94 protein-coding genes and 2 riboswitches (2 of these 96 only partly in view) are annotated in these 115343 nt (G+C 70.6%); of the genes, 35 read left to right on the top strand and 59 right to left on the bottom strand.

Annotation, left to right across the window (positions count from 1 at the left end; all coding sequences use genetic code 11):
- From sdhA to ACI2LP_RS19420, 3 genes are all read left to right on the top strand, one after another.
- Positions 1 to 1120: the 3' portion of a succinate dehydrogenase flavoprotein subunit gene (gene sdhA / locus ACI2LP_RS19430; RefSeq protein ID WP_404725710.1), read on the top strand. The gene continues 635 nt to the left of window position 1, outside the view; 1120 of the gene's 1755 nt are visible here — the last part of the coding sequence; its start codon lies beyond the left edge, outside the window; it ends in the stop codon at positions 1118 to 1120.
- Positions 1120 to 1878 (top strand): succinate dehydrogenase iron-sulfur subunit, encoded by a 759-nt coding sequence (locus ACI2LP_RS19425; RefSeq protein ID WP_404725709.1) that lies wholly within the window; start codon positions 1120 to 1122, stop codon positions 1876 to 1878. The genes sdhA and ACI2LP_RS19425 overlap by 1 nt, the downstream gene beginning before the upstream one ends.
- 85 nt (positions 1879 to 1963) lie before the next feature.
- Positions 1964 to 2512 carry a hypothetical protein gene (locus tag ACI2LP_RS19420; RefSeq protein WP_404725708.1) on the top strand — a complete coding sequence of 183 codons (549 nt, stop codon included), beginning with the start codon at positions 1964 to 1966 and terminating at the stop codon, positions 2510 to 2512.
- Positions 2513 to 2525: 13 nt separating this feature from the next.
- Here ACI2LP_RS19420 and ACI2LP_RS19415 read toward each other — a convergent pair whose 3' ends face one another.
- On the bottom strand, positions 2526 to 4343 hold the full coding sequence (locus ACI2LP_RS19415; protein WP_404725707.1) for a DUF4132 domain-containing protein: 1818 nt from the start codon (positions 4341 to 4343) through the stop codon (positions 2526 to 2528).
- A 133-nt stretch (positions 4344 to 4476) separates the two neighbouring features.
- Between ACI2LP_RS19415 and ACI2LP_RS19410 the strand changes: the two genes are divergently transcribed.
- Positions 4477 to 5298, top strand: coding sequence for an SMP-30/gluconolactonase/LRE family protein (locus ACI2LP_RS19410; RefSeq protein WP_404725706.1), 822 nt, complete (start codon positions 4477 to 4479; stop codon positions 5296 to 5298).
- Here ACI2LP_RS19410 and ACI2LP_RS19405 read toward each other — a convergent pair.
- Positions 5213 to 6148, bottom strand: coding sequence for a hypothetical protein (locus ACI2LP_RS19405; protein WP_404725705.1), 936 nt, complete (start codon positions 6146 to 6148; stop codon positions 5213 to 5215). The two genes, ACI2LP_RS19410 and ACI2LP_RS19405, sit on opposite strands and share 86 nt — an antisense overlap.
- A gap of 351 nt (positions 6149 to 6499) precedes the next feature.
- Here ACI2LP_RS19405 and ACI2LP_RS19400 point away from each other — a divergent pair, with 351 nt between their 5' ends.
- The 4 genes from ACI2LP_RS19400 to ACI2LP_RS19385 all read left to right on the top strand — a co-directional run bounded on the left by ACI2LP_RS19400 (position 6500) and on the right by ACI2LP_RS19385 (position 9951).
- The gene (locus tag ACI2LP_RS19400; protein ID WP_404725704.1) at positions 6500 to 8179 is read left to right on the top strand and encodes a trypsin-like serine peptidase; all 1680 of its coding nucleotides are present in this window, start codon (positions 6500 to 6502) and stop codon (positions 8177 to 8179) included.
- Between the two features lie 161 nt (positions 8180 to 8340).
- On the top strand, positions 8341 to 8775 hold the full coding sequence (locus ACI2LP_RS19395) for a hypothetical protein (protein ID WP_404725703.1): 435 nt from the start codon (positions 8341 to 8343) through the stop codon (positions 8773 to 8775).
- A gap of 7 nt (positions 8776 to 8782) precedes the next feature.
- The gene (locus ACI2LP_RS19390) at positions 8783 to 9187 is read left to right on the top strand and encodes a thiol-disulfide oxidoreductase DCC family protein (RefSeq protein WP_404725702.1); all 405 of its coding nucleotides are present in this window, start codon (positions 8783 to 8785) and stop codon (positions 9185 to 9187) included.
- 11 nt (positions 9188 to 9198) lie between these two features.
- Positions 9199 to 9951 carry a TetR family transcriptional regulator gene (locus tag ACI2LP_RS19385; RefSeq protein WP_404725701.1) on the top strand — a complete coding sequence of 251 codons (753 nt, stop codon included), beginning with the start codon at positions 9199 to 9201 and terminating at the stop codon, positions 9949 to 9951.
- Between the two features lie 68 nt (positions 9952 to 10019).
- Here ACI2LP_RS19385 and ACI2LP_RS19380 read toward each other — a convergent pair whose 3' ends face one another.
- Complete coding sequence (locus ACI2LP_RS19380; RefSeq protein WP_404725813.1) at positions 10020 to 12257, bottom strand: MMPL family transporter; 2238 nt, start codon at positions 12255 to 12257, stop codon at positions 10020 to 10022.
- A gap of 159 nt (positions 12258 to 12416) precedes the next feature.
- On the opposite strand from ACI2LP_RS19380, the gene ACI2LP_RS19375 reads away from it, so the two are divergent.
- Positions 12417 to 13103, top strand: coding sequence for a response regulator transcription factor (locus tag ACI2LP_RS19375; RefSeq protein ID WP_404725700.1), 687 nt, complete (start codon positions 12417 to 12419; stop codon positions 13101 to 13103).
- Complete coding sequence (locus ACI2LP_RS19370) at positions 13100 to 14620, top strand: ATP-binding protein (protein WP_404725699.1); 1521 nt, start codon at positions 13100 to 13102, stop codon at positions 14618 to 14620. Before ACI2LP_RS19375 ends, ACI2LP_RS19370 begins: the two co-directional genes overlap by 4 nt.
- Before the next feature lie 54 nt (positions 14621 to 14674).
- Here ACI2LP_RS19370 and ACI2LP_RS19365 read toward each other — a convergent pair whose 3' ends face one another.
- From ACI2LP_RS19365 to ACI2LP_RS19355, 3 genes are all read right to left on the bottom strand, one after another.
- Positions 14675 to 16228 (bottom strand): ABC transporter substrate-binding protein, encoded by a 1554-nt coding sequence (locus ACI2LP_RS19365; RefSeq protein WP_404725698.1) that lies wholly within the window; start codon positions 16226 to 16228, stop codon positions 14675 to 14677.
- A 131-nt stretch (positions 16229 to 16359) separates the two neighbouring features.
- A complete protein-coding gene (locus ACI2LP_RS19360) occupies positions 16360 to 17778 on the bottom strand; it encodes a metallophosphoesterase (protein ID WP_404725697.1) in 1419 nt (472 codons plus the stop codon).
- Positions 17779 to 17789: 11 nt separating this feature from the next.
- Complete coding sequence (locus ACI2LP_RS19355) at positions 17790 to 18041, bottom strand: SCO4848 family membrane protein (RefSeq protein ID WP_404725696.1); 252 nt, start codon at positions 18039 to 18041, stop codon at positions 17790 to 17792.
- Positions 18042 to 18162: 121 nt separating this feature from the next.
- Between ACI2LP_RS19355 and ACI2LP_RS19350 the strand changes: the two genes are divergently transcribed.
- Entirely contained in the window at positions 18163 to 19374 is a 1212-nt protein-coding gene (locus ACI2LP_RS19350) for a D-alanyl-D-alanine carboxypeptidase family protein (protein WP_404725695.1), read from the top strand.
- Here ACI2LP_RS19350 and ACI2LP_RS19345 read toward each other — a convergent pair.
- From ACI2LP_RS19345 to ACI2LP_RS19330, 4 genes are read right to left on the bottom strand one after another with little or no spacing between them, the layout of a single operon-like run.
- Positions 19343 to 20275, bottom strand: coding sequence for a YihY/virulence factor BrkB family protein (locus tag ACI2LP_RS19345; RefSeq protein WP_404725694.1), 933 nt, complete (start codon positions 20273 to 20275; stop codon positions 19343 to 19345). The genes ACI2LP_RS19350 and ACI2LP_RS19345 overlap by 32 nt on opposite strands.
- Complete coding sequence (locus ACI2LP_RS19340) at positions 20263 to 20688, bottom strand: GtrA family protein (RefSeq protein ID WP_404725693.1); 426 nt, start codon at positions 20686 to 20688, stop codon at positions 20263 to 20265. Before ACI2LP_RS19340 ends, ACI2LP_RS19345 begins: the two co-directional genes overlap by 13 nt.
- Positions 20685 to 21644 (bottom strand): decaprenyl-phosphate phosphoribosyltransferase, encoded by a 960-nt coding sequence (locus ACI2LP_RS19335; protein ID WP_404725692.1) that lies wholly within the window; start codon positions 21642 to 21644, stop codon positions 20685 to 20687. The genes ACI2LP_RS19340 and ACI2LP_RS19335 overlap by 4 nt, the downstream gene beginning before the upstream one ends.
- Positions 21637 to 22227, bottom strand: coding sequence for a phosphatase PAP2 family protein (locus ACI2LP_RS19330; protein ID WP_404725691.1), 591 nt, complete (start codon positions 22225 to 22227; stop codon positions 21637 to 21639). Before ACI2LP_RS19330 ends, ACI2LP_RS19335 begins: the two co-directional genes overlap by 8 nt.
- A gap of 162 nt (positions 22228 to 22389) precedes the next feature.
- Between ACI2LP_RS19330 and ACI2LP_RS19325 the strand changes: the two genes are divergently transcribed.
- Both ACI2LP_RS19325 and ACI2LP_RS19320 read left to right on the top strand, forming a co-directional pair.
- Positions 22390 to 23802 (top strand): FAD-binding protein, encoded by a 1413-nt coding sequence (locus tag ACI2LP_RS19325; protein ID WP_404725690.1) that lies wholly within the window; start codon positions 22390 to 22392, stop codon positions 23800 to 23802.
- A gap of 12 nt (positions 23803 to 23814) precedes the next feature.
- The gene (locus ACI2LP_RS19320; RefSeq protein WP_404725689.1) at positions 23815 to 24570 is read left to right on the top strand and encodes a decaprenylphospho-beta-D-erythro-pentofuranosid-2-ulose 2-reductase; all 756 of its coding nucleotides are present in this window, start codon (positions 23815 to 23817) and stop codon (positions 24568 to 24570) included.
- A 45-nt stretch (positions 24571 to 24615) separates the two neighbouring features.
- On the opposite strand, the gene ACI2LP_RS19315 is transcribed toward ACI2LP_RS19320, so the two are convergent.
- The 3 genes from ACI2LP_RS19315 to glyA form a co-directional block, all read right to left on the bottom strand.
- Positions 24616 to 25197 carry a 2'-5' RNA ligase family protein gene (locus tag ACI2LP_RS19315; protein ID WP_404725688.1) on the bottom strand — a complete coding sequence of 194 codons (582 nt, stop codon included), beginning with the start codon at positions 25195 to 25197 and terminating at the stop codon, positions 24616 to 24618.
- Positions 25198 to 25324: 127 nt separating this feature from the next.
- Positions 25325 to 26338, bottom strand: a complete 1014-nt coding sequence (gene trpS / locus ACI2LP_RS19310; RefSeq protein ID WP_404725687.1) for a tryptophan--tRNA ligase — start codon at positions 26336 to 26338, stop codon at positions 25325 to 25327.
- 387 nt (positions 26339 to 26725) lie between these two features.
- A complete protein-coding gene (gene glyA, locus ACI2LP_RS19305) occupies positions 26726 to 27994 on the bottom strand; it encodes a serine hydroxymethyltransferase (protein ID WP_404725686.1) in 1269 nt (422 codons plus the stop codon).
- A gap of 106 nt (positions 27995 to 28100) precedes the next feature.
- Positions 28101 to 28191, bottom strand: a riboswitch (ZMP/ZTP riboswitch).
- 122 nt (positions 28192 to 28313) lie between these two features.
- Between glyA and rocD the strand changes: the two genes are divergently transcribed.
- Positions 28314 to 29519, top strand: a complete 1206-nt coding sequence (gene rocD, locus ACI2LP_RS19300) for an ornithine--oxo-acid transaminase (protein WP_404725685.1) — start codon at positions 28314 to 28316, stop codon at positions 29517 to 29519.
- A gap of 39 nt (positions 29520 to 29558) precedes the next feature.
- On the opposite strand, the gene ACI2LP_RS19295 is transcribed toward rocD, so the two are convergent.
- Both ACI2LP_RS19295 and ACI2LP_RS19290 read right to left on the bottom strand, forming a co-directional pair.
- The gene (locus tag ACI2LP_RS19295; RefSeq protein ID WP_404725684.1) at positions 29559 to 30740 is read right to left on the bottom strand and encodes a glutathionylspermidine synthase family protein; all 1182 of its coding nucleotides are present in this window, start codon (positions 30738 to 30740) and stop codon (positions 29559 to 29561) included.
- An 18-nt stretch (positions 30741 to 30758) separates the two neighbouring features.
- Positions 30759 to 31058: a hypothetical protein gene (locus ACI2LP_RS19290; protein WP_360871742.1), complete on the bottom strand. Its 300-nt coding sequence runs from the start codon at positions 31056 to 31058 to the stop codon at positions 30759 to 30761.
- Between the two features lie 123 nt (positions 31059 to 31181).
- Here ACI2LP_RS19290 and ACI2LP_RS19285 point away from each other — a divergent pair, with 123 nt between their 5' ends.
- On the top strand, positions 31182 to 32036 hold the full coding sequence (locus ACI2LP_RS19285; RefSeq protein WP_404725812.1) for a hypothetical protein: 855 nt from the start codon (positions 31182 to 31184) through the stop codon (positions 32034 to 32036).
- A gap of 51 nt (positions 32037 to 32087) precedes the next feature.
- On the opposite strand, the gene ACI2LP_RS19280 is transcribed toward ACI2LP_RS19285, so the two are convergent.
- The gene (locus tag ACI2LP_RS19280) at positions 32088 to 33488 is read right to left on the bottom strand and encodes a PLP-dependent aminotransferase family protein (RefSeq protein WP_404725683.1); all 1401 of its coding nucleotides are present in this window, start codon (positions 33486 to 33488) and stop codon (positions 32088 to 32090) included.
- A gap of 47 nt (positions 33489 to 33535) precedes the next feature.
- On the opposite strand from ACI2LP_RS19280, the gene ACI2LP_RS19275 reads away from it, so the two are divergent.
- From ACI2LP_RS19275 to ACI2LP_RS19265, 3 genes are all read left to right on the top strand, one after another.
- Positions 33536 to 34060: a carboxymuconolactone decarboxylase family protein gene (locus ACI2LP_RS19275; protein ID WP_404725682.1), complete on the top strand. Its 525-nt coding sequence runs from the start codon at positions 33536 to 33538 to the stop codon at positions 34058 to 34060.
- Positions 34061 to 34078: 18 nt separating this feature from the next.
- Complete coding sequence (locus ACI2LP_RS19270) at positions 34079 to 34801, top strand: isocitrate lyase/phosphoenolpyruvate mutase family protein (protein WP_404725681.1); 723 nt, start codon at positions 34079 to 34081, stop codon at positions 34799 to 34801.
- A 138-nt stretch (positions 34802 to 34939) separates the two neighbouring features.
- Complete coding sequence (locus ACI2LP_RS19265) at positions 34940 to 36532, top strand: protein kinase (protein WP_404725680.1); 1593 nt, start codon at positions 34940 to 34942, stop codon at positions 36530 to 36532.
- 168 nt (positions 36533 to 36700) lie between these two features.
- On the opposite strand, the gene ACI2LP_RS19260 is transcribed toward ACI2LP_RS19265, so the two are convergent.
- The 12 genes from ACI2LP_RS19260 to ACI2LP_RS19205 form a co-directional block, all read right to left on the bottom strand.
- On the bottom strand, positions 36701 to 37654 hold the full coding sequence (locus ACI2LP_RS19260; protein ID WP_404725679.1) for a glycine betaine ABC transporter substrate-binding protein: 954 nt from the start codon (positions 37652 to 37654) through the stop codon (positions 36701 to 36703).
- A 30-nt stretch (positions 37655 to 37684) separates the two neighbouring features.
- On the bottom strand, positions 37685 to 39658 hold the full coding sequence (locus tag ACI2LP_RS19255; RefSeq protein WP_404725678.1) for an ABC transporter permease subunit: 1974 nt from the start codon (positions 39656 to 39658) through the stop codon (positions 37685 to 37687).
- Entirely contained in the window at positions 39655 to 40767 is a 1113-nt protein-coding gene (locus ACI2LP_RS19250; protein WP_404725677.1) for a glycine betaine/L-proline ABC transporter ATP-binding protein, read from the bottom strand. The genes ACI2LP_RS19255 and ACI2LP_RS19250 overlap by 4 nt, the downstream gene beginning before the upstream one ends.
- Positions 40764 to 42299 carry a GMC family oxidoreductase gene (locus ACI2LP_RS19245; protein ID WP_404725676.1) on the bottom strand — a complete coding sequence of 512 codons (1536 nt, stop codon included), beginning with the start codon at positions 42297 to 42299 and terminating at the stop codon, positions 40764 to 40766. The genes ACI2LP_RS19250 and ACI2LP_RS19245 overlap by 4 nt, the downstream gene beginning before the upstream one ends.
- Positions 42300 to 42315: 16 nt before the next feature.
- A complete protein-coding gene (locus ACI2LP_RS19240; protein WP_404725675.1) occupies positions 42316 to 43800 on the bottom strand; it encodes an aldehyde dehydrogenase family protein in 1485 nt (494 codons plus the stop codon).
- Between the two features lie 439 nt (positions 43801 to 44239).
- Positions 44240 to 45229 (bottom strand): malate dehydrogenase, encoded by a 990-nt coding sequence (locus ACI2LP_RS19235; RefSeq protein WP_404725674.1) that lies wholly within the window; start codon positions 45227 to 45229, stop codon positions 44240 to 44242.
- A gap of 176 nt (positions 45230 to 45405) precedes the next feature.
- On the bottom strand, positions 45406 to 46476 hold the full coding sequence (locus tag ACI2LP_RS19230) for an XRE family transcriptional regulator (RefSeq protein ID WP_404725673.1): 1071 nt from the start codon (positions 46474 to 46476) through the stop codon (positions 45406 to 45408).
- Positions 46477 to 46912: 436 nt separating this feature from the next.
- Positions 46913 to 47584 (bottom strand): response regulator, encoded by a 672-nt coding sequence (locus tag ACI2LP_RS19225; RefSeq protein ID WP_404725672.1) that lies wholly within the window; start codon positions 47582 to 47584, stop codon positions 46913 to 46915.
- 9 nt (positions 47585 to 47593) lie between these two features.
- Positions 47594 to 48748, bottom strand: coding sequence for a sensor histidine kinase (locus ACI2LP_RS19220; protein WP_404725671.1), 1155 nt, complete (start codon positions 48746 to 48748; stop codon positions 47594 to 47596).
- A 310-nt stretch (positions 48749 to 49058) separates the two neighbouring features.
- Positions 49059 to 50279: an NADP-dependent isocitrate dehydrogenase gene (locus tag ACI2LP_RS19215; RefSeq protein WP_404725670.1), complete on the bottom strand. Its 1221-nt coding sequence runs from the start codon at positions 50277 to 50279 to the stop codon at positions 49059 to 49061.
- Positions 50280 to 50412: 133 nt separating this feature from the next.
- Positions 50413 to 51252 (bottom strand): DUF3017 domain-containing protein, encoded by an 840-nt coding sequence (locus ACI2LP_RS19210; protein ID WP_404725669.1) that lies wholly within the window; start codon positions 51250 to 51252, stop codon positions 50413 to 50415.
- 18 nt (positions 51253 to 51270) lie between these two features.
- Positions 51271 to 52134, bottom strand: coding sequence for a bifunctional methylenetetrahydrofolate dehydrogenase/methenyltetrahydrofolate cyclohydrolase (locus ACI2LP_RS19205; protein ID WP_404725668.1), 864 nt, complete (start codon positions 52132 to 52134; stop codon positions 51271 to 51273).
- Positions 52135 to 52434: 300 nt separating this feature from the next.
- On the opposite strand from ACI2LP_RS19205, the gene ACI2LP_RS19200 reads away from it, so the two are divergent.
- Entirely contained in the window at positions 52435 to 53016 is a 582-nt protein-coding gene (locus ACI2LP_RS19200) for a hypothetical protein (RefSeq protein ID WP_404725667.1), read from the top strand.
- A gap of 85 nt (positions 53017 to 53101) precedes the next feature.
- On the opposite strand, the gene purH is transcribed toward ACI2LP_RS19200, so the two are convergent.
- Together purH and purN are read right to left on the bottom strand one after the other, a co-directional pair.
- Positions 53102 to 54664, bottom strand: a complete 1563-nt coding sequence (gene purH / locus ACI2LP_RS19195) for a bifunctional phosphoribosylaminoimidazolecarboxamide formyltransferase/IMP cyclohydrolase (RefSeq protein ID WP_404725666.1) — start codon at positions 54662 to 54664, stop codon at positions 53102 to 53104.
- The gene (purN, locus tag ACI2LP_RS19190; protein WP_404725665.1) at positions 54661 to 55296 is read right to left on the bottom strand and encodes a phosphoribosylglycinamide formyltransferase; all 636 of its coding nucleotides are present in this window, start codon (positions 55294 to 55296) and stop codon (positions 54661 to 54663) included. Before purN ends, purH begins: the two co-directional genes overlap by 4 nt.
- A 254-nt stretch (positions 55297 to 55550) precedes the next feature.
- On the opposite strand from purN, the gene ACI2LP_RS19185 reads away from it, so the two are divergent.
- Complete coding sequence (locus ACI2LP_RS19185; protein WP_404725664.1) at positions 55551 to 56321, top strand: hypothetical protein; 771 nt, start codon at positions 55551 to 55553, stop codon at positions 56319 to 56321.
- Positions 56322 to 56762: 441 nt separating this feature from the next.
- Here the strand turns inward: ACI2LP_RS19185 and ACI2LP_RS19180 are convergent, their stop codons facing one another.
- Complete coding sequence (locus ACI2LP_RS19180) at positions 56763 to 58307, bottom strand: DUF6350 family protein (protein ID WP_404725663.1); 1545 nt, start codon at positions 58305 to 58307, stop codon at positions 56763 to 56765.
- Positions 58308 to 58423: 116 nt separating this feature from the next.
- On the opposite strand from ACI2LP_RS19180, the gene ACI2LP_RS19175 reads away from it, so the two are divergent.
- Positions 58424 to 59665, top strand: coding sequence for a sigma factor-like helix-turn-helix DNA-binding protein (locus tag ACI2LP_RS19175; RefSeq protein ID WP_404725662.1), 1242 nt, complete (start codon positions 58424 to 58426; stop codon positions 59663 to 59665).
- Positions 59666 to 59795: 130 nt separating this feature from the next.
- Here ACI2LP_RS19175 and sucD read toward each other — a convergent pair whose 3' ends face one another.
- From sucD to ACI2LP_RS19140, 7 genes are all read right to left on the bottom strand, one after another.
- The gene (sucD, locus tag ACI2LP_RS19170) at positions 59796 to 60680 is read right to left on the bottom strand and encodes a succinate--CoA ligase subunit alpha (RefSeq protein WP_404725661.1); all 885 of its coding nucleotides are present in this window, start codon (positions 60678 to 60680) and stop codon (positions 59796 to 59798) included.
- Between the two features lie 21 nt (positions 60681 to 60701).
- Positions 60702 to 61880, bottom strand: a complete 1179-nt coding sequence (gene sucC, locus ACI2LP_RS19165) for an ADP-forming succinate--CoA ligase subunit beta (protein ID WP_404725660.1) — start codon at positions 61878 to 61880, stop codon at positions 60702 to 60704.
- Between the two features lie 311 nt (positions 61881 to 62191).
- Positions 62192 to 63235 (bottom strand): hypothetical protein, encoded by a 1044-nt coding sequence (locus tag ACI2LP_RS19160; protein WP_404725659.1) that lies wholly within the window; start codon positions 63233 to 63235, stop codon positions 62192 to 62194.
- 107 nt (positions 63236 to 63342) lie between these two features.
- Positions 63343 to 64134 carry a hypothetical protein gene (locus tag ACI2LP_RS19155; protein ID WP_404725658.1) on the bottom strand — a complete coding sequence of 264 codons (792 nt, stop codon included), beginning with the start codon at positions 64132 to 64134 and terminating at the stop codon, positions 63343 to 63345.
- 173 nt (positions 64135 to 64307) lie between these two features.
- Positions 64308 to 65498, bottom strand: coding sequence for a VWA domain-containing protein (locus tag ACI2LP_RS19150; RefSeq protein ID WP_404725657.1), 1191 nt, complete (start codon positions 65496 to 65498; stop codon positions 64308 to 64310).
- Positions 65495 to 67855, bottom strand: coding sequence for a DUF5682 family protein (locus ACI2LP_RS19145; protein ID WP_404725656.1), 2361 nt, complete (start codon positions 67853 to 67855; stop codon positions 65495 to 65497). The genes ACI2LP_RS19150 and ACI2LP_RS19145 overlap by 4 nt, the downstream gene beginning before the upstream one ends.
- A complete protein-coding gene (locus tag ACI2LP_RS19140) occupies positions 67852 to 68964 on the bottom strand; it encodes an AAA family ATPase (RefSeq protein WP_404725655.1) in 1113 nt (370 codons plus the stop codon). The genes ACI2LP_RS19145 and ACI2LP_RS19140 overlap by 4 nt, the downstream gene beginning before the upstream one ends.
- A 130-nt stretch (positions 68965 to 69094) precedes the next feature.
- Here ACI2LP_RS19140 and ACI2LP_RS19135 point away from each other — a divergent pair, with 130 nt between their 5' ends.
- Positions 69095 to 70444, top strand: coding sequence for an SWIM zinc finger family protein (locus tag ACI2LP_RS19135; RefSeq protein ID WP_404725654.1), 1350 nt, complete (start codon positions 69095 to 69097; stop codon positions 70442 to 70444).
- A 16-nt stretch (positions 70445 to 70460) separates the two neighbouring features.
- A complete protein-coding gene (locus ACI2LP_RS19130) occupies positions 70461 to 72116 on the top strand; it encodes a DUF5691 domain-containing protein (protein WP_404725653.1) in 1656 nt (551 codons plus the stop codon).
- A gap of 277 nt (positions 72117 to 72393) precedes the next feature.
- Here ACI2LP_RS19130 and ACI2LP_RS19125 read toward each other — a convergent pair whose 3' ends face one another.
- Complete coding sequence (locus ACI2LP_RS19125) at positions 72394 to 72807, bottom strand: cobalamin B12-binding domain-containing protein (protein WP_360871825.1); 414 nt, start codon at positions 72805 to 72807, stop codon at positions 72394 to 72396.
- Between the two features lie 408 nt (positions 72808 to 73215).
- Here ACI2LP_RS19125 and ACI2LP_RS19120 point away from each other — a divergent pair, with 408 nt between their 5' ends.
- Together ACI2LP_RS19120 and ACI2LP_RS19115 are read left to right on the top strand one after the other, a co-directional pair.
- A complete protein-coding gene (locus ACI2LP_RS19120) occupies positions 73216 to 74088 on the top strand; it encodes an esterase/lipase family protein (protein ID WP_404725652.1) in 873 nt (290 codons plus the stop codon).
- 260 nt (positions 74089 to 74348) lie between these two features.
- Entirely contained in the window at positions 74349 to 75974 is a 1626-nt protein-coding gene (locus ACI2LP_RS19115; RefSeq protein ID WP_404725651.1) for a M23 family metallopeptidase, read from the top strand.
- 98 nt (positions 75975 to 76072) lie between these two features.
- On the opposite strand, the gene pcrA is transcribed toward ACI2LP_RS19115, so the two are convergent.
- Positions 76073 to 78541 (bottom strand): DNA helicase PcrA, encoded by a 2469-nt coding sequence (gene pcrA / locus ACI2LP_RS19110; RefSeq protein WP_404725650.1) that lies wholly within the window; start codon positions 78539 to 78541, stop codon positions 76073 to 76075.
- 263 nt (positions 78542 to 78804) lie between these two features.
- Positions 78805 to 78966: riboswitch (cyclic di-AMP (ydaO/yuaA leader) on the top strand.
- A gap of 2 nt (positions 78967 to 78968) precedes the next feature.
- On the opposite strand from pcrA, the gene ACI2LP_RS19105 reads away from it, so the two are divergent.
- Positions 78969 to 80132 carry an NlpC/P60 family protein gene (locus tag ACI2LP_RS19105; RefSeq protein ID WP_404725649.1) on the top strand — a complete coding sequence of 388 codons (1164 nt, stop codon included), beginning with the start codon at positions 78969 to 78971 and terminating at the stop codon, positions 80130 to 80132.
- Between the two features lie 102 nt (positions 80133 to 80234).
- On the opposite strand, the gene ACI2LP_RS19100 is transcribed toward ACI2LP_RS19105, so the two are convergent.
- The gene (locus ACI2LP_RS19100) at positions 80235 to 80588 is read right to left on the bottom strand and encodes a hypothetical protein (protein ID WP_404725648.1); all 354 of its coding nucleotides are present in this window, start codon (positions 80586 to 80588) and stop codon (positions 80235 to 80237) included.
- 375 nt (positions 80589 to 80963) lie between these two features.
- Here ACI2LP_RS19100 and ACI2LP_RS19095 point away from each other — a divergent pair, with 375 nt between their 5' ends.
- Positions 80964 to 82007: an NlpC/P60 family protein gene (locus ACI2LP_RS19095; RefSeq protein WP_404725811.1), complete on the top strand. Its 1044-nt coding sequence runs from the start codon at positions 80964 to 80966 to the stop codon at positions 82005 to 82007.
- 10 nt (positions 82008 to 82017) lie between these two features.
- A complete protein-coding gene (locus tag ACI2LP_RS19090) occupies positions 82018 to 82785 on the top strand; it encodes a GNAT family N-acetyltransferase (protein ID WP_404725647.1) in 768 nt (255 codons plus the stop codon).
- Here the strand turns inward: ACI2LP_RS19090 and ACI2LP_RS19085 are convergent.
- The 3 genes from ACI2LP_RS19085 to ACI2LP_RS19075 form a co-directional block, all read right to left on the bottom strand.
- Positions 82774 to 83967, bottom strand: coding sequence for an alpha/beta hydrolase (locus tag ACI2LP_RS19085; RefSeq protein WP_404725646.1), 1194 nt, complete (start codon positions 83965 to 83967; stop codon positions 82774 to 82776). The genes ACI2LP_RS19090 and ACI2LP_RS19085 overlap by 12 nt on opposite strands.
- Before the next feature lie 70 nt (positions 83968 to 84037).
- Positions 84038 to 84736: a LuxR C-terminal-related transcriptional regulator gene (locus tag ACI2LP_RS19080; RefSeq protein WP_404725645.1), complete on the bottom strand. Its 699-nt coding sequence runs from the start codon at positions 84734 to 84736 to the stop codon at positions 84038 to 84040.
- Complete coding sequence (locus tag ACI2LP_RS19075) at positions 84733 to 86025, bottom strand: PspC domain-containing protein (protein WP_404725644.1); 1293 nt, start codon at positions 86023 to 86025, stop codon at positions 84733 to 84735. The genes ACI2LP_RS19080 and ACI2LP_RS19075 overlap by 4 nt, the downstream gene beginning before the upstream one ends.
- A 140-nt stretch (positions 86026 to 86165) precedes the next feature.
- Between ACI2LP_RS19075 and ACI2LP_RS19070 the strand changes: the two genes are divergently transcribed.
- Both ACI2LP_RS19070 and ACI2LP_RS19065 read left to right on the top strand, forming a co-directional pair.
- Positions 86166 to 87458: a PspC domain-containing protein gene (locus ACI2LP_RS19070; RefSeq protein WP_404725643.1), complete on the top strand. Its 1293-nt coding sequence runs from the start codon at positions 86166 to 86168 to the stop codon at positions 87456 to 87458.
- Entirely contained in the window at positions 87445 to 87720 is a 276-nt protein-coding gene (locus ACI2LP_RS19065) for a hypothetical protein (protein ID WP_404725642.1), read from the top strand. The genes ACI2LP_RS19070 and ACI2LP_RS19065 overlap by 14 nt, the downstream gene beginning before the upstream one ends.
- On the opposite strand, the gene ACI2LP_RS19060 is transcribed toward ACI2LP_RS19065, so the two are convergent.
- From ACI2LP_RS19060 to ACI2LP_RS19050, 3 genes are all read right to left on the bottom strand, one after another.
- Positions 87627 to 88148, bottom strand: a complete 522-nt coding sequence (locus ACI2LP_RS19060) for a DoxX family protein (RefSeq protein ID WP_404725641.1) — start codon at positions 88146 to 88148, stop codon at positions 87627 to 87629. The genes ACI2LP_RS19065 and ACI2LP_RS19060 overlap by 94 nt on opposite strands.
- Positions 88149 to 88254: 106 nt before the next feature.
- Positions 88255 to 89496, bottom strand: coding sequence for a hypothetical protein (locus tag ACI2LP_RS19055; RefSeq protein ID WP_404725640.1), 1242 nt, complete (start codon positions 89494 to 89496; stop codon positions 88255 to 88257).
- Between the two features lie 138 nt (positions 89497 to 89634).
- Positions 89635 to 90438 carry a class II aldolase/adducin family protein gene (locus tag ACI2LP_RS19050; RefSeq protein WP_404725639.1) on the bottom strand — a complete coding sequence of 268 codons (804 nt, stop codon included), beginning with the start codon at positions 90436 to 90438 and terminating at the stop codon, positions 89635 to 89637.
- A gap of 69 nt (positions 90439 to 90507) precedes the next feature.
- Here ACI2LP_RS19050 and ACI2LP_RS19045 point away from each other — a divergent pair, with 69 nt between their 5' ends.
- The gene (locus ACI2LP_RS19045; RefSeq protein WP_404725638.1) at positions 90508 to 90957 is read left to right on the top strand and encodes a cupin domain-containing protein; all 450 of its coding nucleotides are present in this window, start codon (positions 90508 to 90510) and stop codon (positions 90955 to 90957) included.
- Positions 90958 to 90962: 5 nt separating this feature from the next.
- On the opposite strand, the gene ACI2LP_RS19040 is transcribed toward ACI2LP_RS19045, so the two are convergent.
- Positions 90963 to 91544 carry a Uma2 family endonuclease gene (locus tag ACI2LP_RS19040; protein ID WP_404725637.1) on the bottom strand — a complete coding sequence of 194 codons (582 nt, stop codon included), beginning with the start codon at positions 91542 to 91544 and terminating at the stop codon, positions 90963 to 90965.
- Between the two features lie 112 nt (positions 91545 to 91656).
- On the bottom strand, positions 91657 to 93255 hold the full coding sequence (guaA, locus tag ACI2LP_RS19035) for a glutamine-hydrolyzing GMP synthase (protein ID WP_404725636.1): 1599 nt from the start codon (positions 93253 to 93255) through the stop codon (positions 91657 to 91659).
- A 310-nt stretch (positions 93256 to 93565) separates the two neighbouring features.
- Between guaA and ACI2LP_RS19030 the strand changes: the two genes are divergently transcribed.
- Together ACI2LP_RS19030 and ACI2LP_RS19025 are read left to right on the top strand one after the other, a co-directional pair.
- Entirely contained in the window at positions 93566 to 93862 is a 297-nt protein-coding gene (locus ACI2LP_RS19030; protein WP_404725635.1) for a chorismate mutase, read from the top strand.
- A 779-nt stretch (positions 93863 to 94641) separates the two neighbouring features.
- Entirely contained in the window at positions 94642 to 95628 is a 987-nt protein-coding gene (locus ACI2LP_RS19025; protein ID WP_404725634.1) for a hypothetical protein, read from the top strand.
- Positions 95629 to 95716: 88 nt separating this feature from the next.
- Here the strand turns inward: ACI2LP_RS19025 and ACI2LP_RS19020 are convergent, their stop codons facing one another.
- The 7 genes from ACI2LP_RS19020 to ACI2LP_RS18990 all read right to left on the bottom strand — a co-directional run bounded on the left by ACI2LP_RS19020 (position 95717) and on the right by ACI2LP_RS18990 (position 109755).
- Positions 95717 to 97525 carry a GMC oxidoreductase gene (locus tag ACI2LP_RS19020; RefSeq protein ID WP_404725633.1) on the bottom strand — a complete coding sequence of 603 codons (1809 nt, stop codon included), beginning with the start codon at positions 97523 to 97525 and terminating at the stop codon, positions 95717 to 95719.
- 28 nt (positions 97526 to 97553) lie between these two features.
- A complete protein-coding gene (locus ACI2LP_RS19015; RefSeq protein ID WP_404725632.1) occupies positions 97554 to 99170 on the bottom strand; it encodes a succinic semialdehyde dehydrogenase in 1617 nt (538 codons plus the stop codon).
- 194 nt (positions 99171 to 99364) lie between these two features.
- Positions 99365 to 100942 carry a serine/threonine-protein kinase gene (locus ACI2LP_RS19010; protein ID WP_404725631.1) on the bottom strand — a complete coding sequence of 526 codons (1578 nt, stop codon included), beginning with the start codon at positions 100940 to 100942 and terminating at the stop codon, positions 99365 to 99367.
- A gap of 29 nt (positions 100943 to 100971) precedes the next feature.
- On the bottom strand, positions 100972 to 102576 hold the full coding sequence (locus tag ACI2LP_RS19005; protein WP_404725630.1) for a serine/threonine-protein kinase: 1605 nt from the start codon (positions 102574 to 102576) through the stop codon (positions 100972 to 100974).
- A 112-nt stretch (positions 102577 to 102688) separates the two neighbouring features.
- The gene (locus ACI2LP_RS19000) at positions 102689 to 105352 is read right to left on the bottom strand and encodes a protein kinase (protein WP_404725629.1); all 2664 of its coding nucleotides are present in this window, start codon (positions 105350 to 105352) and stop codon (positions 102689 to 102691) included.
- A 138-nt stretch (positions 105353 to 105490) separates the two neighbouring features.
- Positions 105491 to 107821: a serine/threonine-protein kinase gene (locus ACI2LP_RS18995; protein ID WP_404725628.1), complete on the bottom strand. Its 2331-nt coding sequence runs from the start codon at positions 107819 to 107821 to the stop codon at positions 105491 to 105493.
- Between the two features lie 227 nt (positions 107822 to 108048).
- On the bottom strand, positions 108049 to 109755 hold the full coding sequence (locus ACI2LP_RS18990) for a glycerol-3-phosphate dehydrogenase/oxidase (protein ID WP_404725627.1): 1707 nt from the start codon (positions 109753 to 109755) through the stop codon (positions 108049 to 108051).
- 230 nt (positions 109756 to 109985) lie between these two features.
- On the opposite strand from ACI2LP_RS18990, the gene ACI2LP_RS18985 reads away from it, so the two are divergent.
- Positions 109986 to 111326: a nucleotide sugar dehydrogenase gene (locus tag ACI2LP_RS18985; protein ID WP_404725626.1), complete on the top strand. Its 1341-nt coding sequence runs from the start codon at positions 109986 to 109988 to the stop codon at positions 111324 to 111326.
- A gap of 113 nt (positions 111327 to 111439) precedes the next feature.
- On the top strand, positions 111440 to 111937 hold the full coding sequence (locus tag ACI2LP_RS18980) for a hypothetical protein (RefSeq protein WP_404725625.1): 498 nt from the start codon (positions 111440 to 111442) through the stop codon (positions 111935 to 111937).
- A 100-nt stretch (positions 111938 to 112037) separates the two neighbouring features.
- On the opposite strand, the gene ACI2LP_RS18975 is transcribed toward ACI2LP_RS18980, so the two are convergent.
- The 3 genes from ACI2LP_RS18975 to ACI2LP_RS18965 form a co-directional block, all read right to left on the bottom strand.
- Positions 112038 to 113165, bottom strand: a complete 1128-nt coding sequence (locus tag ACI2LP_RS18975) for a GuaB3 family IMP dehydrogenase-related protein (protein ID WP_404725624.1) — start codon at positions 113163 to 113165, stop codon at positions 112038 to 112040.
- 102 nt (positions 113166 to 113267) lie between these two features.
- Positions 113268 to 114770, bottom strand: coding sequence for an IMP dehydrogenase (gene guaB, locus ACI2LP_RS18970; protein WP_404725623.1), 1503 nt, complete (start codon positions 114768 to 114770; stop codon positions 113268 to 113270).
- A gap of 224 nt (positions 114771 to 114994) precedes the next feature.
- On the bottom strand, positions 114995 to 115343 hold the 3' portion of the coding sequence (locus ACI2LP_RS18965; protein WP_360884119.1) for a sigma-70 family RNA polymerase sigma factor. Its footprint extends 227 nt past the window's final position; the window shows 349 of its 576 coding nt (coding positions 228-576); its start codon lies off the right edge, out of view; the stop codon is at positions 114995 to 114997.

Here is a 115343-nt window from a genome sequence, read left to right as displayed (position 1 = left end):
CTCCAACGCGCACACGCTCACCGGTGACGGCCAGGCGGCCTGCTACCGGCGCGGTCTGCCGCTGGAGGACATGGAGTTCTTCCAGTTCCACCCGACGGGCATCTGGCGCATGGGCATCCTCCTCACCGAGGGCGCCCGCGGCGAGGGCGGCATCCTTCGCAACAAGGACGGCGAGCGCTTCATGGAGAAGTACGCGCCCGTCATGAAGGACCTCGCCTCGCGTGACGTCGTCTCGCGCTCCATCTACACGGAGATCCGCGAGGGCCGCGGCTGCGGCCCCGAGGGCGACCACGTCTACCTGGACCTGACCCACCTGCCGCCGGAGCAGCTGGACGCCAAGCTCCCGGACATCACCGAGTTCGCGCGTACGTACCTCGGCATCGAGCCCTACACGGACCCGATCCCGATCCAGCCGACCGCGCACTACGCCATGGGCGGCATCCCCACGAACGTCGAGGGTGAGGTCCTCAGCGACAACACCACCGTCGTCCCGGGCCTGTACGCCGCCGGTGAGGTCGCCTGCGTCTCGGTGCACGGCGCCAACCGCCTGGGCACCAACTCGCTGCTGGACATCAATGTCTTCGGCAAGCGGGCGGGTATCGCCGCCGCCGAGTACTCCGCGAAGCACGACTACGTGGAGCTTCCCGAGAACCCGGCCTCGCTGGTCGAGGCGCAGGTCGAGCGACTGCGCAGCTCCACGGGCAAGGAGCGGGTGGCGGACATCCGCCGCGAGCTGCAGGAGACCATGGACGCGAACGTCATGGTGTTCCGCACCGAGCAGACGATCAAGACCGCGGTCGAGAAGATCGGCGAGCTGCGCGACCGCTACAAGCACGTGTCCATCCAGGACAAGGGCAAGCGTTTCAACACGGACCTGCTCGAAGCCATCGAGCTGGGCAACCTGCTCGACCTGGCCGAGGTCATGGCCGTCTCGGCGCTGGCCCGCAAGGAGTCCCGCGGCGGTCACTACCGCGAGGACTTCCCGAACCGCGACGACGTCAACTTCATGCGCCACACCATGGCGTACCGCGAGGTGGGCGACGACGGCATCGAGTCCATTCGTCTCGATTACAAGCCGGTCGTCCAGACCCGCTACCAGCCGATGGAGCGTAAGTACTGATGGCTACCCCGACCCTGGACAAGGTGGAGGCGGAAGCCGCCGCCTCGCCGTACATCACGGTCACCTTCCGGATCCGCCGCTTCAACCCCGAGGTCTCCGACGAGGCCCAGTGGCAGGACTTCCAGATCGAGATCGACCCGAAGGAGCGTGTGCTCGACGGTCTCCACAAGATCAAGTGGGACGTCGACGGCTCGCTCACCTTCCGGCGCTCCTGCGCGCACGGCATCTGCGGCTCCGACGCGATGCGGATCAACGGCAAGAACAGGCTCGCCTGCAAGACGCTGATCAAGGACATCAACCCGGAGAAGCCGATCACGGTCGAGGCCATCAAGGGCCTGACGGTCCTCAAGGACCTGGTCGTGGACATGGAGCCGTTCTTCCAGGCGTACCGGGACGTGATGCCCTTCCTGGTCACGTCCGGCAACGAGCCGACGCGTGAGCGGCTGCAGTCCGCCGAGGACCGCGAGCGCTTCGACGACACCACCAAGTGCATCCTGTGCGCCGCGTGCACGTCCTCGTGCCCGGTGTTCTGGAACGACGGCCAGTACTTCGGCCCGGCGGCGATCGTCAACGCGCACCGGTTCATCTTCGACTCGCGTGACGAGGCCGGGGAGCAGCGCCTGGAGATCCTCAACGACAAGGACGGTGTGTGGCGTTGCCGCACCACGTTCAACTGCACGGACGCCTGCCCGCGTGGCATCGAGGTCACCAAGGCGATCCAGGAAGTGAAGCGCGCGCTGATCACGCGTCGCTTCTGAGGAACCTCCCGGATCCGCGAAAGCCCGCTTCGGTACGCTGACCCGTACCGAAGCGGGCTTTCAACTTGATGGGGGACAGGGACACATGACCGAGCCGAATCCGTACGCGGCGGACGGAGAGCCCGAGTACAAGTGGGGGCCGACGCAGCCTCCCGGTACACCGGCCTACGGATACCCAGGCCCCACCACCCCGGGGTACGGCTATCCCAACCAGCCCCCGTCGTACGCCCAGACGCAGCCCGCGGGTGTGCCCGTCCCCCTGGACGGCGCGCCGGCTCCGATGGGCGGCCAGCCGCTGGTCTCGATCGGTGACATCACGGTCATGGGCGACTCGATCGTGACGCCCGCGGGGACGCTGCCGCTGCGGGGCTCGGTGTGGAACGCCACCGACATGTCGCGCACCGAGGAGAAGATCCCGGTGGTGGCCGTCGTGCTCGCGATCATCTTCTTCTTCGCCTGTCTGCTGGGTCTGCTCTTCCTGCTGATGAAGGAGAAGACGACGACGGGCTTCATCCAGGTCACGGTGACGAGCGGCGGGAAGCACCACTCGACGATGATCCCGGCCCAGCGTCCGGAGACGTTCCAGATGGTGATGGGTCAGATCAACTACGCCCGCTCGCTGAGCAGCATGTAGTCACCGGGGTCGATCAGCTAGTTCCGTTGCCGACGGAGGCCACGCCCACGAACAGGTCGACGTCGCGCAGGACTTCGGTGAGCACCAGCTCGGGTATCCCGGAAAGCGGCAGTGGGGCGACGCGCGTCCCGCGCCGCCATCGGGTGCCCTGGCGGTACGCGCCGCCGCTCGCGTGGGCCAGGTTGCCAGGGGCGTCGATCGGATAAAAGCGCACCTGGCCGGTCGAAATCCGGGTGTACGCACCGGCGTCGGTGAGGTCGCCGTCCTCCCTGCCGCCGACGCCCTCGATCCAGAACTCCGCGCGCAGTCCCCACTGCGGCAGCTCCCGCACGGCGGGCGGGTAGGAGGCGTCGACGCTGAGCCGCAGCCGGGCGGTCCAGCCGCGTATCGCCGCAAGGGAGTTGAACTGGTGCTGGCGCAGGACGTGCCCGGCGAAACGATTGGAGTAGGTACGCGTGCGCCGCTCGGCGTCGGTGAGCGGATAGACCTCGCGGTGGGCCTGCTTGAACGGCTGGGTGATCTGCCTGGTCTCCAACCACTGCTGCCAGGCGGCGACTTCACCGGCGGGCCGCAGGACGGGATGCCAGAGCTCGACCACAGCGGTGGGCATGGGGTTCACCGGGTCGCCGTCGCGTGTGCGCAGCTCGGCGCCGTCGAAGGCGACCGATGTGCCGGCGACCGTCCAGATCAGCCGACGGGCGAGGGTGCCGACCAGCGGATGGTCGAGGAAGCGCCTGCGCCAGTCCTGGTACGCCCAGCTGCGGCGGCCCAGGAACTGCCGGTCCAGCCGCTCGGACTGGGCGGTGAGCATCTTGTCGATGTCCTTGGCGGCGGCCTTGATTTCCTTCAGCTCGTCGGGGAAGTCGCGATTCACCGCCGCGGGTACCGTCTTGACCGTCTTGCCCGCAGCATTGCGCCAGGACAGCACGGCCTTGCTGCCCCGCACCTCCAACAGGGCGGTGACGTCGCCCAGTCGGTACTCGCCGTGCCCGACGCCGGTCAGCCCGTACGCCGGGATGCCGAGCTCCTCGACCTCCTCGCGGCTCAGCCCTCGCGCCTGCGCACGGGCGTCGAGTGCCGCGGCCACCTGTTTGAGGGTGCCCTTGTAGGTGACGCGGGTGGACAGCCGCGCCAACTCGGCGAGGGCCGCGTCACCTTCCGTGCGGGCGAGCCCGGTCACGCCCGCGTTGGCGACCTTCGGATTGCGCGGGCCGCTGCCGGGGACCTTGCGCAGTGAGCTCTCGACCAGCGCCCCGAGGGCGCGGGCGGTGTCCTGCCCTGCCGGGAGCAGGGCCGTCAGCCAGGCGACTCCACGCAGGGCGTCGGCGTTGAACGGGTCGTCCATGCTGTTGTAGTCGACCCAGCCCGGATTGATGTGCAGCTGTATCGTCCGTGCCTGCCCGACGAGTTGGAGCCAGTCCAGCACCGCGTCCCGTACGGCCGATGTCCCGATCTCGTCGACCAGGGCGCGGGCGGTCTTCTCCCAGGTGGCGCTCGGCTTGGCGGAGTTGGCTTTCCGCAGATGCTTCAGCAGCCGCCGCCCGGCGTCCCCGAACCGGTCGGCATCCGCGAGGGCCCGGTCCGCCCACGCCTCCCCGGGGTTGAGGACGGGTTCCTCGACCCGGTCCAGTACGAGGGAGAGCTCGGGCTCGGCCTCGTAATTGTTCAGCCTGGAACGGCGCAGCACGGCGACAAAGGCCCCGGGCAGACTGCGCCCGGCGTCCAGCTCGCCCTCGGCCAGGGTGATCAGCTCGTGGTGGGCGTGGAAGGAGTACGCCGTGGCGAGCTCCTCGATGCGCTCCAGGCGCGCCTGCTCCGTGCGACGTCCCATGCCGAGAACAGTAGGACCCGCCACTGACAATCAGTCGTGCCGGGGAAGTTGACCGGGGGGATGGCGGGGTGACACCGGTCGCTCGAAGAAGGTCTCCAGTGAGACGGTGGCCTGGGTGCCGCTGACGCCCTCGATGGCGTACAACCGGCGCAGTACATCCTGTAGTTGTTCCGTGGTGGCGGTGCGCACCTCGCTGCGCTGGCACGAGACGACGGGCACGGTCTGTGTCTTCCGCTCCCCCGCCGGACACAGCAACGGCAACACACTCGACCGCGAAGGCCGGTTGATCTCCTGCGAGCAGGGCGGCCGGCGGGTCACCCGTACCGAACACGACGGCTCGATCACCGTCATCGCCGACCGCTTCGAGGGCAAGCGGCTGAACAGCCCGAACGACTCGGTCGTGAAGTCCGACGGCTCGATCTGGTTCTCGGACCCGGACTTCGGGATCACGAGCGACTACGAGGGCCACCGCGCACAGAGCGAGATCGGCGCGTGCAGTGTCTACCGCGTCGACCCGGCCACGGCCGAGGTCCGCCTCGTCGCCGACTGCTTCGCCACCCCGAACGGCCTCGTGTTCTCCCTCGACGAACGGCAGTTGTACGTCTCGGACACCCGTGGCGGCTGCATACGCGTCTTCGACGTACGCGAGGACGGCACGCTCTCGGACGGCAAGGTCTTCGCCGAGGCCACGGACGGTGTCAGCCGTTTCGACAATCTCCGCTTCGACGACGAAGGGCGCCTGTGGGCGGCGGCCATCGAGGGCGGCGTCCACTGCTACGACCCGGACGGGACCCTGCTCGGCCGTCTCCTGATCCCCGAGCCGGTCTCCAACATCGCCTTCGGCGGCCCCAAGAACAACCGCGCGTTCATCACGGCGTCGACGTCGCTGTACTCCCTGGTGATGTCGGTGACGGGGGCTCCCCGGATCCGCCGCGGGACCTGGCCCGCCGGGTGAGGAACAACGCGCCCGCAACGCCGACAAGGGCCGCGCCGCCGACGGCCCACGCCACGGCAGGCGTTCGGGAGTCGTCGGCGGCGAGCGCATGCTTTTCGGTCCGGCACGCCCGGCCGGTCACCTCGTCCGCAGGGACGACCCGATAGCGGGCCCAGACTTCCGGCCGGGCCTTCGAGGAGGCGTTCTTGTCGTACTGATAGACGGGATAGAGGCCGGGCTCGGCGTCGCACCTGATGGTCGCGGTCGCGCTCTGCTCGGCCTTCCCGCCGCTCAGGACGGGCTTGTCGGCGAAGGCCGGGGAGACAAGGCTGACGGATCCGTCGAAGTCATGGCCGATGTTGGTGGCCACGACCCGGCTGCCGGCCGGGAAGGACCGTACGTCCCAGTCGGTCTGAGGCCACGTGGTGCCCTTGGGCCACTGCTCTTCCTTCGAGTCGGGCGCAAGGTTCTTGAGCTTCGTACGGCACTCCCGCACGGCGGCGTCGTCGGCCTTCTCCACGCGCACCGTCGTGAAGGGGGTGCCGTGTTCGCTCGTCCGCACCCAGGCCGGGGGCTGGATCTCCACCGGGTGGATGCCGGGCGTCGCATCGCACTTGATGGCGACGGTCGCCGTCAGGCGCGGGGCGTGCATCCGCAGGACGCCCTCGGCGAGGAATGCCTTCGAGGTCAGCACATCACCGTTTTCCAGCTTTCCCTCGCCCACTGTCACGGCGAGAACGTCGCCGGGGCGCACCAGGCGGACCTTCCCCGGGGCGTAGGGCAGAGGCTCGTCTGCGGCCGCCGGTGGGGCCGCGGCCACCGCACACCCCAGTAAGAGCGCTGCGGCGAGTGCTGCGCGGGAGCAGTTCATGGCGGGGGCTCGTGTTCCTTCCGGTGCGCACAAATGCAGGCTTGTGCGTTGCATTGCACCCTTCGGGGCGAACTGGCGTGCGAATATTTGGTTGTTGGGGACACACAGTCCCTCTCCCAGAGAGAGAGTGCATTGCGTTCACGTTGGTTGCCTGCCCTCGCGTTCATCTTGTGCGCGGGCGCATTCGGCACCGGTCCTGCCGCCGCAGCGACCGGTGTGCCCTCGCCACTCCCTTCGACAAGCGCGGCCACTCCCCCGGCCTTAGCCACACCGTCTCCTTCTCTCCCCGAGCCCACGCCGGCACCCACGGCATCCCTGAGCGAGGAGGAGAAGTACTGGACGGCCCAGCGCATGGCCGACGCCGTGCCGGTCGATGCCGAACGGGGTGACGCAGCCCCGGGGCCCGCCGCCCGGTCCGGACTGCGGGCCGCACCTGCCGACATCAAGCAGGGTGAGTACTTCGGCGGACTGCCGATGGTGGGCACCTTCTTCTTCGACGGCAAGGAACTGGGCGGTACGAAGACGTACTGCACGGGCAGCGTCGTCCACAGCAGCACCCGTGACCTGGTGCTGACCGCCGGACACTGCGCGATGGGCCTGAACGGAGCCACGCACCGGATCTTCGTACCGCAGTACCGTCACGGCACCTCCGCCGCCAATCAGCCGCACGGCGTCTTTCCGGTCAACGCCGTCTTCATGGATCCGCGGTACAAGAAGGCGGAGGAGGAAAGTCCGAAGGGAGACACCAAGCTCCCCGTCTCCGACCTCGACCTGGCGTTCACGCGGGTCGGCCCCAACAGCAAGGGCAAGGCCGAGGATGTCACCGGGGCGCTGACCTTCACCCCCACCACCACGTACGCGCACAACGTCACCGTCATCGGCTACCCGTCCAGCGAGGCCAACAACAAGGAGCACAAGGCGCTCCGTTGCGAGGTCCCGACCAAGCAGCTGCCCGGCTTCCGGCAGATGCGGATGACCTGCGGCGGCTTCCACGGCGGGGTGTCCGGCGGTCCCTGGATCACGGACTACAACGCGAGCACCCGTACCGGGAAGGTCATCGGAAACACGGGCGGCTACAACGGCGGCGGCAACGACCAGAACGTCGACTGGATCACCTACGCGCCGATCTACGGCAAGGATGCCCAGGACCTCTACAACGACGCCGTCGCCGGCCGGCAGCCGGGCGCCCGCCCGCCGTACCAGCCCGCAACGGGTGATCCCTACCTGCCGGGCGGCGGCGACCTCTGGAAGCACGCCAGGCTCCTGGCCTCGGGCGACTTCTCGAACACCGGCCACAGCGATCTGATCGTGGTGTGGACGGACGGCGAGACCACCCTCTACCCCGGCGACGGCAAGGGCGGCTTCCAGCCCGAGCGGCAGCTGCTGCCGAAGAACGACCTCTGGAAGAAAGCCGGGTCCATCACCGGCGGCGACTTCACCGGCTCCAACCAGTTCGACCTGCTGGTGCGCTGGAACGACGGAGAAGTCACCCTCTACCCGGACGTGAGCTCCAACGGTCTGAACGTGGCCGGGACCCAGATGGCCAAGAAGGACTCCGTCTGGAAATTCGCCACCCAGATATCGGCGGGCCGCTTCAACGCCGCCACGTACGTCACGGATCTGGTGGTGCGCTGGAAGGACGGTGAGCTCAGCCTCTACACCAATGTGAGCTCCGGGACCTTCGGGCAGGAGCACAAGCTGCGGGCGGCCGACCCGCTCTGGGAGCACGCCACGCTGCTCACCAGCGGGCAGTTCTCCGGGAACCACACATGGGACCTCATGATCCGCTGGTCCGACGGTGAGGTCGACAACTACGTCGGCACCACGACCACCGCCCTGGGCAGCGAGAAGCGCGTTCTGAACAAGAACGACCTCTGGGGGGATCACGCCGACGTCATGTCGGCCGGCAACTACAGCCCCAACGGCCTGGCGGACGACCTCCTCATACGGTGGTCGGACGGCGAGACCACGATGTACGTGGACTCACGCGCCGACCGGGTAGGGACCGAGCAGACACTCGTCTCTCCGTGAACCGACGGCGGTAGCCGTTCTCCTGCGCGCGCCGGAGAACTGCTGCCGCCGTCTCTCGTCCGGCCCGCTCACCCCCGATTCCCCGCTCGCTTGAACATGTTCAAAAGTAGGTCTACAGTCCATGACAACAGCTTTTGAACACGTTCAAGGGAGGGTGGGGCATGGACCTCACTGTTGTCGCCTACGTCGTCTACCTGCTGATCAGCGTGGCGCTCACCGTCTGGGTGGCCCGTACACTCAGCCGCAACGGCCGGATCTTCCTCGCCGACGTCCTGCAGGGGAACGAGAAGCTCGCCGACGCCGTGAACCACCTTCTGGTGGTCGGCTTCTACCTGGTGAACCTGGGCTTCGTCGCCCTCTACCTGAAGTCGGCCGACGCCGTCGCCGACGCCCGCGGGCTCCTTGAGGCGCTCTCGGTGAAGGTCGGCGTCGTACTGCTCGTACTCGGCGTGATGCACCTCGCCAATGTGTACGTCCTCAACAAGATCCGCCGTCGTGGAGTGATGGAGCGCGAGCAGGTGCCGCCCGTGCCGCCGCAGGGCTGGACGGGCCAGGCAGGTCAGGGCCCGTGGGCGGCGCCCGCAACCGGAGTCTGACCCGGCCATGGGCATCACGACCATGCGCACCCCGGTGAAACGGCTGACCGTGCTGTACGACGCGCAGTGCCCGCTCTGTGTCCATCTGCGGCACTGGCTGCTGCGGCAGCGCCAACTCGTGCTGCTCGACCTGCTCCCGGCGGCGTCGGACGAGGCCCGGCGCCGCTTCCCCGGCCTCGACCACGCGGGGACGCTCACCGAGATCACGGTGATCGGCGATGCGGGCCAGATCTACCGCGGAACCTCCGCCTGGATCGTCTGCCTGTGGGCGCTGGCCGAACACCGGCCGAAGGCCCACTGGCTGGCCACCCCGGCCGGCGAGCCCTTCGCCCGGGTCACGGTGCTGGCCGCGGCCAAGTACCGGGAGGTCACCGCGCCTCCCTGCGACGACCGGTGCTCCCTTCCCGGTTAGGCTCGGACACCGTGACAGACGCGAAGGCCCCGACAGACGCGAAGGCTCCCAAGAGCGAGCAGACCCGCACGCTCATCCTCGAGACCGCGCTCCGGCTCTTTCAGGAGCGCGGTTACGACAAGACGACCATGCGGGCCATCGCCAAGGAGGCCGGGGTCTCCGTGGGCAACGCGTACTACTACTTCGAGTCCAAGGAACACCTCGTCCAGGGCTTCTACGACCGGATCGGCGCCGAGCACCAGGCGGTGGTCCGGCCCATCCTCGACCGGGAGACCGATCTGGAGACCCGGCTCGCCGGGGTGCTGACGTCCTGGCTGGACATCGCCGAGCCCTATCACGAGTTCGCGGCCCAGTTCTTCAAGAACGCGGCCGACCCGCAGAGCCCGCTCAGCCCGTTCTCCCCCGAGTCGGAACACGCCCGCGAGGCGGCCCTCTCCGTCCACCGGGAGGTACTGGCCGGCTCCAAGGCCAAGGTCGCCGACGAACTCGCCGACGTCCTGCCCGAGTTGATGTGGCTCTCCCAGATGGGACTCGTCCTGTACTGGGTCTTCGACCGCTCGGAGGGCCGCGAACGCAGCAGGCGACTGGCCGAACGCGGCGCCCGCCTCACCACGCGCGGTGTCGCGCTCTCCCGGTTCCGGGTGCTGCGGCCACTCGTACGCGAAGTGCACGAGCTGTTCACGGACTTCCTGCCCGGGATGTCGGAGACCGTCGCCTCCAGCAAGAAGGCCTCACCGGTCCCGGACTCCCGTAAAAAGGCCTGAGACTCCCGCAATGGGACCTGACCGGCCCCGCCGAGCGGGACCGGTCAGCAGCCGTGGGCCGCACCTCGCTACGGCTGATGCACACCCTCCTGCGACAGCACCACATCGTCGACCAGCGGATCGCCGCCGATGCCGTCCCCGGCCACCGGCTCCACACCCGGCCCCGGCACGGCGCCCGCGAGCGCCGGTGCGTCCTCCCGCGGCTCCACGGCCAGATGCGGCAGCCGCTTCTCGAGACCGGCCGGCAGCCACCAGTTGGACCGCCCCAGCAGATGCATCGCCGCCGGCACCAGCGCCGTACGCAGGATGAACGCGTCCAGCGCCACCGCGGCCGCAAGCCCGATGCCCGCCATCGCGCCCTCCATGTCGCCGCTCAGCACAAAGGCGCTGAACACGCAGATCATGATCAGGGCGGCACAGTTGATGACCCGGCTGGTCTCGGCGAGACCGACCCGCACGGCGCGCGCGTTGTCCTGGGTGTGCACCCATTCCTCGTGCATCCGGCTCACCAGGAACACCTGGTAGTCCATCGAGAGGCCGAAGAGCAGGGACAGCATGATGACCGGCAGGAACGCGGTGATCGGCCCCTCCTTGCCGAGGCCCAGTGCCTCCGCTCCCCAGCCCCACTGGAAGATCGCGACCAGTACGCCGAACGAGGCCGCGGCCGCGATCAGGTTCATCAGCGCGGCGGTCAGCGGGACGACCAGCGAGCGGAACGCGATCAGCAGCAGCAGGAAGCCCAGCGCGATGATCGTGCCGACGAAGTACGGCAGCCGGTCGCCGGTCACCGCCGCGAAGTCCTTGAAGATCGCGGTGACTCCGCCGACATGGATCTCCTCGCCCGACTGCGGGATGACCTTGTCGCGCAGGGTGTCGATCAGCTGGTCGGTCTCCTCGGACTGCGGTGAGGTCGTCGGCACGACCTGGATCACCGTGACGCCGGAGCCGGGCGGCGAGGGCAGCGCGACGACCTGGGCGACGCCCTCGGTACTGCGCACCGTGCCCACCAGTGCCCGGACGGCGGCCGGTTCGGCGTCCTTCGCGACCAGTTGCAGCGGCCCGTTGAAGCCGGGCCCGAAACCCTCGGCGAGCAGGTCGTACGCCTGCCGGGTCGTGGTGTCCTTCTTGTGGTTGCCCTGGTCGGTGGCGCCGAGCCGCAGGGACAGTACGGGGATCGCGAGCGCCGCCATCACCACGACCGCGAGCAGCGCGATCGACTTGGGCCGCTTCTGCACGGTCGCGGACCAGCGGGCGGCGGCGCCACTGGACTCCTCGGGCTCCGGGCCGACTGCCGCGAGCCTGCGCCGCTGCCGCCGGCTCAGCACGCGCGGGCCCAGGACGCCGAGGAGCGCGGGCAGCAGGGTGATCGCGGCGAGCACGCTGAGTACGACGGTGAGCGAGGTGGCGATCACCACGCCGTCGAGGAACCGCATGTTCATCACCAGCATGCCGGCGAGCGCGATGCACACCGTGCCGCCCGCGAACAGCACCGCGCGCCCGGAGGTGTTCAGCGCGGTGACCGCCGAGTCCTCCGGGGCCATGCCCCGCAGAATGCCCTTGCGGTGGCGCGTGACGATGAACAGCGCATAGTCGATGCCGACGCCGAGTCCGATCAACGAGCCGAGCAGCGGGGCCACTTCGGGCACGTCCGTGGCGTGGCTGAGCAGCGTCGTCGACAGCATGCCGGTGCCGACGCCGAAGACGGCCACGACCAGCGGCAGCACCATCGCGAAGAGCGAGCCGAAGGCCAGGAAGAGGACGACCGCGGCGGCCGCGAGGCCGACCATTTCGGCCGTGCCGGTCGGCGGCTCCTGAATGCGGGCGATCGCCTGCCCGCCGAGCTCGACCTGCAGTCCCGCGCGTTCGGCGTCCTGCGCGGTGTCGACGACGTCCTCGATCAGGCCCTTCGGCACGCCGTTGGCCTGTTCGGCGAAGGTGATCTGGGCGTACGCGATCCGCCCGTCCTTGCTGATCTGCGCGCCGCCCGCGGGGGTGTACGGGCTCGCGACCTCCCCGACGCCCTTCATGCCCGCGATCTCCTTGAGCGCGGGCTCGATCCGCGCGCGTACGGAGGCATCGCGCGCCGAGCCTTCCCGGACCCGCCACACCACGGTGTCGGTGTCGCCGGAGCTCTGCGGGAAGGCCTGCACCATCAAGTCGTACGCATGCGTGGAGTCGGTGTCCGGAAGGCTGAAGCTGTTGGAGTAGTTGGTGCCTGCCGAACTGCCCGCGGCCCCCAGGCCGAACAGCGCCCCCACCCACAGCACCAGGACCACCAGCCGATGCCGATAGCACCAGCGTGCCAATGCCGCCACGATTCCTGCCCCTTCGTAGATCCGTCTCCCCCGGGCCGGTCTCCAGAATCGGCCGCAGACGGCGTCCGTGGCGTGGCGCGGCCATGACTCTCAAGGAACTCCAAGACAGTGACCGGTCCCCGGCGCGGGGAACATGCCGATACTGAGGACATGGACCATGAGGGAGCGACCGTGCTGGTCGTCGAGGACGAGCCGAGCATCGCCGACGTCCTCGCCATCGCACTGCGCTATCACCGCTTTGAGGTGATCACGGCGGGAAGCGTGCGGCAGGCCCGGCAGCTGGCCGGGCAGACGCGCCCCGATGTGGCGCTCCTCGATGTGATGCTTCCGGACGGCGACGGGCGCGCGCTCGGACGTGAACTGCGCGCCGCCCGCCCCGAGACGGCCGTCGTCTTCCTCACCGCGCGCGACGCCCCCGCCGAGATCGTGGGCGCACTCGGCTTCGGCGACGACTACATCACCAAGCCCTTCAACGTCGACGAGGTCGTGGCCCGCATCAGGGCGGTGCTGCGGCGCACCAGGCCGGCGGACGTGCTGCCGGTGCGGCCTCCGCTGCGGTACGGCGACCTGGAGCTGGACGACGCGACGTATGCGGCGCGGCGCGAGGGCGGCTCGGTGCAGCTCACCCCCACCGAGTACGCTCTGCTGCGTTTCCTCGTACGCAACGCCGGGCGCATCGTCACCAAGGAGCAGTTGCTGCGCCATGTCTGGCAGTACGAGCACCAGGCGGAGTCGACCGTCGTCGAGACGTACATCAGCTATCTGCGGCGCAAGCTCGATCCCCTGGGCCCACCGCTGATAACCACCCGCAGAGGCGTCGGATACGGGCTCGCATGAGGCGCTGGACACGGGCGGCGGCCGGGGCCCGCGCCTGGCACCAGCAGCACCACCGCTCAGTCCACTCCCTGCGCGCCAAGCTCACCGTGGTGAATGTGGCGCTGCTGGCCCTCGGCATCGTCGCCGCCACGGCCATCAGCCTGATGGGCATGCGGCACTATCTGCTCGACCGGGTGGACAGCGAGCTGATGGGAAGCGCACATGCCCTGGCGCGCACCGGATTCACGCAGAAGGAGATCGACTCGCTGAGCGCGATCGGGGCGCTGCGGGACCAGTTCGCGCCGGACGACAAGGAGGCGAGCCGGCTGACGCGCTCGCCGACGATCCTTGTCGCCCTCGACGCCGGGCACCGGCCGATCGCCTTCGCCAGAATCGTGCCCACCGACCGGCAGCGGGATCTCGCGGCCGCGGTCGACGATCCCGGCGCGCTCGCCGACTCCGCCGAGGCGCGGGACGTGAACGTCGGCGGCGAGCCCTATCGCGTGGTCGGGACCCGTCTCGGCGACGGCACGTTCGTGCTGCTGGCCACCGAGACCGGAGCCGTGCACAACGGAATGGCGAAGGCCCTGAAGCTCGATCTCGCCTTCGGGACGGTGCTGCTCGCGCTGCTCGCCCTGCTCACCATGCTCGGTACCAAGCACCGGCTGCGGCCGCTGGAGGACATGGTGGAGACGGCGTCCGCCATAGCGGAGGGCGATCTGACCCGACGGGTGCCCGCCGGACGCGATCCGGTCACCGAGATCGAGCAGCTGAGGGTCGCCCTCAACTCCATGCTCCACCAGGTCGAGTCGGCCTTCGAGACCCGCGAGCACAGCGCCGCCCAGCTGCGGCGGTTCGTCGCGGACGCCTCGCACGAACTGCGTACGCCACTGTCCGCGATCCGCGGCTATCTGCAGCTGTACGACAAGGGGATGCTGCGCGAGCCGGTGGAACGGACCCGGGCGCTGGCCCGGATGAACGCCGAGGCCGACCGGATGGGCCGGCTCGTCGAGGAGCTGCTGACCCTGGCCCGTCTCGACCAGCAGCCCCAACTGCGGCTTTGTGCCGTTGACTTGAGCCATCTGGTGCGGGACGCGGCGGACGATCTGCGGGCCCAGCAGCCGCAACGGCCGGTCACGGTGCGGGCGGCCGGAGCGTTGCTCGTGCAGGGCGACGAGTCGGGGCTGCGGCAGGTCGTCGGCAATCTGCTGGCCAACGTCCGCGCGCACACCCCGGCGGAGGCCGCGGTGCGGGTGGAGCTGGCGCGTGAGGGCGGCGACGGGCGGGGGCCGGGGGCGGTGCGGCTGCGGGTGTCGGACGAGGGTCCGGGCATGGCGGGCGAGGACGCCGAGCGCATCTTCGACCGCTTCTTCCGGGCGGGCGGGGAAGGGAGCGGGCCCGCGGGCAGCGGTCTCGGCATGGCGATCGTGCAGGCGGTGGTCGCCTCGCACGGCGGCGAGGTGACGGTCCGGACAACGCCGGGCGAGGGCCTGGCGGTGACGGTCGCGCTCCCGGCCGCCCCTGCGCCGACGGCGTAGCGGGTGCTCGGTGGGTTGCTCGGTGGGGGTGCGCAGAGGCGAGGCCTTGCGCCGTCAGATCCGGCCGAGCTCCCACAGCCGCCAGACGCCGGTGCCGTCCGACAGATACTGCGCGCCGCTGACGTCCTCGCTGCTCAGTGCGTAGTCCTTCTGCTGCCACAGCGGCAGCAGCGGCACATCCTCGGCGATCTCCCGCTGCAGCGACTTGAAGTCCTCGGTGGCGCGGGCGCGTTCGGTGTACTGCTGCGTGGAGGAAATCAGCCTGTCGACGGCCTTGCTCCGATAGCCGTTGTGGAGGGTCGAGTCCGTGCCGACGAGGGGCTGGCTGAAGTTGTCGGGGTCCGGGAAGTCCGGTATCCAGCCGACGGTGTACGCGTCGTACTTGCCGTCCGCGTACCCCTTCTGGAAGACCCTCCAGTCCTGGGCGACGACCTTCACCTTGAACAGCTTGGTCGCCTCCAGCTGCCGGCGCAGTTCGGCCGCCTCCTGCGCCGGGCCGCTGTCCGCCCGGTGCACCAGGGTGAAACTCACTGGCGCAGTGATGCCCGCCTCGTCGAGCAGTTTCCTGGCGCGCTCGGTGCTGGGCTTCGGATAGGCGTCGAAGAAGGGGTTGGTGTGCCCGAGGGTCCCCTGCGGGATCAGGGAGTAGAGCGGCTGCACGGTGGAGTGATAGACGGAAGTGACCACCTTGGGGCGGTCGATGACCGCGGCGATCGCCCGCCGTACCGCCTTGTTCGCCAGCGGCGAGCCCGGCCGCAGGTTGAAGACGAGATTGCGGATCTCCGCGCTCTCCGACTCGCTGACGCGCACGGCCGAGTTGCTCGGGTCGAGTGCGGCGAGGTACGTGGCGGGCAGCCGGCGGTGCGTGACATCGAGCTGCTGGGCCTGCCAGGCCGCCGCGAGCTCGTCGGCCCCCTTGAAGTAGCGGATCACCACGGGCCCGCCGGTCTTCGTCAGCGCGCCCTTGTATCTGGGGTTGGGTACGAGACGGGCTCTGACGCCGGGCTCGTACTCCTTCAGAACGTACGGTCCCGAACCGTCCACCGCTGAGCCCTCGCGAAGGCTCTTCTCCGGGTACTGGGTGCGGTCCACGATCGACCCTGCGCCGGTGGCGAGCTTCTGCGGAAAGGTGGAGTCACGGGTGGTGAGGTTGAAGGTGACCGTCCGGCCCCTGGCGACGACGTTCTTGAGGGTCGCGAAGAGAGGCTGCGGGCCGACGCCCGACTTGATGCGCAGCATGCGCTCGAAGGAGTACTTGACGTCCTCGGCGGTGATCTTCCGGCCATTCGCGAAGGTGAGGTCGTCCCGCAGTTCGCACTGGTAGGTCTGGAGCTTGATCCCGATGAACGTGCAGCTGCTGGCGGCGTCCGGGACCGGGGTCACGCCGTTGGGTCTGAAAGTGAGGAGCGTCTGAAAGACGTTGTTGTACATGGCCCAGGAGCCCGCGTCGTAGGCCCCGGCGGGGTCGAGGGAGGTGACGACATCGGTCGTACCGACGGTCACCGCGGCCTTCTTGGCCCCGCCGGACGGCAGTAACTGCCAGCCCCCCACAGCCGCGGTCACCAGCACCACGCACATGACCAATAATCGAAGACGGATCGATTGCATCGCCCGAGCTTCCCTTCACGCCCACCCCGGTTCGTGATATGGCGCGTTCAGCCAATCACAAGGCCGTCACTGGAAGGAGGAAAGCAGGAGTCGTCACAGTTAACTTTGACCCCGGCCATGCCTTGGTGCCGTTAGGCCGTGCGGGATGCGAGCTCTACGACGGTGATGTCCGAGGGCGCCCCCACGCGCACGGGCGGGCCCCAGGCACCTGCGCCCCGGGTCACATACAGCTGGGTGTCGCCGTAGCGTTCCAGGCCGGCGACGGTCGGATTGGCGAGGGCGGCGAGGTGGTTGCCGGGCCAGAGCTGACCGCCGTGGGTGTGGCCGGACAGCTGCAGGTCGACGCCGTGCTCGACGGCGTCATGGATGACGACGGGCTGATGCGCGAGCAGCACGGACGCGCGGCTGCGGTCCCGGTCGCCCAGCGCCTTGGCGAAGTCGGGCCCGTCGCCCTCGCTCTCGCCGGCGACGTCGTTGACCCCGGCGAGGTCGAATCCGCCGATCTCGACGCGCTCGTTCCGCAGGGGGTGCAGCCCGAGCTCACGGACGTGCTCGACCCACGCCTCGGCCCCGGAGAAGTACTCGTGATTCCCCGTCACGAAGAAGGCCCCGTGCCGCGCCTCCAACTGGGCGAGGGGCTCGGCGGCGGGCCCGAGATCGGCAACGCTCCCGTCGACGAGATCACCGACGACGGCGACCAGATCGGGCGATGTGGCGTTGATGATGTCGACGATCCGCTGGGTGTGGGCCCGGCCGAGGATGGGCCCGAGGTGGATGTCGCTGACGACGGCGATACGGAACCCGTGGGCGGCACGGGGAAGCCTGGCGAGAGGAACGGTGACCCGCTTGACCCGAGGTCCGCGCAGGACGCCGTACGTTCCGTACCCAACGGTCCCGAGGGCGACGGCGGCGGCACTGCCCCCGACGATCCGGCTCACAAACATCCGCCGCGAGACGCCGGGCCGCGCGCCCGCGAGGTCCTCGGTGCGGGCCGCCGACCCGGCGGCGGCGGCCGCGCTTCCCGTGTCCGTACGGAGCACTCCGGCGTCCGGGGCCGCGGAGACCTCGGTCGCCGTCGCTGCCACGGCGAGCGGATTGTCCGCGGTGGCCGCGGTGGCCGCGGGATCCTGCGCGGCTGCGCCGACGGCCGCAGGCCGGTCGGTCCCAGGCACCGCGGCGAAGCCCACGGCGGGGTCCTGAGGGCCGCTCGCACCTGCCCGCCGCGCCTCCCGACGCCCCAGCACCCCCCGCAGCACCGGCCGTACAGCCTCCCCCACCACCAACCCGAGCACCAGATACAGCAGCACGGCCAGCCACAGATACCCCGGCCACGCCACCACCCGCTGCACCCAGAACGGCGCCCCCGCCCGCCCCGACACCAGCGCCCCCACCGACAGCAGCGGCAGCACCCACACCGCCGTCGTGCCCACCCGCCGGGCCATCCCGCCCGGCGCGGTCGTGTCGCGGACCAGGCGTCGCCATACGTACCAGTGCACCCCCGCCAGCAGGGCTACAACCGCTACCACCACGAGCAGGACGACCACCAGCACGAACCGCTCCCCTAATCCTTGGCGCTCGTTGCGCGCAATGCGCGCACGCCGCGCAACCCGATCACGCCGACGACCGTCCCCAAGACAAAGGACGTCATGGCGAGCAGCAGGTGGACCCAGAAGTACCCGGTCGGGTTGCCCGAGTCGTCGAAGGCGAGCCCGCTGCCGTCCTTCCACAGGTTCTTGACGAAAGTGATCCAGATGAACCAGCTCCACACCCCGAACGCGAGCAGGAACCAGGAGGCAGAGCGGCTGAGCTTCATGGACTCAGTATCGCGGCCGTCCTCCGACCGGGTCCTCCGGGGTGGGCTGTCCCGGCGTCGCTCCCGGCGGGTCACCGAGCTGATGAGCATATTTTCTGCTTGGCCATGTACGTTCTCGTCCGTGTCTGCTTCGAAGAAGACCGCGTTGACGGTCGCCGCCGCCGTGTTGCTGCCCGCACTCACCGTCGCACCTGCGACCGCGGACACCCATGACGACAAGCCAGGAAGGAAGCAGCAGCCCAACCCGCCGGCCTCCATGTCCACCGTCGGCGGCACCCAGCTCGGCATGGCCGGCCCCCAGGTCAGCCTCGGCCCCGGTGCGCCCGTACTGCCCGCCGAGCTGAGCGGCCGGTCCTGGATCGTCGCGGACGCGGAGAGCGGCGACGTGCTCGCCTCGAACAACGCCCACTGGCGGCTGCCCCCGGCCTCCACCCTCAAGATGCTGTTCGCGGACACCGTGCTGCCCCGGCTGCCCAAGACCGAGATCCACAAGGTCACCGACGCCGAGCTCGCGGACGTCGGCGAAGGCAGCAGCCTGGTCGGGGTCAAGGAGGACCACACCTACTCCGTCCACGATCTGTGGCTCGGAGTGTTCCTGCGCTCCGGCAACGACGCCGTGCATGTGCTGGCCGCGATGAACGGCGGCGTCCCCAAGACCGTCGAGGACATGCAGGCGCACGCCGACGAGCTGCAGGCGCTCGACACCCATGTCGTCTCGCCCGACGGCTATGACGCCGACGGCCAGGTCTCCTCCGCGTACGACCTCACCCTCATCGCCCGCAGCGGCATGCAGAAGAAGGACTTCCGCGAGTACTGCTCGACGCCCCGCGCCATGTTCCCCGGCGAGAAGGTGCCGGGCAGCAAGCGCGACTACTTCGAGATCCAGAACACCAACCGGCTGCTCACCGGCGACGACGGCGTCACTCCTTACAAGGGCATCGCCGGCGTCAAGAACGGCAACACGACGCACGCGGGCGCGACCTTCACCGGTGTCGCCGAGCGGAACGGCAAGGTGCTGCTCGTCACCGTCATGAACCCGGACTCCGGCGAGAGCCAGGCCGTCTACCAGGAAGCGGCCCGACTGCTCGACTGGGGCTTCGCGGCGGCCGGCAAGGTCAAGCCGGTCGGTGAGCTGGTCCCGCCGAAGTCCGCGACCCTCCCCGAGTCGGGCGGCGCACAGCCCGCGGGCAAGGGCGCTCCGGCCAAGACCGCCGCCGCCAAGCACAGCTCAGGCGGCATCGGTACCGCGCTCGGCATCATCGCCGGGGTGCTGGTGGTGCTGGCGGCCGGGGTCTTCCTGGTCAACCGGCGCTGGCCACTGCGCCGCCGCTAGGTCCTGCAGGGCCGCCGCCAGGACGTGCCGGGGAAGTCCCGTCCGTCGTCTGCTTGCTCTGCGTCGCCGTCCACGCGGCGCAGAACAGCAGCAGCTTCGCGCTGAAGTTGATCCACAGCAGCAGGGCGACCGGGACGCCGAACGCCCCGTACATACTCTTCCCGGCGACACCCTGGATATAGCCGCTGAGCAGCAGTTTGAGCAGTTCGAAGCCGACGGCTCCCATCAGCGTGGCCACCATCAGGCGGCGGCGCGGCGGGTGCACGCCCGGCAGCAGCGTCAGCAGATACAGCAGCACCAGGAAGTCGGCGACGACGGCGATCGCGATGGCCACGCCCTGCAGCAGTACGCCGCTGGCTCCGCCCTTGTCGATACCGAGCCGGTCGGCACTCCAGCCCACGGCGGTGGACGCGAGCGTCGACGCCGCGATCGAGGTGAGCGCCGTCGCGCCGAGTCCGAGCAGTACGCCCCCGTCCTTGAGCTTGCGCAGGACGGGATTGCCCTCGTCCTCGTCGTCCAGCTCCCAGACCGCCCGCAGGCAGTCCCTGAGCGAACCGACCCAGCCGATGCCGGTGAGGAGCAGCAGCGCGCCCGCGACGACTCCGATCGTGCCGGCGTTGGCGACCAGGGAGTTGATGTCGAGCTGGTCGGAGATGCCCGGCACCTGCTCGGTGATCCTGTCCTCGAGCTTGGCCAGCTGCTCCTGGTCGAGCAGCGCGGCGCCGATCGCCGCGGCCACCGTGATCAGCGGGAAGAGCGCGAGAAAGCTGATGAAGGTGATCGCGGCGGCGAGCCGCGTCCAGTGCACCCGGTCGAGCGTCTCGTACGAGCGCCAGGCATGGGTCTGCATCAGCCGTGCGACCAGCGGTCCGACGACGGGGAGTTTGATCAGCCAGTCCATGTCGTACGCGTACCCTCCGCGCCGAATACCAGTGTCCGGGTTCCCCAGAATCGCAGGCAGGTGGCGAGGAACATGCCGACGCCGAGCCCGGACACGGTGTCCGCGCGCCCCGAGGTGAGTCCGAGGCCGTGGTGCGAGACAACCAGACAGAGCAGTTGCACCAGCGCGCCCGCGAGATTGACGGCGAAGAAGACGGCGCACTCACGAAGACCCATCCTTCTGCACCGGTAGGTCCCCAAGGCGTTGCCGAGGTACGCGACGGTGCTCCCGGCGAGGAAGGAGAGGGCCTTCGCGGTCAGCGGCTCCCAGCCGAGCGGGCCGCGCAGCCATACGAAAACGGCCAGGTCGGCGGCGTACGCACAGCCTCCGACCAGCGCGAAAGAGCCCAGCTCGGACCATCCGACGGGCTTCACAGGTCGGCGACCGCCAGTCCGTACATCGCGGCCCAGACCAGTCCGACGACGGCGAGCGCCCGGTCGTGCAGCACCACATCCTCGGGCGCGCCGGCCGTGCCGCGGTCCGCGAAGACCGCGTAGCGCAGCACCGCCAGGATGAACGGGATGATCGACAGCTGCCGCCAGGGCAGCAGGGCCTGGGCGGCCACCCCGCCGCTCTCCAGGGCCCACAGGCAGTACGCGAGCACGGCGACACCGGCCGCGAGCTGCCAGACGAAGCGCAGATAGCCGGTCGTGTACTCGTTGAGCAGCGCCCGGGTCGCGCCCTTGCTGCCCTCCATCTGCACGGCTTCCGAGTATCGCTTGGCCGCCACGATGAACAGCGCGCCGAAACCCGTGGTGATCAGGAACCACCGGGACAGCGGGATGGCGAGCGCGACCCCGCCGGTCATCGCGCGCATGAGGAATCCGGTGGTCACGACGGCCAGATCGACGACGAGCACATGCTTGAGCCAGAGGCAGTACGCGAGTTGCATCGACAGATAGGCGGTGAGCAGGGCGCCCGTCATGGCGTTGCACAGGGCCGCCGCTCCGGTGATCGCGACGGCTGCGAGCAGGGCGCCCATCGTGTACGCGACGGCCACGGGCACGTCCCCGGCGGCGACGGGACGTCTGCGCTTGACGGGGTGGGCGCGGTCGGCTTCGCAGTCGCGGGCGTCGTTGACGAGGTAGACCGCCGCGGCTGCCGCGGTGAACAGGACGAAGACGAGGGCCAGTTGAGAGGCGGTGCGCCTGGAGCCCAGGTCTCCGGCTGCGGCGGGGGCGGCCATGACGAGGGCGTTCTTGATCCACTGGCGCGGGCGCGCGGTTCTGAGCAGGCCGAGGGGCAGGCCGACGACCCGGCGCGGCGCGGGCCGTGGGGGCCGCCGGGGCCGTTCGGACCGCTTCAGCAGCGCGCTGCCGCGCTCAGCCATGCCGCCCCCGGACAGCCGGCCCCGGCGGCCCCTGAGGCGCGCCTTCCGGCGCGGAGCCCACGCGCGGACCCGTCATCCAGCGGGCGCCGAGACGGACCGCGAGCCCGCCGAGTGCGGCGCCCGCCGCGATGTCCGTCGGATAGTGGACGCCGACGACGAGCCGTGACACGCACATCGCGGCGGCCAGCGGCGGCGCCAGCCGGCGTCCGGCCGGGCGCAGCGCGCCGAAGGCCACGGCGGCAGCGGCCGCCGATGTGGCGTGTGAGCTGGGGAAGGAATGGCGGCCCACGGTACGGACGAGAGGCCCGCCGACGGGCAGTTGGGGGCGGGGGCGGCGTACGGCTGCCTTGATGCCGATGCTGGCCAGATGCGCCGCGCCGACCAGGGCGGTGGCCCGCAGCCAGGCCCCGCGCCGCTCGCGGTCGGCCGCCGCGCCCAGGAGTCCGGCGGCGAGCCAGAGCGCGCCGTGCTCGCCGGTGGCGGAGAGCGCGCGGGCGGCAGCGGCGATCCGAGGCTGCCGTCCGCAGTCACGCAGCGCCGCCAGCAGCCGCCGCTCGGCGGCCGCGCAGTCCGCGTATCTCATCTGCCACCCCTTCTCATGAGCTCTCATGAGCCAGGGGCGACTCTTCTCGGCGATCGGCGGACTTTCACGTCCATCTTTGATGACACTCGTTTAATCACCCATTTCGGCGAGTCCTGCGAGGTACCGCCAAATGCGGGCATAGGCGGCTATAACGTCTCGGACATGGTTGCCGAGACCCGCACCACCGACACACGTGCCGCTGCCGGCACCGGCACCGGCACCGGCACCGGCACCGAGTTGGTGTCCCTCACCGGCTGGGGTCGGACGGCCCCGACGACCGCCCGGCTGCTGTGTCCCCGTACACCTGCGGAAGCCGTCGATGCAGTGCGGGGCTGGGGGGCGCGCGGCGGCATCGCGCGCGGGCTCGGACGGGCGTACGGAGACGCGGCGCAGAACGCGGGCGGAGCCGTCCTCGACATGACCTCCCTCGACCGCATCCGCACCATCGACGCCGAAGCGGGCGTCGTCGTGTGCGACGCGGGCGTGAGCCTGCACCGGCTGATGGAAGTGCTGCTGCCGCTCGGCTGGTTCGTACCGGTGACACCCGGGACCCGCCATGTCACGGTCGGCGGCGCCGTCGGCGCCGACATCCACGGCAAGAACCACCATGTCTGCGGCTCCTTCTCGCGCCATGTGCGCTCGCTGGAACTGCTGACGGCGGACGGCTGCGTACGGACGGTCCTGCCCGGCACCGACCTCTTCGACGCGACGACGGGTGGCATGGGCCTGACCGGCCTGATCCTCTCGGCGACCGTCCAGCTGCACCCCGTGGAGACGTCCCTGATGTCCGTGGACACCGAACGGACCGCCGACCTGGACGACTTGATGGCCAGACTCACCGCGAGCGACCACCGCCACCGGTACTCGGTCGCATGGATCGACCTCCTCGCGCGCGGGCGTGCGCTGGGGCGCTCCGTCCTCAGCCGCGGCGAGCACGCCCCGCTGGAAGCCCTGCCTCCGCGCGCCCGGCGCGCACCGCTCACCTTCCGCCCCCGGACGCTGCCGCCCGCCCCCGGACTCGTACCGGACGTTCTGCTCGGACGCGCCACCGTGGGGCTCTTCAACGAGTTCTGGTACCGCAGGGCGCCCCGCTCACGCACCGGCGAGCTGCAGACGTTGGCCGCCTTCTTCCACCCGCTGGACGGCCTCCCGCACTGGAACCGGATCTACGGCCGCGGCGGCTTCGTCCAGTACCAGTTCGTCGTCGGGTACGGACAGGAGGACGCCCTGCGAGGGATCGTGCGCCGGATCTCGCAGCGCCGGTGCCCTTCGTTCCTCGCGGTCCTCAAGCGCTTCGGCGCCGGCGACCCCGGCTGGCTGTCGTTCCCCCTGCCCGGCTGGACGCTCGCGCTGGACATCCCGGCCCGGCTGCCCGGACTCGGCGCGTTCCTGGACGAGCTGGACGAGGAGGTCGCCGCGGCGGGCGGCCGGGTCTATCTGGCGAAGGACTCCAGGCTGCGTCCGGAACTGCTCGCCGGGATGTATCCACGACTGCCGGAATTCCGTGCCCTGCGGGCCGCTCTCGACCCCCGCGGAGTCTTCACCTCCGACCTCTCCCGCCGTCTCTCCCTCTAAGGAGCACCACCCGTGAAGAACGCCTTCGGCTCCCCGCAGTCCCTCCTGGTCCTCGGCGGTACGTCGGAGATCGGCCTGGCCGTCGCCCGGCGGCTCATCGCCCGCCGCACCCGCACGGTGTGGCTGGCCGGCCACCACGCCCCCTCCCTCGAAGACGCGGCGAGCGGGCTCCGTACCCTCGGGGCCGACGTCCGCACGGTCGCCTTCGACGCCCTGGACTGCGCCGCGCACGAAGAGGTGCTGGGGAAGATCTTCGCCGAGGGCGACATCGACATGGTGCTGCTGGCCTTCGGCGTCCTCGGCGACCAGGCGAACGACGAGGCCGACCCGCCGGCCGCCGTCCGGGTCGCGCAGATCAACTACACGGGGGCGGTCTCGGCCTCACTGGTGTGCGCGGCGGCCCTGCAGAACCAGGGGCACGGCTCGCTGGTGGTGCTCTCCTCGGTGGCGGGCGAGCGCGCCCGCCGCGCGAACTTCATCTACGGCTCCAGCAAGGCGGGCCTGGACGCCTTCGCCCAGGGGCTGGGGGACGCGATGCACGGGACGGGCGTGCACGTCATGGTCGTACGCCCCGGATTCGTCCGTACGAAGATGACGGCGGGGCTGCCTCAGGCGCCGCTGGCCACCACTCCCGGGGCCGTCGCCGCGGCCGTCGAGCTCGGGCTGCGACGCAGATCGGAGACGGTGTGGGTGCCGGGGGCACTGCGGCTGGTGATGTCGGCGCTGCGGCATGTGCCGCGACCGCTGTTCCGCAGACTGCCGCTGTGACGACGACCTCTTGGCGGCGGACCGAGGTAGGGAGCGGGCCCGGGGTCAGGGGGTGGCTGCGGGCTCGTCCACCGGGGAGCCCTGGGCGGGCACGGCCACGATGCCGCCCCCGAAGGCGTACTCGTGGAGCTTGCGCCACACGCCGTCCGGGCCCTGCTCGTACAGCGCGAAGGAGGCGCAGGTCCAGGACGCCTCGTACTCGGACAGCGCCTCGTACGCACGGTCCATCGCCTCCTCGGCGATGCCGTGCGCCACCGTCACGTGCGGGTGGTACGAGAACTGCAGCTCACGCACCAGCGGCCCGGAGGCGTCCCGCACCCGCTTCTGCAGCCAGGTGCAGGCGGCCGCGCCCTCGACGACCTGGACGAACACGACGGGCGAGAGGGGGCGGAATGTTCCGGTGCCGCTGAGCCGCATCGGGAAGGGCCGGCCGGTCGCCGCGACCCTGGCGAGATGCGCCTCGATCGCGGGCAGGGCCTCGGCGTCGACCTCGGTCGGCGGCAGGAGTGTGACGTGGGTCGGAATGCCGTGCGCGGCGGGATCCCCGAAGCCCGCGCGCCGCTCCTGGAGCAGGCTGCCGTAGGGCTCCGGGACCGCGATCGAAACGCCGAGCGTTACGGTCCCCACGTCGTTCTCCTCAGTCGTCTGCGGGTAGGTGTGCAGCCGCCAGTGTGGCGGCTGCACGGCGTGTGTGGCCAGAGGCCTTGGACACAGTGCCGATTCGGTGATCACTCGGTACGGAATCGGAACGCTCTCAGTGCTTCGCGGGCAGGAACCCCACCTTGTCGTAAGCGGCGGCCAGGGTCTCGGCCGCGACCGCGCGGGCCTTCTCCGCGCCCTTGGCCAGGATCGAGTCCAGCGTCTCGGGGTCGTCCAGATATTCCTGGGTACGGGAGCGGAACGGAGTGACGAATTCCACCATGATGTCGGCGAGGTCCGTCTTGAGCGCTCCGTACATCTTGCCCTCGTACTCCGCCTCCAGCTCGGCGACGGTCTTGCCGGTGAGGGTGGAGTGGATGGTCAGCAGGTTGGAGACGCCCGGCTTGTTCACCGGGTCGAACCGGATGACGGTGTCGGTGTCGGTGACCGCGCTCTTGACCTTCTTGGCGGTCGCCTTGGGCTCGTCGAGCAGGTTGATCAGGCCCTTGGGCGTGGACGCCGACTTGCTCATCTTGATCGACGGGTCCTGAAGGTCGTAGATCTTCGCGACCTCCTTGACGATGTGCGGCGCCGGGACGGTGAAGGTGTCGCCGAAGCGGGCGTTGAAGCGCTCGGCGAGGTCACGGGTGAGCTCGATGTGCTGGCGCTGGTCCTCGCCGACCGGGACGGCGTTGGCCTGGTACAGCAGGATGTCCGCGACCTGCAGGATCGGGTAGGTGAACAGGCCGACCGTGGCCCGGTCCGCGCCCTGCTTGGCGGACTTGTCCTTGAACTGCGTCATCCGGGAGGCCTCGCCGAAGCCGGTGAGGCAGTTCATGATCCAGCCGAGCTGGGCGTGCTCGGGGACATGGCTCTGGATGAAAAGCGTGCAGCGCTCGGGGTCGAGACCGGCGGCGAGCAGCTGGGCGGCCGCCAGACGGGTGTTGGCACGCAGCTCGGCCGGGTCCTGCGGCACGGTGATCGCGTGCAGGTCCACGACCATGTAGAACGCGTCGTGGGTCTCTTGCAGCGCCACGTACTGGCGGATCGCTCCGAGGTAGTTCCCGAGGTGGAACGAGCCTGCGGTGGGCTGGATACCGGAGAGCGCGCGGGGTCGGTCTGAGGCCATGCACAACATTCTCTCAGGTGCGGAACCGATCTCCGGCCGCCGGTGTAGGAAAGGTGTGAGGACGCGGGAGGGGACCCTGGAGCCGGTCCGGAGGGGGGCCGCATCGTCGAGGAAGAGGCTGCGGTGATCGCGCGGGTGCGCGCCGGACAACCGGAGGCGTATGCGGCACTGGTGCGCGCCTCAATGAGACGAGGAACACAGTCCCCCCGGCGGTCCGCCGCCCGCTGGACGGCTGGGCCGGGCGCCGGGCGGTACGGACACGGGGGTGCCCGTACCGCCCGGAGGGCTCAGGACGGGGCTGACCGGGCATTTCAAGCCCGTCCGGGGGTCCCCCGGACGAAGTCCTGGGGGAGGTTGAGGACCCGCCGGCCGGACCCCGTCACAGCATTACGTGGTCAACCCGGGCGCCGGATACGCGGACATCAGCTCCGCGACCTCGGACCGGATCTCCCCCAGCGCGTCCTCGTCACCCGAGCCGGCCGCGGCCACACCGCGGTCGATCCACTCGGCAACGGCGGCCATGTGCTGGGTACCGAGACCGCGCGAGGTGAGAGAGGGGGTTCCGATGCGGACACCGGAGGGGTCGAAGGGCTTCCTCGGGTCGTACGGCACGGTGTTGTAGTTGACGACGATCCCGGCCCGGTCGAGCGCCTTCGCCGCCACCTTGCCGGGGACGTTCTTGGGGGTGAGGTCCATCAGGATCAGATGGTTGTCGGTGCCGCCGGAGACGAGTTCGAAGCCGCGGGCGAGCAGTTCTTCGGCGAGTGCCTTGGCGTTGGCGACGACCGACTCGGCGTACGTGCGGAAGGAGGGCTGAGCCGCCTCGTTGAGGGCGACCGCGATCGCGGCCGTGGTCTGGTTGTGCGGGCCGCCCTGGAGGCCGGGGAAGACCGCCTTGTCGATGGCCTTGGCGTGCTCCTCGCGGGACATCAGCATCGCGCCACGCGGCCCACGCAGGGTCTTGTGGGTGGTCGTGGAGATCACGTCCGCGTACGGGACCGGCGAGGGGTGGGCACCCCCGGCGATCAGGCCGGCGATGTGCGCGACATCGGCGACCAGGATGGCGCCGGACTCCTGGGCGATCTCCCCGAAGGCCGCGAAGTCGATGGTGCGGGGCAGCGCGGTGCCGCCACAGAAGATGAGCTTCGGGCGTTCCTTGAGGGCGAGCTCGCGCACCTCGTCGAAGTCGATCAGGCCGGTGTCCTGGCGTACGCCGTACTGGACGCCGCGGAACCACTTGCCGGTGGCCGATACGCCCCAGCCGTGGGTGAGGTGGCCGCCCATCGGCAGGGCCATGCCCATCACGGTGTCGCCGGGCTCGGCGAAGGCGAGATAGACGGCGAGGTTGGCCGGGGAGCCGGAGTAGGGCTGGACATTGGCGTGCTCGACGCCGAAGAGCTGCTTGGCGCGGGCGATGGCGAGCAGCTCGACCTTGTCGATGTTCTGCTGGCCCTCGTAGTAGCGGCGGCCCGGGTACCCCTCGCTGTACTTGTTCTGCAGGACGGTGCCGGAGGCTTCCAGGACGGCCCTGGAGACGTAGTTCTCGCTGGGGATCAGGCGCAGGGTGTCGGCCTGAAGCCGCTCCTCGTCGCCGATCAGGGCCGCCAGTTCGGGGTCGGCGGCGGAGAGTGCCGGGTGGGGCAGGGGAAGAGTCATGGTGTCCTCCGGGGGCGATCCGTCTGCTCGGTCGTGGTCCCGGGATGCGGCTCGGGCCCTTGCCGGGCAGGCCGGGCAGGGGACGGGCAGCACCACGGGACAAGTCCCGGGGTGCCCAGGCGGGCGGCACCTCGTGTGATCTTCCGCGCGCGGTTCCCTCGGGGTTACTTCCCCGTACGCCAGTCGCCGTGCGTACTGTCCAGCCTAGCGGCCACGCCCTGAAGCAAGGTTTCTTCGTCCACCATGCGAGCGACGATAGAAACAGGGGCACCACCCCGCCCCACGCCGGATGCCTTGTCTCTACGTGAACGGAGATCCCGTGTCTGCATCGGAGAGTGCCATTGCCTCTGCGGAGGCGCACAGTGCGCACAACTACCACCCGCTTCCCGTTGTCGTCGCCTCGGCGGACGGCGCGTGGATGACCGATGTCGAGGGGCGCCGCTACCTCGACATGCTCGCCGGGTACTCGGCGCTCAACTTCGGCCACGGAAACCGCCGGCTGATCGACGCCGCAAAGGCACAGCTGGAGAGAGTCACGCTCACCTCCCGCGCGTTCCACCACGACCGGTTCGCCGACTTCTGTACACAGCTCGCCGAGTTGTGCGACATGGAGATGGTGCTGCCGATGAACACCGGGGCGGAGGCGGTGGAGACCGCCGTGAAGACCGCCCGGAAATGGGGCTACAAGGTCAAGGGCGTCCCGCCCAACCAGGCGAAGATCATCGTCGCCGCCAACAACTTCCACGGCCGCACGACCACCATCATCAGCTTCTCGACGGACCATGAGGCGCGCGCGGACTTCGGTCCGTACACACCGGGCTTCGAGATCGTTCCGTACGGGGACCTGACCGCCCTCGAGGCGGCGATGAGCGCGAACACCGTGGCGGTGCTGCTGGAGCCGATCCAGGGTGAGGCCGGGGTGTTGGTGCCGCCGGCCGGGTATCTGCCGCGGGTGAGGCAGCTGACCCGGGAGCGGAACGTGCTCTTCATCGCGGACGAGATCCAGTCGGGCCTCGGGCGTACCGGCCGTACCTTCGCCTGCGAGCACGAGGGTGTCGTGCCGGACATGTATGTGCTGGGCAAGGCGCTGGGCGGCGGTGTCGTCCCGGTGTCGGCGGTCGTCTCCTCCAGTGAGGTGCTCGGCGTCTACCGCCCCGGTGAGCACGGCTCGACCTTCGGCGGCAATCCGCTCGCCTGCGCGGTGGCCCTCGAGGTGATCGCGATGCTGCGCACCGGCGAGTTCCAGCAGCGCGCCACCGAGCTGGGCGAGCATCTCCACCACGAGCTGGGCCTGTTGACGGGCGGCGGCGCGGTGGAGGCGGTGCGCGGCCGCGGGCTGTGGGCGGGCGTCGACATCGTGCCGAGCCACGGCACGGGCCGGGAGATCTCCGAGAAGCTGATGGACCGCAGGGTCCTGGTGAAGGACACCCACGGTTCCACGATCCGGATCGCCCCGCCGCTGGTGATCAGCAAGGAGGACCTGGACTGGGGCCTGGACCAGCTCAGGGCGGTCCTGGACGCGTAGCCCGCCGCTCACCGGTCCGGTTCGGGCCGGCCCGGCAGGTCAGAGGATGACGTGGGGCAGGAAGCGGGCGTACTCGTCCGTGACCGGCCCCGCCGATTCCCGGATGCCGAGTCCCGCCGCCTCGCCCTCGACGACCCATGCGCCGAGCACCACGCGGTTGCCCTCGAAGTCGGGCAGCGGGGCCAGCTCCTGGTAGCAGCAGGCCTCTTCGCGGACCACGGGAGCATCGCCCGGCTCATGGATCGTGACGCCCGCGCCCTCGCGGCCGAGCAGCGGCTTGGCGACATAGCCCCGCTCGGCGGCGAGTTCGCGCGGGCCGTCGAGGTAGGCGGGGAGCAGATTGGGGTGTCCCGGGTTCAGCTCCCAGAGGATCGCCAGCAGCGCCTTGTTGGAGAGCAGCATCTTCCAGGCGGGCTCGATCCAGCAGGTGGTGCCGGTGCCGCCACCGTTGTCCAGGGTGGCGAGGACATGCGGTCCGAAGCGGTCGGTGACCAGCCATTCCCACGGATAGAGCTTGAAGCAACTGCGGAGGAAGCGCAGCCGGTCGTCGACGAACCGCCCGGACAGCCGGTCCCAGCCGATCCTTTCGACGGAGAGTGCCTCGGTGGCGAGCCCCGCCTGCTCGGCCGTCTCGCGCAGATACGCGACGGTCATCAGGTCCTCGCCCAACTCGTCCCCGTCGGAGTGGACGAAGTGCAGCGGCCCCGGCGGCAGCAGCGGGGCCTGCCGCTTCCAGGCCTCGACGAGGCGTTCGTGGAGGGAGTTCCACTGGTCGGCTCCGGGGAAACGGTCCTCCATCCAGAACCACTGCGGACTGGCGGCCTCCACCAGGGAAGTGGGGGTGTCGGCGTTGTACTCCAGCATCTTGGCCGGGCCGGTCCCGTCGTAGCGGAGATCGAACCTCCCGTAGACGGAGGGAAGTTCGGCCCTGCGCCGCCAGGACTCGGCGATCAGCGAGGCGAGCCTCGGGTCGGTGATGCCGAGGTCGGCGAAACGATCCTGCTCGACCATGTGCGCGGCCGCGGCCAGGCACATGGCGTGCAGTTCCTCGACGACCTCTTCCAGCGCCTCGACCTCGGGCAGCGAGAACTCGTAGTACGCGCTCTCGTCCCAGTACGGGCGCAGGGAGCCGTCCGGGTAGCGGGTGAGCGGGTAGATGAGGCCCTGCTCCTCGACGATCTGCTGCCAGCCGGGGCGGGGCTCGATGGTGTGACGCTTCATGCTCCGGGTGCCCCGTACTCAGCCGCCGCCGGAGCTGGAGTGGCCGAAACCGCCGCTGTCGACGGCGGTCCTGTCGAAGCTGCCGCCCTCGGCCCGGCCACCGCTCACCCTGCCGCCGTAGTAGTACCTGCCGGAGCTGTTGTATCCGTCGCTGTCGGCGTCGCCGTCGCCGTCGCACTTGTAGTCCGGCAGCACTTCGTAGGTCACCGGATCGACACAGCGCTCGTCGGGCTCCGAGCTGCACGCCGTCAGCGTCGCCGCGAGCACCCCCATACCGCCGAGCACCACCGTGCTCGACCTCAGCCTGCGTCGTGCCATCAGCCGGTTGCCCCCGTTCGAATCAAGCCAGTGGATCGCCGGACAGACTAGAGGGCCGCCCCGCGCGGCTGTCGGCCCGGTCCGCCAACCGTCCTCATCTAGAGTCGCTTTGTGCTCATTGGGATGATCTGCGCGCTCGGTTCAGCGGTCTGCTACGGCACGGCCTCCGTTCTCCAGGCCGTCGCCGCCCGCGCCACGCAGCCGGGCACCGGCTCCGGCGTCGACGCGGCGCTGCTGCTGCGCGCGCTGCGCCAGTGGCGCTATATCGCCGGACTCGCCCTGGACGGCCTCGGTTTCGTCCTGCAGATCGTCGCCCTGCGATCCATCCCCATCTATGCGGTCGGCGCGGCGCTCGCCGCCAGCCTCGCGGTCACCGCCGTGGTCGCCGCCCGCCTGCTCCATGTCCGGCTGAGCGGCATCGAGTGGGGCGCCGTCGCGGTGGTCTGCGCGGGCCTGGCGATGCTGGGCCTCTCCTCCGGTGAAGAGGGCGACAAGGCCGGATCGTCCGCGCTGCGCTGGTCCATGCTCTGCATCGCCTTCGCCGTACTCCTCGTCGGCGCGGCCGCGGGCCGCCTCCCCGACAAGCCGCGCGCCCTGGTGCTCGGCCTGGGCGCGGGCTTCGGCTTCGGCGTCGTCGAGGTCTCGGTCCGGCTGATCGACTCGGTGGCTCTGCCGGGCGTGCTGGGCAATCCGGCACTGTATGCGCTGCTGCTCGGCGGAGCCGCGGCGTTCCTGCTGCTCACCTCGGCCCTGCAGCGCGGCTCGGTGACAACGGCCACAGCGGGCATGGTGATCGGCGAGACGATCGGCCCGGCGCTGGTGGGAGTGGTGTGGCTGGGCGACCGTACGCGGGAGGGCTTGGCATGGCTGGCCGTGGCGGGCTTCGTGGTGGCGGTGGCGGGGGCACTGACGCTGGCGCGGTTCGGCGAGCCGCCGGCGGCGGCGTCGGAGGTGGGCGAGGGTGCGGCGGCGGCCTGAGCGGGGCGGTTCCCCTACCCGCCGCTTCCCGAACCGGGGGCAAGCCCCCAGTTACGGCAGTGCCCGGCACAGTGCGTCCAGTGCCCCCGACCAGGCGCTGTCCGGCGGCGTCCCGTACCCCACCACCAGTGCGTCCCGCGCCCGCGGCGCCTCCTTGTGCCGGTAGCGGGAGACGCCCTCCACGGCCAGGCCATGCCATGCGGCCGCCTGGACCACGGCGTGCTCGGTGCCCGACGGAAGTTCGAGCACCGCGTGCAGCCCCGCCGCGATCCCGCTGACCCGGATGTCCGGTGCGCGCTCCGCCAGTGCCGCCACCAGTTGGTCGCGCCTTCTGCGGTAGCGCAGCCGCATTCCCCGTACATGACGGTCGTACGCGCCCGACGCGATGAACTCCGCGAGCGTCAGCTGATCCAGCGCGCTCGACACCCAGTCCGAGGACCCCTTCGCCGCGAGCGCCGGCTCCACCAGCTCCTCCGGCAGGACCATCCAGGCGAGCCGCAGCCCCGGCGCCAGCGACTTGCTCGCCGTGCCCAGATAGACGACCCGGTCCGGGTCGAGCCCCTGGAGCGCGCCCACCGGCTGGCGGTCGTAACGGAACTCCCCGTCGTAGTCGTCCTCCAGGATCACCCCGCCGCTCCCCCGCGCCCAGTCGACGGCGGCCGCCCGCCGGTCGGGGTGCAGGGCGACGCCGACCGGGAACTGGTGCGCCGGCGTCAGCAGTACCGCCCCGACCCCGCGCAGATCGCCCAACTCGCCCGTGTGGGAGCCCAGTTCGTCGAACGGCAGCGCGGGCGTCCGCAGCCCCGCCTCGGCCAGCAGATTCCAGTGCTCGTCGAGCCCGTACGACTCGACGGCCACCTCCCGCACCCGTCGCCCCCGCAGCACCTTCCCCATCAGCCTCAACCCGTGTACGAAGCCGGAGCAGATCACGATCCGCTCGGGGTCCGCGTACACGCCGCGCGCCCGCGCCAGATAGTCGGCGAGCACGGTGCGCAGCTCGACGCGCCCGCGCGGATCGCCGTATCCGAATGCCTCGTGGGGCGCGGCGGTCAGCGCCCGGCGGGCCGCTTTCAGCCACTCGGCGCGCGGGAAGGCGGCGAGGTCGGGGTGCCCGGCCCGCAGGTTGTACTGCGGACCCCGGCGAGCCGGCCGCGCCCTGGCCGCCCCCGCCGCGGGCCTGCGCGCCGCGGCGCGGCGGGCGACCCGCGTCCCCGAGCCCTGCTGCGCGGTCAGCCACCCCTCGGCGACCAGCTCGGCATATGCGTCGGCGACCGTATTGCGGGCGATCCCGAGGTCGGCGGCGAGCGAGCGCGAGGACGGCAGCCGTATGCCGGGGGCGAGCCGCCCGGTGCGAACGGCCTCCCGCAGGGCGTCCATCAGCCCCGTACGCAGCCCGGAACCGCGCAGTTCCAGATGCAGGTCGGCACGGAAAGTGGCCCAGGAATCGGTCATACAGGTGGACCATACTCCTGCGCCACACCGGCAATAGATTCGTACGCATGACGACGGACGAGACGACCGGCAGGACGACCGACGAGAAGCCTTCCTACGTGCCCGAGCACACGCCCCGGCTGCCCTGGGCCACGCTCGCGCCCGAGGTCTACAAGGCCATGGTCAAACTGGACGTGGCCGCCCGGCAGGGCCTCGACCCGGTCCTCGTCGAACTGGTCAAGATCCGCGCCTCGCAGATCAACCACTGCGCGTTCTGCCTCGACATGCACACCAAGGACGCACTCGCGGCCGGCGAGTCGGTCGAGCGGATCATCCAGCTCAGCGCCTGGGAGGAGTCTCAGCACTTCTACACGGCGAAGGAGATCGCGGCGATCGGGCTGACGGAGGCGGTCACCGAACTGACCGACGGATTTGTGCCGGACAAGGCGTACGAAAAGGCGGCCAAGCACTTCGACGAGGCGGAGCTCACCCAGCTGATCTCGACGATCACGGTCATCAACGCCTGGAACCGCTTCGCGGTGAGCACGCGCATGGTTCCCGGTCACTACACGCCCGGCCAGTACGGGCACTGACCAGATCGGGAGAGCGTCATGAGCGTTGAGACTTTCCGTTCCCTCCACCACGACCGCGTACCCGGCGATCCCCTGGTCCTGCCCGGCCCGTGGGACGCCGCCAGCGCCCGCGTCTTCGCGGACGCGGGCTTCCCGGCCCTTGCAACGCCGAGCGCGGGGGTCTCGGCGTCGCTCGGGTACGAGGACGGGAAGACGCCCGCGGACGAGATGTTCGCGGCGGTCGCCCGTATCACCCGGGTGGTGGACGTCCCCGTCTCGGCGGACATCGAGGGCGGCTACGGCCTGCCGCCCAAGGAACTGGTCGCGCGGCTCCTCGACACGGGTGCGGTCGGCTGCAACCTGGAGGACTCCGACGCCGGGACCAAGTCCCTCAAAGACCCGCAGCGGCACGCCGACTGGCTCGCCGAGGTCCGCGCGGAGGCGGGCGACGGGCTGTTCATCAACGCCCGGGTCGACTCGTTCCTGCGCCACGTGGCCGACCCGGCGGAGGCGATCTCCAGGGCGCGGCTGTATGTGGCGGCGGGGGCGGACTGCGTCTACCCCTTCGCCGTACCGCCGGAGCAACTGCCGCTGCTGCGCGCGGAGATCGAGGGCCCGATCAACGTCGCGCCGTTCCCGGGGAGCCCGTCCGTCGCCGAACTGGGGCGGCTGGGCGCGACGCGGATCACCTTCGGGCCCTTCCTGCAGCAAAGAGCCGTGGCGGCGGCACTGAAAGTCGCCGAAGCCCTGCGCGGAAACTAGGTCGGCCTCCCGGTCGAGGGGTCGAGGACGGTCCTTCGGCCGGGGCCCCCGCACCGCCTCCGGCGGCTCGGGCTACAGTCATCGCCCATCCCCGCCCGGACGTTCCGGCCCGGGGTTGGCGCTGGGGGATGCGGAACGATGCGGGCCGAACATATGGAACTGCCCGGCTACGAGATCGTAGAGATCCTCGGCCAGGGCGGATTCGCCACGGTGTACCGGGCGCGCCAGCTGGCCGTGGGCCGGGAGGTCGCACTCAAGGTGGACAGCCGGGTGTTGTCCTCGCCCCGGGACCAGCAGCGGTTCCTGCGCGAGGTCACCGCCGCCGGGCAGTTGTCGGGTCATCCGCATGTGGTCGCGGTGTACGACGCCGGAGTTCTCTCCGACGGCCGCCCTCACATGGTGCTGGAGCTGTGCCCCGGCGGTTCGCTGGCCGACCGGCTGCGCCGGCACGGCCCGCTGCCGTCGACGGAGGCCCGCGACATCGGGGTGAGCATCGCCGACGCGCTTGCGGCCGCGCACGCCACCGGGGTGCTGCACCGCGACATCAAACCGGGCAACATCATGGTCAACCAGTACGGCGGCGTCGCCCTCGCCGACTTCGGGCTGGCCGCGATACCGCGGCCGGGCCACGAACTGTCCGTGACCAGGGAGGCACTGACTCCGGCGTACGCACCGCCCGAGGCGTTCCGGATGGCCGAACCCGCCCCGGCCGGGGATGTGTACTCGCTCGCCGCGACCGTCTATGCCCTGCTGCGGGGCCGCCCGCCGCACTACCCCGACGACGGTGAGCTCAGTCTCGCGGAGCTCATCGTGCGGCACACCTGGCCCGTCCCCGACCTGCCCGGTGTGCCGACTGCCCTGACCGAGGTCCTCAGACACGCCATGGCCCCTGACCCGGCCGACCGGCTGCCGACCGCCGGAGCACTGCGGGACGCTCTCGCCGCTGTCGACCTGAACGCCTCTGCCCATGCGCCCGCCACGACCGTCCCGATGCCCAGGGACACACCACCGTCGTACGTTCCGTCGTACGCACCGACGGCCGCCCCTCGGGACGCCGTTCCCGCGCCGACCGCCCAGCACATACCGCCGACGCTCCACCCTCCGGGCGGCAGCGGACGGACGACCCCCGCCGCCCCGGAGCCGGACAGCCGGGGCCGACGCGGCCGGCGCCCACGGCTGATCGCCATACTGGCGGCAGTAGCGGTTTCCGTGAGCATCTCGGTCACCGTGGTGGTGAACCAGAACCAGTCGGCGTCCGACGACGCGTCCTCCGGTCCCTCCGCGTCGGCCTCTGCCACCGCCGGTGCGAGCGGCTTCGTGGTGCCGACCACCACGAAGAACTGTCCGGCGGCGGCCGTCGAGGGCGTGGGCGGCCGGTGCACCACGACCGCCGAGTGCTGGTCCGGCATGGTGGTCATCACGGGGATCGTGTCCATCAGCCGCGCGGACTGCAAGGCGAGCCATGTTTGGGAGACCTTCGCCATCGCTCCGCTGCCCAAGGACGGCATGACAAACAATTACCGGGACCTGAGCAAGCATCCCGATGTTCTCAAGCTCTGCTCGACCGATGTGATGACCAAGTCCAGGACGGTGCAGGCACAGGGTCGCCCGTGGTCGGCCGACGTCCTTCCGCCCACCCAGACCGAATTCGCAGACGGCCTGCGCGTCTTCCGCTGCGTCGCCGCGGTCGATGGGGAGGTGGCCGGAAACCACTTCAGGCCTCGGGGCTGAGGACCGTGGTCACGCACCTGTCGTGCTGGCGCCGGCAAAGGCGCGGGCCGACCGTCGGCCGATGTGGTCCTCCCTCCGGGGTGACCGAGAGGAATCGCCCTCACTGAAGGGGGCGATTCCCTGCGGACAACCGAAAGGAATCGCACCCCTTCACAAGGGCGAGGATCGTCAATTCTTCGGGAGCCACGCCTTCCACGTCGCCTCGTTCGCCTTGACCCACTTCTCCGCCGCCGCCTCCGGCGACATCTTCTCGCCCGCGATCATCAGGGCGACCTCGTTCTGCTGCTCGGTCGTCCACTTGAAGTTCTTCAGGAACTGAGCCGCCTCGCCGCCGTTCTTCGCGAAGTCCGCGTTGAAGTACTTCTGCAGCGGCGTGTTCGGGTACGCGCAGGCGATCTTCTTCGGGTCCGCGTCACAACCCGCCTTGTACTCCGGCAGCTTGACCTCGACCATCTCGACCTGCTCGTTCAGCCACTGCGGCGTCCACCAGTACGTCAGGAACGGCTTCTTCTCCTTCGCGTACTTCTTGATCGCCGTGATCTGCGCGGCCTCGGAGCCCGAGTAGTTGGTCTTCAGGTCCAGCTTCAGATTCTTGATGAGCGCGTCGTCGTTGGTGACGTAGTCCGGGGAGCCCTCCAGGATCTGGCCCTTGTCACCGCTCTCCGCGGTCTTCAGATCCTTCACGTACTTGTCGAGGTTCTTGTAGTCCGTGACGTCGGGGTTCTTCTCCGCGTAGTACTTCGGCACGTACCAGCCGATGTGCCCGGTCACCCCGAGGTCGCCGCCCTTGACGACGGTCTTCTTCGTCGTGACGTACTGCTTCTCCTCCTTGGGGTGACCCCAGTCCTCCATGATCGCGTCGATGTCGCCCTTGGAGAGCGCGTCCCAGGCAAGGACCTCACCCATCTGCTGGGTCTTGACCTTGTAGCCGAGCTCCTTCTTCAGGATGTAGCCGGCGACGGCCGTGTTGGCCTGCGCGCCTACCCAGGAAGGCACGGTCAGCGTCACGGACTTCTTGCCGCCGACGTCGTCCTTCTTGCCGGTCTCGGCAGCGCCGCACGCGCTGAGGGTGAGGACGCCGAGGGCGCTGACGACAGCAGTGGAGATACGGAGGATGCGCATGGTGCTCCTGATAAATTGGGTTAAAAGGGGTCAGTGGGACTGCTTGCGGGAGCCGGGCTGGGTGATCCGGTCCAGTACGAGACCGAGGCAGACGATCGCGACTCCGGCCGTCATCCCGAGGCCCATCTCGCCCCGGGACAGGCCCTTCACGACGTCGTAGCCCAGCGCCCCGCCGCCGACCAGGCCGCCGACGACGACCACGGCCAGCACCAGGACCACGCCCTGGTTGACGGCGAGCTGCAGCGCCGGGCGGGCCAGTGGGAGCTGGACCTGGAGGAGTTGCTGGCGGGTCGACGCACCCAGCGAGCGGGAGGCCTCCAGCGCGGCCGGGTCGACCTCGCGCAGGCCCTGGGTGGTGATGCGTACGACCGCGGGCAGCGCGTAGACGACGGCCGCGATGATCGCCGAGGCCCGGGTGACGCCGAACAGCGCGACCACCGGGATGAGATAGACGAACTGCGGCATGGTCTGCATGGCGTCCAGCACCGGCCGCAGCCAGCGTTCGATCCGCCCGGCACGCGCGCAGAAGATGCCCGCGAGCACGCCGAGCGCGAGCGTGAGGACCAGCGCCGCGAGGACCTGTGACAGTGTGTCGAGGGACTTGCCCCACACCCCGAGCACACCGATCGCGCCCATCGAGAGCGTCGCGGTCAGCGCGGTCGCCCAGGTGCCGACCAGCCAGGCCAGGGCCGCGACGAGCAGCAGGAGCGACCACCACGGCAGCCAGATCAGCGCATCGCGCAGGGGGTTGAGGATCCAGAGCGTGAAGTGCTCGGACCAGACTTCGGTGCCGCCGAATACCGGGACGCCGGACGCGAGGTTCTCGGTGATCCAGTTCTGGGCCTTGTTGACGGGCGTGGAGATGTCGTACGTCCACGCCTCGGGCCACGCCTTGCCGACGACCAGGCCCGCCAGCGATGCGGCCACCACGCCCCCGACGGTGAGCGCCCAGGCCGGGCGGCCGTGCAGCAGCCCGCCGCCCGGTGCGCTCTCGCCGATGCGGTCGCCGGCCGCAGCCGTCGTACGGTCCAGCCAGACCGCGATCAGCACGATCGGGATGCCCGCGGCGAGCGCCTTGCCGACGTCGACCGTGGAGAGCGCCGAGTAGACCTCTTCGCCGAGGCCGCCGGCTCCGACGAGGGCCGCGATGACGACCATCGAGAGCGCCATCATGATCGTCTGGTTGAGGCCGAGGAGCATCTGCTTGCGCGCGAGCGGCAGCCGCGCGGTCCGCAGCCGCTGCCATGCGCTCGCGCCGAGCGAGGCGGAGGCCTCCAGCACGGCGGGGTCGGCGCCGCGCAGCCCCAGCGCGGTGAGGCGGGCCATGGGCGGGGCCGCGTAGATGACCGTGCAGAACAGCGCGGCGGGCGTGCCGGTGCCGAAGACCAGCACGAACGGCAGCAGATACGCGAAGGCGGGCAGCACCTGCATGGTGTCGAGGACCGGCCGCAGCGCCCGGTCGACGCGGTCGGAGAGACCGGCCGCGAGCCCGATCAGCACGCCGAGCAGCGCGGCGACGGCGACCGACACGACCATCAGCGCGATGGTCAGCAGCGTGGCGTCCCACATCCCGAGCAGCCCGCAGGCGGCGAACGTCCCGAACGCGGTGGCCGCGACCTTGATCCCACGACGCCCGAGCCCGGCGCCACGCCAGGCGAACAGCACACCGGCGACGAAGACGCCCGGCCAGCCCATGGCGTCCAGGAACCGGTAGACGACGTCGACCGCGTCGGTGGCGGTGTTGGAGAAGTGCAGCAGGAAGTAGAGGAAGAGGGGGTGGGTGTCACGGTTGTCGATGACCCACTGGTTGGCGTCGTCGAGGGGGCGGGAGATGTCGACGGTCAGCCCGGAGGGCCAACTGCCGCTGCCCCACAGGGCGATGCCGAGGGGTATGAGGACCAGCGCCCCGACTGCGAGCACGAGCAGCTTGCGCTGCACCCGATTCTTCAGGACGTTGCGCAGTGCGGGCGTTTCCTTGGCGAGGGCGGTGACGACGGCTGTCATGCGACGACCGCCTTGTCCGTATGGGCGCCGCGGTCGAGGCCGGCCACCACGTCCAGCAGACCCGCGTGGTCCACCACTCCCAGGCAGTTGCCGTTCTCCAGCACGCGTACCGTCCGGCCGCTGCGGGCGACCGCCTCGATCGCCTCGAAGACCGTCGCGTCGGGGGCGATCGCCGGCCCCGACTCCGCCTCGTCCGCGGCCGCCGGGCGCATCGCCGTACGCACCGTCATCACCTGCTCGCGCGGCACATCGCGGACGAAGTCCCGTACGTAGTCGTCCGCGGGCGAGCCCACGATCTCCTCCGGAGTGCCCAGCTGCACAATCCGGCCGTCCCGCATCAGCGCGATACGGTCGCCCAGCTTCAGCGCCTCGCTGAGGTCGTGGGTGATGAAGATCATCGTGCGGCCCTCCTCGCGGTGCAGCCGGATGACCTCCTCCTGCATATCGCGGCGGATCAGCGGGTCGAGCGCGCTGAACGGCTCGTCGAAGAGCAGCACTTCGGGGTCGACGGCGAGCGCGCGGGCCAGCCCGACGCGCTGCTGCTGACCGCCGGACAGCTGGCCGGGCCGCCGGTGCTCAAGACCCTCCAGGCCGACCTTGGCGACGACCTCCGCCGCCCGGGACCGGCGGGCGGCCTTGCCCATGCCCTGGATCTCGAGTCCGTACGCGACATTGTCGAGCACCGAGCGGTGCGGCAGCAGGCCGAAGTGCTGGAACACCATCGACGCACGGTGGCGGCGCAGTTCGCGCAGCCGTGCCGCGTCCATGGAGAGCACGTCCTCGCCGTCGATGACGATCGCCCCGGACGTCGGCTCGATCAGCCGGGTCAGACAGCGTACGAGCGTCGACTTGCCGGAGCCGGACAGGCCCATGACGACGAAGACCTCGCCCTTGCGGACGTCGAAGGACACATCGCGTACGGCGGCGGTGCAGCCGGTGCGCTCGCGCAGCTCGGCCGGGGCGAGCGCGCCGAGTTCGGCGTTGCCGGGGATGCGGTCGGCCTTCGGGCCGAAGACCTTCCACAGCTCGCGTACGGAGAAGACGGGCGGCTGATCCCCGTCCTTCCTCAAGGCGGTACCGGTCTCGGGTCCGGTGCTGATGTCGGTCATAGGGCGCTGCCCCTTTCCTCGGGCGCCGCTGCAAGCAGCTCCGCGCACTTTTCTCCCACCATCAGGACCCCGATCATCGGGTTCACGGCAGGCATGGTCGGGAAGACGGACGCGTCGGCGATGCGGATGCCGTCGAGGCCGTGGATCCTCAGGTCCGGTGAAACGACGGAGAGTTCATCCGCCGACGACCCCATCCGGCAGGTACCGGCGGGGTGGTACACGGTGTGCGCGACCTTGCGCGCGTACTCGCTGATCGCCTCGTCCGAGGTGATCTCCGGCCCCGGGCAGACCTCCCGCTTCAGCCAGCCCGCCAGCGGCTCGGCCTTCGCGATCTCGCGGGCGAGCTTGATCCCGTCGACGAGCGTGCGGCCGTCGTAGTCGTCCTCGTCCGTGAAGTAACGGAAGTCCAGCGCAGGCTTGACCTGTGGATCCGCGCTGGTCAGATACAGCCTGCCGCGGCTGCGCGGCTTGGGGATGTTCGGCGTCATCGACACCCCGTGCGCGGGCCGCTCGTACCCCAGTCGCTCAGGGTTGTCGGTGAACGGAACCTGGTAGAAGTGGAACATCAGGTCCGGCCCCTGGGCGTCCGGATCGCGCTGTACGAACAGACCGGCGTCGCTGTCCATCGCCGAGTTCTCGGGGATCGGCCCGTGCGTCTCCCAGACGATCACCGACTCCGGGTGGTCGAGCAGGTTCTCGCCGACGCCCGGCAGATCGTGTACGACGGGGATCCCGAGCGCCTCCAGGTCGGCGCGCGGCCCGATGCCGGAGTGCAGCAGCAGCCGCGGTGTGTCCACCGCGCCCGCGCAGACGAGGACTTCGCGCCGGGCCCGGACGAACCGCTCCTCGCCGTCCTTCGTACGCACATGCACGCCGCCGGCCCGAGTGCCGTCGAGCTCCAGCCGGTACGCCCAGGTCTCCAGCGCGATATGGAGGTTCGGCCGGTCCAGGAAGGGGTGGAGATACGCGACCGAGGCGGAGGAACGCTTGTTGTTCTCCGGGTGGTACGCGAGGTCGAAGAAGCCGACGCCCTCGTGGAAGGGCTTCTGGTTGAAGCCCTCGACGCGCGGGACGGCGAGCGCGGCCCGGGCCGCGTCGACGAAGTCGCGGGCGATGGCGTTACGGTCCGCCTCGTCGACCGGCACGATGTTGTTGAGCAGCCGGTCGAAGTACGGGTCCATGGCTTCGGCATCCCAGCCCTCGGCACCCGCCGCCGCCCACTCGTCCCAGTCGGACGGCAGCGGCCGGAAGGCGATGAGGGTGTTGTGGGAGGAACAGCCGCCGAGCACGCGGGCGCGGCTGTGCCGGATGTGGGAGTTGCCGCGCGGCTGCTCGGTGGTGGGGTAGTCGTAGTCGAGCTCGCCGCCGAGCAGCCCCATCCAGCGCCGCAGGGTGAGCACGTCGTCCCGGCCGACGTCGCTCGGTCCGCCCTCGATGACGGCGACGGTGACGTCCGGGTTCTCGGTGAGCCGGGAAGCGATGACGGATCCGGCGGTGCCACCCCCGACGACGACATAGTCGTACGTGGTCATGTTCTGGTTCTCCTGCTCAGCCCGCGAACCAGCGCACGGGGCGCGGGTCGAGGTTCTGGTAGACGTGCTTGGCCTCGCGGTACTCGGCGAGGCCGGCCGGCCCCAGCTCGCGCCCGATGCCGGACTTCCCGAATCCGCCCCACTCGGCCTGCGGGAGATACGGATGGAAGTCGTTGATCCAGACGGTGCCGTGCCGCAGCCGCCCGGCGACCCGCCGCGCGCGGCCCGGGTCGGCGGTCCAGACGGCGCCGGCGAGGCCGTACTCGGTGTCGTTGGCGAGGGCGACGGCCTCGTCCTCCGTACGGAAGGTCTCGACGGTCAGTACGGGTCCGAAGATCTCTTCGCGTACGACGCGCATGGAGCGGTGGCACTGATCGAGGACGGTGGGCCGGTAGAAGTACCCGTCGCCCTCCGGCCTGTGGCCCCCGGCCCGCAGCACCGCCCCTTCGGCCAGCGCGGAAGCGACGAAGGACTCCGTCCTGGCGAGCTGCTGGGCGGATACGAGTGGGCCGCACTCCACACCGTCGTCGGTGCCGCGGCCGAGGCGGATCTTCTCGGCCCGGCGGGCGAGTTCGGCGACGAAGCGCTCGCGCAGGGACTCCTCGATGATGAGCCGGGACCCGGCGGAGCAGACCTGACCGCTGTGAATGAAGGCGGCGTTGAGCGCCTGGTCCACAGCCGTGTCGAAGCCCGCGTCGCTTTCGCACGCATCGGCGAAGACGACATTGGGATTCTTGCCGCCGAGTTCGAGCGCGACCTTCTTGACGCTGTCGGCGGCGGCGCGCATCACCTTCGTACCGCTGGTGAGCCCGCCGGTGAAGGACACGAGATCCACATCGGGATGCTCGGCGAGCCGGGCCCCTACGGGGTCGCCCGCGCCGGTCACGATGTTCGCCACGCCGGCGGGCAGCCCCGCCTCCTCCAGCAGCTGGATCAGCTCGACGGTCGTCAGCGGAGTGATCTCACTCGGCTTGATCACAAAGGTGTTGCCCGCGGCCAGCGCCGGGGCGATCTTCCAACTGGCTTGCAGGAGTGGATAGTTCCACGGCGTGATCAGCGCACAGACGCCGACGGGCTCGTGCACCACCACGCTGTGTATCTCCGGCGAACCGGCGTCGACGACCCGCCCGCCGCTCTCGTGCATGACGAGGTCGGCGAAGTAGCGGAAGGCGTCACTCACACAGTCGACGTCGATGCGGCCTTCCTCGACGGTCTTTCCGGCGTCCCGGCTCTCCAGCACGCCGAGCGCTTCGCGGTTCCGCTGCAGCAGATCGGCGGCGCGCCGCAGCAGCGCGGCCCGCTCGGCTACCGGGGTGCGGGGCCACTCGCCCTGGTCGAACGCGGTACGCGCGGCTGCGACGGCGGCATCGACGTCCTCGGCTCCACCCTCCGCGACGACGGCGAATACGGTCGCGTCAGCAGGGTCGATGATCTCGCGCGCGGCGCCGGAGGCGGCTGCTCGCCACTCTCCGCCCACGTGGATGGTCTGTTGTGCCGACACGTCGTGTTTAGCCTTCCGTTCCCGATTTGTACCTCGCCGGCAAGGGCCGGCGGACGGGTCGCCTGCCCCTGGGGGTGGAAAGCATGCGCAACGTGTCGTGTGTCACTTATTCGATGCCTACGCCGCGGTGACCTGGGCAGCGGCTCAACGACCCTGACATGGGTCAGGACCGAGCAGCCGTCTGCGCCGGTTGACGTCGCGGCGGCATCATCGGGGTGGCGAGGCAACGGGGGACACCGGTAGTCGGCTCACCCGACGGGGCGCCCGGCGTACGGCCCGCCGGTTCCCTGCCGGCGGGCCGTACGCATGCGCGCTGTCGGCATGATTGCGCTCGGCAGGCGCGGCGCGCCGAGGGAAGGGGAGGCCGGCTCGGCTGACCCCCGAACGCAACCGCCCCCGGCTGCCAGTCGGCTGCCGGGGGCGGTCGGGGTCAGATTCCTCAGATGAGGCCGAGCTCGCGGACCGCCGCGCGCTCCTCCTCCAGCTCCTGCACCGACGCGTCGATCCGCGCACGCGAGAAGTCGTTGATCTCCAGGCCCTGGACGATCTCGTACTTGCCGTCCTTCGTGGTGACCGGGAAGGAGGAGATCAGGCCCTCCGGCACGCCGTACGAGCCGTCCGACGGGATGCCCATCGAGGTCCAGTCGCCCTCGGCGGTGCCGTTCACCCAGGTGTACACGTGGTCGATTGCGGCGTTCGCGGCCGAGGCGGCCGAGGACGCGCCACGGGCCTCGATGATCGCGGCGCCGCGCTTGGCGACGGTCGGGATGAAGGTGTCGGCCAGCCACTTCTCGTCGTTCACGGTCTCGGCGGCGTTCTTGCCGGCGACCTCCGCGTGGAAGATGTCCGGGTACTGCGTCGCCGAGTGGTTGCCCCAGATGGTGAGGCGCTTGATGTCGGTGACCTGCGCGCCGGTCTTCTTCGCCAGCTGCGAGATCGCGCGGTTGTGGTCGAGGCGGGTCATCGCGGTGAAGCGCTCGGCCGGCACGTCCGGGGCGGCGGCCTGCGCGATCAGCGCGTTGGTGTTGGCCGGGTTGCCGACGACGAGGACCTTGATGTCGTCCGCGGCGTTGTCGTTGATCGCCTTGCCCTGCGGCTTGAAGATGCCACCGTTGGCGGAGAGGAGGTCGCCGCGCTCCATGCCCTTGGTACGCGGGCGGGCGCCTACGAGGAGGGCTACGTTCGCGCCGGCGAAGGCGACGTTCGGGTCGTCCGTGATCTCGATGCCGCGCAGCAGCGGGAAGGCACAGTCGTCGAGCTCCATCGCGGTGCCCTCGGCGGCCTTGAGGCCCTGCGGGATTTCGAGAAGGCGCAGCTTGACCGGCACATCCGCGCCGAGCAGGTGGCCGGAGGCGATGCGGAAGAGCAGCGCGTAGCCGATCTGGCCGGCCGCGCCGGTCACGGTGACGTTGACGGGAGTGCGGGTCATGGCGATCTCCGTAAGACAGCTGGCGGTGGGGTTCCCTGCCCCTGATGCTGGACACCCCCGCCACGTCTCGTCGTTCCGTCCCGAAAACTCGGACTGAATCTTGACGTGAAGAGATATCCAGCGATCAGGCTATCCGACCCGGGACCCTGCCAACCCACGCCCCCTTGTGGCGCGGCTCACTGCGGCGTGGTGCAGCCCTTCACACCGGTCTTGAGGGTCGCGCAGGCCTTGGCATCGGCCGGCCCGGTCACCGCGGTCATCGGTGTGTACGCGTCGTTGTCGGCGTCCACCAGACCATTCTGCGCGCCGTCGCCGCCCACACTGATCTGCACCGTGTCGCCGGGAGCCGCCCGAGTGATACGGCCCCAGGCCGCCTGGCAGGTCTTGCTGTAGCGGACCTCGACAAGGGTCTTGCCCACGGTCGCGGACGAGACGGTCTTGGCGAACTGGCCGCCGCAACCCATCGTCTCCGGGTCCTGGCCGGTGCAGTCCTTGCCGCTGCACTTCACCCCGGCGGGGAGCTGCGGGCTGCTGGTGGTCGGCGTTGCCGACGGAGTCTGGGACGCCGCCTTGGCGTCGCCGCCGTCCCCGCCGAGGTCGGTCAGCAGCACGGCCGCGGCGATCACCAGCAGCGCGCCGACGAGGCCGACCAGGAACATGGTGACCTTGCGCTTGCCGCCGCCCCGCCCGGAACCGTCCCGCCCCGCACGTGCCCGGCCGGGACCTGACTGGCCGGATGCGCCCTGTCCGGGAGACGGAGGCGTGGCCGCCGGCCCCTGGTGGCCGGGCTCGCTCCGGGTCGGCAGATACGACTGGTCCTGCGGCTCAGGGTCACGGCCGCCCGGTTCCGCGGACGCGGTGGTCCGGCCGCCCGCCCCGCTGTTCGCCGTGCCCGCCGGAGCCGGGCCGAATTCCCCGAGCGCCGCTCGCGCCTGAGAGATCCGTATCGCTTCCATCGTCATGTCGTGACGCATCTCGGCACGGCTCCAGGCACGCTCGGCGAGCTCCCACATGGTGGTGAGATGAGACGCGTTCGTGCCGGTCACTTCGGCCAGCGCCACTATCGCGCCCTTGGGCGCGAGGAGCCGACCGTTCAGATACCGCTCCCAGGACGTCCTGCTGTAGCCGGTGCTGTCCGCCACGGCTGCGATGCTCAGCCCGCTGCGGTCGACAAGCCGCCGCAGCTGGCTGGCGAACTCCTTGACCTGCGGGTCGAGCTCTTCCGGCAGTGCCTTCCAACGAGGCATGTACTTCCCCCCTTGTCTCCCCGAACGGGCCTGATGTGCCCCGTGCTGTCGAGCCCCCGTGCGGTACCCATCGGGGGTCCGAGTACCGGACTACCCAGTGGGATGCGCAGGGCCAGGATGTCAGTTCCTGATATCGGCGTGCACGGGAGCATTGGGGACGGTTGATGCGCCGCGATGTGCGCCCCGCCCCGGCTGCCGCCTCAGTGTCGCAAACGTAGCGCAACGATCACACCGTGGCGGAATGGTCACTTCCGTGCCACAGGCCCCAACCGTCCCTTGTATGGACTTGGCGCGTCCATGACCCTGGAAACACAACGGCGCCCGTCCTCCCTCGGGGGAGAGGACGGGCGCTGTTGCGTTCGTACGTACGAAACGGGCGCTGTTCGGTTCGTACGAAGCCGGGGCCGCCGGCTCGGCCGAAGCACTCCCGTACCGCTCAGAGCGCACCGCCGCCCGGCGTCACCAGTCCCGTCTCGTACGCCACCACCACCGCCTGCGCCCGGCTGTCCAGATCCAGCTTGGTCATCGCACGGTTCAGATGCGTCTTGACGGTCGCCTCGCTGATGAAGAGCTGATCGGCGATCTCCGGATTGGTCAGGCCACGCGCGGTCAGCTTCAGCACCTCGAGTTCGCGCCCGGTCAACGTCCTCAGATCCGGGGGCGGTTCGGACGTCGGGCCGGCGTGCCGTGCGAATGTCTCGACCAGCCGCCGGGTGACGCTGGGCGCGAAGAGCGCGTCACCGCCGCCGACCACCGCCACCGCGGTGAGCAGCCGCTCCGGTCCCGAGTCCTTCAGCAGGAAGCCCGCGGCGCCGGCGCGCAGCGCCCCGTACACATACTCGTCGAGGTCGAAGGTGGTCAGGATCAGGATCCGGGGCGCCGGATCGGAGGCTTCGGCCAGGATGCGCTCGGTGGCGGTGATCCCGCTCATGCCGGGCATCCGGATGTCCATCAGGATCACATCGGGCCGGGTGGCCGCGGCCTGTGCGACCGCCTCGGCGCCGTCGCCCGCCTCACCGACCACCTCGATGCCGGGCGCCGCGCGCAGCAGCGCCACCAGACCTGCGCGGATGAGGAACTGGTCGTCGACGACGAGGACTCTGGTCATTCCGTGGCGTCAACCCCCTGCGTCATCCCCCTGGCCCAGTGCCTGCGCGGAGGTGGGCAGCGTCAGTTGCACCGAGAAACCGCCGTCGCTGCGCGGGCCGATGCTGATCGTCCCGCCATAGAGCTTGGCCCGCTCCCGCATCCCGATCAAGCCATGTCCTGCGCCGGTCCGGACTCTGTCCGGAATCACCCCCTCACCGTCGTCGGTGACCGAAATCCTCACATGGTGCTGGAGATAGTGCAGTTCAACGGTCGTGCTCGCGTGCGGGGCGTGCTTCAGTACGTTGGTCAGCGCCTCCTGGACGACGCGGTACGCGCACAGCTCCACGCCGGGCGCGAGGGGGCGCTCCATGCCCTCGGTCCGCAGCTGGACTGCGACTCCGCCGGCCCGTACCCGCTCGACGAGCTCCCCGAGCCGGGCCAGACCGGGCATCGGCGCCACGGGTGCACTGTCGGTCTCCTCCGCACGCAGCAGGTGCAGCATGCGTCTGAGCTCTTCGAGCCCTTCCTGGCTGGTGTCGGCGATGGTCGAGAGCGCGCTGCGTGTGGTGCCCGGGTCGGAGTCGAAGACAAAGCGCGCGAGGCCCGCCTGCACGGATATCACCGACATGTGGTGGGCGACCACGTCGTGCAGCTCGCGTGCGATCCGCCCGCGCTCCTGGGCCACTTCGCGCTTGGCCCGTTCGGCCTGCTCCGTGCGCAGTTGGCGGGCGAGTTCGGAGGACCGGCGGGCGATGAGGCCGAAGCGCCACAGGACCGCAGGGAAGAGCAGTGCCTGGCCGACGACGGACGGCATGTTGGAGCGTTCGGTCACCAGCCCCGCGTAGATCCACACCGCGGCCATGAGCGTGGCGCAGGCGAGCGAGATACGTAGGGAGCGCACTGAGGCGACCGTGTAGACCGCGACCATCGGGCCGAAGGTGGTCACCACCGGCCAGTGGCCGGCGCTGATGTAGCCGATCGTCACGAGATGGACGAAGAGACAGATGGCCACCGGGGCCTTGCTGCGCAGCGCGAGCGGCAGATTGGCGAGCCCCACGAGGACATAGGCCGCGGCGTCCAGCCGCGGCCAGCCCTGGCTGGGGGCTTCCTGCCCGAGGAGCACGGCCACGCTGGTCATCGCGACGGCGATGAGCGCGTCGACGGCGAGGGGGCGCATGCGCATCGCCGCAGCGTAGCCGCCGTACGGACGGCGGTACGTCAACCTTGCGCAGTACCACGGTAGTTGCAGGAACCGTGCGGCTACCGCGCGGGGTGGGCGCGGAGTTCAACCCGGGGCAGGACGACGCCGGCTGCGGGCTGCCCGTAACTTCTGTGGCCAGGCCCTGACTTCCAGGACCACGTCCTGACCTCTTGGACCACGTCCTGCCTCGTGGGCCGGGTCCTGACCTTTGGGCCAGGTCCTGGGCGGGGTCGAGGGCGGCCCGCCTCCTCGGGGGAGAGGCGGGCCACCCTCATGCAGGTGCCGCGGCCGCTCAGGCAGCCGCCATCTTCTTCTGCAGGTTGGCCTCGAGCGCCTCCAGGAACTGCTCCGTCGTCAGCCACGGAGTCCCCTTGGAGATCAGCAGCGCCAGGTCCTTCGTCATCTGGCCGCCCTCGACGGTCTCGATGCAGACCTGCTCCAGCGTCTCCGCGAACCTGATGACCTCGGGGGTGCCGTCCAGCTTGCCGCGGTGGGCGAGACCGCGGGTCCAGGCGAAGACCGACGCGATCGGATTGGTCGAGGTCGGCTTGCCCTGCTGGTGCCGGCGGTAGTGGCGGGTGACGGTGCCATGGGCGGCCTCGGCCTCGACGGTCCTGCCGTCGGCCGACATCAGCACGGAGGTCATGAGCCCCAGCGAACCGAAGCCCTGCGCGACGATGTCGGACTGGACGTCGCCGTCGTAGTTCTTGCACGCCCAGACGTAGCCGCCCTCCCACTTGAGCGCCGCGGCGACCATGTCGTCGATCAGACGGTGCTCGTAGGTCAGGCCCGCCTTGTCGAAGTCCGTCTGGAACTCGGCGTCGAAGATCTCCTGGAAGATGTCCTTGAAGCGGCCGTCGTACTTCTTGAGGATCGTGTTCTTCGTGGACATGTAGACCGGGTAGTTACGGGCGAGGCCGTACCGGAACGAGGCGCGCGCGAAGTCGCGGATCGACGCGTCGTGGTTGTACATGCCGAGCGCGACGCCGGAGCCCGGGAACTCGTGCACTTCGAGCTCGATCGGGTCGGAGCCGTCCTTCGGGGTGAAGGTCATGGTGAGGGTGCCCGGTCCCGGTACCTTCAGATCGGTGGCGCGGTACTGGTCGCCGAAGGCGTGACGGCCGACGACGATGGGCTTGGTCCAGCCCGGGACGAGCCGCGGCACGTTCTCCATGATGATCGGCTCACGGAAGATCACGCCACCGAGGATGTTGCGGATGGTGCCGTTGGGCGAGCGGTACATGGCCTTGAGGTTGAACTCCTCGACCCGCGCCTCGTCCGGCGTGATCGTGGCGCACTTCACGCCGACGCCGTACTTCTTGACGGCGTTGGCGGCGTCGACGGTCACCTGGTCGTTGGTGGCGTCGCGGTGCTCGATGCCCAGGTCGAAGTACTTCAGCTCGACATCGAGGTACGGGACGATCAGCTGGTCCTTGATGAAGGACCAGATGATGCGGGTCATCTCGTCGCCGTCGAGTTCGACGACGGGGTTGACTACCTTGATCTTGGCCATGAGGTGGAACATCCCTCTCACGCGTCGATATATCCGACATACCGTGATCAAGATACTCAACGCGGAGCAGTCTGACGGTAACGCGGCACTAACTGAAAGTGTGCTGACTGACGGTGCACTGACTGACAGTGCGCTATCTGACGGTGAAGTGGACGGCGTCTTCCAGGAACGGGACGTCCAGCCACGGCTTCGGCTGCGTCACCAGCGCGAGCAGAACGATCAGCGTGCCGAGCAGCCCGTACGTGACCATGTCGGTGAAGCGCGAGCGCACGGCGAGCATGCCGACGGAGGGCAGTACACGGCGCATGACGGCGCCGGTGATCAGGGCGACGCCGATGAGGATGGTGCCGATGCGGAAGGCGTCGGCGAAGGCGTCACTGGCGACGATGACGAGCCCGAGGCCGGCCAGCCCGAGCACCGTGAGCAGGGGCCACTGCCGCGCGGGCGCGGAGGCGTCCCCGGGCGCGGCCCGCCCTCCGCCTTCGGGCCGAGCGGTGTCCCGCGTGAGGGCAGGCGGCCGCCGGGAAGGCGCCTTGCCCTGGCCGACCTCGACGCGAGGGGCACTCCCGTTGGGACTGCCGGCATCCGCATCGAAGGAAGCCTGGTCGCCCATATCGACCTTGACCGACCGGACGACGGCAGGCACGTCTGTGCCGACGGTGGGTGACCGCGGGTGGACCGCCTCGGCGAGCGCCGCCTCGACGGCGTCGCCCACCTCCGGGTCGACCGCGAGCGCGGCGCGCTCGGCGGCATCCGGGCCGGCCGGGTCCGCGGCGCGCTCGGCCGGGTCCGGCGCGGGGACTGTGCCCCCACCCACGGGAGCGGCGGGCTTCAGGCCCCCACCCACGGGAGCGGCACCACCGACCGGGTCGCCAGGTGTCGTGTTGTCGCCGTCCGCACCGGACGGCGTCCCGGCGGCACCAGCGGTCGGGGCCGGCCGGGCCGCCTCTTCGTCGTTCCTGCTCACGCCCATGCGCTCGCGCCTTCCCCGTCAGCCCGCGGCGCCGACCGCGCGCTCCGCCGCCTCGACGACATTGACCAGCAGCTGCGCCCGTGTCATCGGGCCCACACCGCCCGGGTTCGGGGCGACCCAGCCGGCCACCTCCGCGACGCCCGGGTGGACGTCCCCGACAATCTTGCCGTTCTCGTCGCGGCTCACACCGACATCCAGCACCGCCGCGCCCGGCTTGACGTCCTCCGGCTTCACCAGGTGCGGCACTCCGGCCGCCGCCACGATGATGTCCGCCTGCCGCAGATGCGCGGACAGATCACGCGTACCCGTGTGGCACTGCGTCACCGTCGCGTTCTCGGACTTGCGCGTCAGCACCAGCGGCATCGGCCGCCCGATGGTGATCCCGCGCCCGACGACCACTACATTCGCGCCGTTGATCTCCACGTCGTGGTGCCTCAGCAGCTGCACGATCCCGTACGGGGTGCACGGCAGCGGCCCCTCGATCCCCAGCACCAGCCTGCCCAGGCTCATCGGGTGCAGCCCGTCCGCGTCCTTGGCCGGGTCCATCAGCTCCAGCACACGGTTGGCGTCGATGCCCTTGGGAAGCGGGAGTTGGACGATGTAGCCCGTGCAGTCGGGGTTGTCGTTGAGCTCGCGGACGACCGCCTCGATCTCTTCCTGCGTGGCGGTGTCGGGCAGTTCGCGCTGGATCGACGCGATGCCGACCTGCGCGCAGTCCTTGTGCTTGCCGTTCACGTACCAGCGGCTGCCCGGGTCGTCCCCGACCAGCACAGTCCCAAGGCCGGGAGTGACACCCCGCGCCGTGAGCGCCGCCACGCGGGCGGTCAGGTCGGACTTGATCGCGGCTGCGGTGGCCTTGCCATCGAGAATCTGGGCAGTCATGGACCCATCCTCGCGGATAGACCCGTCCCTGTTCCAATTCGGTCCTGATCGGTCCGCCGCTCCGGCCCTCATGACGCCGCCGCTGCGGCTCGCATCACACCGCCGCGCCGCCCCCCGCCGACGCGAACAGGAGGTTGCACTTGCACAACACATACGAATACCGACTGGACAAAAAGTCGACCTAAAGACGACGATGGCCGCGCACTACCGCGGCAGTGTTGGGGGGCAAACCGCATATTTCATGACGTTCCTCCGCTCGGACCGCGCCGTCCCCGCATTTTCCAACGGAGGAATCCCGCAATGAGCTTCGGCGACCCGAACAACCCCTACGGCCAGCAGCAGGGCGGTCAGCCGGGCTACGGCTACCCCCAGGGTCAGCAGCCCCAGGGCCAGCCCGGTTACGGCTACCCGCAGGCCCCGCCGGTCCAGCCGTACGCCGGTGGCTTCGCCGGCGGCCCGACCGAGATGCCGGGCGGTGTGAAGGCGGCCCGCGTGATGCTGTTCGTCATCGCCGGCTTCCAGGTGATCGGCGCGGTTCTGTTCTTCCTCACCGGCGCGGCCATCAGCAAGGCCCAGGACAACCCGGCCCTCAAGGACGACATCCAGTTCAAGGACCTCGCCGACTTCCCGACGGGCGGGGTCTACGCCCTCGGGGTCGCGGTTCTGCTCTGGGGCGTGCTCGCCATCTTCCTGGGCGCCAAGTTCAGCAGCGGCGGCAACGGCATCCGCGTCACCGCGATGGTGTTCGGCATCATCACGGCGATCCTGGGCATCTACCCGTTCGTCATCGTCGGCCTGGCCCACACGGTGCTCGCGATCCTCGTGGCCGTGTTCGTCGGCAAGTCGGACGGCGGCGCCTGGTTCAACCGTCAGCGCGTCTGAACCAACCGCTGACGAGCTGTACGGCGAAGGCCGCGTCCCGAATTCGGGACGCGGCCTTCTGCGCGCTTACCGCTCAGCCGACTGCTCAGTGGAAGAAATGCCGCGTCCCGGTGAAGTACATCGTCACGCCCGCCTTCTTCGCGGCCTCGACGACCTGCTCGTCACGGACCGAACCGCCCGGCTGGACGACCGCCTTGATGCCCGCGGCCGTCAGGATCTCCAGACCGTCCGGGAACGGGAAGAACGCGTCGGACGCGGCGTACGAACCCTCCGCGCGCTCCGCACCCGCACGCTCCACCGCGAGCTTCGCGGAGTCGACGCGGTTGACCTGGCCCATGCCGACGCCGACCGACGCGCCGTCCTTGGCGAGCAGGATCGCGTTGGACTTCACCGCGCGGCAGGCCCTCCAGGCGAACGCCAGCTCGGCCAGCTCGGCCGCCGACAGCGCATCGCCCGTCGCCAGCGTCCAGTTCGCCGGCTCGTCGCCCTCCGCCTGGAGGCGGTCCTTGATCTGGAGGAGCGCGCCGCCCTCGATCGGGCGCAGCTCGACGGGCGCCGCCGGGGCACCCTCGCACCGCAGCACGCGGATGTTCTTCTTGCGTGCCAGTACCTCGACCGCGCCGTCCTCGTACGCCGGAGCCACGATGACCTCGGTGAAGATCTCGGCGACCTGCTCGGCGAGCGCGACCGTCACCGGCCGGTTGACGGCGATGACCCCGCCGAACGCCGAGAGCGGGTCGCAGGCGTGCGCCTTGCGGTGTGCCTCGGCGACGTCCGCGCCGACCGCGATGCCGCACGGGTTGGCGTGCTTGATGATCGCGACGGCGGGCTCGTCGTGGTCGTACGCCGCCCGCCGGGCCGCCTCGGTGTCGACGTAGTTGTTGTACGACATCTCCTTGCCGTGCAACTGCTCGGCGTCGGCGAGGCCACCGTTGCCGTTGGAGTAGAGAGCGGCCGCCTGGTGCGGGTTCTCGCCGTACCTGAGAACGTTCGTACGCTCGAAGGTCGCACCGAGGAAGTCAGGGAGGACCGAGTCGTCGGCGGGCGCATAGGCAGAGGCGAACCAGGACGCGACGGCCACGTCGTACGCGGCGGTGTGCTGGAAGGCCTCGGCGGCGAGCCGCTTGCGCCCGGCCAGGTCGAAGCCGCCCTCCCGCACGGCGGCGAGGACGTCCGCGTACCGCGCAGGGCTCGTCACGACCGCGACGGACGGGTGGTTCTTGGCCGCGGCGCGGACCATCGACGGGCCGCCGATGTCGATCTGCTCCACGCACTCGTCCGGGGTGGCGCCGGACGCGACGGTCTCGCGGAAGGGGTAGAGGTTGACGACCACCAGACCGAAGGGCTCGACGCCCAGCTGGGCGAGCTGCTCACGGTGCGACTCGAGCCTCAGGTCCGCGAGGATCCCGGCGTGCACGCGCGGGTGCAGCGTCTTGACCCGGCCGTCCAGACACTCGGGGAAGCCGGTGAGCTCCTCGACCTTGGTGACCGGCACCCCGGCCGCGGCGATCTTCGCGGCGGTCGAGCCGGTGGAGACCAGCTCCACGCCCGCCTCGTGCAGCCCGCGGGCGAGCTCCTCGAGACCCGTCTTGTCGTACACGCTGACCAGCGCTCGCCGGATGGCCCGCTTCTCGGCCTCAACAGTCACGGGAAAACTACCTTTCGTCCCTCAATGCGGTAGCCGTTACGGGCCAGACGCCCCACGACCTCGACGAGCAGCGCTCGCTCGACTTCCTTGATGCGCTCATGAAGAGCGACTTCGTCGTCCTCGTCCCGGACCTCGACCACGCCCTGCGCGATGATCGGGCCGGTGTCGACGCCGTCGTCGACGAAGTGGACGGTGCACCCGGTGACCTTGGCTCCGTACGCGAGCGCGTCGCGCACGCCGTGGGCCCCGGGGAAGCTGGGCAGCAGGGCAGGGTGCGTATTCACGAACCGGCCGCCGAAGCGGGCGAGGAATTCCTTGCCCACGATCTTCATGAAGCCGGCCGAGACGACGAGGTCCGGCTCGTACTCCGCGGTGGCCTCGGCGAGTGCGTGGTCCCATGCCTCGCGGGTCTCGTAGTCCTTCACCTTGCACACGAAGGTGGGAAGCCCGGCGCGCTCGGCGCGCTCGAGTCCGGCGATCCGGTCCCGGTCGGCCCCGACGGCGACGATACGGGCGCCGAAGCCCTCCCGGTCCTCGTCGATGGCATCGAGCAGGGCCTGAAGATTCGTACCGGATCCGGAGACCAGGACCACAAGGCGGGCCGGTCGGGCGAAGGGGGGCGGGGAGGCCACGGCGGGTCTCTTTCTCGCGGTGCTGTACGGCTTGTGGTGCGGCATTTGTGTGGTCGTACGAACGGATCGCACCCCTCGATACGGGGAACTCTACGAAGGCGCCGACCGTCAGCAACGATACCGGCACACAGAACGGCCCCCACGGGACGGGGGCGTGGCCGGGAGGTAGCGTCTGGGGACAGGACCCGTCCTCTGGCGGGCACGACGACACAAGACCCCATGTGCGCAGGGTCTGAGGGGAAGACGTTCACCAGATGCCGGACCGACGCCGCCGTACGGACCTCCTGTTGCCGCGGGAGCGCCAGTCCACGGACGAGACCAACCCCTTCGCGCCGCCGCCGGAGGGCAGGCCGGACCAGCCCTGGCAGCCGCGGCGCCCGGCGAACGACTCGTCGTCCTCGTCCTCCGCCCCCGACCTCGACTCCGACTCCGACTCGGACTCCGGAGACCGTGACTCCTCGTCCAGGGGCAGCCAGTGGAGCAGCCGCCAGCCGGGCCGCTCCTCGGGCGGCGGCTTCGGCGGCCGCCCCGGCGGCCAGCCCGGCCAGAACGGCGGCGGCCAGCAGGGCCCGGACGGCTCTCCCCCCGCCGGCCTGAAGTGGGACCCGACGGACCCGGCGCAGAGACGGGCGCGGTATGCGCTGTTGTCGGGCATGTGGGCGTTCTTCTTCGCGCTGTTCGACCTGCCGGAGATCGGGCTGCTGCTGGGCGCGCTGGCGCTGTACTGGAGCATCAGCTCCCTCCGCGCCAAGCCCACCCGCCGCACTGCGGACGCCCTGACCTCCCCCACACCGCCGCCTCCGGGGGCCCCTTCGTCCTCGAACAGGCCCCAGCTGACGGCGGCGGTGAGCGGCCTGGTGATGGCAAGCATCGCGCTGGTGATCGTGACGGCGTCGTTCACGGCGCAGCTGGTCTACCGCGACTACTACACGTGCGTGAACGACGCCCTGACGAAGTCGGGCCAACTGGCCTGCAACGACTTGCTCCCGGACCCGCTGCGCGGCGTGATCGGCATCAAGGAGTAGCGAGGCCGGGGGCGCGGTCGCGAGCCGGGGCACCGGGGCTTCTCTGCGGGGCGATGCCGCCGCAAAGGTCGGGGCGGTCACGTGCGGGGCGGAGCCACCGGACGGCCCGGGACTCGGGGCCATGCGCCTGCGGCGCGAGCTGCCGCACCATCGTGGCCTGGGGCCGCTTCCCAGCACCCATCCACCTCGGCCAGGGGAGGACCTTGCGGCGCGAAGCCGCCGCCAGGCACCGCCCCGACGCCCGGGGCCGTACGCCTGCGGCGCGAAGCCGCCGCACCATCGGGGGCCTGGGAGCCGCCCCCAGCCCCACTCCACCTCGACGCCCGCGGCGCGAAGCTGGCGCACAGCCGGGGGTCTGGGGGCCTGCCCCCAGTTACGGGATGGGTGTACCTCCCACGGCCGCCAGGCCGTAGGGGGAGGGCGGGGTGGGGAAACTCCCTCCTACGGTGCCGACGACTCCCCCGGTGGCTCCGGCTCCGCCGACGGCTCGGCCCCTTCCTGCGGCAGCCGCTCCGGCTCGGCCGAGGGCTCGGCTCCATCCTCCGGCAGCCGCTCCGGCTCGGAGGGTTCTTCCGGCACCGGCACCGGCGGGCTCTCCCCCCAAGCCCCGATCGGCAGGAAGTCGTACGACTCCTCCGCCTCGTCGTCCAGATCGTCCAGATCTGGCGGGCCAGGCACGCCGACCGGTTCGGGCGGCCCCTCCCCCACCGCGTCCACCGGCACCGGCACCCCCCGCCCCCTCACCCGCCAAGCCCGCACCCCCAGCGCCCCCGGCACCCCGATCACCGTCGACCACACCACCGCCGCCGCGCCCGTCAGCCACCATGTCGGGCCGAACGCCGCCAGTCGGCCCGTGCCCAGCGGGCCGCCCGCTGCCGCCGCCAGCAGGGCCGTAAGCACCCCGCACCCCACCGCACCCAGCAGCCCCCGCAGCGCCGTCTCGCGGACGCCCCGCTGCTCGGCCGTCCGTACCGTGAACCACGCGACCACCACCCCCGCCACCACCGGAACCGCCACCGCCGCCCAGTTCAGCGCCGTCCCCCGCCCCTCCGCCGGCACCGCGGCCAGCAGCGGGAAGGGCGGCAGCGCCGGGTCCCCGACGAGCGCCAGGGGCGTCGCCGTCGCGCCCGTACCGAGCGCGAAGCCGGGTCCGAGCCCGTACGCCGCACCCCACACCGCCGCGTTCGGCACCAGCGCAAGACCGAGCAGCAGCACCCCGAACCGCCCCGACCAGCCCTCCGCCAGGTGCAGGAACGAGTCCTGCGTCGCGTCCGCGTGCCACACCAGCGACGCCGCAACCAGCAGCGCCCCGCCGCCGACCAGCGTCAGCGCCCCCGCCGCCGCGGACCGCAGCGCGACGCCCACCCTGGTGCGAGCGGCCTCCTCCCGCAGCCGCTCGGGCAGCCACCCCGGCAGCGGCCCGAGCGGCCGGCCGGTCGCCGTCCACACCCCGGCCCCTGCCGCGCACACCGTCACCAGTGGCAGATGCAGCACCGCGCTCAGCGGATCCACAGCCAACGGACCACTCGCCGCATAGCCCGCCGCCGCCCCGCCGACCAGCAGATACCCCGCACTCACCGCACACAGCGCGCCCCGCGCCGACGGCCGCGGCCGCCCCTCGTCCGGCTCCAGCGCATCACGCGTCGCCCGGTGTGCCAGCCAGACCGGCAGCGCGGCGAGGAGCAGCGGCACGACAGCGACCGGCGCCGGGTGCCCGGAGAGCGTTCCGGCGCGTACGAGCTCCGTGCCGTGGGCGAGCAGCCACAGTCCGGCGGCGGCATGCAGTGCCTCGCCCGGACCGCTGTCCGGATACGGCGAGCTGATCCACAGCACCGTCACCAGGACGGCGAGCGTGCCGAGTCCGAGCCCCGCCGCGGTCGCCCCGCGCACAACGGCCGCGGCCAGCGCGGGCGCACGACCCCCCTGTACGACGGCCGAAGCCTGCGGCGGCGACATCGACGGGCTGTGCTCGGTCACTTGGGTCACCCGGCCATGCTGCCAACGACACGCGCTTTACCCACGTAACAGCTGATTGACCGTTGTGTCGCTCAAGATACGTTTATGTACTTTTACGCCGAGTGCAGTGCCGCGGGGAGCCCCTCATGAGCCAGAGCACCACACGCTCCGCCATCTCCCCCCTGCCTTCCCCCGAGGAACGGCGCCGCCTGCGCGAGGCGTCAGCCGTGAGCGAGCAGGAGGTCGCGACAGCAATCGGCGTCACCCGGGCGACCGTCAGATCCTGGGAGACGGGCCGCACCAACCCGCGGGGGCGCAAGCGCGAGGCGTACGCGAAGCTGCTCGCCGCGTGGGCGAACGAGCCGGCCCCGCCCGCGGAGCGGTCCCCGAAGTCGCCCGCCCCCACAACCACAAGCGACACCCAGCCCCCGGCTCACTCCCACCGGCCCAAGCAGTCGCACGCCACCACCCGGCCCAGGCCCGCCGCCAAGCGCGCGGCCAGGCCGCCCACGATCCCGGCCGACCCGGCGCCGCCGCACACCGCCCAGCCCAGAACACCGGTTGCCCCCGAGCCGCCAAGGCCCCCCGCGCTCACCGCCGACGAGGCTTTCGACGCGCTGTACGCCTACGCCGCCCCCGCCCTCGTACGCCAGACCTACCTGCTCACCGGCCGCTGCCGGCTCGCGCAGGAGTCGGTCGAGCGCGCCTTCCACCTCGCCTGGCAGCGCTGGCCCGAGGTCGCTGTCGACCGGGACCCCGCGGGCTGGGTGCGGGCCGCCGCGTACGACTACGCCATGTCCCCCTGGCAACGGCTGCGGCGCACGCACCGCGTCCCCAACAGCGCGCCCGCCGACGGGGACCGGAGCAAGCTCCTCGACGCACTGCTCGAGCTGCCCCCGTCGTACCGCCGCACGCTGCTCCTCTACGACGGCGTCGGCCTCGATCTGCCGGAGACGGCCGCCGAGACCGAGGCGAGCACCCCGGCCACCGCGAACCGCGTGCTGCACGCGCGCGAGGCGCTCGCCGAACGCCTTCCCGAGCTGGGCGTGCCCGAGACGCTGCACGAGGAGCTGACGGCCCTCGCGCTCGCCGGCCCGATGCCGCAGCTGCTGGCCGCCCAGGCCGTCCGCACGGGCAGTGAGCGCCGGGCCAGGTTCTGGACGCGGGCCGCCATCGTCGTCACCACGCTGATCATCGGCGCCACGATGCTCACCCTGGCCAACGCCCCGACTCGGTACGAACCGCCGCTCGCCCCGGGCCAGGAGGTCGGCGGCGTACCGGCGCACAACGGTCCGCAGCGGCTGACCGCCCGGGACAGGCAGCTGCGCGCAAAGCTGCTCTCCGAGCCGGCGGCCGGTCCCGAGCGACTGGTGCCGCAGAGCCGCTGAACAGCTCGACGGCCCGACAGCCCGACCGCTCGACATGCGCGTGGGCCCGCGTCTCACGAGGAGACGCGGGCCCACACCCGTACGTACTGCCGTACTGCCGTACCGCGAAGGTCAGGCGTCGCGGCTGTGTTTACAGGCCGAGAATGGCGCGCGCCAGCTTGGCCGTCTCGGTCGGCGTCTTGCCGACCTTGACGCCCGCGGCCTCCAGGGCCTCCTTCTTCGCCTGGGCCGTGCCGGAGGAGCCGGAGACGATGGCGCCGGCGTGGCCCATGGTCTTGCCCTCGGGCGCGGTGAAGCCCGCGACGTAACCGACGACCGGCTTGGTGACGTTCTTCGCGATGAAGTCCGCCGCACGCTCCTCGGCGTCGCCGCCGATCTCGCCGATCATCACGATCAGCTCGGTCTCCGGGTCGGCCTCGAACGCCGCGAGGGCGTCGATGTGCGTCGTACCGATGACGGGGTCGCCACCGATGCCGACGGCCGAGGAGAAGCCGATGTCACGGAGCTCGTACATCATCTGGTAGGTCAGCGTGCCGGACTTGGACACGAGACCGATGCGGCCGGGCTTGGTGATGTCGCCCGGGATGATGCCGGCGTTGGACTGGCCGGGGGTGATCAGGCCGGGGCAGTTCGGGCCGATGATCCGGGTCTTGCTGCCCTTGCTGACCGCGTACGCCCAGAAGGCGGCGGAGTCGTGCACCGCGATGCCCTCGGTGATGACGACGGCCAGCGGGATCTCGGCGTCGATGGCCTCGACGACGGCGGCCTTGGCGAAGGCCGGCGGCACGAAGAGGACGGAGACGTCGGCCCCGGTCTTTTCGATCGCCTCGGCGACCGTGCCGAAGACCGGCACCTCGGTGCCGTCGAAGTCGACACTGGTGCCCGCCTTGCGCGGGTTGACGCCGCCAACGATGTTGGTGCCGTCACCGAGCATGAGCTTGGTGTGCTTCATGCCCGTGGCGCCGGTCATGCCCTGGACAATGACCTTGCTGTCCTTGGTGAGGAAGATAGCCATGGCTGTGCTGAACCTCGTCCCTTACTTCGCAGCCGCGAGCTCGGCGGCCTTGTCGGCCGCGCCGTCCATGGTGTCCACGCGCTGAACCAGCGGGTGGTTGGCGTCCGACAGGATCTTGCGACCCAGCTCCGCGTTGTTGCCGTCGAGGCGCACGACGAGCGGCTTGCTGACTTCCTCGCCCTTGGAGGCGAGCAGCGCAAGGGCCTGGACGATGCCGTTGGCGACCTCGTCACAGGCGGTGATGCCACCGAAGACGTTGACGAAGACGGACTTGACGTCCGGGTCGCCGAGGATGATCTCGAGACCGTTCGCCATCACCTCGGCGGAGGCGCCGCCACCGATGTCGAGGAAGTTGGCGGGCTTCACGCCGCCGTGGTTCTCACCGGCGTAGGCGACGACGTCGAGGGTCGACATGACCAGACCCGCGCCGTTGCCGATGATGCCGACCTCGCCGTCGAGCTTGACGTAGTTGAGGTTCTTGGCCTTGGCAGCAGCCTCGAGCGGGTTGGCTGCGTCCTTGTCCTCGAGCGCCGCGTGCTCGGGCTGCCGGAAGTCGGCGTTCTCGTCGAGCGAGACCTTGCCGTCGAGGGCGATGACGCGGCCGTCGGCGACCTTGGCCAGCGGGTTGACCTCGACGAGGAGCGCGTCCTCTTCGATGAAGGTCTTCCACAGGGTCACCAGGATGTCGGCGACCTGGTCGGCGACATCGGCCGGGAACTTCGCGGCCGCGACGATCTCGCGGGCCTTCGCCAGGTCGACGCCCTCATTGGCGTTGACCGGGATCTTCGCGAGGGCCTCGGGGTTCTCCTCCGCGACGACCTCGATCTCGACGCCGCCCTGGACGGAGGCCATGGCCAGGAAAGTGCGGTTGGTGCGGTCGAGGAGGTACGAAACGTAGTACTCCTCGGCGATCTCCGGCGCCGTCTCGGCGAGCATCACCTTGTGGACCGTGTGGCCCTTGATGTCCATGCCAAGAATCTGGCCGGCCTTCTCGACCGCGTCAGCCGGGTCGGAGGCCAGCTTCACGCCGCCGGCCTTGCCGCGGCCGCCGACCTTCACCTGCGCCTTGACGACCGACCGGCCGCCCAGACGCTCGGTCACCTCGCGCGCCGCCTCAGGCGTGTCGATGACTTCACCGGCCAGCACCGGTACACCGTGCTTGGCGAAGAGGTCCCTCGCCTGGTACTCGAACAGGTCCACGCGCGTCCGTCCCTTTTCTGATGATCGCGGTTCGTTGTCTGCGTGGGCGTGCCGCGAAGGGCAACGTGACTGCGCTGTCACAAGGGAGGCGTAACACGGTTGTCCGAGCACGCGGCATGTCCGTCTTGCAGGTTATCCCCGCGGGCCGTGGGTCCCTAAATCGCAGATCACACCTGGGCGGTGATAACGGTCACAGACCGCACAGGTCGCGACGCTGTACGGAACCGGGCGGCCCCCACCCCAATGGAGACCGCCCGTGAGCATCGGACCCGCCTGTCAGATGCACTCCGTAACACGTCGGGATTCCTGCGTCAGATGCCCTGGGTCAGGTGGGACACGTAACCCGGGGTGATCGCGGAAACCGCGCCCTGGGCGCCGTGGACGGCGTTGCCGGCGAGCGGCGTCGCGCCCGCCGTGCCGTACACGTCCTGCGCGAACGGCTGGGCCTGGTGGGCGACACCGCCCGCGAACGGCGTCACATCGCCGGCCACGCCCTGCGCGAGGGTGCTCGCGCTGCTGCCGACGCCGTACGTGACCGGCTGGACGTGGTCGACGATGGTTTCGACGAGCGGCTGGACCGCACCGACAACCCCGCCCGCGAAGGGCTGGACCTCGGAGACGACGCCACCGGCGAACGGCTGCACGTCGGAGACCACACCGCCCGCGAACGGCGTCACATCGCCCACCACACCCTGCGCGAGACCGCCGGCGTCGCCGACCGCCTGACCGGCAACCGGGAGCACGCCGCTCACGGCACGGGCGGCGATGGGCGGCAGGGTGTCCTGCGCGGCGGCGTCGGCGAGCGGGGTGGCGGCGACAACCGCGCCCTGGGCCCGGTACTGGGCCTGGGCCGGGGCCTGCTCCAGCTCGTGCGCGAAAGCGGAGAGCGGGCCGAAGAGGTAGTCGATCTCGTCCTGAGCGTCGGTGCGAGCAGCGGACTGGGCGCTGCCCTGGGCCTGGGCGGCGGTACCGGCGGCGGTGCGCCGAGCCTGCCCGGCCGTACCCGTCGCCCTGCCCTTGGCCTGGGTGGCCGTGGTGGTGGCGGTGCGCTGAGCCTGCGCGGCCGCAGGCGTGGCCCTGCCCTGGGCCTGGGCGGCGGTACCGGCGGCGGTGCGCTGAGCCTGCGCGGCCGTGCCCGTCGCCCTGCCCTTGGCCTGGGTGGCCGTGGTGGTGGCGGTGGAGCGCGCGTCGGAGGCGGCGCCCTTGGTGTCCTGGACGGCGTCGGCCGCCTGGTCGGGCGTGGAGAGCGGTACGGAGACGTGCACCTCGTCGGCGCTGGCCGCGGCGGTGCCGATGGCCCACATGCCGCCGGCCGTGGCGGCGACGGCTATGGAACGGCGAATATTCTTGTGCATGCTTGAGTCGAATCCTTCGAATGAGTTCGGCTGTCCGGAACTGTCCGGTTGGCGGGCAGACCTGTCCCGCCCCCGCGCGGCAGGTCTTGAGCGGGGAAAGGGCTGCCCTAGCCGGGGAATTCGAGGATGTCGCACGGTCGTTCGCGAGTCGGCGCATGCGCCGCCGCCCGGACCGCGCCGGAGCCGAGCGCGAGGGATCTGCCGTACGCACTCACCGCCGCGTGCTGATCTCCCGTACGCGGGGTGTGCGTCTCGGTGGACTGCTGCAGCGCGCCGGGCGTGGAGTTGCAGGGGCTGCCGGGGACTTGAGCGGGTGCGGGTGCCGACGCGGGCTGCTTGCCCGCGACTTCGGCCCGGCCCCGTCCGAGCCCACTGTCGTACCCGCCGACCGGGCCGACCATGACTGCAAAAGCGCCGGACGGCCGGGCGGAGTCGGACATGCCTGCGGGGTTCTTCGCCGTGAATCCGTCCGGGGACTCGTCCACGGGCCGCTCGACAGGGAGTTGCGGCGCCTGTCCCGGGCCCGCGCCGCCGCCGGGAGGCCGCAGCGGTACGGGAAGGTGCCCGCCCGGCGTGCCGGTCAGTGCTCCGGTGACCGGCTCGGTCAGCGACCGCACCAGCGGCCGTACGACGCCGCGGCCGGTGTCCGTCACCGGCTCGGCCACCTCGCGCCCGGAGGGCACAGGCTGGACGGACGGGATGCCGTCAGCGGCTTGCGTGGACTTCGCCGAGCCGGCGGAGTCCTGTGCTACACGCCGCAACTCCCCTGCCGGGGCCGACCGGTCCGGCTGTGCGGCGCTCGTGGAGACATCGGCCGAGGCCGCATCCGGCAGCCCTGTCGCATGCGCCTGTCCGCCGTAGAGGAAACCGACCGTCAGCAGGCCCCCGAGAAACAGCATCACCTGCAGCACACGCCGGCCGGCAACCGCCCTGCGCAGCACGCACAGGGCAGCAGCAGAACGAGCAGCTGCGGCAGTCACGGTGAGGGGCCTTCCCGGTCGGCGGAAGCCGACCTTCCGCGGGGATCCGGACGATGCTCGCACGAACCTCCCGGGTTGGCGCAAGTCCCACGTTACTGATGGGTCACCATGTCCGGTATGGGCAGGGGTCGCTTCTCGATCGCGGCCGCCATCACCTCCGGGAAGAGGTCGGGCGTACATGCGAAGGCCGGTGCGCCCAGCGCCGCGAGCGCCGCCGCGTGCTCGCGGTCGTACGCGGGCGTCCCTTCGTCGGAGAGTGCGAGCAGCGCCACGAACTGCACGCCGGACGCCTTCATCGCCGCGACCCGCTTCAGCATCTCGTCCCGTATGCCGCCCTCGTAGAGGTCGCTGATCAGTACGACGACGGTGTCGGCGGGGCGGGTGATCTGGGACTGGCAGTACGCGAGCGCCCTGTTGATGTCGGTGCCGCCGCCGAGCTGGGTGCCGAAGAGGACGTCGACCGGATCGTCGAGCTGGTCGGTGAGGTCGACGACGGCGGTGTCGAAGACGACGAGGCGGGTGGCGATGGAGCGCATGGACGCCAGGACCGCGCCGAAGACGGATGCGTAGACAACGGATGCGGCCATGGAGCCCGACTGATCGATGCAGAGGACGACGTCCTTCTTCACCGACTGGGACGCCCGTCCGTATCCGATCAGCCGCTCGGGGACGACGGTGTAGGCACCTTCCTTCTCAGGAAGCGGCAGATAGTTCTTGAGGTTGGCCCGGATGGTGCGGTCCCAGTCGATGTCCCGGTGGCGCGGGCGGTTGATCCTCGCCGAGCGGTCGAGCGCACCGGTGAGAGTGGAGCGGGTGCGGCTGGCGAGCCGCTTCTCCAGGTCGTCGACAACCCTCCGGACGACCGCCCTGGCCGTCTCCTTGGTCGTCTCGGGCATCGCCTTGTTGAGGGAGAGCAGGGTACCGACGAGATGAACGTCCGCCTCGACGGCCTCCAGCATCTCCGGCTCCAGCAGCAGCGTGGACAGACCGAGCCGGTCGATCGCGTCGCGCTGCATGACCTGGACGACGGAACTGGGGAAGTACGTACGGATGTCGCCGAGCCAGCGGGCGACGGACGGGGCGGACGCCCCGAGCCCGGCCGAGCGGCCCCCGCTGCGGCTGTCCGCGCTCGTACCGCCGCTGCCGTCGCCGTAGAGGGCGGACAGGGCGCCGTCCATCGCCGCGTCCGTCCCGGCGAGCGTGCAGCCGGTGCCCTCGGCAGAGTCGCCGCCGAGCACCAGCCGCCAGCGCCGCAACCGCTCGTCGTGCGCGATCTCCGTCATCGGACCACCCCCGCAAGGTCGTTGTCGTCGATACCGAGAAGCAGCTGGAGCACGGGCAGCACCGCGTCCGCCCGCTCCTCGTCGAGGCCCGCGCCGAATCCGGGCACGCCCGACTCCTGATGTGCGTGGCCGCCCGCTGCCGGACCGCGCCCGACCAGCTCGCCGAGCGTGCGGCGCACGCCCGGTTCGTACGCCGAGAAGGTTCGGCGCAGCAAGGGCAGTACGTCGGTGAAGGCGTCGGCGCGGACCCCGGTCAGCCAGGCGTCGACGAGCCCGAGCAGGCGCTCGTCGTGGACCAGGAGCATCCCGCCTCCGGACGCACCGCCGACGAAGCCCTCTATCCAGGCGGCCGCTTCGGCGGGCGGCGTGCCGGGCGAGAGTGCAAGGGCCATGAGCCGCGCGGCCTCGTCCTCCTCGAGCCGCCCGTCGTCCAGCAGCAGCCGGGCGGCCCGGCCGCGTATCACCCCCGGCACCGTGTCACGGTCCGCCAGGCGGTGCAGTACCGAGCCCCAACGCTCGCCGAGCTCCCGGGCCTCGGGCAGCAGCCCGATCGCGGAGTGCACGGCGTCCAGATGGCTCCGCATCTCGGCGGCGCCGTCCGCGTCGAGCCCGGTGCACGCGGGTGGCAGCCCGACGCAGATGCGCTCGGCAAGCCCGGCCGCGACCTCACCGAGGGCGGCCGTGTCCGTGGACCGTACGTCCCCGTACCGCAGGGCGCGGGCCAGGGCGGGCAGCGCCTGGGCGAGATGGCCGACATCCGCGTCGAGCGCGGCCCGGTCTGCGAGCGCCCGCATCACCACGGGGAGCGCGTCGGTCAGTTCGGCCAGCAGGCAGTGCTCGGCGAGCGCGGTGACGTCGGCCAGGGCGGTCGCCGACACGGCCTTGTTCTCGGCCTTGGCCGTGGCCGCGGAGAGCACCGTGGTGCCCCACACCCCGGCCTCGGCGACCCGCACGAAGAGCTCCGGCTCCCAGCGCAGCCGCCAGCTCTCCCGGAACGTCCCGGTGCTCCCCCGCCCCGTGACGGGCTCGCCCCAGCCGATGGAGAGCAGTCGCAGCCGGTGCAGCAGCCGGCTCTTCGCCGCATCGGTCTCCTTGCGCAGATCGAGCTCCAACTCGCGCTCCAGCGCCTCCGGTTTGAGGCGCAGGCTGCGCTGCAGCCGGCTCAGGTCGCGCTGCAGCGGCACGGCGGGCGCGGCGTCCGGAACCTCGCCGAGGACGTCCCCGACGATCAGCCGGTCCCGGATCAGGTCGAGCGGTACGTCGGAGCCGTCGCACATCACGGCCCGTATGGCGTCGGTCGTCTCGGTCAGCCCGGCGAGCGGGCGGCCGCGCATGGCGGCAAGGGTGTCGGCAAGCCGCACCGCCTCAATCACATGGGCGGAGGAGACCATCCGGTCCTCGTCGCGCAGCAGCCGCGCGACCTTGGTCATCCAGCGCTCCACCGGCCGGTCCGGCGCGCCGAAGAGATGCCCGTACCAGCCGGGCGAGTCGATGCCCGCGCCGTAGCCGCTGTGGCGGGCGAGCCTGCGGTGCGTCCAGGGCACCCAGGTCATCTCGGCCTTGACCTTGGGCAGCCCCTTGAGGAGGGCCTTGTCGGCGGCGAGCGTGGTCTTCTCGGCGAGCGCGGGCACATGCCAGGCGCCGCAGACGACGGCGACACCGTCCCCGAATTCCTTGACTGCGGCGCGCAGCTGGATCCGCATATGTGCCTCGCGGACGAGATCCCGGTCGTGCCCGCCGTGGCCGTACATCTCGCGGAGTGCGGTCATGGCTTCGCCGAGCGCGGCGAAGGGCGCACGAGGGTCAGCGTCGTCGACCGCGGAGCAGGTCCCGGAGCCCGGCACCGAGCCGCGGTGCTCGATGACGTCCTCCCACCACCGCTCGGGGTCGTCATACCCGGCGGTTTCGGCGAGGACGGCGATGGGGTCGATCCGTACGCCGCCCGGTTCGCTCCCCGAGTCCGAGTCCGAGTCCGGGTCCGGGTCCGGGTCCCCAGCCGGGCCCGGGTCCGGGTCCGCGGCCGTCTCCGCTTCGGCCGGCGCCAGCGAGTGCACCGCCGGGAGGTCGATGAACCGCACCGGCACCCCCCGCCCGAGCGCCCAGCGGATCGCCACCCACTCCGGGGAGAACTCGGCAAGGGGCCAGAACGCCGCCCGCCCCGGATCGTCCACGGCATGGGCGAGCAGCGCGACCGGCGGACGCATCTGCTCGTCCGCCGCGAGCGCAAGCAGTGCATCGCCCTCGGGCGGACCCTCGATCAGCACCGCCGGCGGCGACGCCGCATCCAGCGCGGCCCGCACCGCCCGCGCCGAGCCCGGCCCGTGGTGGCGCACGCCGAGCAGCAGCGGGCCGGTCATACGCTCACCTCACGGCAGGCGCGGTAGAAGTCCTTCCAGCCGTCCCGCTCGCGGACCACCGTCTCCAGATACTCCTGCCAGATGACCCGGTCCGCCGCCGGGTCGCGTACCACCGCGCCGAGGATGCCGGCCGCCACGTCGCCGGGGCGCAGCACGCCGTCGCCGAAGTGCGCGGCCAGCGCGAGACCGCCGGTGACGACGGAGATCGCCTCGGCCGTGGAGAGCGTGCCCGACGGCGACTTGAGCTTGGTGCGGCCGTCCGCCGAGACGCCGTCGCGCAGCTCCCGGAAGACGGTGACGACCCGGCGGATCTCCTCCAACCCCTCGGGCACGGCGGGCAGATCGAGCGAGCGCCCTATCTGGTCAACGCGCCGGGACACGATGTCGACCTCCGCCTCGGAGGTCGCGGGCAGCGGCAGTACGACCGTGTTGAACCGGCGGCGCAGCGCGCTGGAGAGGTCGTTGACCCCGCGGTCGCGGTCATTGGCGGTGGCGATGAGGCTGAACCCGCGGACCGCCTGCACCTCCTGCCCCAGCTCCGGGATCGGCAGGGTCTTCTCGGACAGGATCGTGATCAGCGTGTCCTGTACGTCGGCGGGGATACGGGTGAGCTCCTCGACCCGCGCAATCATGCCCTCTGACATCGCGCGCATGACGGGGCTGGGCACGAGCGCGTCCCGGCTGGGGCCGTGGGCGAGCAGCTGGGCGTAGTTCCAGCCGTACCGGATGGCTTCCTCGGGTGTGCCCGCCGTGCCCTGCACCAGCAGCGTCGAGTCGCCGCTGACCGCCGCGGCCAGATGCTCGGATACCCAGGTCTTGGCGGTGCCGGGCACGCCGAGGAGCAGCAGGGCCCGGTCGGTGGCGAGTGTGGTGACAGCGACCTCGACGATCCGGCGCGGCCCCACGTACTTGGGCGTGATCACCGTGCCGTCGGTGAGTTCGCCGCCGAGCAGATAGGTGGCGACGGCCCACGGCGACAGCTGCCAGTTGACCGGGCGCGGCCGGTCGTCGGCCGCGGCGAGCGCCTTCAGCTCGTGGGCGAAAGCGTCCTCGGCATGCGGCCGCAGCGCCTCGGCGCCGGTGGCTGCGCCGGTTTCGGACACGGTCATGGATCCCCCTCCGGGTCGTCGGCCAGATGGTTCGGCCCGATGTGGTTCCAACCGTGCACCACGCCACTGACAATCGACCGTCTGTGCAGGTCAGAGGCCATTGTCAGACCCGGCCCGTAACGTCGTCGGCATGAATCAGCAGGGGGTGCGCTGGACGTCGGAACAGGTGCTGGCACTGGCTCCTGACGACGCATCACGCAAGGCGGGAAACAGGCTCGGCGCGGCCGGGCCGTGGTCCGGGGCGGGCATCAACGGATCGGGGGCAGTGTGGGGCCTGTGCAAGGGCAGCGGCAGCAAGCCGTACCAGACCATCGTCGACACCACGGGCCCGGCGTACAAATGCAGTTGTCCGAGCCGGAAGTTCCCGTGCAAGCACGCGCTGGGGCTGCTGCTGCTCTGGGCGGCGGACGAGGACGCCGTACAGGTCTCCACCACACCGGACTGGGCCGAGGAGTGGCTGGAGGGGCGCAGAAAGCGCGCCACCGACAAGGAACAGAGCGATGCGGGCGCGGGGCAGTCCGCGAAGACTGCCGACCCCGAGGCGGCCAGGCGCCGCGCCGAGCGCCGGGCGGGGCGGATCACCGCCGGGGCGACGGAGTTGGAGCAGCGGCTCGCGGATCTGTTGCGCGGCGGCCTCGCTGCGGCCGAGCAGTCGGGTTACGGACTGTGGGAGGAGACCGCGGCCCGCATGGTCGACGCGCAGGCGCCCGGACTGGCGGCCCGGGTACGGGAATTGGGGGCGATCCCGGGCTCGGGGCCGGGCTGGCCGGTGCGGCTGCTGGAGGAGTGCGCGCTGATCCATCTGCTGGACGCGGCCTGGCTGGGGGTCGAGCGGCTGCCGGAGCCGCTGGCCGCGACGGTTCGTACCCGGGTCGGCCTCACCTCGCCGGCCGACGGCCCGCCGGTGCGGGACGACTGGATGATCCTGGCTCAGTACGACTCCTCGGACGGCAAGATCACCACGCGCCGTATATGGCTGCACGGAAGCGAGTCGGGGCGTACGGCACTGCTGCTCTCCTTCGGAGCGGCGGGCCGCTCCCCGCAACAGGCGCTTCCGGTGGGCCTGATGATCGACGCCGAGCTCACTCCATACGCGGGCGCGGGGCAGCTGCGGGCCGACCTGGGCGAGCAGTTCGGCGCGCCCGCCCCGATCACGTCGCCCCCACCGGGCGGGCCGACCGCGGCGGCTCTCGATGCGTACGGGCGGGCGCTGCGCGACGACCCCTGGCTGGAGTCCTGGCCGGTGACGCTCAGCCGCGTCATACCCGTCCCGACGAGCCCCGGGTGGCAACTGGCCGACGCCGACAGCGAGACCGCCCTGCCCATCGCGCCCGCGGCGCTCGGCCGCTCCGGGCTGCTGAAGCTCGTCGCGCTCTCCGGCGGCGGCCCGGTCACCGTCTTCGGCGAATGCGGCCACCAGGGCTTCTCGCCGCTCGCTGCCTGGTCCGAGGACGGGTCCGAGACGGTCCCGCTCATCTGAACCTAGAGAGGACGCCATGACCAGCACCACCAGCACCAGCGGTGCCGCGCTGTGGGAAGAGCTCGTCACCTCGGCCCTTCTCGGCACCGACCGGCGCACGCCGCCGGGCGCCGTCCTGACGTCGGGCAAGGACGCGCCGGCCGCGCTGCTGGACGCCGCGGCACTCCACACCGTCCGGCGCAGGGCGGGGCTGATGCCCGCGCCCGCGGCCGCCCGTCCTGAGCCCGCGCCGCACGACACCCGCCCGCAGCTGCCCGCGCCCGCGCGGCGCAGGCTCGGCCTGCTGCTGGCCGACCGGTCGGCCCCGTCGCACGCGGGCGGGCGGCGCGGTACGGCACCGGATCTGACCGAGCTGCTGCCGCAGTGGCTCGCCACGGCCAACGAGCACGGGTACCAGGCGCCGCCGTCCGTACTGCCGGCGCTGCTGGATGCGGCCCGCGCGCGTACGGATCTGCGGCCGCAGGCCCTCGCGTTCGCCGGTCCGCGCGGGCTGTGGCTGGCCCGGTTCAACCCCGAGTGGAAGTTTGCGCTGCGCGGCGGGTCCGGGGGCCTGGTGCTGCCGGACCCGGCTGACGCCGAGGCGGTCCAACGTCTGTGGGAGGAGGGGCTGTTCGCCGAACGGGTCGCCCTGCTCGCTTCGGTACGGGCGCACGACGCGGGGGCGGCGCTGGCGCTGCTCACGGCGACATGGGCGACGGAGCGGGCCGAGGACCGGCTGATGTTCCTCGACTCCCTGCGTACGGGGCTGTCCGACGCGGACGAGCCGTTCCTGGAGCAGGCGCTGTCCGACCGCAGCCGCAACGTCCGCGCGACGGCGGCCGAGCTGCTTTCCGCGCTGCCGCACTCGGCGCTCGCCGGGCGGATGGCGACGCGCGCGGCGTCGTGCGTCGGCCTGGACCGCAGCGGGGACGGGGGCACGGCAATAGCTGTGGAGGCGCCGCACGAATGCGATACGGGCATGCAACGCGACGGGGTCGTCCCGAATCCGCCGTCGGGCCGAGGTGAACGATCATGGTGGCTGGGCCAGTTGGTGGAGGCGGCCCCGCTGTCCACCTGGGCGGGACGGCTCGGGGGGCGTACGGCGCGGGAGACAGTCGCGCTGCCCGTCGCGGACGAGTGGGGGCAGGAGCTGCACGCGGCGTGGTGCCGGGCGGCGGTGCGGCAGCGGGACGCGGAGTGGTCCCGCGCCCTGCTCGGCGCGCCGTCCTCGCCGCCGGAGACCGGGCCCGGCACGTCGTCCCTCGCGGAACGGGCGAAGCTGCTCGGGACGCTGCCGGAGCCGGAACGGGCGGTGTGGGTGGCGGAGTTCATCGCGGCGCACGGCCTGTCGGAGGCGTTCCAGCTGCTCGGCGTCTGCGCGGTGCCGTGGGCGGAGCCGCTGGGCCGCGCGGTGGTGGACGCGCTGGACATCGCGCGGGACGCGGGGAGTTACCCCTGGAGCTTCAGCGGAGTGATGGGCCTGGCGGAACGCTGCCTCGACCCGGCGGAGGCGAGCCGACTGGAGCTGCTGACGGCGACGCCGGACGAGGTGGAAGGGGGGTCGCCGGGGGCGGGAGGGTATTGGTCGGAGGCGTTTCAGAGGCTGGTGTCGACGTTGAGGTTGCGGGCGACGATGCGGGTGGAGCTGGGGGGTGCTTCCCCCACCCCGCCCCATCCCGAAACCGGGGACTGACGCCCCCAGGCCCCCGGGCCACCGTGCCCCGGTCCCCCGGGGGTGGGGGGAGGTTGCATGTGGGGGCTGCCGCACGCACCGGCCCCCGGCGGACAGCCACACGACCAGCACCTCGCGCCGCCGGGCGGCACCGGCACCCCACAAAGCCGTACCCCTCAGCCGAGGGGCAGCGGCCCAGCGCTCGTCAGCCCGCCCTGCGGCAGGCCGCCCGCGCCCAGCCGACCGCGGCACACCCACGCGGTCAGGCCACGCGCCCAGCGGACCGCGTCGCTAGCGACTACGCGTCCGCAGGCTGGCGGACGTTCGCGTTGACCCAGTCGACGATCGACGCCGTCGTCGCGCCCGGGGTGAAGATCTCCGCCACGCCCTTCTGCTTCAGCGGGGCGATGTCCGCCTCCGGGATGATGCCGCCGCCGAAGACCTTGATGTCCTCCGCCTCGCGCTCCTTCAGGAGCTCGATCACCTTCGCGAAGAGCGTGTTGTGCGCGCCGGACAGGATCGAGAGGCCGATCGCGTCCGCGTCTTCCTGGATCGCCGTGTCCACGATCTGCTCCGGGGTCTGGTGGAGCCCGGTGTAGATGACCTCCATGCCCGCGTCGCGCAGCGCCCGCGCGATCACCTTGGCGCCCCGATCGTGGCCGTCGAGACCCGGCTTGGCCACCACCACGCGGATCGGTCCAGTCACACCCATCACTGCCTCCACATACGACTGCGCCGCCCTGGGCACGGGTCCCGCGCGGGTCCCGCACCGGCAAAGGCCCAGGGAAGTGAACGAACGTTATCTCCAGCATCCCGCAACCGCCCGTTTCACGGTGGATAGCGAGGGGGAAATCACACGTGGGACATGTTCGCTACGCGTCGTACCCGCATCAGGCGACACACAAGCGGCTCGCGGGCCGTGCCGCCACAGGGGACGGTCGCAAGGGAGCCGCTTCGGATCGTCGTATGTCCGTGCCGTCAGCCGCGCGGCGCGGAGATACGACACACCTTTGCTATCGGCCCGGCACGGGCACCGAGCCGCAGAGGGCCTGAACGGCGCCCATGAGGGCATTGACGGGGGACGGAGCTGTCCTCCCGCTTTGCCGTACGGGAGGTCGGTATGAAGGTCCTGCCCTTCTTTCCGCTGTGTCTGCGCCCCGTGCGACACGTACGACAGCTGCGAATATCCGCGGCGCTGCTCCGCGCCACCGCCCTCGAGCTGGCGATACTCGCCGGGCACCTCCTCCTCTACCCCACCGGTCTGATCACCGAGCGCCCAGCCCCCGCCCCAGGCCCCAGCGCGTCCGAAGACCCGCACCCGGCCGACACCGCGACCCTGCCGACCGGTGGAGGCCCGGACCACCCGCCCGCCGTCCTGCTGCACGGCTTCGTGGACAACCGCTCCGTGTTCGTACTGCTTCGCCGCTCCCTCGCCCGGCATGGCTGGCGTCATCTCGAGTGCCTCAACTACTCCCCTTTGACCTGCGACATCCGCACCGCCGCCGAGCTGCTCGGCCGACACATCGAGGAGATCTGTGCCCGCACGGGACGCAGCGAGGTCGACATCGTCGGACACAGCCTCGGCGGCCTGATCGCCCGCTACTACGTGCAGCGCCTCGGCGGTGACCGGCGCGTACGCACGCTCGTCACACTCGGCACTCCCCACTCCGGCACCGCGGTCGCCCCGCTCGCGAGCGCTCACCCCATCGTGCGCCAGATGCGGCCCGGCTCCGCCCTGATCGCGGAGCTGCGCCGGCCGGCGCCCGGCTGCCGCACCCATTTCATCAGCTTCTGGAGCGATTTGGACCAGATCATGGTCCCGGTCGAGACGGCCTGCATCGATCACCCGGACCTCATCGCGCAGAACGTACGCGTCAGCGGAGTCGGCCATCTCGCCCTCCCGGTCCACCCCGCAGTCGCGGCCGGCATCCGGCAGGCGCTCGAGTCGAGCGAATCGACTGCAGGCGCCTCGGGGGCCGTCTCCGTCGCCTGATCCCGCGGGGCCCGATCCACGCTCAACGGCGTCCAGACAGGCAACAGAGAGTCGAACGCTTTTCGAACGTAGGGCCAAGGCTGTGCCCGCAGTCCCCCGAAACACGGCCGAATGCCCGTTTCCTGATTTCCTAAAACCTGCGGAAGATTGTCGCCGTCGCGTACCGCCGGGTACAGTCGCGCCACTGCTTTCCCCTCTGGGTCCCCCAATCCCCGTGGCCCCAGAACCCAGGTCCTGCTGCCGAGGCGAGAGAGAAGTTGGTGAACGACCAGCACCCCCACGCCGGGTACGTCGGATACGACGAGTACTCCACCACTGGCAGCTTCCCCAATGGCAGCTTTGACGCCGACCCGCTCTTCGGAGAGCTTCCCGGCAGTTACGAAGCGGGCCACAGTGGCCAGTACGACTCCACCCAGTGGGACACCGGGTCGCACCAGACCACCGGCTACGACGGTTACGACGTCTACGCCGCGCAGCAGCAGATACAACAGCCGCAGCAGACGCAGCAATTCCCGCAGTACGACACGACGGGCCAGTACGACGCCACTGGCCAGTGGGACGCGAGCGGGGTTCAGTACGACACGACCGGCCAGTGGGACGCAGGCGCCTGGAACCAGACCACGCAGACGGGCCAGTTCGAAACGGCTGCCGCCACATTTGCGTATGACGCGACGGGGCAGTGGGCCGTGCCCACCGTCGAGACCGGGACGTACGACGCCACCGCCTGGAACACGGGCGCGGAGGCCCACGTACCGCAGCAGTTCACGCCGGAGCACGAGTTCCTCCACGAGACCGCCCCCGCGGCACCCGAGTTCGAGTACGAGACCAGCCCGGCGGCCTCCGAGTTCGATTACGAGACCAGCCCCGCGGCACCCGAGTTCGATTACGAGAGCGCGCCCGACCTCACCACCGAGTTCCAGCCTGAGTATCAGCCGGATTTCCCGCAGGAGTACGCAGCCGAGTACGACGCCGGATACACGTACGAGGCCGCGCCTGAACCCGGGGCCGAGCAAGATCTCGAAGCCGGATTCGACGCCGACACCGAGTCCGATTCCGGCTTCGAGTCCGAGTCCGAGTCCGAGCTCGCGCACGAATCCGAGCCCCACGCCGTCGCCGTAAACCCCCGCCCCGTCCGCCGTTCCGGCGGCTCCCGCGGCCGTCGCCGCACCCCCGCCAAACGCTCCGCCCTCCTGACCGTCGCCGTACCCTCCGCATGCGTGATGGGCGTCGCCGGCATCGCGGCCGCATCCGTCGGCGACCTCGGTGGCGACACGGGCGAAGGCACCAACCAGGCCGCCGCGGACCCGTCATCCGTCAAGCCGATCGCCGCGAACAACAAGATGGACACGCAGCTCGCCGCTCTCAGCGCCGACGCCCGTGACTTCGGCGACCGTGCCTCCCGCACCCAGGAACGCCTCGACCTCAAGGCGCGCCAGGAGGCGGACAAGAAGAAGCGCGAGGAAGAGGCGAAGCGCCGCGAGGCCCTGCGCCCCAAGTTTGTGCTGCCGGTGACGCAGCAGGGTCTGAGCGCGTACTACGGTCAGGCCGGCGTCAACTGGATGTCCGTGCACACCGGCATCGACTTCCCGGTGTCGTACGGCACCAAGGTGATGTCCGCGACCGACGGCACCGTCCGCACCCAGTGGAACAGCGCCTACGGCAACATGGCGATCGTGACGGCACCCGACGGCACCGAGACCTGGTACTGCCACCTCAGCAGCACCAAGATTCGCTCCGGTTCGGTCAAGGCCGGTGACGTCATCGCATTCTCCGGCAACTCGGGCAACTCCACCGGACCGCATCTCCACTTCGAGGTCCGGCCCGGCGGCGGCTCGGCGATCGACCCGCTGCCGTGGCTCCGCAGCCACGGCCTCGACCCGACCTGACCTGACAGCCAGTAGCCACGACCTACGACCTCGACTCGACCGTGGCCACGACCTCGACCCGGTCGGACCGCGGCCCCGACCCGACCTGGCCGTGAGAGCTACAGCTTCTCGACCGGCGCGTACCTCAGCAGCAGCCTCTTCGGCTTCGTGTCCCCGAAGTCGATCGTCGCCTGCGCGTCCGCACCCGCCCCCGTCACTCCCACCACGGTCCCGAGACCGAACTGGTCGTGCGTGACCCGGTCACCGACCGCCAGCGAGATCACCGGCTTGTCGGTCGTACGCCGCGTGGCAAAGCCCGAAGCGGCGCCGCCCGAGCGCGACCGCGACGACGACAGCGAGGCGGCGATGCCGGAGGTCGGACCCGCGGGCGCGGCCATCGGCCCCGTCCGCTTCCACTCCAGGTGCTGGCCCGGGATCTCCTCGAGGAAGCGCGAGGGCGGGTTGTACGAGGGCTGGCCCCAGGCGCTCCGCATCGACGAGCGCGTCAGATAGAGCCGCTCGCGGGCGCGCGTGATGCCGACATACGCAAGACGCCGCTCCTCCTCCAGCTCCTTCGCCTGGCCGAGAGCGCGCATGTGCGGGAAGACGCCGTCCTCCATGCCGGTCAGGAACACCACCGGGAACTCAAGGCCCTTCGCCGTGTGCAGCGTCATCAGGGTGATGACGCCGGAGCCGTCCTCGTCCTCGTCCGGAATCTGGTCGGAGTCGGCGACGAGCGCGACCTTCTCCAGGAATTCGGCGAGCGTGCCCGCGCCCTCCTCCTCGGCACGGTCCTGCTCAAACTCCAGCGCGACCGCGGCCAGTTCCTGAAGGTTCTCGATGCGCGTCTCGTCCTGCGGGTCGGTGGAGGCCTGCAGCTCGGCGAGGTAACCGGTCCGCTCCAGGACAGCCTCCAGCACCACCGCCGGGCCCGCGCCCGAGTCGACGACCGTACGCAGCTCCTCCATCAGCACGTTGAAACGCTTGACGGCGTTGGCGGAGCGGGCCGCCATGCCGTACGCCTCGTCCACGCGCCGCAGTGCCTGCGGGAAGGTGATCTTCTCGCGCAGCGCGAGCGCGTCGATCATCGCCTCGGCGCGCTCGCCGATGCCGCGCTTGGGGACATTGAGGATGCGACGCAGCGGGACGTTGTCCTCGGGATTGGCCAGGACCCGCAGATAGGCGAGGACGTCCCGGACCTCCTTGCGCTCGTAGAAGCGCACCCCGCCGACGACCTTGTACGGCAGGCCGACCCGGATGAAGATCTCTTCGAAGACACGGGACTGGGCGTTCGTACGGTAGAAGACGGCGACGTCGCCGGCCTTCGCCTCGCCCGCGTCCGTCAGCCGGTCGATCTCGTCGGCGACGAACTGTGCCTCGTCGTGCTCGGTGTCGGCGACATAGCCGGTGATCTGCGCACCCGCGCCCGCGTTCGTCCACAGGTTCTTGGGGCGGCGGCTTTCGTTGCGCTCGATGACCGCGTTGGCTGCGGAGAGGATCGTCTGCGTGGAGCGGTAGTTCTGCTCCAGCAGGATCGTCGTCGCGTCCGCGTAGTCCTCCTCGAACTGAAGGATGTTGCGGATGGTCGCGCCACGGAAGGCGTAGATCGACTGGTCGGCGTCGCCGACGACGCAGAGCTCGGCCGGCGGCAGATCCTCCTGGCCCGTCCCTACCAGCTCGCGTACGAGGGTGTACTGAGCGTGGTTGGTGTCCTGGTACTCGTCCACCAGGACATGGCGGAAGCGCCGCTGGTAGTGCTCGGCGACGTCCGGGAACGCCTGCAGCAGATGCACCGTCGTCATGATGATGTCGTCGAAGTCCAGGGCATTGGCCTCGCGCAGCCGTGCCTGGTACATCCGGTAGGCCTCGGCGAGCGTCTTCTCGAAGCCTCCCCCAGAGCCTTCGGCCTGGGAGGTACCCCCAACCTGGTCGGCGAAGGTCTCCTCGTCGATCAGCTCGTTCTTCAGGTTCGAGATCTTGGCGCTGAACGACTTCGGCGGGAACTTCTTGGGGTCAAGATCCAGATCGCGGCAGACCAGGGCCATCAGCCGCTTCGAGTCCGCGGCGTCGTAGATCGAGAACGACGAGGTGAAGCCGAGCCTCTTGGACTCGCGGCGCAGGATGCGCACACAGGCACTGTGGAAGGTCATCACCCACATGGCGTTGGCGCGCGGGCCGACGAGCTGCTCGACACGCTCCTTCATCTCGCCGGCGGCCTTGTTGGTGAAGGTGATCGCCAGTATCTGCCCGGGGTGGACGCTGCGGGTTCCCAGCAGATACGCGATCCGGTGGGTCAGCACCCGGGTCTTGCCGGACCCGGCCCCGGCGACGATGAGCAGCGGCGAGCCCGTGTGCACGACGGCGGCGCGCTGCTGTTCGTTCAGCCCGTCCAGCAGGGCGGCGGGGTCCACGACCGTGCGCGGGGCGCCGTCACGGTGGTACGGATCCCGCGCAGGGGGCACGTCGAACGCGCCCTGGAAGAGATCGTCCGGAATCTCCTCCGGGGCCGAGTCCTCGGGCGGTGGCGGAGGGTGCTCCGAGCTGGGCTGGAGGTCCGCCAGGAAGCTGTCGTCAAAGAGGCTGCTCATCGCTCTACGAGTCTAGGCCGCCGCACTGACAGCTCGCGGCCGCATTGGCATGCCGCACGGGAATCCGGCCCGGCAACCCTGCGCGATCGAGCCACTTCGCCATGTCATGACACAGACACCCCGGACACCCGATCCCCGACGCGCTGAAAAAAGGTCACGAAAATGTATCGGGCATATCGAACATCAAGCTTCACAGTAGCCACGCGAGTTGGCTAGCGTGCTCGACCAGGCGGCCCGTACCCCCATGGCGATCCACGCCAATCGGGCGGCCTGCGCCGAATTCGGGCTTCCCTCAAGGAAGTTCGGAACCGGGGACCCACCATGCACAACCGGGGTGAATCGGACCTGTCTCATTCGGTCCGTAGGGCGCCTTCCGTTCTGCCCGAACCCGACAGCTAACCCGGTAGGCGGTCCACGGAAGAAGGAGATGCCGGCCTTGGCGTCGCATCGCAAACAACGCAGCCGTACCGCGAAGACCTCGCCCGCCGTCGGGCTCACGACGGCAGCCATCGCCGGCGTCACCCTGTTGTCGACGCAGAGCGCCAACGCGGCGCCCGCCGAGCCGAAGCCCTCCGTCGAAGAGGTGCAGAAGAAGGTCGACGACCTGTACCGGCAGGCCGGCACCGCGACCGAGAAGTACAACAAGGCCAAGGAATCCACCGACGAGAAGCGGCGCGAGGTCGACACGCTGCTCGACGAGGCCGCCAAGCGCACGGAGAAGCTGAACGAGTCCCGCAGGGCGCTCGGCACCTTCGCGGCCGCGCAGTACCGCACCGGCGCGGTCACCCCGACTGCCGCGTTGCTGTTCGCGGACAGCCCGGAGTCGTACTTCGACCAGACCCAGTTGATGAGCCGGATGACGGACCGTCAGCGCAGCGCTGTCACCGACTACGAGACCGAGCGGGCGGAAGCCGCCAAGCAGCGGGCGGAGGCGACGAAGCAGCTCGAGTCGCTCACGACCTCCCAGAAGGCCCTGCGCACGAGCAAGCAGGAGGTTCAGGCGAAGCTCGCCGAGGCGCGCACCTTGCTGTCGAAGCTGACCGCAGAGGAGAAGGCGCGGCTCGCCGAGATCGAGCGCAAGAAAGAGGCGGAGGCCCGCCGCAAGGCCGAGGCAAAGGCCAAGGCGGAGGCGGAGGCCCGCGCCAGGGCGGAGGCCGCGCGCAAGGAACAGGAGCAGAACCAGGGCAGCGGTACGGGTACCGGTACGGGCACAGGCACTGGTACCGCCGACGGCAGCTCCACGGCCAAGGCCGACAAGGTCCTGTCCTTCGCCCGCGCCCAGCTGGGCAAGCCGTACGTCTGGGGCGCGACGGGCCCGAGCTCGTACGACTGCTCGGGGCTGACCCAGGCCGCCTGGAAGGCGGCGGGTGTGGACCTGCCGCGCACCACCTGGGACCAGGTGAAGGTCGGTACGCGCGTGGCCACGAAGGACCTGCTCCCGGGCGACCTGGTCTTCTTCTACGACGACATCAGCCACGTGGGCATTTACATCGGCGACGGCATGATGATCCACGCGCCCAAGCCCGGTGCGAACGTCCGCGAGGAGTCGATCTACTACATGCCGATCTACGGCAGCGTGCGCCCGGCCTGAGCCAGGACGCAGCCGAACGCCCGGACCCCGTGGGGTCCGGGCGTTCTCGCGTCCGCACCATCACGTCCGCAACGTCAGGTCCGCAACATCACGTGCGCAACATCAGGTCCACAGCGTCGCGATGAAGATGTTCGTGACGGTCAGCCCGCCCACCGCGCCGAAGAGCGCCTTCTCCACGTTCTCCTCGTCCCGCTTGACGTAGACCAGTCCCAGGATCACCACCAGGACCGCCAGCTTGACGCCGATCTTGATGTTGTTCACCGGCTGATCGTCCGCCTGATTCAGGCCCACCAGTGCCACGCCCGTGATCAGCATCGTCAGCGCGCCGTGCAGCATCGCCGGACTGAAGCGGGCCGTGCCCTCGCCCATTGCCTTCATCTGGGTGAGGAAGCCGCCGAGCAGCGACGCGATGCCGATGATGTGCAGGGCGACGAAGACATTGATGAGTACGTCCATGAGGCGGAGCCTAACCGTCGCCATACCACCCCCCTCAGGGCAGGTGCGCCTCATTCGCCGCATCGGTCACGGCGGCACGGGGATGCGCGCCGATGGCATCAGACCGGCTCGCAGAAAGCGCACCCGCCTGTCCAGCTTTGGGCAACTTCGGTCCTTGCGCCGCCTTCCCGTGACTCTCAGGTTTAGCGTCCTTCCCCAGGTGACCGACTCTCCATCGCCGCCGCGCTCCCCGGGCGGCCGTCGGACATCACCGCCGAGAAATACCGGCGGCGGGACGCTCCCCCTGTGCGGACCGCCGCCGGCCCGACCCGGACCCCGCCCGGAGTCGGACCCGAACTCGGACCGCAGGAACGACGGAAGGACGTGGACGCCCTCGTGGCAGCGCACCGGAAAGCCAAGCAGCATCCGCTCAGCGGGCCCGCCGCCCGGACCGCCGCAACGATTGCGCTTGCCGGGGCTGCGACCGCCACCGCGTTCGACGGCACCGGGCACGCCGAGCCCTCTCTCACCCCCGCGCAGATCAAGGCCAAGGTCGACAGGCTCTACCAGGAGGCGGAGGCCGCCACCGAGCGGTACAACGGGGCCAAGGAGCGGACCGCGAGCGCGCGCACGTCGGTGGACACGCTGCGCGACGAGGCCGTCCGCAGGACCGAGCGGCTCAACACCTCGCGCAACGCCCTGGGTTCGGTGGCCACCGCCCAGTACCGCGCCGGCGGCATCGACCCCGGGCTGCAGCTCGCGCTGAGCTCCGACCCCGACGAGTATCTGGAGCGGGCCGCGCTCGCCGAGCGCGTCGGCGAGCGGCAGGCGAACGCCATCGCCGGGGTGCACCAACAGCTCGTGGACATCGCCCGGTTGCGGGCCGAGGCCGGCCACCGGCTTGATGCGCTCAAGGACCGCCAGCGTGAGCTGGCCAGGCACAAGGCGACCGTCCAGGAGAAGCTCTCGGCCGCCCAGAGCCTGCTGGCCCGGCTTCCCGCCGAGCAGCGTGGCTTCTACCAGAGCGGCTCCCCCGAGGCCACGCGCGCCGACCGCTCCGCCGTGTCCCGCGGCTCCCTCAGGGCCCCCAACTCCCGTGCCGCCCAGGCCGTCGCCTACGCCTACGGAGCGCTCGGCAAGCCGTACGTCTGGGGCGCGACCGGGCCCACCTCCTACGACTGTTCCGGGCTCGTCCAGGCCGCCTGGCGCTCCGCCGGTGTCTCGCTGCCCCGCACCACATACACCCAGATCAACGCGGGACAGCGGGTGTCCCGCTCCCAACTCGCCCCCGGTGACCTGGTGTTCTTCTACTCCGGCATCAGCCATGTCGGCCTCTACATCGGCGGCGGCCAGATGATCCACGCGCCGCGCCCCGGCGCTCCCGTGCGTGTCGCGCCGATCGACCAAATGCCCTTCGCGGGCGCGACGCGGGTGGCATAGCATCCGCCGAATGGACCTCGACGTACACAACGACCTGCAGAGTTCCGTCCGGGCGCTGACGCTGCGCTCCCCCGACCACCGGCGGGTGGGCCCCTTCGTCGTCCGCTACAACCCGGACTGGTCCATTCCGCCCGCCAATTACGCGATACCGGACGAGGGCGCCACCCCGACGCGCGAGGACATCGACGCGCTCGTCGAGACGTTCCGCGAGCTCGATCGCGTACCGCGCCTCGAGTTTCTGCCGGCCTGCGCGCCCGAGGTCGAACCCGCCCTGCTGGCTGCCGGGTTCGCCGTGGAGAACCGGGCGCCGCTCCTCGCGGTCGTGCCCGGCGGTCTCGTCGAGCCGAAGCCGGTGGACGGGATCACGATCGTCGAACCGTCCGACGACGCCGAGTACCACGCCGCTGCCGGAGTGCAGCATCTCGCGTACGGGCAGACGGGCGGGCCCACCGAGGGCGAGATCAATTGGCTGCGCACGGCCCAGGAGGGCGGCGGAGTCGCGGCGTTCGCGGTCGACGACAAGGACGGCACCCCGGTCGCCGCGGGCGGCTGCTCGGTCCCGGTCGACGGGCTGACCGAGCTCTGCGGCCTCGCGGTCGCCTCCTCACACCGCCGCCGGGGCATCGGCGCGGCGCTCTCCGCCTACCTCACCGCCGCCGCGTTCGACCGTGGCTGCCGGGTGGTCTGGCTGGAGCCCGGCGATGTGGACATCGAGCGGATCTACGCGGGGATCGGCTACCGGCGGGTCGGCGAGAAGGCCGACATGTCACTCCAGTAGGCCGCTGGGGGTGAGCACCTGGTCCTCAGGAGCGTCGCCCTGGCTCTGCCCCGGGCCCTGCTGCCCCTGGCCCCAGCCCTGCAGGTTCATTCGCTTCGTCAGCCACTGGAACGCGTACGGCAGCTGCCTGCTCCACACGGGGGTGACATGCCCGCCCGTCGTCGCCCGCAGATCGATCCTCGTCGGCGGCTTGGCCACCCGCTGGAGCGAGAGCCCGGGCAGATACCCGTCCGCGCCCTCCCCCGTCACCAGCAGCGAGACGCGCGGCGGGGTCTTCGCCGACTTCAGGATGTGCAGCACGTTGTTCTCGCGCCGCAGATTCGGGTCCGACGCGGTCAGCGATCCGTGTTCGGCGGCCGGGTCGTTGTACCCGGAGAAGCTGACGGCCGCGCTGTAGCGGTCGGGGTGCGCGAGGGCCAGTTTGGCCGCGCCGTGGGCACCCGCCGAGTAGCCCGCGATCGCCCAGTTCTCGGGACCGAGCGACACCCGGAAGTTGTCGGCGACCATCTTGCGTACGTCGACGGTGAGCCAGCTGTCCGCATTCACCTTGCCCGGTATGTTCGCGTATCCGGTGTCCTTGTCGCCCAGCATGGTCCGCGGCGAGACCAGGATGAAGGGCGCGACCCGGCCCGACTCGATGAGCGGCTGGACCCGGTCCTGGAACTTCAGCGTCCGGAACCAGTTCTTCGAGGAGCCGGGGAAACCGGACATGACCTCGACGACGGGGAACTTCCTATTGCGGTAGGCGGGGTCGTGGTACTGCGGCGGCAGCCAGACGTACACCTCGCCCTGCACCCCCGAAATGGAGCCCTTGAGCTCGGTGCGCACCAGCCCGCTGCCGAGTTTGGGATCGTCGACCTTCTCGAACTTCTGGAGCACCTTCGGCAGGGCGGAGATCTGCTTGCCGCCCATGCCGTTCGGTCCGAGGTCGTTCGCGGCGTCGACATGACCCGACGTGCCGAGCAGATCGTCCCAGCTGTCGTAGAGGCCATTGGCGTTGTTGACCGCCACGAACACCACCGTGACCGCCGTCGCCTGCGCGAAGAGCACCATGACAAGCCGGATCACGCCCCGCACCAGGGCGGGTCCGCGCAGCCGGCCCCACAGCAGCAGCGGCAGCAGCACGGCGATCACGACCAGGACGATCGTGATCACGAAGAAGGTGTTCCCCGTCAAATTCATCACGCACAACAAGAGGTGAACTCGGCGTAGACGGTTGCCCGCCTATGTACCGGTTACCTCACAACGGGGCCTAAACCAGCCGTCGAGCGGTCGCCCATCGCGTCAATTCGTGCCGGTTCGAGAGCTGCAGCTTCCGCAGTACGGCGGACACATGCGACTCGACCGTCTTCACCGAGATGAACAGTTGCTTCGCGATTTCCTTGTACGCGTATCCGCGCGCGATCAGCCGCAGCACTTCGCGCTCGCGCTGAGTGAGCCGATCCAGGTCCTCGTCCACAGGCGGCGCGTCCGTCGAGGCGAAGGCGTCCAGTACGAAGCCCGCCAGGCGCGGCGAGAAGACCGCGTCGCCGTCCTGCACCCGGAAGATCGAGTCGACCAGGTCGGTACCCGTGATCGTCTTGGTGACATAGCCGCGGGCGCCGCCCCGGATCACCCCGATGACGTCCTCGGCGGCGTCCGAGACGGACAGCGCCAGGAACCGCACGGGATCCTCCGCCGCCGCCATCAGCGAGGCGCAGCGGCGCAGCACCTCCACCCCGCCGCCGCCCGGCAGATGCACGTCCAGCAGCACGACTTCGGGCCGCGTCGCCGTGATCACGGTGACCGCCTGGTCGACGTCGGCGGCCTCGCCGACCACCTCGACGCCGGTGCGGTCGGTCTGGCCGATTTCGGCCTGCACTCCGGTGCGGAACATCCGGTGGTCGTCGACGAGCACAACCCGTACGTGCCGCCCGGCAGTCTCTCCCGCAGCCTCGTTCTCGGTGGTCATTCGCCCGCCCTCTCCATCTCCAGCTCGACCTCGGTGCCCCCGCCGGGCACCGAGCGAAGCCGTGCCGTCCCGCCGTTGCGCTGCATCCGGCCGATGATCGATTCTCTTACGCCCATACGGTCCTGGGGCACCGAATCCGGATCGAATCCGGGTCCTCTGTCGCGTACGGAGACGAAGACCGTACGACCCTCGACCTCCGCGTAGACCTGGACGGCCCCGCCCTCGCCACCGTACTTCGCCGCATTGACCATCGCCTCGCGTGCGGCTTGCATCTGTGCGGCCAGTTTCTCGTCCAGCGGGCAGTCGCCGACGACCACGACCTCCAGCGGGACACCGTGCTTGTCCTCGACCTCGGCGGCGGCCTTCTTCACCGCCTCGGCGAGGGTGTCCGGTTCCTCGTCCTCGTCCTTGCCGGTGCCCTCCGGCTTGTAGAGCCAGTTGCGCAGCTCGCGCTCCTGGGCGCGGGCGAGGCGGCGCACCTCCGACGCCTCGTCGGCGTTCCGCTGGATCAGGGTGAGGGTGTGCAGTACGGAGTCATGGACGTGGGCCGCGACCTCGGCACGTTCCTGGGCCCGGATGCGCATCGTCCGCTCCTCCGAGAGGTCCTGGGTCATCCGCACCAGCCAGGGCCCGGCGAGCAGGGCCATTCCCGCGATGACGGCTATCGCCGCGGTCAGTACGTTGCCGAGCTGGGCGGCGGAGCCGCGCACCACTATGAAGACGGTCAGTCCCATGCCGACCAGCGCCACACCCGCGAGCGCGCGGCCGAGCTGCAGCAGTCTGCGGCGGCGGCCCACTTCGGTCCAGCGGGCGCGCCGGGCGTTGTCCGCCTGCCGCCACACCAGCACCACACCGGCGCCGACCAGCAGGATCGGCCAGATATAGCGGTTGGCGTTGCCGCCCATGTTCACATTGCCGACGAAAATCGCCGCGCCGATCATCAGCGCGACCATGGCGAACAGCTGCCCCTTGTCGGGCTTGCGCAGCCGGCGCCGGCCGTCGGCGGTGGCCTCGAAGACGGAACGCGGCTCGGCGGTCCGGCCCCCCACCCCGAGCGGCACGACGATCCAGAACACCGCGTACAGCAGCACACCGAGGCCGTCGGCCATGAACAGGCCGAGGAAGACGAGACGTACCCAGATGACGGGCAGGCCCAGATGTCCGGCGAGGCCGCGCGCCACGCCGCCGAGCATCCGGCCGTCGGCGCTGCGGTACAGCTTGCGCAGCGGCTGCTCCTCCGGCACGGGGGCGCGGGAGGAACCGGCGGGTCGGGGCGTGACGACTGGCATGCCCCGATCGTCACATGCACGGGCAGGCCGCGGTATCAGGGGCGTCCCCCAAACCGACCCTGAGAGCAGGGGCCGATATCAGGGAAGTGCCAGGGTCGGCCCGGGTGCCACGGCGGCGCGGGGCCCGTCACCATGGACGTATGACTCAGCCGACCACTCCGCCTCAGGTGCAGCCGGACGCGCCGCCCGAGGCGTACCTGCGCCGCGCCCCGGACCAGAAGGTGGTGGCGGGTGTCTGCGGCGGTCTCGGCCGGTACTGCGACATCGACCCGGTGATCTTCCGGATCGTGATCGGCGTGCTCTCCGTGACCGGTGGCCTCGGCCTGATCTTCTACGGCTTCGCCTGGCTGCTGATCCCTTATGAGGGCGAGGACGAGAACGAGGTGCGCAGGCTGCTCTCGGGCCGCGTCGAGGGCGCGTCGCTGACCGCCGTCTTTCTCGCCCTGATCGGCTGCGGAGTGTTTCTCACGATGCTGAGCAACGGCGGGATGCTCGCCTTCGCCGCCATGCTCTCCATCGCGGTCGTCGGCGCGGCCGTGTGGTCGCAGCGGCGCCGGATCGCCGCGCCCGACGGCGCCGCGCTGGATCCGGCGACGGCACACGCGGTGGCCGAGGCGCCGCCCGAGACGAAGGCTCCGCCCACGCCCGGCAGCCCTTCGTGGTGGCGCGACCCGATCGTGAAGGACGGCACGACGGGCCCGGTGGCGACCGGCTATCTGTGGGGCCCGGAGGAGGCGACGGCCGAGGCGGCCGCTGCGCCGCCCCGGCGGCGTACGCCGGCTGCGCCCCCGCAGACGCGCGGCCCGCGCGGTATCGGCGGCATGGTCTTTCTCAACGCTCTGGTGGCGGGCGGCCTGGGTACCGGGCTCAGCTGGGACGGCCATCCGCTGGGCACAAGCCTGCAGATCGGTCTGGTCTGCGCGCTGGCGGTGTTCGGCTTGGGTCTGCTGGTCAGCTCGCTGCTCGGCCGTACCGGCTTCGGCACGATCCTGATGACGGCGGTCACGGCGGTGCTGCTGGCGGGCGCCGCGGCCCTGCCCAAGGAGATCAGCACCCACTGGGTGCGTACGGACTGGAAGCCTGCCTCCGTCGCCGCCGTCCAGCAGCGCTACGAACTCGGCTCCGGCGTCGCCACGCTGGACCTGTCCTCCCTCGCCGTACCCAAGGGGCAGACGGTGTCGACGAGGGCGGAGGTCGGGGCCGGACAGCTGAAGGTCGTGGTGCCGAAGGACGCACCGGTGAAGCTGTGGGCCGAGGCGGGCTTCGGCGACATCCGCCTCCCCGACGACGCGGCGAACGACATCGACGTCGCCCCCGGACAGGAGCGGCAGCTGACGCTGCCCGCGCCCGCCGGCGCGAAGCCGTCGGGCACTGTGGAGCTCCGTCTCGAAATCGGCATCGGACAGGTGGAGGTGACCCGTGCCGCGTCGTGAATTCCGGCATGGCTTCCGGCCGGGCAAGCTGGTCGCGGGCGTGGCGGTGCTGGCCGCGGCGCTGCTGTACGCGGGCGACGCGGCCGGCTCCTGGCAGACACCCTGGTTCGTGGTCTTCCCGGTCGTCTTCGGCGGTCTGTTCCTGGCCGGGGCGGTGACCTGGGTGCACTACGGCATTCGGCGCCGCCGGTCGGCCAGCAGGGCGTCGAGGGAGAACACCGCGGCACCGGCGAGCACCAACGGCAGCCAGGCCATCAGATAGGCGAGGTCATTGCCGTAGTAGTAGGGCTCGGTCTGCCAGCTCACCGTCAGCCACAGGCTCAGCGAGATGAGCGCGCCGCCGAGCGCGGCGAGCCGGGCCAGCAGCCCGACAAGGGTGCCGATGCCCACGGCGAGCTCACCGAAGGCGATCGCGTAGCCGAAGCCCTCGGGGCTCTTGAGCGCAAGGTCGACAAGGGCGGGCACGGCGGAGGTGTCGCGCACGCTGCGCATCAGATCGCCGATGGAGCCGTTCCCGCTCGCGGCCAGGAACTGGCTGTCCGTGAGCTTGTCGATGCCCGCATAAATGAAGGTCACGCCGAGGAAGATGCGCAGCGGCAGCAGGGCGTAACGACTTGCCCGCTCCCTGAGGCCGCCGCGCCCGCCGTCGACCGTGCCGTAGGTGGACGTCGTCCGATATGTGTGTGTCATTACTGGTCCCGCCTTCGGGTAGACCCGTCAACTGACCATACGTACGACGAAGCCGCCCGGCTCACCAGGCATGCGGCTCACTCTGTGACAACCGCCCGGGCAGCGGTCAGTCCGTCACCTCGATGCGGCAGCTGTTGCTCTCCAGGCCGGCCGCGGTCACCACCTGGATGTCCACCTGCCCCGGCTCGACCTCAGCCGGGACCGGCACGGTGAGCACCGTGTCCGAAGGGTTGGCGAAGCCGCCGGGCACCGGGATCAGCGGGACATGGACGTGCACCGCACCGATCCGTACGACCAGACGGGCGAGCCGGTCGGGAGCGCCCGCGCCCGGCGGCACAAAGCCCGAGCCGCGGATCTCGATGTCGTCACCGGTGCGGATGGGGGCGTCCAGATCGCCCACCTCACGGGCCCGGACGACCGAGAGCACGACGGGCCGGCCGCCCTCCGCGTACTTTCCGGCGAAGTACGTCGCCGCCGAGACCGCCACCAGCAGCGCGAGCCCCCACGGCAGATCGGGCAGCTGCTCGGGCCGGCGGGCCAGCCGTACCAGCGCGAAGACCACCGCGACGGCGTTCACCAGCGCGTACTGGGCATCGGCGAAGCTGCCGCGGCCGCCGTCGTCGCAGAGCAGATCGGCGAGACGGGGGCGGTCGGCGCGCACCTTCTGCAACCGCTGGCCGACGACGCGTACGGCCACCACGCGGCGTACGACGACGGCGATCGCGCACACGAGCGCGAGGACGGAGAGCATGCCCGCGCCCCGGGCCAGGTCGAGCCCTTCGATCAGCGCGTCCCGGTCGGCGGGGGCGGAGGCCCCGGCGAGCTGAAGGGCGAGCACCAGCACCGCGAAGACGATCAGGAGTACCCAGGCGGCGGCGACGGCGCGTGAGGTGGAGAGGCGGTTGTCCTCGCCGATCAGCGGGGCGAGCACCCCGCCGCGCTCCCGGTGCAGCCGGGCGGCCGCGGTCAGCAGAGCGCCGACGGCCACCACGGCGAGCAGCCCGGCCGTCCGGCTTCCGGTCCAGCCCGCGCCGATCGCGGTCACGGCCTGTCCGAGCGCCAGCGCGACGACGCCCGCCCACACGGCGAACAGCGAGCGCCGCCACACCAGTTGGAGCCAGGCCTCACCCGCCAGGCGGCTGCGGTCGGCGACGGCGCGGGCCGACTGGGTCAGCTCGTCGGACACCCACTGGCGCGAGGCGCCGGGCGAGTGGGCGACGGCGGCGGGCAGCCCCTGCCCGGCGGCCAGCTCGTCCCGCTTGGCGAGGAAGGCGGCCACGGCCCGCCTATGCCCTTCCCGTCCGCCGTGCGTGCATTCGTCACACTGTCCTGCTTCTTGCACCGCCACGACCGACGCCGCCTTCCCCGCCCCGTACCGAGTGAACTTCCCAGTAATTCATGGGAATTGTGCCGTACGAGAGGGGCGCACACTCCGGCGCAGGAGGCCACAGAGGGTGAACGTGCCGCCACTCGATTGACTGCGCGCCTATTGAAGCAGCTCGGGCTCCGCGCGGCTGATCTGCCGCCACAACGGCTGGTAGTTGATCCACGCGACCAGATCGCTGCCGAGCTGCTCGCGCGTGGCCATCGCGTCCCGCTGCTCGATCATCACCGGCTTGCCCGCGGCCCGCGCCGCGAGCTGCACCTGGGCGCAGCGCTCCATGGAGATGAACCACCAGGCCGCCGCGTCGACCGAGTCGCCGACCGTCAGCAGCCCGTGATTGCGCAGGATCACGGCCTTGTACGCGCCGAGTGCGTCCGCGATCCGCCGCCCCTCCGCCTCGTCGACGACCACCCCGGTGTACGCGTCGACCAGCGCGTGATCCTCGTAGAAGGCGCAGGCCTCCTGCGTGATCGGCTCGATCAGCTCACCGAGCGCGGCCAGCGCCCGCCCGTGCACCGAGTGGGTGTGCGCGACGGCGACGACGTCGGGCCGGACGCGGTGCACCTGCGCGTGTACGGCGAACGCCGCCTGGTTGACGTGGTGGCGGCCCACGACGACCTGCCCGGCCTCGTTGACCAGGACCAGGTCACCGGCCGTGACATGCGCGAACGGCACGCCGAAGGGATTCACCCAGAAGCAGTCGGTGAACTCCGGGTCCCGCGCGGTGATATGGCCGGAAACCCCCTCCTCGTAACCGAACCGCCCGAAGAGCCGCAGTGCCCCGGCGAGCCGCTGCTTGCGGTACGCCCGCTCGTCCACCAGCGACTCGTGCACGGGCGGCATGGCGAATCGCAACTGCTCGACGGGGACGGGGGCGGGCGACACACTGATGGCCGGATCGGTCATGGCCGGGAAGCTACCTCCGGGTACCGCAAGTGACCAGAGACTTCACGCACCTTGTACGAGAATGCGCTCATGACCGACACGACATCTGAGCTGGTCCAGCTCCTCGGCCTCGAACGACACGTGGAGGGCGGCTGGTTCCGGGAGACCTGGAAGACCGCGGGCTCGACGACCCCGCCCGGCTACCCGGGCCCCCGCGCGTACGCCACCGGCATCTACTTCCTGCTGCATCCCGGCGAGAGGTCGCGCTGGCACCGCGTACGCTCCGACGAACTCTGGCTCTGGCACCGCGGCGGCCCGCTCCAGCTCCACCTCGGCGGCTCGGACAACGAGCCGGGCGAAGCCAGGACCCTGACGCTGGGTCCCTCGGTCGAGGCGGGCGAACAGCCACAGCTCCTGGTCCCCGCGGGCGTCTGGCAGTCGGCGGACCCGGCGGGCACGGAGCCGGTGCTGGTCAGTTGCATCGTGGCGCCGGGGTTCCACTACGACGACTTCGAACTGGAGAAGCCCGAAGAGAGCTGACGGGGCTACAGGTTGTCGATCTCCGCCAGATCGATGTCGATGGTGAAGGGAACGGAGAGCTTGAGCCGGTCGTGGTGGATGCCGGAGGGGGCGTACGCCTTCGTCGCCGGGTCCAATTCGTAGACGTACACGACCGGGCGGCCGCCCTCGCCGTACTCCACCCGCCAAAAGTGCGGGATGCCCGCCTCCGCGTACAGCTGCGGCTTGCGCTTGCGGTCGCGCTCCTCCGAGTCCGGTGACACCGTCTCGACTACGAGTACGACATCCTTCGCGTTGTAATGCGTCTCGTTTGAACTGGTCACAGCCTCCGCCCGAATCACCGAGACGTCCGGCTCCGGCCCCTGGCGCTTGTTGATCACCACAGTCATCTCCCGCCGCACCCGCAGGTCATCGGGCACCGTCCTGCGCAGGCCATACATCAACAGGTCGTTCACCAAACTGTGAAAACTCCTCTGCGGACTCACGAAGACCAGGCTCCCGTCGATCAACTCCGTGTGCGGCGGGAGGTCGGGCAGCGTCAGCAGGTCGTCCACGGTGTAACCGTCCTGCGGCGGCACCGGCCAGGGGTGCGCGATCTCAGCGGTCATGGTTCCTCCCATGGACGGGATTCTGGGCCGTACGGTCAGCGTACCCAGCCCATACGCCAACGCCGCCACTCAAACGAATGAGCGACGGCGTCGACGTTGACCTAGAGAAAGGTCACTCCCACTCGATCGTGCCCGGCGGCTTGCTGGTCACATCCAGCACCACGCGGTTGACGTCGGCCACCTCGTTGGTGATCCGCGTCGAGATCTTCGCCAGCACGTCGTACGGCATCCGCGTCCAGTCCGCCGTCATCGCGTCCTCGGACGAGACGGGCCGGAGCACGATCGGGTGGCCGTACGTACGCCCGTCGCCCTGCACGCCCACCGACCGCACATCGGCGAGCAGCACCACCGGGCACTGCCAGATGTCACGGTCCAGACCGGCCGCCGTCAGCTCCTCGCGGGCGATCGCGTCCGCCTCGCGCAGCAGGTCGAGCCGGTCCTTGGTCACCTCGCCGACGATACGGATGCCAAGGCCCGGGCCCGGGAAGGGCTGGCGCTGGACGATCTCCTCCGGCAGGCCGAGCTCCTGGCCGACCATCCGGACCTCGTCCTTGAACAGCTTGCGCAGCGGCTCGACGAGCTCGAACTCGAGGTCCTCGGGCAGGCCGCCGACGTTGTGGTGGGACTTGATGTTCGCGGTGCCGGTGCCGCCGCCGGACTCGACCACGTCCGGGTAGAGCGTGCCCTGCACCAGGAACGCGACGTCCTCGCCGTGCGCGGCCTCGGCGATGATCTCGGCCTGCGCCTGCTCGAAGACCCGGATGAACTCGCGTCCGATGGTCTTGCGCTTCTCCTCGGGGTCGGAGACCCCGGCCAGCGCGTTCAGGAACCGCTCCTGCGCGTCGACGACCTTCAGCTGCACGCCGGTCGCCGCGACGAAGTCCTTCTCGACCTGCTCGGTCTCGCCCTTGCGCATCAGGCCGTGGTCGACGTACACGCAGGTCAGCTGAGAGCCGATGGCCTTCTGCACCAGCGCGGCCGCGACCGCGGAGTCGACTCCGCCGGACAGCCCGCAGATGGCCCGCTTGCTGCCGACCTGCTCGCGGATCACCGCGACCTGCTCCTCGATGACATTGCCGGTGGTCCAGGTCGGCTCGATGCCGGCGCCCCGGTAGAGGAAGTGCTCCAGGACCTGCTGGCCGTAGGTGGAGTGCATCACCTCGGGGTGGTGCTGCACGCCGTACAGCTTCTTCTCGTCGTTCTCGAAGGCCGCGACCGGCACGACGTCCGTGGACGCGGTGACGGTGAAGCCCTCGGGAGCCGCCGAGCAGGCGTCGCCGTGGGACATCCACACCGACTGCTCGGCCGGGGTGCCCTCGAAGAGCGTGGAGCCGGTCTTGGAGACATGCAGCGGCGTACGGCCGTACTCGCGCGCGCCCGTGTTGTCGACGGTGCCGCCGAGCGTCGTCGCCATCAGCTGGAAGCCGTAGCACATGCCGAAGACCGGGACCCCGGCCTCGAAGAGCTCGCGGTCCAGGCGCGGGGCGCCTTCCGCATACACGGAGGAGGGGCCGCCGGAGAGGATGATCGCCTTCGGCTTCTTGGCCAGCATCTCGGCCACCGGCATCGTGGACGGGACGATCTCGCTGTAGACCCGGGCCTCACGGACGCGGCGGGCGATGAGCTGGGCGTACTGCGCGCCGAAGTCGACAACGAGGACTACGTCCGGGTTGGAGTGGTCTGGCGCGGCAGCGGGGGACGCTGATGACACTGGCGGCCTTCCGGCGGTGGGAGGGGGTCGGTTCTGCCGATTCTACCGGCGTGGCGGGGCCGCTTTTCGTCTCACCATCCGAACCAGGCTTTGGCCAGGGTCGGCGGGCGGTCCATACTGCTCCCATGCACAAGCAGCTGACCTTCGTCTTTACCTATGGCACCGGCCCGTCCGGCTGCCATGGTCGTGCTGCTTGAGCCACTGACAAGCAACTTCCCAGGCGCCCCGGGCCGACAAGGCCCGGGGCGTTCTGTCATCTCCGGGCACTGTCGCTCCGGGGCCGCCGCCCCGACACAAGGAGCCCTCAGACATGACCGTCACGGAGAAGACCGTCACCGAGAAGACCGGCGCCCGTACCGAAGAGGCCGCGGATCTGATCACCGGCGCGCGCGAGCGGATCGACGCACTCGACGACCGGATCATCGGTCTCGTACAGGAACGGATGGCGGTCTCGGCCGTCATCCAGGAGGCGCGCATCTCCTCCGGCGGCCGCCGGGTCAATCTGTCGCGCGAGATGGAGGTTCTCGGCCATTTCCGCGACGCGCTCGGAAAGCCGGGAACGGCGCTCGCGATGACGCTGCTCGAGCTCTGCCGGGGCCGGATCTGAGGCCGTATCTGAGTTCGGGCGCATCCTCACCCGTACGGCACGTGACCGGGCCCGGCGGGGCTTCGTTGGTACCGGTGACCGTGCCAGCCAGGTGCGGACCTCGAAGAAAACCACGCGTGGCTCCGCTGGAGCGTGTGACGTACTGCAGGTACGTCGTGGGACCTCGCCCCAGCGTGCGTGACCGGTCGGCAGGGGACAGCAGCCCGGTCACCCCAAGGGCGGTCGGCTCCGGGGACGCCCGGGGCCGACCGCATCCGGTCGAAACGGTTGCGCACTGCGCAGCCGGTCCAGCACGATGCCAAGACAGGCGCGTCCCTCTGCGCCACCACAACTGCCAAAGGTCGATACCACCCGTGCGCCGCGAGTGCGCCGGGTCGGCGACCCTCCCAAAGCGGCGCTACCCCCCGGCGCCGCACCTCGGCACCGGCGCCGCCCTGACGTCGGTGCTGACGGCCAAGGGCCCTGCGGATCATGCGTCCGCGGGGCCCTTGCTCTGGGACGCCCGCATGCACGGGTCAGGTGCGCGAGACCGAACGGCAGCCGACCTCCTGCTCGCGTCGCCTCGCAGGCGCTGCCGACTCAAGGCCGGGACGGCATGTGACGCGGGACACATAAGTTTTCTGTGAAAGCGGGGGCAACCATTCCGGCCATTCACAGGTCATCTATGCGTACCAACGGCCCCACCCGTGCACCCCCACCTCGGACGGCCTCCAGATTCCGTGCCGCGTCAAGTGGTACGCCGGACTTCACTGAGGTCTTTAATGAAGCTTCGCCGCGCTATGGCCGTCGCTGCAGCGACTGCTGTCATAGCACCCGTCGCGCTCCTGTCGGCTCCGGCCGCGTTCGCGACGGAAACCCCGACGGCCGAGACGTCGCCGTCGGCCGAGGCGCCGAGCAGCCCGGCCGCGACGCCGAGCGGCCCCTCGGACGCCCCGAGCACTGCGGCGGCGACGCCGAGCGTCGCGTCGGACGCTCCGAGCACCCCGGCGGCGGGCAACAGCACAGCCCCCAGCACCGCCCCGTCCACCACCGCGCCGAGCCCGTCGGCCAGCGCTCCGGACGAGTTCCCGTGCGACGTGGACGCCGAGCCGTCGTTCGACAAGAACCTGCAGACCAGCCTCAGCGGCCTGCCGTCGAAGATCGTCGCGGGTAGCGGCTTCCACCAGTTCAAGCTGAACGTCAACAACAAGGGCAAGAACAGCTACAAGCGCGTGGACCTCGGCGTCTTCGCCGCTCAGGTCGACGAGGACACCTGGAACGAGGTCACCGGCCACCTCTCCCTCCAGTACAAGGACCCCGAGTCCGGCGAGTGGACCGACATCTCCCTCGATGTGAACGACGAGGGAGCCGGTTACCTCGGCTACACCGACGTCAAGGCGAAGGAGTCCTTCTCCATCGACCTGCGCCTCAGCGTCGACAAGACCGCCCCGGCCGGCTTCGGCTACGCCATCAGCATCGGCATCTACGCCGACGACAAGGGCAACTGCGTCTTCTCCGACGACGAGTCGTACTACGAGTTCGACATCCTCGCCGCCGACAGCGAGCCCGGTGACGTCGACGACGCGGAGCCGCAGGAGGGTGGCAAGAAGCCGGTGCCGTCGAAGCCGGCCGGCAACACGCAGATCCAGCCGCAGGGCAACCTCGCGACCACCGGTTCCAGCTCCATGCTGCCGACCGTCGGGATCGCCGGTGGCATCGCCATCGTCGCCGGTGCCGGTGTCGTCTTCGCGATGAAGCGCCGCCGCAGCGGTGACGCCACCGCGTAACACCAGGCCCGCAAAGCCAGAAGGCCGCTGCACTCGGAGGGGGGTGCAGCGGCCTTCGCCCGTTCCCGTTTGGCCAGACGGCGCGGGCCTACTTCTTCGGCGGGACCGCCGGCATCCCCAGGAACGGCAGCTTCAGCGCGCCGAAGGCCGATTCAGGGACCGCCGGGGACTTCGGTGCGATCGCCGAGAGCCGTTCGTACTCCGCCCCCTGCGCCGGGCGCGCGTCCTCCTCGCCCTTGTTGGGCCAGAACGACATCGCCCGCTCCGCCTGCGCCGTGATTGTCAGCGAGGGGTTCACGCCCAGGTTCGCCGAGACCGCCGCGCCGTCCACGACCGAGATGCCCGGGTGGCCGTACAGCCGGTGGTACGGGTCGATGACGCCCGCTTCCGCGGACGAACCGATCGGACAGCCGCCCAGGAAGTGCGCGGTCAGCGGGGTGCCCATCAGTTCACCGATGTTCGAGCCCGCGAAGCCGTTGATCTCCTCGGCGAGCAGGGAGGCCGCGCGGGTCGCCTCCGCGATCTGGTTCGGATTGGGCGCGCCGTGGCCCTGGCGGGCGGTGAGCAGGCCCTTGCCGATGCCCTTCGACTTGCGGTATGTGGTCAGCGAGTTGTCCAGCGACTGCATGACAAGACCGATGATGGTCCGCTCCGACCAGCGGCGGTTCGAGAGCGAGCGGAGAGAAAGCAGTGGGTGGCGCGCGCAGTTGCCGAGCCAGGACAGGACACGCCGTGAACTGTAGGGGACCTGGAGAACCGTCATGCCACCCATCGCGTTCGAGCCCTTGCCGTAGCGGACCGGCTCGATATGGGTGTTCTCGTCGGGGTGGATCGAGGACGTGATCGCGACTCCGCGCGTGAAGTCGACCTTCTCCGCGCCGTGCCGCTTGCGGTAGCGCCGGTTGTCGGTCTGCGCCCCCACCACTGCCTCGGAGTTGGTACGGGTCAGCTCGCCGAGCCGCGCCGAGATACGCGGCAGCAGGCCGCCGTCCTTCATCCGGTGCAGGAGGGTCTGGGTGCCGTAGGTGCCCGCGGCGATGACGACGCGCTGAGCGGTGAACGTACGGCCCTTCCCCTTGCGCTTGTTGTCGCTCGGGAGGGTCTGCACGGCGAAGCCGCCCCGCGAGTCCTCCGTGACGGTGACGACCGACGTCATCGGGTGGATGACCGCGCCCGCCTTCTCGGCCAGATAGAGATAGTTCTCGTTGAGAGTGTTCTTGGCGCCGTGGCGGCAGCCCGTCATGCACTCGCCGCACTCGGTACACGCCTTGCGGGACGGCCCGGCGCCGCCGAAGTAGGGGTCGGCGACCTCCGTCCCCGGCGCCGTCTTCGCCCTGCCGTCGGCGTCGTCGCCGTCCCCGAAGAAGACTCCGACCGGCGCCAGGTGGAAGGTGTCGCCGATCCCCATGGCCTGTGCGGTCGCCTTGAGATGGACGTCCGAGGGCGTCATCGTCGGATTGAGCCGCACCCCGAGCATGCGCCGGGCCTGGTCGTAGTACGGCGTCAGCTCCTCCTGCCAGTCGGTGATGTCCTTCCACTGCGGGTCCTCGAAGAAGGGCTTCGGCGGTACGTAGAGGGTGTTGGCGTAGTTCAGCGAACCGCCGCCCACCCCCGCGCCCGCCAGCACCATCACATTGCCGAGCAGATGGATCCGCTGGATGCCGAAGAGGCCGAGGGCCGGGGCCCACAGGAAGTTACGCAGGTCCCAGGAGTTCTTGGGCAGCGTCTCGCGGGTGAAGCGGCGGCCCGCCTCCAGGACCCCGACCCGGTAGCCCTTCTCGGTCAGCCGCAGCGCGGAGACCGAGCCGCCGAAGCCCGAGCCGACGACGATGACGTCGTAGTCGTAGTCGTCGTTGAGCGAGTCGTCCTGATTCTGGGCAGGGGATACCTCGGGCATGGCTCTCCTCGGTGCGTAAGGGGCTGTGTCAGCGCAGGCGCAGGGCCTTCATCGCCTTCAGTGACCGGCTCATGAACGCCGCGTACTTCTCGTCGTCCATGCCCAGCGACGGGGCCAGCGGGAGCAGTCGCTGCTGGGCGACCGTCTGGGCCTCGGTGTACTTGAGAATGCCCTCCGAGCCGTGCCGCCGGCTGAGGCCGGAGTCCTTCATCCCGCCCATCGGGGACTGCACGCTGCCGTACGCCGGTGCATACCCCTCGTTGATGTTGACCGTACCGGTGCGCAGCTTCGCGGCGATGGCGTGGCCGCGGCGGCCGTCGCGCGTCCAGACGCTCGAATTCAGGCCGTACGGAGTCGCGTTGGCCTGCTCGACGACCTCGTCCTCGTCCTTGAAGCGGTAGATGGAGACGACAGGACCGAAGGTCTCCTCGGTGCAGACGGCCATCGGGGCCTCGACGCCGTCGAGGATGGTGGGCTCGTAGAACAGCGGGCCGATGTCGGGGCGGGCGACGCCGCCCGCGACGAGCGTCGCGCCCTTGGCGACGGCCTCCTCGACATGGCGGTTGACGGTCTCCAGCTGGCGCTCGCCGACGAGGGAGCCCATGTCGGCTCCGTACGCGAGGGACTTGCCGAGGCGCATCGCCTTCGTACGGGCGGCAAAGCGCTCGACGAACTCGTCCGCGATCGACTCGTGGACGTACAGCCGCTCGATGGAGATGCACAGCTGCCCGGCCGAGGAGAAGCAGGCGCGGACCGCTCCGGCCGCGGCCTTCTCTATGTCCGCGTCATGCAGCACCAGCATGGCGTTCTTGCCGCCGAGTTCGAGGGAGACGCCGATGAGGCGGGCCGCCGCGCCCTGGGCGACCTCGCGGCCGGTGCGCGTCGAGCCGGTGAAGGAGACATAGTCCGCGTGCTTGACGACCTCGGGGCCGACGACGGGGCCCTCGCCCAGGACCACTTGGAAGACCTCGGCGGGCAGGCCCGCCTCGATCAGCAGATCGCGGGCCCACAGGGCGGTCAGCGCGGTCTCCGTGTCGGGCTTCATCACGACGGCGTTCCCGGACACGAACGCGGGCAGCGCATCGCCGACGGAGAGCTCGAACGGGTAGTTCCACGGCGCGATCTGGCCGACGACACCGCGCGGCTGGCGCAGTTCGGTGGTCCTGGTGAGCACGGGTACGACGCCGGTGTGCCGCTTGGGCCTGAGATACGCAGGGGCCTTGCGGCCGTAGTGGCGGGCGGCGACCGCGACGGCCAGGACCTCTTCGTGCGCGTGCAGCCGGGCCTTGCCCGTCTCCAGCTGGATCAGGTCGAGCACCTCGGCCTGGCGCTCGAGTACGAGGTCGTGGAAGCGGAGCAGCACGGCGGCGCGGGCGCGGGCCGGGGTCGCGGCCCAGGCGGGCTGGGCGGCGCGGGCGCGCTCGAAGGCCTCCGCCACGTCCTCGGGTGTGGACTCGGGCAGGTCCGCCAGCTTCTCCCCGGTGAACGGGGTGTGGTTGGCGGTACGGCCGGACCCGATCACGCCGCGCGTGAGCTGGGCGACAACCTCGGGGGTGACCACGTCGGCTGCGGTGCGCGCACCGGCCGGGGCGGCGGCTGTCGGATTGGTGCCGAGGGCGGCGGCGGGGGCCTGCGAGTCCGTCATGGGGGCGAGAGTATGCGCCATCCGGAACTTTGGGTACCCGCCGGTAACGGCTTTTCACACGGCCCTCACCACCGTGCCAGCGATCGCTGGCAGATAAGCCCTGATCAGGGGCTCGTCTCCGCTTTTCCGAGCTTCAGACAGTTTTCGGAGCTTCAGACGGTCGCGCACACCGCGGAAGAGATCCTGCCCCCGCGTCACCTTTGAAGGGTGAAGGAGTCCAGCATGGTGTCGAAGTGCCGCCGCGCCTCGTCGGCCTTGCCGACCGGGGCGGACACCCAGACGTCGTACATCTTCCCGCCCTCGTCCCAGCAGATGTCGAACGTGTGCCGTGGCCCCTCCGCCGTGGAGAAACCGTCCCAGGTGAACTCCCACAGCGCGGCGGACAGTCCGTTGTGTGTGGTGGGGGTGACCTTGCCGGCGCGGTAGCCGGGGTTGGTGCTGGATCCGTCGGCGTCCGAGCGGCGCATCGTGCCGAGCGGCCCGTCGGTGGTGGCCGGCTGCACGCGTACGCCGATCCTGATGCCCTTGTCCGGCGCCATGTAGTAGACGCGCTTGTCGTCCTCGGAACGGAGGAAGCCCTCGGGGACGGTAAGCACGAAACCATCCGGGTCCGCGACAGTGAGATAGCCCTCGGGCGCCTTGGGCCTGGCGGCCGTTGGGGCGGTGACGGTCACGGTGGGGGTGGGCTTCGCGTCCGCGGCCGGTGACTGTGCCGTACGGATCGACGGCGTGCTGCTCACGGTCGGATGCACCGATGTCGCCGTGTTCCCTCCGTCGTCGCCGAGCAGAACCACAGCCGCCCCTCCCGCTCCGGCGAGGGCGGCCACCAGGGCGGCCGTGACCAGCAACGGCGTACGCCTGTTACGGGCGGGCGTGGGAGGGGGCGGTGCCGCGGTCACACTCGGCGTGTCCTGCCTCGTGGGGGTGTGACGCAGGGGAACCGCGCCCGTTGTGACGTACGTACGCAGCAGTTCCTCCGCCTGCGTCGCGCCCAGCCGACTTTTTGAATCCCGTTCGAGGAGGCCCAGCACGACCGGCAGCAGCGGCGCGGCCTGCGCGGGCGGACGGATCTCGTCCTCGACGACCGCGTGCAGAATGCCGCCCAACGAGTCCCGGCGGAACGGTGATTCACCGCTCACCGCCGCGCACAGCAGCACCCCCAGCGACCACAGATCCGACTCGGGCCCCGCCGTGACGCCCTGCATCCGCTCCGGCGCGGTGTACTCGGGCGATCCCACGAACGACCCCGAATCGGTGATCGTCGTGGACCCGGCGAGCTGTGCGATGCCGAAGTCCGTCAGCACGACCCGCCCGGTGGACTCCTCGATCAGTACGTTGGCGGGCTTCAGATCACGGTGCAGCACCCCGAGCTCGTGCGCGGCCCGCAGCGCGCCGAGCAGTGCAAGCCCGATACGCGCCGCCTCCGCCACATCGACGGGACCACGGCGCGCGATCCGCTCGGCCAGCGAGCCGCCGTCGACCAGCTCCATGACGATGTACGGAAGTCCGTCGTCGACGACCACGTCATGGACGACGATCACATGCGGATGCTTGACCCGGGCGACGGCACGGGCCTCGCGCAGCGGTGCAGCCGTCGAGGTGTACGGGGACGCGTTGCGCCCGCCCCGTGCATCCTCCGGATGGAGCTCCTTGACGGCCACGCGACGACCCAGCAACTCGTCGTCCGCGCGCCAGACGGTGCCCATGCCCCCGCGCCCCAGCCGGTCCAGGAGCCGGTAGCGGCCCGCGATCAGCCGCGTTTCCTCGGACACGCAACTCCCTCTCGATCAGCCTTCGTCCATCATGCCGGAGGCCGCCAGCCACGGAGCATGGTGTCGAACTGCGCGCGGGTCGTCGCCCAGTCATCGGCCGGACCCGACATGTACAGGGCGTACTCCGTGCCGTTGTCCTCGTCGTACATCTGGTCAATGGCCCGCCGCGGACCGGGGAAGGTCTTCTTCTCGGTCCAGGTGAACTCCCAGAGCGCGGAGTTCGTCTGGTCGCGGTAGGTGTTGGGCCCCAGCTTCAGCCTCTTGTACTGGGGAAGCCGCTTCTCGAGGCTCTTCTCCATGTCCAGCATGTGCATGTACGGATTCTCGAAGTCGGGCGACGTGTTGCTGCTGATCCGGATGCGGTGGCGGCCGTTGTCGGGTGTGTAGTCGATCTGGTCGCCGTCCGTCTGGCGCGTCCAGCCCTCCGGTACCCAGAGGGTGAAGCCCTCCGGGTCCTCCACGCGACGCCAGCCGTCCGGCACGCCCGAGGACTGCCCCGGCTGCTTCGTCGACTGGTTGCCGGTGGGCGCTGCGCCATCGTTGTCGCCGCGCGCGTATTTCATGGCCGCGAAGCCCGCGCCGACGCCGACGACGGCCGCGAGGACGACGACGAGCGCCACCCGGCGCAGCCGGCCACTGCGCCTGGGCCTCGGGGCAGGGGCCGGGTCGGGACCGACGGCGGGTACCGGAACGTGCGGCGTCGGAGTCGGCGTCGGCAGCTGAGTGGTCTGGGGCCGGGTGTGCCCCTGAGTGGTCCGCTGGGGCGGCACCGGCGCATTCCGCGGCGCTGCCCGGCGCTCTCCCATCGCTTCCGCCAGCATCTGCTCGGCCTCGGCTGCCGACGGGCGGGCAGCGGGGTCCTTGCGCAGCAGCGCCATGATGACGGGCGCCAGCGGGCCCGCGTTGTCGGGGTGGCGGGGCTCCTCGCCCACGACGGCCTGCATGCTGGACAGCGGCGACGAGCGCCGGAACGGCGACTCACCCTCCACCGCCGTGTACAGCGTCGCGCCCAGCGACCACAGGTCGGAGGCGGGCCCGGGATCGCCGCCGCGCACCCGCTCGGGGGCCAAGTAGTCGATGGACCCGACGATTTCGCCGGTCCTGGTGATGGTCGCGTCGCCCTCTATCGCGGCGATCCCGAAGTCCGTGATGAGCGCCCGGCCGTCCCGGTTGAGCAGTACGTTCGCGGGCTTGACGTCCCGGTGGAGCACCCCTGCGGCGTGCGCGGCGCCCAGCGCGCGCAGCACATGGAGTCCGATACGGGCGGCTTCGGTGGCGGGTATGCGCCCGGACTCCTTGGCCGCGTCGGCGAGCGAGGGCCCGTCGACGTACTGCATGACGATCCAGGGCCGGTCGTCGTGTTCGAGCACATCATGGACGGTGACGACGCCGGGGTGGCTGATCCGGGCCGCAGCCCGGGCCTCCTTCTGGGTGCGGGCGTGCAGGACGATCCGGTCGGCCTCGGAGACATAACGCCCGGCGGTCAGCTCTTTGACCGCGACGATCCGGTGCAGCACCTCGTCGTGTGCGCGCCAGACCTTGCCCATGCCACCGCTGCCGATGGTCTCGCTCAGCCGGTACCGCCCGGCGAGCAGTAGACCTGCTCCGGTGCTCTGACTCTGAGAATGTTCCACGTCCCCCGCCCAGTTCCTTGGGATGACAGGTTACGGAGGGGATGTACGGGCGCGGAACCCCGGATGCCTCAAGTGACCTCGCCGTGATGCTAGCGCCTGGCGTGGTGGACGGTCAGCGGGTGGTGCGGTAGGCGGTCGTGGCTTCCCGGTAGACCTCCGTCACCTTGTCGCGCTGATCCTCCGGGCCGAGCACCTGGATGACGTGGTAGTTGCCGCCGACGATCAGGACGAGATTGCGCACGAACACCTCACGGCCGCTGCTGTCCTGCCAGGTGAACTGGCCCTCGGCCATGGCCTGCTGCCCGACGTCGATGCGCCGCAGCCCGGAGGCCCCGGCCCAGGAGGAGTTCCGCCACGGCTGCAGCTCGCGCTCCTTGTCGCGCTGGTACGTCAGCGGGTCGTTGCCGTTCGCTTTCACAGTGTCCCGGCCGGGGACCACGATCAGTGTGAAATCTCCGTCGGTGTAACGGACTTGGCCTATGTCGTTGATGGGGCGGCGCTGCCAGGTCTTGTCCACAGCTGTCTCAAAACCTTCCGGGTCCTTCCGCAATGTGTAGCCATAGGGGAGGTTTCCGGCAGGGGCAGAGGTCTGGGGCTGCTGGGCGCCGGGGCTGGTGGCCGGGGCGGTGGGCTTGTTGGTGTCCGGGGCGGTACGGGAAGGGCTCGCGCCGGCGGCCGGCGGACGCCCACCGTTCCTGCCCTGGGACTCCTCACGCTGCTGCGGCTGGGACTTCGGCATGAAGACCACGGCATACGCCACGGCTGCGACCAGGAGCAGCAGTATCAGCAGGAGGAGGACCCGGCCCAGCGAGCGCGGCCCGCGCCGCTCGCGCCCGGCCTTCTTGTGGCGGTGGCGGCCGTGCACGACCTCGGCCGAGCCGCGGCGCTTGCGCACGAGCTCCCCACGGCGGCGTACGACAGGCAGCCGGGAGCCGTCGACCGCACCCGAGGGGACCGGCACGACATCCATCCCGGCCTCGGGCTCGGGCGCGGACCGCACGAGCGAACGCAGCCAGCCGCGCAGCTCCTCGAAGTCCGGGCGTTCCGTGGGGTCCTGACGCAGCAGCGACTCGACGACGGGGCGCAGCGGCCCGCACTCCTCGGCGAAGGCGGGCGGCTCGGCGCAGACGAGCTGGACCAGCTCGACGGCGCTCTCCTCGGGGTACGGGGCATGGCCCTGCACGGCCCGGAACAGTAGCGCGCCCAGTGCCCAGAGGTCGGTGGCGGGTCCGACGGGGGCGGCCAACTGCCAGTTCTCGTGGACGGGTCCGGCCTGCTCGGGGGCCCACCGCTCGGTGACGGCCCCCACGACGGCGATGCGCGCCTGCCGAGCCCGCTCGGCGGCGAGGGGCGTGGCGGGTCCGCGGTACGCGGGCGCGGTGCTGCCCGCGACGATCTCGTCCCACCGCCCGCTGGGCGCCTGGGCACTGGCCACGACGGGCTGCCGCCGGGAATCGGCCCGCAGGGCTTCCCGGGCGGTCCCACCCTGACTGCCGGCGGGCGGCACACTGCCGGTCCGGGAACTGGTGCGCGCACCGGGGAGGGCAGGGCGGGCGCCGTACGGATCGTTGTCCGCCCGGGCGGCGCGTGCGGGGCCGGGGAGTGCGGGGCGGGCGCTGTACGGCAGTTCGGCGGCAGGTGGGCCGCCTGCGGAGCCGCCGCCGCCCGCGGGCGTGGCGCCGCTGCCGGTCGGGCCGGTGCCGCTGCCCGCCGGGATGGGGCCCGGGCCGTCCTGGGCCGGAAAGGGGCCGTCGTGCCATGTCCCGGCCAGTCTGGCGCGGCCGGGGCCGGACCAGCCGTCGCCCTCGTCCACGTCGTCGATCTCGTCGTCGATCTCGTCATCGTCGATGCCGAGGTCCGGGCCCGGTTCGCCCGGGCGCCTGGCCCACCAGTCCGGGTCGAAGCCGACCTGAACCGGACGGTCGCCCTCGCGCTGGTCCTCGCTGACCCGCGCCGCGGCCCGCGCGCCCGCGCGGTACGCCGCGATCGCGCCCGCCCGGGCGGCCCGGACGTCCGGCGCGCCGGTCCCGGGGCCCGGCAACGCGGCCCGTGCGCCGGGCGAAGCCCCGTACGGACCGTCGTGGTCCGGATCCGCGTATGTCTCCGCCTCCACAGGCGACGGCTCTTCCGACAACGGCTCTTCCGACGGCCCCGGCACCCCCGCCGACTCGTCCGGAGGACCCGGCACCGGCGCGTATCCGCACAGCGCCTCCTCCGCCGCGCCCGACGCCAGTCCGGTCAGGACCACCCGCCCGTCGTCGCAGACGAGCACCGTACGGGTGGTGATGTTCCGGTGGGTCCAGCCGTGCGCATGCAGCACCCGCAGCGCGGTGAGGACGTCGGAGGCGATCTCGGCCGCCCGGTACGGGCTGAGCGGCCTCTCCGCCAGCAGCGCTGCAAGCGGCCGCGCGGCGACGCGTTCGCTCACTATCCAGAGCGAACCGGCCTCCGCGAAGACGTCGAAGACCTGGTCCAGGCGCGGGTGGTCGGGAATCTGCGCGGCCGCCTGCGCGGCCTCGACGGCGCGCCGCACCGCCGGGTCCGTGGGCCGCCGCGTCGTGCGCCCCTGGGTCCGGCGCGGCACCGCCGCACCCGCCAGGCCGTCCGCGTCGACGACCTCCGCCTCCACCACCTCCGGCAACGGCACCTGCCGCACCAGGACTTCCTGCCCGCTGTATGTGTCGAACGCCCGGGTCTCGACCAGTTCGTACTCGTCCGAGGGCGGCAGCGGCAGGCGGTAGCGGTCGGCGAGCACCCTTCCCGCATAGTCGTCCACGTCGCCTCCCCACAAGCGCGCTGTCCCCCGGCCGGTCCCGAGGCCCGTAACAAACCGTCAATTCCGGTCGTTTGACGGCTTCTTACGACCTCTTGCGGCTGCGTACCGTCCGCGGGCTCTCACGATACGTGGCCTTGCTCAGTCCTTGGGCTTGAATGTGGCGAACGCCGTCCTGCGCAAGGTCTCGCACTCCGTGCTCTGCCACTCGCTCGCCTTGCAGGTGATCATGATCGCGTAGCCGCGCTCGTCGTCCACCTTGAAGCCCCTGTTGAGCACCCGTACCCGCTCGCCGCCCTGATTGCGCTCGAACTTCCAGTCGGCAACGGTCGGATAGCCGTTGTACCTGACCCTTGCGATACTCAGTTGCTTGAAGCCGTCGCTGCTGGCGCGGGTCCCGGCGACCGCAGCGCTCCAGGCGGCGGCCGCGTCGTCCTTGGGACTGTCGCCGAAGTCGACCTGGATGCGCGGGAAGCCGCCGTTGAGGCTGAATATCCCGCCGGAGTTCTCGCCGGCCGTTCCGGTGAGGTGGAAGCCCTTGGGCATGGCCATGGAGAAGTGGAACTGGTCGTTGGAGACCATCACATACCCGGGGGGCACAGCGATCCCGCCCGCGGCGTCGTCGGTCTTGGGCTTCCCGGACGGCTGCCCACCCTTGCCGCCGGTGTTCCCGCTGCCGCCCTGGCCGGTACCGGTACCGGTGCCCTTGCCGTCGGCCTTGCCCTTGTCCTTGGTCTTGCCGTTGTTGCCGCCCGTGGCTCCGGCCGAAGTCGTCCTGTCGCCCTTGGTCCTGTTCTGGCTGCCCTTGCCGTCACCCAGCGTCAGGACGAGCACGGTGATCAGTACGGCGAGCGCGGCGACGACAGCGATGATCACCAGGGTGCGCCGGGGCACCACATCGGTGAGCGGCGCGCGCACCGGCTCAGGCCGCGCGGCGGACGGCGTGGGCGCGGGCGTGGGCTGCGGCGTCTTCGACTCCGGCTTGGCAGCCGCGGCGGCGGCAGCGTTGCGTACGGAGCGCAGCGCACCGCGCACCCGGTCGGCGGCGGGGTCCTTCGCCCTCGCCTCCGGCGGCGCGGGTGGCAGCGGCGGCAGCCCGATGACCCGGGTGGCATCCGCCGGCGGCTCGGGCTCCACGGGCCGCTCGGGCGCCTCGGGTGCGTGCAGCACATCGGTGAGCAAGGCCCGCGCGCCCGCATCATCGAGCCGCTGCGCGGGATCCTTGGCAAGGAGGCCATAGATGACCTCCTCCAGCGGGCCCGCGTTCTTCGGCGGGTCGAGCGGCTCGGTCATCACGGCGGTCAGCGTCGCGATCGCCGAGCCCTTGTCGTACGGAGGGCAGCCCTCGACGCTCGCGTACAGCAGCCCGCCGAGCGACCAGAGGTCGGCGGCCGGTCCGGGCTTGTGGCCACGGGCGCGCTCGGGCGAGATGTACGAGGGGGCACCGACGAGCATGCCGGTCGAGGTGATCGACGGGTCACCCTCGACCTGAGCGATGCCGAAGTCGGTGAGCACGACGCGTCCGTCCTCGGCGATGAGCACATTGGACGGCTTCACATCGCGGTGCAGGATGCCCTCGCGATGCGCGGACCGCAGTACGTCGAGAATGGCGAGCCCGACCTCGGCGGCCCGTCGCGGCGTCAGCGTGCCGTCCTCGCGCACGGCTTCGGCGAGCGACTTGCCCTCGACGAGTTCCATGACGATCCACGGGCGGTCGTCCTCGTCGACGACGTCGTAGACCGTGACCGCACTGTTGTTGCGGATCCGGGCGATCGCCTTGGCCTCGCGCAGCGTACGTGTGATGAGCCGGCGCTTCTCGTCCTCGTCGATGCTGTTGGGGAAGCGCAGCTCCTTCACGGCGACGGTACGGCCGAGGGTCTCGTCGACGGCCCGCCAGACGGTGCCCATGCCGCCGCGTCCGAGCACCCCGCCGAGCCGATACCGCCCGGCGAGCAACCGGCCCTCGGCATCCGCCTTGCCTGCATCCGCCTTGCCCACGCCGGCTTTGGCCGCACCCGCCGTGGCCGCACCCGCCTTGCCGTCACGGCCGACCTCGCCCGCACCCGCCGTGACCGCACCCGCCTTGCCGTCACGGCCGACCTCGCCCGCACCCGCCGTGGCCGCACCCGCCGTGGCCGCGCCGGCCTTGCCGCGCCCGGCACCCGCCGCGTCACCCTGTGCAGTACCCGTACCGGAGTCCTTCGCAGACGCCTGCCCCGACGCGTCGGCGGCCAACTTCTTTGCTCCGGCCGACTCCCGCCGCCCGGAGCCCGGTTCGGCGCCGCTCTCGGATCCCGTCGCCTTGGCCGACTCCGACCCCGTCGCCCCGGCCGGCTCGGCACCCCCGCCCGACGCCGGCTCGGACCCCGGATCCGGCGTGCCCCCGGCCGCTTCCGACGCCAACTCCTGCCGCTCCCGCGGCTCTTCGGCCGTGTCCCGCTGGGGCTCCCGCGACTGCTCAGCCTCCGACATGCGTCCCCTCTGCGATCCCTGATCTTCGCCCCGCGCCTGCCGCTTCCCGCGCGATGCGGTAACCCGCCCTGGCAGAGCCTCCATTGTCCCTCACTCCGGGACCGGCGCTGCTCCCGGGTCCGCCCTCCGTCGGGACGGGCCGGGAGGTTGGGACCACCCACCATGCCACTACTCTGGGTAAAGCTCACCGCCTCGCTGGTCGGGGCCCTGTGCGGGCGCCGTCGGGATCAGATCGGCACGATGTCCGGCGCCCCCAGGCGTGCCGCGTCCGCAGTCAGATCGTCCGGCTGCCGCTGCGACTCGCGCTCCGCCTCCACACGCTTCTCGTAGTGCTCCACCTCCTTCTCGATCTGCTCCTTGTCCCACCCCAGCACGGGCGCCATCAGCTCCGCGCACTCGCGCGCACTGCGCGTCCCGCGGTCGAAGGTCTCGATCGAGATCCGGGTCCGCCGGGTCAGTACGTCGTCCAAGTGCCGCGCCCCTTCGTGCGATGCGGCGTAGACGATCTCGGCCCGCAGATAGTCGTCCGCATGGGCCAGCGGCTCACCGAGCGCCGGGTCGTCGGCGATCAGCGCCAGCAGCTCCTCGGCCAGCGAGCCGTACCGGTTCAACAGGTGTTCCACGCGGACCGCATGAAGCCCCGTCCGCGCCGCGATCCTCGCCCGCGCGTTCCACAGCGCCGCGTAGCCCTCGGCGCCGACCAGTGGCACGTTCTCCGTGACGCACGCGGCCACCCGCTGGTCGAGACCGTGCACGGCCTCGTCCACCGCGTCCTTCGCCATCACTCGGTACGTCGTGTACTTGCCGCCCGCCACGACCACCAGGCCCGGCACCGGATGCGCGACCGTGTGCTCGCGCGACAGCTTGCTGGTCGCGTCCGACTCCCCGGCGAGCAACGGCCGCAGCCCCGCATACACCCCCTCGACGTCGTCCCGGGTCAGCGGCACCGCCAGCACCGAGTTCACGTGCTCCAGCAGATAGTCGATGTCGGCGCTGGAGGCGGCCGGATGCGCCTTGTCGAGGTCCCAGTCGGTGTCCGTCGTCCCCACGATCCAGTGCCTGCCCCAGGGAATGACGAACAGCACCGACTTCTCGGTCCGCAGGATCAGTCCGGTCGTCGAGTGGATCCGGTCTTTGGGCACCACCAGATGGATTCCCTTGGACGCACGCACATGGAACTGCCCGCGCTCCCCGATCAGCGCCTGGGTGTCGTCCGTCCACACCCCGGTCGCATTGACGACCTGTTTGGCCCGGATCTCGTACTCCCCGCCGGCCTCCACGTCCTGCACCCGGGCCCCTACGACCCGCTCTCCCTCCCTCAGAAAGCCGATCACACGGGCCCGGCTTGCCACTTGGGCCCCATAGCTCGCGGCCGTCCGCACCAGCGTCGCCACATAGCGCGCGTCGTCCATCTGGGCGTCGTAGTACTGCAGGGCCCCGACCAGCGCGTCCTTCTTCAGTGCGGGTGCGACCCGCAGCGCCTGCCGCCGCGACAGATGGCGGTGGACGGGCAGCCCGCGCCCGTGGCCCGAGGACACCGACATTGCGTCGTACAGTGCGACGCCCGATCCGGCGTACAGCCGCTCCCAGCCCTTGTGCTGCAGGGGATACAAGAACGGCACCGGTTTCACCAGGTGGGGCGCCAGCCGTTCCAGCAGCAGCCCGCGCTCCTTCAGCGCCTCCCTCACGAGCGCGAAGTCCAGCATCTCCAGATAGCGCAGCCCGCCGTGGATCAGCTTGCTCGACCTGCTCGATGTGCCGGAGGCCCAGTCACGCGCCTCGACAAGTCCGGTGGAGAGCCCTCGTGTCGCGGCGTCCAGCGCGGTCCCTGCTCCGACCACGCCCGCGCCCACCACCAGCACGTCCAGTTCACGCTCGGCCATCCCGGCGAGCGCTTCTGCACGCTCCTCGGGTCCCAGTGTCGCTGTCCTCACTGCTGCCTCCCGTCGCCCCCGTACGGCCCCTGCAGTCGGGCTCACAACGTCGATTCTGTCCGCAGTCGACGACTTCAGCCACCGCCTGTGGATAACACTCGGACAGCCACAAGCTCGCAATGCGGCATATCGGTCATATTTACGCCTAGTCTGACATTGCGCGTGCCCGTTCTGCCCACAGGGCTTGCGCTTTCTGCCCCCTCCGGTTAAGGGAAGGACGGGCCAACGCCATGCCCGCAGATCTCGCCGTCATCGGACTCGGTCATCTCGGCCTGCCCCTCGCCCAGGCCGCCGTTGCCGCCGGCATCGAGACCATCGGCTACGACACCGACCCGCGCCAGCTCGCCGAACCGGCAGCGGGCCGCACCCCGGCCGATGTCCGCCGCATGCTCTCCTCCGGCTTTCGGACCGTCACCGACGCGGCCGAGCTCGGCCGGGTCCGCACCGCCGCCATCTGCGCCCCCACCCCCCTCCGCGGCGACGGCGCCCTGGACCTGTCGGCACTCGCCGAGGCCGCCAGGGCACTCGCCTCGCGGCTGCGCCCGCACACCACCGTGCTGCTCGAGTCGGCCGTACAGCCCGGCACCACCGAGAACTTCCTCCGCCCGATCCTTGAACAAGGTTCGGGTCTGCGTGCCGGGCGGGACTTCCATCTCGCGTACTCGCCCAGCCGCGTCGACCCGGGCAGCCGCACCCACGGCTACGCCAACACCCCCAAGGTCATCGGCGGCCTCACCCCCGCCTGCACCGAATCGGCCGCCGCCTTCTACGGCCGCCTCACCGACAAGGTGGTCCGCGCCCGCGGACCCCGCGAGGCCGAGACCGTCAAAGTCCTCGAAACGAACTTCCGGCACGTCAACATTGCCCTGGTCAACGAGATGGCGGTGCTCTGCCACGACCTCGGGGTCGACCTCTGGGACGTCATCCGCTGTGCCGAGACCAAGCCCTTCGGCTTCCAGGCCTTCCGCCCCGGGCCCGGCGTCGGCGGCCACGGCGTCCCCCTGGACCCGAGCGACCCGAGGAACCCGGGCGACCCGGGCAACCTGAGCGACCTGGGACACCCGAGGGACTCCAGGGACTCGGGCGTCCCAGGTGCCCTGGATGTCCCAGGCGTCGTCCCGCACACCGGCCGCGCCCCCGGTCACCCGCTGCGGATGGTCGGCCTCGCGCAGGAGATCAACTCCCGGATGCCGCGGTACGTCATCCAGCGCTGCGCCACCCTCCTCAACGAGCACGGCAAATCGGTCCGCGGCGCACGCGTGCTGCTCCTGGGCATCACCTACAAGCCGGACCTCCCCGACCTGGAGCGCTCCCCCGCGACCGAGGTCGCCCGCCGTCTGATGGATCTGGGCGCGGCCGTCAGCTACCACGACCCGTACGTCCCCGACTGGCGTGTGCGCGACGTTCCCGTCCCCCGAGCGGACTCTCTTTACGAGGCCGCGGCCAACGCGGATCTGACGGTGCTGCTCCAGCATCACCGCACGTACGACCTCCAAGGTCTGGCGGTCAAGGCACAGCTCCTCCTCGACACAAGGGGTGCCACCCCGGCCGGCGCGGCGCACCGCCTCTGAAGTCTCCCCAACGGCTTCATAACTGAGTGCCGCGCTGTCGGACCGGACTGCTAGTCTCCGGGACCTCCGCTCGCACTCTCGTGCGACGCATCCGTCCCTGGGGGGATTTCCACATGAGCCAGCCCGTTCCACCGCCGTCCGGCAACCCGTTCGCCGGCGCGCCCGGCGCCGACGCCCCGTACGCCCCGACCCCGCCGCCGGCCCCGGTCCGCGACAACATCGGACTCGGCCTGGTGGCCGCCGTCGTCGCCGCCCTGGTCGCCGCAGGCGCGTACGGCGCCATCGGCGGTGCCATCGAGCGCGAGATCGGCTACGCGGCCATCGGCGTCGGCTTCCTCGTCGGCTTCGCCGCTGCCAAGGTCGGCGGCCGCAACCCGGCCCTGCCCGTCATCAGCGCGGCGCTCGCGCTCGGCGCCGTGTATCTGGGCCAGCTGGTCGCCATCGCGGTCATCTTCACGAAGTTGGGCGACCTCTCCTTCACGGAGTACTTCTTCAACCACTTCGGCGACCTGACCAAGGTGTGGAAGGAAGCGGCGGACTTCATGTCCTACGTCTTCCTCGCCATCGGCGCGGTCGCCGCGTTCGCCGGCGCCAAGAAGGCCAACGACTGATCCACGCAAGCGAAGGGCCCCGCACCACCCGGTGCGGGGCCCTTCTGCGTACGACCCGTGCGAGACGTACCAGCCGTACGGACTACAGACCGGACGACCGTCAGCGGCGGTGCTGCGAGTCCGCCACCGTCACCTCGACGCGCTGGAACTCCTTGAGCTCGCTGTAGCCCGTCGTCGCCATGGCCCGCCGCAGCGCGCCGAAGAAGTTCATCGACCCGTCGGGGCTGTGCGAGGGACCGGTGAGTACCTCCTCGGTCGTACCCACGATGCCCAGGTCCACCAGCTTGCCGCGCGGCACGTCCTCGTGGACCGCCTCCATGCCCCAGTGGTGGCCGCGCCCCGGCGCGTCCGTCGCCCGGGCCAGCGGGGAGCCGATCATCACCGCGTCCGCGCCGCACGCGATCGCCTTGGGCAGGTCGCCCGACCAGCCCACGCCGCCGTCCGCGATGACGTGCACATAGCGGCCGCCGGACTCGTCCATGTAGTCCCGGCGGGCCGCGGCCACATCGGCCACCGCCGTCGCCATCGGGACCTGGATGCCCAGGACGTTGCGCGTGGTGTGCGCGGCCCCGCCGCCGAAGCCGACCAGCACGCCCGCGGCGCCCGTACGCATCAGGTGCAGCGCGGCCGTGTAGGTGGCGCAGCCGCCCACGATCACCGGCACATCGAGCTCGTAGATGAACTGCTTCAGGTTCAGCGGCTCGGCCGCGCCCGAGACATGCTCGGCCGAGACCGTCGTACCGCGGATGACGAAGATGTCCACACCGGCGTCCACGACGGCCTTGGAGAACTGCGCGGTGCGCTGCGGCGAGAGCGCGGCGGCCGTCACCACACCCGAGTCGCGCACCTCCTTGATGCGCTGGCCGATCAGCTCCTCCTTGATCGGAGCGGCGTAGATCTCCTGCAGACGGCGGGTCGCCGCGGTCTCGTCCATCTCGTCGGCGATCTCGTCGAGCAGCGGCTGCGGGTCCTCGTACCGGGTCCACAGACCCTCGAGGTTCAGCACGCCGAGACCGCCCATCTCACCGATGCGGATCGCGGTCCCCGGGGAGACCACCGAGTCCATCGGAGCGGCCAGGAAGGGCAGCTCGAAGCGGTAGGCGTCGATCTGCCAGGCGATCGAGACCTCCTTCGGGTCCCGGGTGCGCCGGCTCGGTACCACGGCGATGTCATCGAACGCGTACGCCCGGCGGCCGCGCTTGCCGCGCCCGATCTCGATCTCAGTCACGATGTGTGGCCTTTCCCTCTACGTCTGCCGCTCCAGTATCCCCGACACATGCGGGAGGGGCGGCCCCGGGAATTCCGGAACCGCCCCTCACCGGGGAGCGCGTTACTTCCTGCTGTAGTTCGGCGCCTCGACCGTCATCTGGATGTCGTGCGGGTGGCTCTCCTTGAGCCCCGCCGAGGTGATCCGCACAAACCGGCCGCGGTCCTGCAGCTCCGGCACCGTCCGGCCGCCGACGTAGAACATCGACTGGCGCAGACCGCCGGTCAGCTGGTGCACGACCGCGGAGAGCGGACCCCGGTAGGGCACCTGGCCCTCGATGCCCTCGGGGACCAGCTTCTCGTCGGAGGCGACGCCCTCCTGGAAGTACCGGTCCTTGGAGAAGGAGCGCTGCTCGCCGCGGGTCTGCATCGCGCCCAGCGAGCCCATGCCGCGGTAGGACTTGAACTGCTTGCCGTTGATGAAGAGCAGCTCGCCCGGCGACTCCTCGCAGCCCGCGAGCAGCGAGCCGAGCATCACCGTGTCCGCGCCCGCGACCAGCGCCTTCGCGATGTCGCCGGAGTACTGCAGACCACCGTCGCCAATCACCGGGACGCCGGCCGCCTTGGCGGCGAGCGAGGCTTCGTAGATCGCCGTCACCTGCGGTACGCCGATGCCGGCGACCACGCGGGTCGTACAGATGGAGCCCGGGCCCACCCCGACCTTGATGCCGTCCACACCGGCGTCGATCAGCGCCTGCGCGCCGTCGCGGGTGGCGATGTTGCCGCCGATGACGTCCACGCCGGAGGAGTTCGACTTGATCTTGGCGACCATGTCGCCGACCAGCTTGGAGTGGCCGTGGGCGGTGTCGACGACGATGAAGTCGACGCCCGCCTCGATCAGCGCCTGGGCCCGCTCGAAGGCGTCGCCGGCGACGCCGACGGCCGCGCCGACCAGCAGCCGCCCGTCCTTGTCCTTGGCGGCCATCGGGTACTTCTCGGCCTTGACGAAGTCCTTGACCGTGATCAGGCCCTTGAGCACACCGGCCTCGTCGACCAGCGGAAGCTTCTCGATCTTGTGCCGGCGCAGCAGCTCCATGGCGTCCACACCGGAGATCCCGACCTTGCCGGTGACCAGCGGCATCGGTGTCATGACCTCGCGCACCTGGCGCGAGCGGTCCGACTCGAAGGCCATGTCGCGGTTGGTGACGATGCCGAGCAGCTTGCCGCCGCGGTCGGTGACCGGGACGCCGCTGATACGGAACTTCGCGCAGAGCTGGTCGGCCTCGGCGAGCGTCGCGTCGGGGTTCACCGTGATCGGGTCGGTGACCATGCCGGACTCGGAGCGCTTGACCAGGTCTACCTGGTTCGCCTGGTCGGCGATGGAGAGATTGCGGTGCAGCACACCGGCGCCGCCCTGCCGGGCCATCGCGATGGCCATCCGGGCCTCGGTGACCTTGTCCATGGCGGCGGACAGCAGCGGGATATTCACCCGTACGTTCTTCGAGATGTACGAGGAGGTGTCGATCTGGTCGGGCGCCATGTCCGAGGCACCTGGCAGCAGCAGCACATCGTCGTAGGTCAGCCCGAGTGTCGCGAATTTATCGGGCACTCCGTCGACGTTGGTCATGACACCTTCCCCAAATGGCCTTGATCGGTGCGGATGTCCATGCTAACGGGCTCGGAAGCCGTCTCATTCCACGATCAAGATCAGCGAGCAGCTTTGTGTGTTCATACGTGCGCGAGGTGCCGTACGACTCACTGCTGCACGACTCAGTGCCGTGCGAGGGTCTGCCGCGCAGTTCACTGCCGCACAGCTCGCTGCCATGCGGCTCACTGCTGGGCCAGTACGGGTCACTGCTCGGCCAGTGCGCGCAGCCGGCTGAGCGCCCGGTGCTGTGCCACCCGCACCGCCCCGGGGGACATGCCCAGCATCTGCCCGGTCTCCTCGGCCGTCAGCCCCACCGCGACCCGCAGCACCAGCAGCTCGCGCTGGTTCTCCGGGAGGTTGGCGAGGAGCTTCTTGGCCCACTCGGCGTCATCGCTGAGCAGCGCGCGCTCCTCGGGACCGAGGGAGTCGTCGGGCCGCTCGGGCATCTCGTCCGACGGCACGGCCGTCGATCCCGGATGCCGCATGGCGGCCCGCTGAAGATCGGCGACCTTGTGCGACGCGATGGCGAACACGAAGGCCTCGAAGGGCCGT

It is taken from the genome of Streptomyces sp. NPDC019890, from assembly GCF_044903445.1.
Lineage (GTDB): Bacteria > Actinomycetota > Actinomycetes > Streptomycetales > Streptomycetaceae > Streptomyces.
Note: the sequence above shows the minus strand (reverse complement) of the source record. Positions and strands in the feature narration are given on the sequence as shown.

Bases quoted from the DNA above. Each gene is read 5' to 3' on its own strand.
- ACI2LP_RS19425 (WP_404725709.1), top strand. From the start codon at position 1,120: ATGGCTACCCCGACCCTGGACAAGGTGGAGGCGGAAGCCGCCGCCTCG.
- ACI2LP_RS19420 (WP_404725708.1), top strand. From the start codon at position 1,964: ATGACCGAGCCGAATCCGTACGCGGCGGACGGAGAGCCCGAGTACAAG.
- ACI2LP_RS19415 (WP_404725707.1), bottom strand. From the start codon at position 4,343: ATGGGACGTCGCACGGAGCAGGCGCGCCTGGAGCGCATCGAGGAGCTC.
- ACI2LP_RS19410 (WP_404725706.1), top strand. From the start codon at position 4,477: ATGGCGTACAACCGGCGCAGTACATCCTGTAGTTGTTCCGTGGTGGCG.
- ACI2LP_RS19405 (WP_404725705.1), bottom strand. From the start codon at position 6,148: ATGAACTGCTCCCGCGCAGCACTCGCCGCAGCGCTCTTACTGGGGTGT.
- ACI2LP_RS19400 (WP_404725704.1), top strand. From the start codon at position 6,500: ATGGCCGACGCCGTGCCGGTCGATGCCGAACGGGGTGACGCAGCCCCG.
- ACI2LP_RS19395 (WP_404725703.1), top strand. From the start codon at position 8,341: ATGGACCTCACTGTTGTCGCCTACGTCGTCTACCTGCTGATCAGCGTG.
- ACI2LP_RS19390 (WP_404725702.1), top strand. From the start codon at position 8,783: ATGGGCATCACGACCATGCGCACCCCGGTGAAACGGCTGACCGTGCTG.
- ACI2LP_RS19375 (WP_404725700.1), top strand. From the start codon at position 12,417: ATGGACCATGAGGGAGCGACCGTGCTGGTCGTCGAGGACGAGCCGAGC.
- ACI2LP_RS19370 (WP_404725699.1), top strand. From the start codon at position 13,100: ATGAGGCGCTGGACACGGGCGGCGGCCGGGGCCCGCGCCTGGCACCAG.
- ACI2LP_RS19365 (WP_404725698.1), bottom strand. From the start codon at position 16,228: ATGCAATCGATCCGTCTTCGATTATTGGTCATGTGCGTGGTGCTGGTG.
- ACI2LP_RS19355 (WP_404725696.1), bottom strand. From the start codon at position 18,041: ATGAAGCTCAGCCGCTCTGCCTCCTGGTTCCTGCTCGCGTTCGGGGTG.
- ACI2LP_RS19345 (WP_404725694.1), bottom strand. From the start codon at position 20,275: ATGGACTGGCTGATCAAACTCCCCGTCGTCGGACCGCTGGTCGCACGG.
- ACI2LP_RS19335 (WP_404725692.1), bottom strand. From the start codon at position 21,644: ATGGCTGAGCGCGGCAGCGCGCTGCTGAAGCGGTCCGAACGGCCCCGG.
- ACI2LP_RS19330 (WP_404725691.1), bottom strand. From the start codon at position 22,227: ATGAGATACGCGGACTGCGCGGCCGCCGAGCGGCGGCTGCTGGCGGCG.
- ACI2LP_RS19325 (WP_404725690.1), top strand. From the start codon at position 22,390: ATGGTTGCCGAGACCCGCACCACCGACACACGTGCCGCTGCCGGCACC.
- trpS (WP_404725687.1), bottom strand. From the start codon at position 26,338: ATGGCCTCAGACCGACCCCGCGCGCTCTCCGGTATCCAGCCCACCGCA.
- glyA (WP_404725686.1), bottom strand. From the start codon at position 27,994: ATGACTCTTCCCCTGCCCCACCCGGCACTCTCCGCCGCCGACCCCGAA.
- ACI2LP_RS19295 (WP_404725684.1), bottom strand. From the start codon at position 30,740: ATGAAGCGTCACACCATCGAGCCCCGCCCCGGCTGGCAGCAGATCGTC.
- ACI2LP_RS19290 (WP_360871742.1), bottom strand. From the start codon at position 31,058: ATGGCACGACGCAGGCTGAGGTCGAGCACGGTGGTGCTCGGCGGTATG.
- ACI2LP_RS19285 (WP_404725812.1), top strand. From the start codon at position 31,182: ATGATCTGCGCGCTCGGTTCAGCGGTCTGCTACGGCACGGCCTCCGTT.
- ACI2LP_RS19280 (WP_404725683.1), bottom strand. From the start codon at position 33,488: ATGACCGATTCCTGGGCCACTTTCCGTGCCGACCTGCATCTGGAACTG.
- ACI2LP_RS19275 (WP_404725682.1), top strand. From the start codon at position 33,536: ATGACGACGGACGAGACGACCGGCAGGACGACCGACGAGAAGCCTTCC.
- ACI2LP_RS19270 (WP_404725681.1), top strand. From the start codon at position 34,079: ATGAGCGTTGAGACTTTCCGTTCCCTCCACCACGACCGCGTACCCGGC.
- ACI2LP_RS19265 (WP_404725680.1), top strand. From the start codon at position 34,940: ATGCGGGCCGAACATATGGAACTGCCCGGCTACGAGATCGTAGAGATC.
- ACI2LP_RS19260 (WP_404725679.1), bottom strand. From the start codon at position 37,654: ATGCGCATCCTCCGTATCTCCACTGCTGTCGTCAGCGCCCTCGGCGTC.
- ACI2LP_RS19255 (WP_404725678.1), bottom strand. From the start codon at position 39,658: ATGACAGCCGTCGTCACCGCCCTCGCCAAGGAAACGCCCGCACTGCGC.
- ACI2LP_RS19250 (WP_404725677.1), bottom strand. From the start codon at position 40,767: ATGACCGACATCAGCACCGGACCCGAGACCGGTACCGCCTTGAGGAAG.
- ACI2LP_RS19245 (WP_404725676.1), bottom strand. From the start codon at position 42,299: ATGACCACGTACGACTATGTCGTCGTCGGGGGTGGCACCGCCGGATCC.
- ACI2LP_RS19235 (WP_404725674.1), bottom strand. From the start codon at position 45,229: ATGACCCGCACTCCCGTCAACGTCACCGTGACCGGCGCGGCCGGCCAG.
- ACI2LP_RS19230 (WP_404725673.1), bottom strand. From the start codon at position 46,476: ATGCCTCGTTGGAAGGCACTGCCGGAAGAGCTCGACCCGCAGGTCAAG.
- ACI2LP_RS19225 (WP_404725672.1), bottom strand. From the start codon at position 47,584: ATGACCAGAGTCCTCGTCGTCGACGACCAGTTCCTCATCCGCGCAGGT.
- ACI2LP_RS19220 (WP_404725671.1), bottom strand. From the start codon at position 48,748: ATGCGCATGCGCCCCCTCGCCGTCGACGCGCTCATCGCCGTCGCGATG.
- ACI2LP_RS19215 (WP_404725670.1), bottom strand. From the start codon at position 50,279: ATGGCCAAGATCAAGGTAGTCAACCCCGTCGTCGAACTCGACGGCGAC.
- ACI2LP_RS19210 (WP_404725669.1), bottom strand. From the start codon at position 51,252: ATGGGCGTGAGCAGGAACGACGAAGAGGCGGCCCGGCCGGCCCCGACC.
- ACI2LP_RS19205 (WP_404725668.1), bottom strand. From the start codon at position 52,134: ATGACTGCCCAGATTCTCGATGGCAAGGCCACCGCAGCCGCGATCAAG.
- ACI2LP_RS19200 (WP_404725667.1), top strand. From the start codon at position 52,435: ATGAGCTTCGGCGACCCGAACAACCCCTACGGCCAGCAGCAGGGCGGT.
- ACI2LP_RS19185 (WP_404725664.1), top strand. From the start codon at position 55,551: ATGCCGGACCGACGCCGCCGTACGGACCTCCTGTTGCCGCGGGAGCGC.
- ACI2LP_RS19175 (WP_404725662.1), top strand. From the start codon at position 58,424: ATGAGCCAGAGCACCACACGCTCCGCCATCTCCCCCCTGCCTTCCCCC.
- sucD (WP_404725661.1), bottom strand. From the start codon at position 60,680: ATGGCTATCTTCCTCACCAAGGACAGCAAGGTCATTGTCCAGGGCATG.
- ACI2LP_RS19160 (WP_404725659.1), bottom strand. From the start codon at position 63,235: ATGCACAAGAATATTCGCCGTTCCATAGCCGTCGCCGCCACGGCCGGC.
- ACI2LP_RS19155 (WP_404725658.1), bottom strand. From the start codon at position 64,134: ATGCTGTTTCTCGGGGGCCTGCTGACGGTCGGTTTCCTCTACGGCGGA.
- ACI2LP_RS19150 (WP_404725657.1), bottom strand. From the start codon at position 65,498: ATGACGGAGATCGCGCACGACGAGCGGTTGCGGCGCTGGCGGCTGGTG.
- ACI2LP_RS19145 (WP_404725656.1), bottom strand. From the start codon at position 67,855: ATGACCGGCCCGCTGCTGCTCGGCGTGCGCCACCACGGGCCGGGCTCG.
- ACI2LP_RS19140 (WP_404725655.1), bottom strand. From the start codon at position 68,964: ATGACCGTGTCCGAAACCGGCGCAGCCACCGGCGCCGAGGCGCTGCGG.
- ACI2LP_RS19135 (WP_404725654.1), top strand. From the start codon at position 69,095: ATGAATCAGCAGGGGGTGCGCTGGACGTCGGAACAGGTGCTGGCACTG.
- ACI2LP_RS19130 (WP_404725653.1), top strand. From the start codon at position 70,461: ATGACCAGCACCACCAGCACCAGCGGTGCCGCGCTGTGGGAAGAGCTC.
- ACI2LP_RS19125 (WP_360871825.1), bottom strand. From the start codon at position 72,807: ATGGGTGTGACTGGACCGATCCGCGTGGTGGTGGCCAAGCCGGGTCTC.
- ACI2LP_RS19120 (WP_404725652.1), top strand. From the start codon at position 73,216: ATGAAGGTCCTGCCCTTCTTTCCGCTGTGTCTGCGCCCCGTGCGACAC.
- pcrA (WP_404725650.1), bottom strand. From the start codon at position 78,541: ATGAGCAGCCTCTTTGACGACAGCTTCCTGGCGGACCTCCAGCCCAGC.
- ACI2LP_RS19105 (WP_404725649.1), top strand. From the start codon at position 78,969: ATGCCGGCCTTGGCGTCGCATCGCAAACAACGCAGCCGTACCGCGAAG.
- ACI2LP_RS19100 (WP_404725648.1), bottom strand. From the start codon at position 80,588: ATGGACGTACTCATCAATGTCTTCGTCGCCCTGCACATCATCGGCATC.
- ACI2LP_RS19090 (WP_404725647.1), top strand. From the start codon at position 82,018: ATGGACCTCGACGTACACAACGACCTGCAGAGTTCCGTCCGGGCGCTG.
- ACI2LP_RS19085 (WP_404725646.1), bottom strand. From the start codon at position 83,967: ATGAATTTGACGGGGAACACCTTCTTCGTGATCACGATCGTCCTGGTC.
- ACI2LP_RS19080 (WP_404725645.1), bottom strand. From the start codon at position 84,736: ATGACCACCGAGAACGAGGCTGCGGGAGAGACTGCCGGGCGGCACGTA.
- ACI2LP_RS19075 (WP_404725644.1), bottom strand. From the start codon at position 86,025: ATGCCAGTCGTCACGCCCCGACCCGCCGGTTCCTCCCGCGCCCCCGTG.
- ACI2LP_RS19070 (WP_404725643.1), top strand. From the start codon at position 86,166: ATGACTCAGCCGACCACTCCGCCTCAGGTGCAGCCGGACGCGCCGCCC.
- ACI2LP_RS19060 (WP_404725641.1), bottom strand. From the start codon at position 88,148: ATGACACACACATATCGGACGACGTCCACCTACGGCACGGTCGACGGC.
- ACI2LP_RS19050 (WP_404725639.1), bottom strand. From the start codon at position 90,438: ATGACCGATCCGGCCATCAGTGTGTCGCCCGCCCCCGTCCCCGTCGAG.
- ACI2LP_RS19045 (WP_404725638.1), top strand. From the start codon at position 90,508: ATGACCGACACGACATCTGAGCTGGTCCAGCTCCTCGGCCTCGAACGA.
- ACI2LP_RS19040 (WP_404725637.1), bottom strand. From the start codon at position 91,544: ATGACCGCTGAGATCGCGCACCCCTGGCCGGTGCCGCCGCAGGACGGT.
- ACI2LP_RS19030 (WP_404725635.1), top strand. From the start codon at position 93,566: ATGACCGTCACGGAGAAGACCGTCACCGAGAAGACCGGCGCCCGTACC.
- ACI2LP_RS19025 (WP_404725634.1), top strand. From the start codon at position 94,642: ATGGCCGTCGCTGCAGCGACTGCTGTCATAGCACCCGTCGCGCTCCTG.
- ACI2LP_RS19020 (WP_404725633.1), bottom strand. From the start codon at position 97,525: ATGCCCGAGGTATCCCCTGCCCAGAATCAGGACGACTCGCTCAACGAC.
- ACI2LP_RS19015 (WP_404725632.1), bottom strand. From the start codon at position 99,170: ATGACGGACTCGCAGGCCCCCGCCGCCGCCCTCGGCACCAATCCGACA.
- ACI2LP_RS18995 (WP_404725628.1), bottom strand. From the start codon at position 107,821: ATGTCGGAGGCTGAGCAGTCGCGGGAGCCCCAGCGGGACACGGCCGAA.
- ACI2LP_RS18985 (WP_404725626.1), top strand. From the start codon at position 109,986: ATGCCCGCAGATCTCGCCGTCATCGGACTCGGTCATCTCGGCCTGCCC.
- ACI2LP_RS18980 (WP_404725625.1), top strand. From the start codon at position 111,440: ATGAGCCAGCCCGTTCCACCGCCGTCCGGCAACCCGTTCGCCGGCGCG.
- guaB (WP_404725623.1), bottom strand. From the start codon at position 114,770: ATGACCAACGTCGACGGAGTGCCCGATAAATTCGCGACACTCGGGCTG.